88 protein-coding genes and 1 tRNA gene (2 of these 89 running past the window's edge) are annotated in these 115,343 nt (G+C 63.0%); 50 read left to right on the forward strand and 39 right to left on the reverse strand.

The features are described 5' to 3' along the window. Nucleotides 1-433 carry the start of a hypothetical protein gene (locus PLANPX_RS00865; protein ID WP_152096903.1) on the reverse strand. It extends 785 nt beyond the left edge of the window, so 433 of the gene's 1,218 nt are visible here — the first part of the coding sequence; it begins with the start codon at nt 431-433; the stop codon falls past the left edge of the window. 220 nt (nt 434-653) lie between these two features. On the opposite strand from PLANPX_RS00865, the gene PLANPX_RS00870 reads away from it, so the two are divergent. The 7 genes from PLANPX_RS00870 to PLANPX_RS00900 all read left to right on the forward strand — a co-directional run bounded on the left by PLANPX_RS00870 (nt 654) and on the right by PLANPX_RS00900 (nt 8,455). After that, the gene (locus tag PLANPX_RS00870; RefSeq protein WP_152096904.1) at nt 654-1,037 is read left to right on the forward strand and encodes a BlaI/MecI/CopY family transcriptional regulator; all 384 of its coding nucleotides are present in this window, start codon (nt 654-656) and stop codon (nt 1,035-1,037) included. Nucleotides 1,038-1,134: 97 nt separating this feature from the next. Next, nucleotides 1,135-2,079 carry a M56 family metallopeptidase gene (locus PLANPX_RS00875; RefSeq protein WP_152096905.1) on the forward strand — a complete coding sequence of 315 codons (945 nt, stop codon included), beginning with the start codon at nt 1,135-1,137 and terminating at the stop codon, nt 2,077-2,079. Nucleotides 2,080-2,196: 117 nt separating this feature from the next. Next, on the forward strand, nt 2,197-3,678 hold the full coding sequence (locus PLANPX_RS00880) for a hypothetical protein (protein WP_152096906.1): 1,482 nt from the start codon (nt 2,197-2,199) through the stop codon (nt 3,676-3,678). A 44-nt stretch (nt 3,679-3,722) separates the two neighbouring features. Further along, nucleotides 3,723-4,607: a cobalamin-binding protein gene (locus PLANPX_RS00885; protein ID WP_152096907.1), complete on the forward strand. Its 885-nt coding sequence runs from the start codon at nt 3,723-3,725 to the stop codon at nt 4,605-4,607. 432 nt (nt 4,608-5,039) lie between these two features. Beyond that, the gene (locus PLANPX_RS00890) at nt 5,040-6,470 is read left to right on the forward strand and encodes a hypothetical protein (RefSeq protein ID WP_152096908.1); all 1,431 of its coding nucleotides are present in this window, start codon (nt 5,040-5,042) and stop codon (nt 6,468-6,470) included. A gap of 207 nt (nt 6,471-6,677) precedes the next feature. Beyond that, complete coding sequence (locus PLANPX_RS00895; protein WP_152096909.1) at nt 6,678-7,772, forward strand: DUF481 domain-containing protein; 1,095 nt, start codon at nt 6,678-6,680, stop codon at nt 7,770-7,772. Between the two features lie 227 nt (nt 7,773-7,999). Further along, nucleotides 8,000-8,455, forward strand: coding sequence for a YiiD C-terminal domain-containing protein (locus tag PLANPX_RS00900; RefSeq protein WP_152096910.1), 456 nt, complete (start codon nt 8,000-8,002; stop codon nt 8,453-8,455). 223 nt (nt 8,456-8,678) lie between these two features. Here the strand turns inward: PLANPX_RS00900 and glp are convergent, their stop codons facing one another. Together glp and PLANPX_RS00910 are read right to left on the reverse strand one after the other, a co-directional pair. Then, nucleotides 8,679-9,884 (reverse strand): gephyrin-like molybdotransferase Glp, encoded by a 1,206-nt coding sequence (glp, locus tag PLANPX_RS00905; protein WP_152096911.1) that lies wholly within the window; start codon nt 9,882-9,884, stop codon nt 8,679-8,681. A gap of 89 nt (nt 9,885-9,973) precedes the next feature. Next, on the reverse strand, nt 9,974-10,555 hold the full coding sequence (locus PLANPX_RS00910; RefSeq protein WP_152101749.1) for an anthranilate synthase component II: 582 nt from the start codon (nt 10,553-10,555) through the stop codon (nt 9,974-9,976). Between the two features lie 210 nt (nt 10,556-10,765). Between PLANPX_RS00910 and PLANPX_RS00915 the strand changes: the two genes are divergently transcribed. Beyond that, entirely contained in the window at nt 10,766-11,140 is a 375-nt protein-coding gene (locus PLANPX_RS00915; protein WP_152096912.1) for a fluoride efflux transporter FluC, read from the forward strand. Nucleotides 11,141-11,282: 142 nt separating this feature from the next. Here the strand turns inward: PLANPX_RS00915 and PLANPX_RS00920 are convergent, their stop codons facing one another. Next, a complete protein-coding gene (locus tag PLANPX_RS00920) occupies nt 11,283-11,594 on the reverse strand; it encodes a (2Fe-2S)-binding protein (RefSeq protein ID WP_152096913.1) in 312 nt (103 codons plus the stop codon). Between the two features lie 473 nt (nt 11,595-12,067). Between PLANPX_RS00920 and PLANPX_RS00925 the strand changes: the two genes are divergently transcribed. The 6 genes from PLANPX_RS00925 to PLANPX_RS00950 all read left to right on the forward strand — a co-directional run bounded on the left by PLANPX_RS00925 (nt 12,068) and on the right by PLANPX_RS00950 (nt 22,869). After that, nucleotides 12,068-14,746: a hypothetical protein gene (locus tag PLANPX_RS00925; RefSeq protein WP_152096914.1), complete on the forward strand. Its 2,679-nt coding sequence runs from the start codon at nt 12,068-12,070 to the stop codon at nt 14,744-14,746. Nucleotides 14,747-15,086: 340 nt separating this feature from the next. Further along, a complete protein-coding gene (locus tag PLANPX_RS00930) occupies nt 15,087-15,806 on the forward strand; it encodes an FHA domain-containing protein (protein WP_232536272.1) in 720 nt (239 codons plus the stop codon). A gap of 330 nt (nt 15,807-16,136) precedes the next feature. Further along, on the forward strand, nt 16,137-17,513 hold the full coding sequence (locus PLANPX_RS00935; RefSeq protein ID WP_172991776.1) for a vanadium-dependent haloperoxidase: 1,377 nt from the start codon (nt 16,137-16,139) through the stop codon (nt 17,511-17,513). Between the two features lie 202 nt (nt 17,514-17,715). Continuing rightward, the gene (gene dnaE / locus PLANPX_RS00940) at nt 17,716-21,324 is read left to right on the forward strand and encodes a DNA polymerase III subunit alpha (RefSeq protein WP_152096916.1); all 3,609 of its coding nucleotides are present in this window, start codon (nt 17,716-17,718) and stop codon (nt 21,322-21,324) included. A gap of 113 nt (nt 21,325-21,437) precedes the next feature. Beyond that, nucleotides 21,438-21,752: a thioredoxin family protein gene (locus PLANPX_RS00945; protein WP_152096917.1), complete on the forward strand. Its 315-nt coding sequence runs from the start codon at nt 21,438-21,440 to the stop codon at nt 21,750-21,752. A gap of 148 nt (nt 21,753-21,900) precedes the next feature. Beyond that, the gene (locus tag PLANPX_RS00950; RefSeq protein WP_152101751.1) at nt 21,901-22,869 is read left to right on the forward strand and encodes a UDP-glucuronic acid decarboxylase family protein; all 969 of its coding nucleotides are present in this window, start codon (nt 21,901-21,903) and stop codon (nt 22,867-22,869) included. Here PLANPX_RS00950 and PLANPX_RS00955 read toward each other — a convergent pair. Next, nucleotides 22,866-23,366 carry a VanZ family protein gene (locus PLANPX_RS00955; RefSeq protein ID WP_152096918.1) on the reverse strand — a complete coding sequence of 167 codons (501 nt, stop codon included), beginning with the start codon at nt 23,364-23,366 and terminating at the stop codon, nt 22,866-22,868. The two genes, PLANPX_RS00950 and PLANPX_RS00955, sit on opposite strands and share 4 nt — an antisense overlap. A gap of 78 nt (nt 23,367-23,444) precedes the next feature. Between PLANPX_RS00955 and tadA the strand changes: the two genes are divergently transcribed. The 3 genes from tadA (at nt 23,445) to PLANPX_RS00970 (ending at nt 27,003) form a co-directional block, all read left to right on the forward strand. After that, a complete protein-coding gene (gene tadA, locus PLANPX_RS00960) occupies nt 23,445-23,906 on the forward strand; it encodes a tRNA adenosine(34) deaminase TadA (RefSeq protein WP_152096919.1) in 462 nt (153 codons plus the stop codon). 287 nt (nt 23,907-24,193) lie between these two features. After that, the gene (locus PLANPX_RS00965) at nt 24,194-24,781 is read left to right on the forward strand and encodes a hypothetical protein (protein WP_152096920.1); all 588 of its coding nucleotides are present in this window, start codon (nt 24,194-24,196) and stop codon (nt 24,779-24,781) included. A 236-nt stretch (nt 24,782-25,017) separates the two neighbouring features. Next, nucleotides 25,018-27,003, forward strand: a complete 1,986-nt coding sequence (locus tag PLANPX_RS00970) for a BBP7 family outer membrane beta-barrel protein (RefSeq protein ID WP_152096921.1) — start codon at nt 25,018-25,020, stop codon at nt 27,001-27,003. 90 nt (nt 27,004-27,093) lie between these two features. On the opposite strand, the gene PLANPX_RS00975 is transcribed toward PLANPX_RS00970, so the two are convergent. Further along, nucleotides 27,094-27,921 (reverse strand): hypothetical protein, encoded by an 828-nt coding sequence (locus tag PLANPX_RS00975; RefSeq protein ID WP_152096922.1) that lies wholly within the window; start codon nt 27,919-27,921, stop codon nt 27,094-27,096. A 361-nt stretch (nt 27,922-28,282) separates the two neighbouring features. On the opposite strand from PLANPX_RS00975, the gene PLANPX_RS00980 reads away from it, so the two are divergent. The 4 genes from PLANPX_RS00980 to PLANPX_RS00995 all read left to right on the forward strand — a co-directional run bounded on the left by PLANPX_RS00980 (nt 28,283) and on the right by PLANPX_RS00995 (nt 34,948). Continuing rightward, a complete protein-coding gene (locus tag PLANPX_RS00980; protein ID WP_152096923.1) occupies nt 28,283-30,961 on the forward strand; it encodes a DUF11 domain-containing protein in 2,679 nt (892 codons plus the stop codon). Between the two features lie 1,120 nt (nt 30,962-32,081). After that, a complete protein-coding gene (locus PLANPX_RS00985) occupies nt 32,082-32,555 on the forward strand; it encodes a TadE/TadG family type IV pilus assembly protein (protein WP_172991778.1) in 474 nt (157 codons plus the stop codon). A gap of 26 nt (nt 32,556-32,581) precedes the next feature. Then, entirely contained in the window at nt 32,582-33,085 is a 504-nt protein-coding gene (locus PLANPX_RS00990) for a TadE family protein (RefSeq protein ID WP_152096925.1), read from the forward strand. A gap of 81 nt (nt 33,086-33,166) precedes the next feature. Next, a complete protein-coding gene (locus PLANPX_RS00995) occupies nt 33,167-34,948 on the forward strand; it encodes a vWA domain-containing protein (protein WP_152096926.1) in 1,782 nt (593 codons plus the stop codon). A gap of 307 nt (nt 34,949-35,255) precedes the next feature. On the opposite strand, the gene PLANPX_RS01000 is transcribed toward PLANPX_RS00995, so the two are convergent. Together PLANPX_RS01000 and PLANPX_RS01005 are read right to left on the reverse strand one after the other, a co-directional pair. Beyond that, nucleotides 35,256-35,660 (reverse strand): GlsB/YeaQ/YmgE family stress response membrane protein, encoded by a 405-nt coding sequence (locus PLANPX_RS01000; protein ID WP_194175113.1) that lies wholly within the window; start codon nt 35,658-35,660, stop codon nt 35,256-35,258. Nucleotides 35,661-36,397: 737 nt separating this feature from the next. Beyond that, nucleotides 36,398-37,879, reverse strand: coding sequence for a DUF1501 domain-containing protein (locus tag PLANPX_RS01005; RefSeq protein ID WP_152096927.1), 1,482 nt, complete (start codon nt 37,877-37,879; stop codon nt 36,398-36,400). Between the two features lie 384 nt (nt 37,880-38,263). Between PLANPX_RS01005 and PLANPX_RS01010 the strand changes: the two genes are divergently transcribed. Together PLANPX_RS01010 and PLANPX_RS01015 are read left to right on the forward strand one after the other, a co-directional pair. Continuing rightward, complete coding sequence (locus tag PLANPX_RS01010; protein ID WP_152096928.1) at nt 38,264-38,677, forward strand: hypothetical protein; 414 nt, start codon at nt 38,264-38,266, stop codon at nt 38,675-38,677. A 326-nt stretch (nt 38,678-39,003) separates the two neighbouring features. Further along, a complete protein-coding gene (locus PLANPX_RS01015) occupies nt 39,004-39,462 on the forward strand; it encodes a hypothetical protein (RefSeq protein WP_232536273.1) in 459 nt (152 codons plus the stop codon). Between the two features lie 129 nt (nt 39,463-39,591). On the opposite strand, the gene PLANPX_RS01020 is transcribed toward PLANPX_RS01015, so the two are convergent. From PLANPX_RS01020 to PLANPX_RS01030, 3 genes are all read right to left on the reverse strand, one after another. Continuing rightward, nucleotides 39,592-39,975, reverse strand: a complete 384-nt coding sequence (locus PLANPX_RS01020) for a response regulator (RefSeq protein WP_152096929.1) — start codon at nt 39,973-39,975, stop codon at nt 39,592-39,594. Between the two features lie 10 nt (nt 39,976-39,985). Further along, nucleotides 39,986-41,893, reverse strand: coding sequence for a PQQ-binding-like beta-propeller repeat protein (locus tag PLANPX_RS01025; RefSeq protein ID WP_232536274.1), 1,908 nt, complete (start codon nt 41,891-41,893; stop codon nt 39,986-39,988). Between the two features lie 108 nt (nt 41,894-42,001). Beyond that, a complete protein-coding gene (locus PLANPX_RS01030) occupies nt 42,002-44,389 on the reverse strand; it encodes a PQQ-binding-like beta-propeller repeat protein (RefSeq protein WP_172991779.1) in 2,388 nt (795 codons plus the stop codon). Nucleotides 44,390-45,196: 807 nt separating this feature from the next. On the opposite strand from PLANPX_RS01030, the gene PLANPX_RS01035 reads away from it, so the two are divergent. Continuing rightward, the gene (locus tag PLANPX_RS01035) at nt 45,197-46,003 is read left to right on the forward strand and encodes a hypothetical protein (protein ID WP_152096931.1); all 807 of its coding nucleotides are present in this window, start codon (nt 45,197-45,199) and stop codon (nt 46,001-46,003) included. A gap of 372 nt (nt 46,004-46,375) precedes the next feature. Further along, the gene (locus PLANPX_RS01040) at nt 46,376-47,161 is read left to right on the forward strand and encodes a hypothetical protein (protein ID WP_152096932.1); all 786 of its coding nucleotides are present in this window, start codon (nt 46,376-46,378) and stop codon (nt 47,159-47,161) included. 325 nt (nt 47,162-47,486) lie between these two features. On the opposite strand, the gene PLANPX_RS27855 is transcribed toward PLANPX_RS01040, so the two are convergent. Further along, a complete protein-coding gene (locus PLANPX_RS27855) occupies nt 47,487-47,711 on the reverse strand; it encodes a hypothetical protein (RefSeq protein ID WP_232536455.1) in 225 nt (74 codons plus the stop codon). Here PLANPX_RS27855 and PLANPX_RS01045 point away from each other — a divergent pair. Next, entirely contained in the window at nt 47,622-48,497 is an 876-nt protein-coding gene (locus PLANPX_RS01045; RefSeq protein ID WP_232536451.1) for a DUF1559 domain-containing protein, read from the forward strand. The two genes, PLANPX_RS27855 and PLANPX_RS01045, sit on opposite strands and share 90 nt — an antisense overlap. A gap of 49 nt (nt 48,498-48,546) precedes the next feature. On the opposite strand, the gene PLANPX_RS01050 is transcribed toward PLANPX_RS01045, so the two are convergent. Both PLANPX_RS01050 and PLANPX_RS28205 read right to left on the reverse strand, forming a co-directional pair. Then, nucleotides 48,547-49,449, reverse strand: a complete 903-nt coding sequence (locus PLANPX_RS01050) for a FliM/FliN family flagellar motor C-terminal domain-containing protein (protein WP_152096934.1) — start codon at nt 49,447-49,449, stop codon at nt 48,547-48,549. Between the two features lie 181 nt (nt 49,450-49,630). Continuing rightward, nucleotides 49,631-49,756, reverse strand: a complete 126-nt coding sequence (locus tag PLANPX_RS28205) for a hypothetical protein (protein WP_261344413.1) — start codon at nt 49,754-49,756, stop codon at nt 49,631-49,633. Nucleotides 49,757-49,950: 194 nt separating this feature from the next. Here PLANPX_RS28205 and PLANPX_RS01055 point away from each other — a divergent pair, with 194 nt between their 5' ends. Both PLANPX_RS01055 and nadA read left to right on the forward strand, forming a co-directional pair. Continuing rightward, nucleotides 49,951-50,835, forward strand: a complete 885-nt coding sequence (locus PLANPX_RS01055; RefSeq protein WP_152096935.1) for a hypothetical protein — start codon at nt 49,951-49,953, stop codon at nt 50,833-50,835. Nucleotides 50,836-51,119: 284 nt separating this feature from the next. Continuing rightward, the gene (gene nadA, locus PLANPX_RS01060; protein ID WP_152096936.1) at nt 51,120-52,259 is read left to right on the forward strand and encodes a quinolinate synthase NadA; all 1,140 of its coding nucleotides are present in this window, start codon (nt 51,120-51,122) and stop codon (nt 52,257-52,259) included. Between the two features lie 155 nt (nt 52,260-52,414). Here the strand turns inward: nadA and wrbA are convergent, their stop codons facing one another. Beyond that, nucleotides 52,415-53,029 carry an NAD(P)H:quinone oxidoreductase gene (gene wrbA / locus PLANPX_RS01065; protein ID WP_172991780.1) on the reverse strand — a complete coding sequence of 205 codons (615 nt, stop codon included), beginning with the start codon at nt 53,027-53,029 and terminating at the stop codon, nt 52,415-52,417. Between the two features lie 152 nt (nt 53,030-53,181). Between wrbA and PLANPX_RS01070 the strand changes: the two genes are divergently transcribed. The 3 genes from PLANPX_RS01070 to PLANPX_RS01080 all read left to right on the forward strand — a co-directional run bounded on the left by PLANPX_RS01070 (nt 53,182) and on the right by PLANPX_RS01080 (nt 58,582). Further along, nucleotides 53,182-55,305, forward strand: coding sequence for a fused MFS/spermidine synthase (locus PLANPX_RS01070; protein WP_152096937.1), 2,124 nt, complete (start codon nt 53,182-53,184; stop codon nt 55,303-55,305). A 123-nt stretch (nt 55,306-55,428) separates the two neighbouring features. Then, complete coding sequence (locus tag PLANPX_RS01075) at nt 55,429-55,824, forward strand: BlaI/MecI/CopY family transcriptional regulator (RefSeq protein ID WP_152096938.1); 396 nt, start codon at nt 55,429-55,431, stop codon at nt 55,822-55,824. Nucleotides 55,825-55,834: 10 nt separating this feature from the next. Beyond that, nucleotides 55,835-58,582 carry a M56 family metallopeptidase gene (locus tag PLANPX_RS01080; RefSeq protein ID WP_152096939.1) on the forward strand — a complete coding sequence of 916 codons (2,748 nt, stop codon included), beginning with the start codon at nt 55,835-55,837 and terminating at the stop codon, nt 58,580-58,582. 185 nt (nt 58,583-58,767) lie between these two features. On the opposite strand, the gene sdhB is transcribed toward PLANPX_RS01080, so the two are convergent. The 8 genes from sdhB to PLANPX_RS01120 form a co-directional block, all read right to left on the reverse strand. Then, on the reverse strand, nt 58,768-59,631 hold the full coding sequence (gene sdhB, locus PLANPX_RS01085; RefSeq protein ID WP_152096940.1) for a succinate dehydrogenase iron-sulfur subunit: 864 nt from the start codon (nt 59,629-59,631) through the stop codon (nt 58,768-58,770). Nucleotides 59,632-59,815: 184 nt separating this feature from the next. After that, nucleotides 59,816-61,126: a PQQ-binding-like beta-propeller repeat protein gene (locus tag PLANPX_RS01090; protein ID WP_152096941.1), complete on the reverse strand. Its 1,311-nt coding sequence runs from the start codon at nt 61,124-61,126 to the stop codon at nt 59,816-59,818. A 22-nt stretch (nt 61,127-61,148) separates the two neighbouring features. Beyond that, the gene (locus tag PLANPX_RS01095) at nt 61,149-61,871 is read right to left on the reverse strand and encodes a hypothetical protein (RefSeq protein ID WP_152096942.1); all 723 of its coding nucleotides are present in this window, start codon (nt 61,869-61,871) and stop codon (nt 61,149-61,151) included. Between the two features lie 78 nt (nt 61,872-61,949). Further along, the gene (gene sdhA, locus PLANPX_RS01100) at nt 61,950-63,950 is read right to left on the reverse strand and encodes a succinate dehydrogenase flavoprotein subunit (protein ID WP_152096943.1); all 2,001 of its coding nucleotides are present in this window, start codon (nt 63,948-63,950) and stop codon (nt 61,950-61,952) included. Nucleotides 63,951-64,033: 83 nt separating this feature from the next. Beyond that, on the reverse strand, nt 64,034-64,894 hold the full coding sequence (locus PLANPX_RS01105; protein WP_232536275.1) for a succinate dehydrogenase cytochrome b558 subunit: 861 nt from the start codon (nt 64,892-64,894) through the stop codon (nt 64,034-64,036). A gap of 403 nt (nt 64,895-65,297) precedes the next feature. Then, nucleotides 65,298-66,899 carry a tetratricopeptide repeat protein gene (locus tag PLANPX_RS01110; protein WP_172991781.1) on the reverse strand — a complete coding sequence of 534 codons (1,602 nt, stop codon included), beginning with the start codon at nt 66,897-66,899 and terminating at the stop codon, nt 65,298-65,300. 561 nt (nt 66,900-67,460) lie between these two features. Next, nucleotides 67,461-68,222 (reverse strand): hypothetical protein, encoded by a 762-nt coding sequence (locus tag PLANPX_RS01115; RefSeq protein ID WP_152096945.1) that lies wholly within the window; start codon nt 68,220-68,222, stop codon nt 67,461-67,463. 328 nt (nt 68,223-68,550) lie between these two features. After that, complete coding sequence (locus PLANPX_RS01120; RefSeq protein ID WP_172991782.1) at nt 68,551-70,473, reverse strand: S41 family peptidase; 1,923 nt, start codon at nt 70,471-70,473, stop codon at nt 68,551-68,553. A gap of 755 nt (nt 70,474-71,228) precedes the next feature. Here PLANPX_RS01120 and PLANPX_RS01125 point away from each other — a divergent pair. Next, nucleotides 71,229-72,257, forward strand: a complete 1,029-nt coding sequence (locus PLANPX_RS01125; RefSeq protein WP_152096947.1) for a hypothetical protein — start codon at nt 71,229-71,231, stop codon at nt 72,255-72,257. Nucleotides 72,258-72,414: 157 nt separating this feature from the next. Here PLANPX_RS01125 and waaF read toward each other — a convergent pair whose 3' ends face one another. Continuing rightward, nucleotides 72,415-73,476, reverse strand: a complete 1,062-nt coding sequence (waaF, locus tag PLANPX_RS01130) for a lipopolysaccharide heptosyltransferase II (RefSeq protein WP_152096948.1) — start codon at nt 73,474-73,476, stop codon at nt 72,415-72,417. Nucleotides 73,477-73,774: 298 nt separating this feature from the next. Between waaF and purH the strand changes: the two genes are divergently transcribed. The 4 genes from purH (at nt 73,775) to PLANPX_RS01150 (ending at nt 79,062) form a co-directional block, all read left to right on the forward strand. Beyond that, nucleotides 73,775-75,394, forward strand: coding sequence for a bifunctional phosphoribosylaminoimidazolecarboxamide formyltransferase/IMP cyclohydrolase (gene purH / locus PLANPX_RS01135; protein WP_152096949.1), 1,620 nt, complete (start codon nt 73,775-73,777; stop codon nt 75,392-75,394). A gap of 361 nt (nt 75,395-75,755) precedes the next feature. After that, entirely contained in the window at nt 75,756-76,844 is a 1,089-nt protein-coding gene (locus PLANPX_RS01140) for a DUF1559 domain-containing protein (protein ID WP_152101756.1), read from the forward strand. A gap of 107 nt (nt 76,845-76,951) precedes the next feature. Beyond that, the gene (locus PLANPX_RS01145) at nt 76,952-78,007 is read left to right on the forward strand and encodes a DUF1559 domain-containing protein (RefSeq protein ID WP_152096950.1); all 1,056 of its coding nucleotides are present in this window, start codon (nt 76,952-76,954) and stop codon (nt 78,005-78,007) included. 383 nt (nt 78,008-78,390) lie between these two features. Then, nucleotides 78,391-79,062 carry a hypothetical protein gene (locus PLANPX_RS01150; RefSeq protein ID WP_152096951.1) on the forward strand — a complete coding sequence of 224 codons (672 nt, stop codon included), beginning with the start codon at nt 78,391-78,393 and terminating at the stop codon, nt 79,060-79,062. A 6-nt stretch (nt 79,063-79,068) separates the two neighbouring features. On the opposite strand, the gene PLANPX_RS27075 is transcribed toward PLANPX_RS01150, so the two are convergent. The 6 genes from PLANPX_RS27075 to PLANPX_RS01175 all read right to left on the reverse strand — a co-directional run bounded on the left by PLANPX_RS27075 (nt 79,069) and on the right by PLANPX_RS01175 (nt 85,569). Then, nucleotides 79,069-79,230: a hypothetical protein gene (locus tag PLANPX_RS27075; RefSeq protein WP_172991783.1), complete on the reverse strand. Its 162-nt coding sequence runs from the start codon at nt 79,228-79,230 to the stop codon at nt 79,069-79,071. Nucleotides 79,231-79,263: 33 nt separating this feature from the next. Further along, a complete protein-coding gene (locus PLANPX_RS01155; protein ID WP_152096952.1) occupies nt 79,264-80,433 on the reverse strand; it encodes a 5-(carboxyamino)imidazole ribonucleotide synthase in 1,170 nt (389 codons plus the stop codon). A gap of 10 nt (nt 80,434-80,443) precedes the next feature. Continuing rightward, a complete protein-coding gene (gene purE / locus PLANPX_RS01160) occupies nt 80,444-80,938 on the reverse strand; it encodes a 5-(carboxyamino)imidazole ribonucleotide mutase (protein WP_152096953.1) in 495 nt (164 codons plus the stop codon). A 38-nt stretch (nt 80,939-80,976) separates the two neighbouring features. Then, the gene (locus tag PLANPX_RS01165) at nt 80,977-82,233 is read right to left on the reverse strand and encodes an efflux RND transporter periplasmic adaptor subunit (RefSeq protein WP_152096954.1); all 1,257 of its coding nucleotides are present in this window, start codon (nt 82,231-82,233) and stop codon (nt 80,977-80,979) included. An 18-nt stretch (nt 82,234-82,251) separates the two neighbouring features. Beyond that, nucleotides 82,252-84,594, reverse strand: coding sequence for an ABC transporter permease (locus PLANPX_RS01170; protein WP_152096955.1), 2,343 nt, complete (start codon nt 84,592-84,594; stop codon nt 82,252-82,254). A gap of 249 nt (nt 84,595-84,843) precedes the next feature. Continuing rightward, nucleotides 84,844-85,569, reverse strand: a complete 726-nt coding sequence (locus PLANPX_RS01175) for an ABC transporter ATP-binding protein (protein WP_152096956.1) — start codon at nt 85,567-85,569, stop codon at nt 84,844-84,846. 544 nt (nt 85,570-86,113) lie between these two features. Between PLANPX_RS01175 and PLANPX_RS01180 the strand changes: the two genes are divergently transcribed. The 3 genes from PLANPX_RS01180 to PLANPX_RS01190 all read left to right on the forward strand — a co-directional run bounded on the left by PLANPX_RS01180 (nt 86,114) and on the right by PLANPX_RS01190 (nt 93,754). Next, nucleotides 86,114-90,574 carry a tetratricopeptide repeat protein gene (locus PLANPX_RS01180; protein WP_152096957.1) on the forward strand — a complete coding sequence of 1,487 codons (4,461 nt, stop codon included), beginning with the start codon at nt 86,114-86,116 and terminating at the stop codon, nt 90,572-90,574. A gap of 276 nt (nt 90,575-90,850) precedes the next feature. Then, complete coding sequence (locus PLANPX_RS01185; protein WP_152096958.1) at nt 90,851-93,028, forward strand: hypothetical protein; 2,178 nt, start codon at nt 90,851-90,853, stop codon at nt 93,026-93,028. A 132-nt stretch (nt 93,029-93,160) separates the two neighbouring features. Further along, nucleotides 93,161-93,754, forward strand: a complete 594-nt coding sequence (locus PLANPX_RS01190; protein ID WP_152096959.1) for a hypothetical protein — start codon at nt 93,161-93,163, stop codon at nt 93,752-93,754. Between the two features lie 27 nt (nt 93,755-93,781). Here PLANPX_RS01190 and floA read toward each other — a convergent pair whose 3' ends face one another. Further along, the gene (gene floA, locus PLANPX_RS01195) at nt 93,782-94,732 is read right to left on the reverse strand and encodes a flotillin-like protein FloA (protein ID WP_232536452.1); all 951 of its coding nucleotides are present in this window, start codon (nt 94,730-94,732) and stop codon (nt 93,782-93,784) included. 318 nt (nt 94,733-95,050) lie between these two features. On the opposite strand from floA, the gene PLANPX_RS01200 reads away from it, so the two are divergent. Both PLANPX_RS01200 and PLANPX_RS01205 read left to right on the forward strand, forming a co-directional pair. Beyond that, nucleotides 95,051-95,638: a YceI family protein gene (locus PLANPX_RS01200; protein WP_172991785.1), complete on the forward strand. Its 588-nt coding sequence runs from the start codon at nt 95,051-95,053 to the stop codon at nt 95,636-95,638. Nucleotides 95,639-95,758: 120 nt separating this feature from the next. After that, the gene (locus PLANPX_RS01205) at nt 95,759-96,709 is read left to right on the forward strand and encodes a hypothetical protein (RefSeq protein ID WP_152096962.1); all 951 of its coding nucleotides are present in this window, start codon (nt 95,759-95,761) and stop codon (nt 96,707-96,709) included. Between the two features lie 179 nt (nt 96,710-96,888). Here the strand turns inward: PLANPX_RS01205 and mnmA are convergent, their stop codons facing one another. Beyond that, the gene (gene mnmA / locus PLANPX_RS01210) at nt 96,889-98,097 is read right to left on the reverse strand and encodes a tRNA 2-thiouridine(34) synthase MnmA (protein ID WP_152096963.1); all 1,209 of its coding nucleotides are present in this window, start codon (nt 98,095-98,097) and stop codon (nt 96,889-96,891) included. A 97-nt stretch (nt 98,098-98,194) separates the two neighbouring features. Between mnmA and prfB the strand changes: the two genes are divergently transcribed. Both prfB and PLANPX_RS01220 read left to right on the forward strand, forming a co-directional pair. Next, nucleotides 98,195-99,311, forward strand: a protein-coding gene (gene prfB / locus PLANPX_RS01215) for a peptide chain release factor 2 (protein WP_338034250.1) whose coding sequence is annotated in 2 segments (ribosomal slippage) — nt 98,195-98,263 and nt 98,265-99,311 — 1,116 coding nt in all. Because the reading frame shifts where the segments join, the coding sequence is not laid out codon by codon here. A gap of 130 nt (nt 99,312-99,441) precedes the next feature. Next, entirely contained in the window at nt 99,442-100,005 is a 564-nt protein-coding gene (locus tag PLANPX_RS01220) for a hypothetical protein (RefSeq protein ID WP_152096965.1), read from the forward strand. A 6-nt stretch (nt 100,006-100,011) separates the two neighbouring features. Here the strand turns inward: PLANPX_RS01220 and PLANPX_RS01225 are convergent, their stop codons facing one another. Then, nucleotides 100,012-100,803 carry a 3-keto-disaccharide hydrolase gene (locus PLANPX_RS01225; RefSeq protein ID WP_152096966.1) on the reverse strand — a complete coding sequence of 264 codons (792 nt, stop codon included), beginning with the start codon at nt 100,801-100,803 and terminating at the stop codon, nt 100,012-100,014. Nucleotides 100,804-101,013: 210 nt separating this feature from the next. On the opposite strand from PLANPX_RS01225, the gene PLANPX_RS27620 reads away from it, so the two are divergent. The 3 genes from PLANPX_RS27620 to PLANPX_RS01240 all read left to right on the forward strand — a co-directional run bounded on the left by PLANPX_RS27620 (nt 101,014) and on the right by PLANPX_RS01240 (nt 104,400). Next, nucleotides 101,014-101,643, forward strand: a complete 630-nt coding sequence (locus tag PLANPX_RS27620) for a hypothetical protein (RefSeq protein ID WP_152096967.1) — start codon at nt 101,014-101,016, stop codon at nt 101,641-101,643. 114 nt (nt 101,644-101,757) lie between these two features. Further along, entirely contained in the window at nt 101,758-102,993 is a 1,236-nt protein-coding gene (locus tag PLANPX_RS01235; protein WP_152096968.1) for a hypothetical protein, read from the forward strand. Nucleotides 102,994-103,425: 432 nt separating this feature from the next. After that, nucleotides 103,426-104,400 (forward strand): DUF1559 domain-containing protein, encoded by a 975-nt coding sequence (locus tag PLANPX_RS01240; RefSeq protein WP_152096969.1) that lies wholly within the window; start codon nt 103,426-103,428, stop codon nt 104,398-104,400. A gap of 94 nt (nt 104,401-104,494) precedes the next feature. Here the strand turns inward: PLANPX_RS01240 and fusA are convergent, their stop codons facing one another. Then, nucleotides 104,495-106,591 (reverse strand): elongation factor G, encoded by a 2,097-nt coding sequence (fusA, locus tag PLANPX_RS01245; RefSeq protein WP_152096970.1) that lies wholly within the window; start codon nt 106,589-106,591, stop codon nt 104,495-104,497. A 411-nt stretch (nt 106,592-107,002) separates the two neighbouring features. On the opposite strand from fusA, the gene PLANPX_RS01250 reads away from it, so the two are divergent. After that, nucleotides 107,003-107,935, forward strand: a complete 933-nt coding sequence (locus tag PLANPX_RS01250) for a CAAX prenyl protease-related protein (protein WP_152096971.1) — start codon at nt 107,003-107,005, stop codon at nt 107,933-107,935. A gap of 126 nt (nt 107,936-108,061) precedes the next feature. Here PLANPX_RS01250 and PLANPX_RS01255 read toward each other — a convergent pair whose 3' ends face one another. The 3 genes from PLANPX_RS01255 to PLANPX_RS01265 all read right to left on the reverse strand — a co-directional run bounded on the left by PLANPX_RS01255 (nt 108,062) and on the right by PLANPX_RS01265 (nt 111,762). Beyond that, nucleotides 108,062-109,618, reverse strand: a complete 1,557-nt coding sequence (locus PLANPX_RS01255; protein WP_152096972.1) for a tetratricopeptide repeat protein — start codon at nt 109,616-109,618, stop codon at nt 108,062-108,064. A 259-nt stretch (nt 109,619-109,877) separates the two neighbouring features. Next, a complete protein-coding gene (locus tag PLANPX_RS01260) occupies nt 109,878-111,287 on the reverse strand; it encodes a class II fumarate hydratase (protein ID WP_152096973.1) in 1,410 nt (469 codons plus the stop codon). A gap of 103 nt (nt 111,288-111,390) precedes the next feature. Further along, the gene (locus tag PLANPX_RS01265; RefSeq protein WP_152096974.1) at nt 111,391-111,762 is read right to left on the reverse strand and encodes a cupin domain-containing protein; all 372 of its coding nucleotides are present in this window, start codon (nt 111,760-111,762) and stop codon (nt 111,391-111,393) included. A 165-nt stretch (nt 111,763-111,927) separates the two neighbouring features. Between PLANPX_RS01265 and PLANPX_RS01270 the strand changes: the two genes are divergently transcribed. The 3 genes from PLANPX_RS01270 (at nt 111,928) to PLANPX_RS01280 (ending at nt 114,644) form a co-directional block, all read left to right on the forward strand. Next, nucleotides 111,928-113,634 carry a tetratricopeptide repeat protein gene (locus tag PLANPX_RS01270; RefSeq protein ID WP_152096975.1) on the forward strand — a complete coding sequence of 569 codons (1,707 nt, stop codon included), beginning with the start codon at nt 111,928-111,930 and terminating at the stop codon, nt 113,632-113,634. A 205-nt stretch (nt 113,635-113,839) separates the two neighbouring features. Next, nucleotides 113,840-113,923 (forward strand) — tRNA-Leu (locus tag PLANPX_RS01275). 211 nt (nt 113,924-114,134) lie between these two features. Then, entirely contained in the window at nt 114,135-114,644 is a 510-nt protein-coding gene (locus PLANPX_RS01280; protein WP_152096976.1) for a ferritin, read from the forward strand. A 112-nt stretch (nt 114,645-114,756) separates the two neighbouring features. Here the strand turns inward: PLANPX_RS01280 and PLANPX_RS01285 are convergent, their stop codons facing one another. Beyond that, nucleotides 114,757-114,990: a hypothetical protein gene (locus PLANPX_RS01285; RefSeq protein ID WP_152096977.1), complete on the reverse strand. Its 234-nt coding sequence runs from the start codon at nt 114,988-114,990 to the stop codon at nt 114,757-114,759. Then, nucleotides 114,962-115,343 carry the 3' end of a hypothetical protein gene (locus PLANPX_RS01290; protein ID WP_152096978.1) on the reverse strand. Its footprint extends 449 nt past the window's final position, so only the last 382 of its 831 coding nucleotides appear in the window; its start codon lies off the right edge, out of view; it ends in the stop codon at nt 114,962-114,964. The genes PLANPX_RS01285 and PLANPX_RS01290 overlap by 29 nt, the downstream gene beginning before the upstream one ends.

A 115,343-nucleotide genomic window follows, 5' to 3' on the forward strand; every position in this document is an offset into this window, starting at 1 on the left:
AGGCAACCGCGCGGTAGTTAAAGCTTTTCGTGAGATTGCCGAGTAGGTAGCTGATGCGAACTCGCGCGGCGCCTGCTTCGCTTGCCGAGACGCTCCACACTAGCGCCGATTCATTCGGCGGGTAGCTAACTGACAACACCTTCACCTCCGGGGCGTCGTCGCCTTCAACGACGCGGAACACGATCGTGCCGGGATCGATTTGCGTGTTCGCCCAACTGAAGTCGATCTGGTTCTCGCCCTTCACCAGCGGCACGATCCGCTCTTCCTCGACGAGCGTCGCCTGCTCGTTGTCGAGTTGGATTTCCACTCGCTCGCGCACGGGCAGCGTGATGAGTTTTACCCGCGCCCAAGCGGCCTCCGGCGAACCAGCCAGCACGCCGAGCAGCGTCGCCGCGAGAAGTTTGCGGGATAAAAGCATTCGTCGGATCGCCATCTGAAAATCCCCTGCAAGCAGTGAAACGCCCGCCCCATCAGGCGGTCGACGCAGGGTTGGATGCGCGAGCCATCGCAAAGTTCCCCCAGAATTGCCGGCAAAGAAAATATTCTTGACATGCTTACGGCATTTGCCGTATGCTTTCCGCCGTTACGGCAATTGCCGTAGCCGCGGGTCAACGACCCGCCGGAGCGCCCAAAAAAACAGGCGAACCACAGCAATGCCCAAAAAAGAAATGCCAACCCTCGGCGAGCTCGAAGCCCGCGTCCTGCAACTCATCTGGGATCGCCAGCCCTGCACCGAACGCCAAGTCTGGGAACTCGTCCAGCAGGAACGCCCCGCCGCTCGTACGACGGTCCTCAAGACGATCCAACGGCTCGAAGCGAAGGGCCTACTCGCGCGGCAAGAGAACTCGGCGCCGATCCTTTGGCGAGCGGCGGTCGAACAGCGCCGTGCGCTGCCGGAACTGGTGCAACGTTTCGTCGACGGCGTCCTCGGCGGTTCGGCCGAACCGCTCGTCGCGTATCTCGCCGGCCAGAAGAAACTCTCCGACCGCGACGTCGCCGCGCTGCAGAAGATCGCCGAAAAACTCGCCGAGCAGTGACGCCGCCGTTTCGCCCTCTTAGCCCCCGGCTCTTCAAGCCGGGGGAAACGTCGGTTCCGAAGCCCCGCATCGTCTCCTCGCCACCGAGGCTTATCTCATGATCGACCAATTCAACCACTGGTCCGCCGCCTGGGCGCTGCTCATGTGGAACATCGCTTGGCAATCAGCGTTGCTGGCCGCAATTGTCGGCGCCTTCTGCTGGCTGCTCCGCCGCGAATCGCCCGGCCTGCGTTACGCACTGTGGCTCGCACTCTCATTGAAGCTGCTGGTGTTGCCGCTGTGGAGCGTCAACGTTCCCGCCCCCGCATGGTTCAGCAGTACAGCGCACGCAGAACCCACGCTCGCTCAAACTCAACCCACCGGACTGGTCGCTTCAGCGACCAGTCAACCCGCCGCACCGCTCGTCCCGCAAGAACTTCAAACCAATCCGCGCGAGCAGCCACAACAAGCTCTCCTCTGGCATTCGCTCCGTAGGCTCACGCTCACCACTTGGCTTGGCAGCCTGTGGGGAGCCGTCGTCTTAATCAGCATTGCTCGCATCGCTTGGCAATTCCGCTCTTTGCGACGCCTGCTGACAACGACGACAGGCGCCGGCGAAGCGGAGAGAATCGTCGTCGAACAATGCGCCGCCCGGCTCGGCCTCGCGCGACTGCCGGCCATCCGCATTTTCGTCGGCGACGGCTCGCCGATGGTCTGCGGCCTACTTCGCGCAGTGCTCCTCCTACCCAGCGAACTGGTTGAACAGATCGAAGCCCCTGCCCTGCGGCAAATCATTTTGCACGAATTGGCCCACCTCAAGCGGCGCGACCTCGTCACGATCTGGGCCATTCAGGCGGTGCGGACCGTTTACTGGTTCAACCCGATCGTCCACTTGATCGCCTATCGAGCTGGCCTCGAACGAGAACTCGCCTGCGACCGCCTGGCAATGCTCACTAGCGGCGCCAATGCAACGACGTACGCCCGCACGCTGATCGACGCCGCCAGCGGCCGATCGCAGCCCCTTGTTCTCAGCGCCGCCTCTGCGGCTCGACTAACCGGTTGATTCCAAAAAGCCGTGACCGGTGGTCGCGGTCCCCGGCGATGATCCCCCGTCGCATCACGTCACTCAATCCAATACCAAATACCCGCGACCACCGGTCGCGGCTTTATGGAGGTCGTCATGTCATCGCAACCGAGCAATTTCGGCCCGTGGAGTACAGCGCTCGACAACGGCACACGGATGCAACTGAGCGCCTTTTGGCGGCAGCGAATGGCGGGGCTCGCACGGCTGCCAGTGGGGCGGCGATTGAGTCGCCGTGGGGCGTCCTGCGGAATCATCGCAACGCTGCTATTGGCGGCGACGCCGCTCGTGGAGTTGTCGTCGGAAGCAGTTGCCGAGGAGAAGCCGCCGGCGGAGCAACAAGCTGATCCCAAAACAGACGGTCAATTTGTTTGGCGATTCTCGAATGGTTTAGAGGTCGAGTTGATCGGGCTCGCGAAAAATCCTTCGAAGGACGAGACATGGTGGAGGCCCGACGGAGCGCCGCTGCCGGACGCATCGTTGCCGCAAGCTCGCTATCGTTCCGACGATCGCGGAGCCAGAGAGCTGGCATTTCGCTGGCGAAACATCGGTGACAATCCGGATCAAACCCGGTTGTGGCACACGTTGCCTCCCTACGGCGGCGCCGGTGGAGGCGTTTCCGAGAAGGAAGCCGAAGGATCAATTCTAGAAGTGACCGGAGTGACGTTTGTGAGTGGTCGCGAGACGGCGACCGTCACGTTCACTGCCAGCGTCGCCTCGACTCCTTGGAAGAAGGCTTTCGATACTGATGGACGAAACGCTTCGTCTGCCGGGCTCATGGTGGATGGCAAACCTCTAAGTGCAGCATTCGCGACGGCATATGAGACCAAAACAGGCATCGCCATCACCGCCAGCTACGGGATTGGTAGTCAAGCTGGACGCCTCGTTCTCTTCGACGCGTCGGGAAAAGAGCTGTTACCGACGCGTACGAACGGCGTTGGATCAACGCATTTCACGCAGACGACGTTCGAGTTCGACGGCGTGACCCCAGCCGACGTCGAGAGATTTGAACTCCAAACGCAAACCCGCACGATGGAAACGGTCATGTTCCATAACGTCTCGTTGGAGCCTGGCCGCGCGACGAAGGTCGTCATCGAACCTTGTAAGGCCGACAGCCGAGGCGTCGAAACCAGTTATCTGCCGATGGAGGCGCGCGTCGCGATCGCAGGATGGGGCGAGAAGCGGATTGATCGCGCGTCGCTTTTAGGTCCGATCACTTCCGGCGAGGAGGTCGTTTTCCTCGACCCGCCAAGCGATGAAGAGGTGCTAAAAGTCTTTCAAAAGAGTCCCCACATCAAGCGGTCGACGCCGCGATCGGAGGAAGACCTTGCAAGAAAGGTCGATCGCATCGAGAAGCGAAAGCTCAATGAGAAAGTGGGCCCCTCACGGGTCTATCCGATGATCGGCGCTGGTAAGAAGGTTCAGTCGACCTATCTCTACACCATTCATTTCCAGGATGGAACTCAGGAAGAGTTCGCCGTTGATCACCATCATCTGCACGCCATGCTCAATGAAAATGAGGAAGAGAAGAAGACGAAGGCCGCGCCCAAGTCTGCCAGCGACCAATCCGAGCTGCGCTAGCCTGAAGGTGGGAAATGATTCGCTTAAAACGCTAAGATGCTCGCATGACGCGAATCGTTTCCCTGCTTCCCGCCGCGACCGAGATGATCTGCGGCATCGGGCTGCGCGAGCAATTGGTCGGCGTGAGCCACGAGTGCAACTGGCCGCATGGTCTCGAAGGATTGCCGCGGCTCACGCGCAGCCGCATCGATTCCTCGGCCGACAGCGCTGCGATTGATGCTCAAGTGAAGGCCCTCGCAGCGACGGGCGAATCGTTCTACGAAGTCGACGCCGATCGCCTCGCGGCTCTGCGGCCTGAGTTGATCGTTACGCAAGGTGAATGCTGCGACGTCTGCGCTGTGAGCTTGAGCTCGGTCGAGCGAATCGTGGCCGAACGCGAGGAGTTGCGCGAGACGCAGGTGGTGGCGCTCAATCCTGAATCGCTCGACGAAGTGCTGGCTGATATCGAACGAATCGGCGACGCGGCGGCGGAAGCGCAGCAGTATGTTTTCTCGCTCAGTGAGAGGATCGCCCATGTGCGGGCCGCGGTTCAAGCTAATGCGGTCCCATCAGCACGCCGCCCGCGCGTCGCCGTCATCGAATGGATTGAGCCCTTGATGACCGCCGGCAACTGGACGCCGGAACTGGTCGAACTCGCCGGCGGCGATTACGGTCTTGCCGAGGCGGGCCGCCACAGCCCCTACGTCGAGTGGCGGCAGATCGTCGAGTTCGCCCCCGAGGTGCTGATTGTCGCCCCTTGCGGCTTCGACCTGGAGCGGAGCCGGCGGGAGGCGGTCTGCTTGGAGCAGCTCCTCGGCTGGTCAGAAGTGCCAGCAGTCGTCCACGGGCGGGCGACGGTGATCGACGGCGACGCCTATCTCAACCGGCCTGGTCCGCGGCTGGTCGAAAGCCTGGAACTACTGCGTCGCCTGATCGCTGCGGCGGGCTGACGCGAAGGTTGGTCGGGAAACGCTCGCTCCAGTCCCCAGACGCTTGGTCTCCCCTCTCTGTGGGGGGCGGGGCAAAAAGAATTGCCTGGGAAATTTTTGCCTGATCAAAAAACTCTCCGCAGCCTCGCGAGTCGCTGTTTTCCGGACAATCTGCGCGAGCAACCCCTTTTAACTCGATTTGGCCGGGTTATTCTAGCGAGCGGTGGCGACCCGCAAGGAAATCTTCTCGCTTTGGGTGGAGAGGAGAAGTGGCGGCTCGAAGGCACGTGGCCATTGAGGCCTGTTTTTGCCGGGAATAATTGCGACCGCAGATTCGTGCTGTAGAATTTGCGGATCGCCGAATAGGTTCCCCAAAATGCCTAGTCGCTCGATTTTTTCAGCTGAGAATCAATCCCCCATTCCCCCTAGTTAGAGCCTTTGGAGGGCGCCCTGATGGTACGACGTGCTGTGTGCCTGCTGCCAGCGATCGCGATGCTGGTAGTAGGGTTCGCAGGACAGGCCGATGCCGGCTTGTTCAAAAAGAAGTGTTGCGGCGGTTGCGAACCCGCCCCGTGCGGCTGCGATGCAGCCCCGGCTTGCGACACTGGTTGTGATGCGTGCGGCGGAGCCCCCGCCGGTTGCGCCGACTGCGCGGCTGAAGCCGCTCCGGCCCCGACGACCGTGATGAAGACCGTCATGGTCCCGACCTACGTCACCGAAAAGCGGATGGTCACGGTCACGGAGTACACCAAGGAAGAACGCACCAAGACCTACACGGTCAACAAGCGCGTTCCGGTCCAGGAAGAAAAGACCTGCACCTACACGGTGATGGTCCCGAAGACCGAAAGCAAGACGGTGACCTACAACGTCTGCAAGCCGGTCTACGAGACGAAGACCAGCGAGTACACGGTGATGGTCCCCTACACCGAAGCGGTCGAGCAGACCTACACGGTGAACGTGCCGGTTTACGAGGACAAGACGGTCGAATACACCGTCAGCGTCCCGTACACCGAAGAGCAAACCAAGACCTACACGGTCATGGTCCCCAGCTACGAGGATAAGGTCGTCACCTACACGGTGAACGTTCCTTACACCGAACAGCAAGAGCGCAGCTACACGGTGAACGTTCCTCACACGGAACAAGTCACCAAGACCCGCACGGTCACGAAGCGCGTTCCCGAAACGGTCATGAAGCAAGTTCAGGTCAACACCGGTCACTGGGAAACGCAAAGCGTTGCCGGTACGGACGCCTGCGGTTGCCCGACGACCTGCTGCAAGCGCGTTTGGGTCTGCGGTTGCGAAACGAAGGAAGTTCCCTGCACCACCTACAAGTGCGTGACGGAAGAAGTTCCTTACACCTGCAACGTCACGACCTGCAAGCCTGAAGTCCGCACCTGCACGGTGACGGTCAACAAGTGCAAGCAAGAGACCCGTGAAAAGACCGTCAAGGTCTGCAAGATGGTTCCTCAGGAGAAGACCTGCACCTACACCGTGCAGAAGTGCAAGCCTGAGACCCGCACCAAGACCGTCAAGGTCTGCAAGATGGTCGCCGAGACCAAGACCCGCACCTGCAACGTGACCAAGTGCAAGCCGGAAGTTCGCACCCGCGAATACAAGGTCTGCAAGATGGTCAACGAGCAACAGACGAAGGAAGTCCAAGTGACGACCTGCGTGCCTGAAGAGCGGACCAAGACCTACACGGTCACCAAGTGGACCTGCGTTCCGGAAGAAAAGACCAGCACCTACACCGTGTGCGTGCCGGTTCAAGTTCAGAAGGAAATCGAAGTCCAAGTTTGCAAGATGGTCGAGAAGCAAGTCGAAGTCCCGGTTTCGACCGACTGCGGCTGTGCGGCTCCGGCCCCGTCCTGCGGCTGTGGCGGCTAATTGCCGACGCTAGCTGGTTCGACGGCGAACTGAGCTTGAAGAGACGATAACGACGGCGGCCGGTTCCTCAGGGAATCGGCCGCCGTTTTTTGTTGCGCCAGCCGCGGGTCGTTGATCCGCGGCTGCTCAGCCCGCTAGCACTCCCTCATCCCCACTTGGCGCTTTCGCACCAATTCAGTATTCCTCGGCGCCTTTTTCGTCGCGACGTTGTCGCTCCTTGTCTGCTGGTTCAACGGCCTGATGGCGATGCTGTATCTACATCTACGAACAATCATCGCGTGCTCCGCGGCCTGTCTGTGGGCGTCGTGCGCGATGCCGCTGGCGGCGCAACGGTACGCCTCCGAGCCGCTGCCCGCGCCGTCGCAGCCGATTCTTGGTTCGCCGCAAGGCCCGGGAGTCGTCGACCCCTCCCCTGCCCCGCCCTCTGACCCAGTGACGCCGGCGCCCTCGCCGCCGTCGAGCGAAACCATGCCTGCGCCCAGCAGCGGCGCCGGCACGTGGGCGGAAGAGATCGCAGCCCCGCCTGGGCCGTACGACTCGTTGATGGAACTGATGCGTCCCGGTTCCACGCCGGAAACGCTCGCCGATGCGATCGACGTCACGCCGCCGCCCGTCTACGAGTGGTATCAGCCAGCCTACTGGTTCGGTCCCACGCCGTGGGACGCAGGCGTGCAACTCGGCATCAACGGCAGCGAGGGCAACAACAGCGTCTTCAGCATGCGCACCGGCGGTCACCTCAACCGAGTGACTGATCGCTGGAAGCTGAAGTCGAGCCTCAACTACAACAAAACCGTCACCAACGGCATCCAAACCCAAAACAACGGCGTTCACGACCTGCGGCTCGATCGCGTCCTCGCTGAAACCAAATGGACGTTGTTCGTCCTCGAGAACTTCATTTACGACGAATTCCAATCGTACGACGTTCAGCTTTCGCTCAACTCGGGTCTTGGTTACCAGTGGATCAAAACCGACTCGACCGATTTCCTCACGCGCTTGGGCGTCGGTACGTTGCGAGAGTTCGGCGGCGTTGAAAACGATTGGCAGCCGACCGCGCTGGCCGGCTTCGACTTCACGCGGCAGATCACCAAGATGCAGCGGCTGACCGCAAAGGTCGATTACTTCCCGGAGTGGGAAGACTTCGGCAACTACCGCGTGCTCGCGGACTTCGGCTGGGAGATCCAGCTCGACCAGCCGAAAAACATGAGCCTCAAAGTCTCGGCCATCGACCGCTACAACAGCTCGCCGGACGGCTCGACGCCGAACGCGCTCGACTATGCGGTAATGCTGATTTGGGGCCTTTAGAGGCTCGTCAGTGGTCCGTTGTCCGTGGTCAGTTGCTTAGGAGAGCGCCTCCCCCGTGGTTTTCTTAGCAACTGACCACGGACAACGGACAACTGACGCCATCCCAGTAGATTCTGGCCCGCTGACAGATTCTGCGGCGTGCGGTAGCATATTCAGCTTCGGACTCGTTTGTCGGCGGCTTGGAGAGCGTCGCGGCCGAGCCGCCTTTGCCTGCCGGAAGAGGCCCGATGCACGCCGCCGCTCTGCTTGAACTGCAACAGACGCTCCAAAGCGAGATGCCGATCTGCACGCCGATGGGAATCCGCCCCATCTCGTGGGACGGCTGTCAGCTGGCGATGGAAATGCCGCTCGCCCCGAACCGCAATCACCAGTACTCCGCGTTCGCCGGCAGCATCAACGCCCTCCTGACGATCGTCGGCTGGGGCACCGTCTTTCTGCTGCTGCATCACGAAGGTCGCACCGGCAACGTCGTCATTCGCCGCAGCCAGATTCGCTACCTCCGCCCGGTGCGCGACGAGATGATCATCGCCCGCGGGTTGCCGATCGATCCCAGCGGCCTTGAATTCTTCTACGAGTTCCTCCGCAGCAAGGGGCACTCGAAGATCGACATCGCCACCGAGATCGCCGACGCCGACGGCCCGCTCGCCTCGTTCCAAGGCTCCTACGTCGTGCAGAAAAAGTAGCCGCGGGTCAACGAGTCTTCTGCCGCGAGTACCCGGGCCGCCGGAGCGAACTGCAAATCGCTAACTACTAAGGCACGACGGGCACGAAGACACGCAAAGATCGCGACAATAGACAAGTAAGCGATCGTGTCAGCCGGTTGGATTCAAATTCCTTCTTTGCGATTTCTGCGTCTCTTCGCGGCAACTCCCTCGATCACCGCTCCGGCCGGTCGTTGACCGGCGGCTACAGCGGGATCGCGTCGACTGCATCGCCGTGGACGAGTTGATAGTCGCCGGCCGGAAACGCGGCGAGGTGCGTGGCCCGCGTGAGCGTCGCCAGGTCGGCGGAGCCGCGCCAATTGAGTGGCTCAAGATGCAGCACGCCCCCCTCAGTCGGCGCATTCACCTTGCAAGGATGGTAGGTCGGCCGCTTGCCGCGGTGCTCGAACGGCATCGCCAGCACGGCGCGCTGCGTGGCGGCTGGTTCAAACGGCGCTCCGGCGAGCGCGCGCAGCGCCGGTAGCACGAACAGTTGGTACGACACGAACGTGCTCACCGGATTCCCCGGCAGCCCGAACACCAGCGTCCGCCGTCCCTCGGCGTGCCGCACGCCAAAGTAGAGGGGCTTGCCGGGTTTGATGCGAACTTGATGGAACTGCTCCTCGACGCCCAGCTCGGCGAGAATGCCGGGGACGAGATCTTTCACGCCTGCCGAAACGCCGCCGCTTACCAGCAGCACGTCGCTGGCGAGCCCTTGGTTAATTCGCGTCCGCAGGTCGTCGGGGTCGTCGCAGCCGACGCCGAGGTCGACCGCCGTCGCTCCCGCCGCGGCGACGGCGGCGAGCAGCATCGGCCCGTTGCTGTTGCGGATCTGCCCCGGGCCGAGCGGTTCGTGCGCGGCGACCAACTCGTCGCCGGTCGGCAACACGGCGACGCGCGGCCGCGGCGTGACCATCACCTCGGCCTGGCCAATTTCGGCGAGCAATGCGATATCGAGCGGCCCTAGCCGCTTGCCCGCTTCGAGCACGACCTGCCCGGCGTGAAACGACGAACCACGCCGCAGAATGCAGGAGCCTGGCTTGATGCCGGCAGCCGGGTTGCGAATCACATCGTCGCCCGTCAGTTCGCAATCTTCCCATTTAACGACAGCGCTGGCGCCCGCGGGAACGGGGGCGCCGGTCATCACGCGGATCGTGTGGCCATGCGAAACCGCCTTCGACGGCACGTGGCCCGCGGTGACGAGTTCAATCTCCCGTAGCGTCGCGGAGGCGTCGCTCACGTCGATCGCGTAACCGTCGACCATCGACTTATCGAACGGCGGCGAATCGACGCCGCTCGCAACCGACTCGGCGAGCCGCAGGTAGAGTAGCTCGGCTAGCGGAGTCCGCACGCTCGGCAGCGACGTCACGCAGCGACGGATATGGTCGAGAGCTTCGTCAACGGAGATCATCTTTTTAGCCCTGGGCTCCGCCCGGGGGTCGCGTGACCTTGGGGCAACGCTGTGCGGAATAGAAGCCGACCCCCTGGCGGAGCCAGGGGCTAGACGGCGAGGAACGAGCGCAGGATATCGTACCCAGCGTGCGTGAGAAAGCTTTCCGGATGAAACTGCACGCCGAACAGTGGCAGCTTCTTGTGCGCGACCGCCATGATCTCGCGGCCCCCTTCGGGGTTGTCGCTCCACGCGGTGACTTCGAACTCATCCGGCAGCGTTTCCGGTTTGATCACCAAACTGTGATACCGCGTCGCCTGAAACGGATTGTCGAGTCCCGCGAACAGCCCGCGGCCGTTGTGGTGGATCATGTCGACCTTGCCATGCATCAACCGATCAGCGCGGACGATGCTCGCCCCGTAGGCTTGGCCGATCGATTGGTGCCCGAGGCAAACGCCCAAGAGCGGCAGCTTGCCGGCGAGCTTCTGCACGCACTCCACCGAGACGCCCGCCTCGTTCGGCGTGCACGGTCCCGGCGAGATGATCAGCCGCTCGGGCTTCAGCTTCAAGATTTCATCGACAGTGATTTCGTCGTTGCGATGAACGCTGATTTCAACCGTCGGATCGATCTCCCCCAACCGTTGGACGAGGTTGTAGGTGAACGAGTCGTAATTATCGATGATTTCGATCATGGCGGGCTGGCGAGTGGTGGGTGGCATGGTCTCGGAGATACTCCGTACTGGCCATGCGGCGCCCGTTGGACGCTAAATTCAAGTTTAATCGGCCGGCCTGGAGGGGGACAGCCAGCCACGGCAGCGGGTTCGCTGCGGTTGGGCCGCCGTTGACCTGTCGCCTGCGGCGTGGTCGAGTAGCGGCGATTCAGCAAATGCCGAGGTTTTCCCATGCAGCAGATTTTTGCCGTCGCCGTGGCGGGCGCCCTCGGGTGCCTCTGTCGCTACGGCGCCAACGTCGCCTGCGTCCGCTGGTTCGCGGCGCCCCTTTTCTACTCCACGCTCGCGGTGAACGTCGTGGGAGCGTTTCTGCTGGGGCTCGTTGCGGGCTTGCCGTTCATGCAGCATCCTGTGCTCGCGACCGGCGCGGCCGTCGGGTTCCTCGGCGGGCTGACGACTTTTTCGACGTTTAGTCTCGAAACGTTGCGGCTGTGGGAACTGCAGTCGTTCGCCGCCGCAGGGTTGAACATCGCGGCGAATGTGGTGCTGGCGCTCTTCGCGGTGAAGCTCGGGCTGATGACGGCCGAGTGGTTTAGTTCGACCTGAGCGTCGAACGCTCCTCGCACCCTAGTCTCGGGCTCCGCCCGGGGGTTGCGCACCATACCGTTGGAACGTCGCCACTACTTCACGCCGACCCCCGGGCAGAGCCCGGGGCTAGAACGCGGGCGGCACTAACACGCGAAAGAAACTACTCCGCGTCGATCGGCGTGGCGCCGGCAGGCGGCACGCCGCCGCCCGCACGAACATAGTCGCCGCGCGAGTGGGCGTAATCGGCCGCGGAAGGAAGGTCGTCGCCAGCAGGTTGAGGCGTTCCCCCCTGCCCCGCTTGAGCTTTTTCGAACAGCCGCTGCAAGAACGGTCGGCACCATCCGCACCCGGTGCCGGCGCCAAAGCACTCGGCCATTTGCCCCGCGCGACGAGGCCGCTCGATGCGAATGAAATTCTCCACCTTCCGCCGGGTAACGTGAAAGCAGAGGCAAAGTTCATCGTCGGGTTGCATTAAAGTACCTCTCGCCTCACGCGAAGGCCTGGCCAGATTATCGCTTGTGGGAGGCGTCTCCGACGCCGATGACGGTCACCACTACGAGCGGTTGCAGCAGTTCAACGCTGCTTCGGGGGCGGAGACCCCTCCCACAGGTTTGTTTGCCACAGCTCACGCGGAGCGTTCGAACGAGGTTGTAGGCCGCAAAGTTTGCCTGGCTTCGCGCAGTGTAACGATTCCGCCAGCTAGCATCATGCGCGAGACCCCCAGTTGCGGCAATCTCCACGCAAGCCGCACGGCATTGCCGACCGATCATTAGGACGTGCAGCTTTCGCGGCCGGGGGGCCATGTCATGCGCTTCCCCGACGGCGGAGATTCAACTCGTTACTTCGCCAGGGCGGAGAGCGAGCGGCAGGGAGGCCGGTATCGATATGCAGTGGAAACGGCGACGCCCGCGGTGGCCCTATTTGGTTGCCCTGGGAAGCCTCTTCTTGTTGACGCTGTTGGCGCCCTGGTTGTGGCATCGCGGCCGCGCTGCGCGCCTTCGCGCCGTTGCCGAACCCGAAACGCTCGCCAAGAGCGACGTCGCCGCCCCGCCAAAGAAGCCCGCCAAGCCTGTTGCGCTAATCTACCCGACCGTCCCCGAGCTGGCCGCCCCCTCGGCGCCCGAGCCGGAACTTTCCGGCCCGATGGTCTTCGCCGACGATTACGACTATGTCGCCGTCGACGAGCCGCTGGTCGAAACCCGCGTCTCCGACGCCGAAGTCGCCGCGGCTGAACCGTTCAGCCTCCGCGGTAAGAATCAGAGCATCCTCACCCGCAGCGGAGCCCCTGCCGCGACGACGATCTTCAGCGAACAATCGCTGGTGAAGGTTCGCGACGCCATCTTGGCGATGGTCGAGCAGGCCCGCCAAGCGCAGGCCCAGCAAGCCCAAGCCGCCGCAGCGCCGCCCGCCGAAGCGAACTCGCTGATCATCTCCAGCCCGATGCGGGTCGTGGTCGAAAGCGAGAACGACCGTCTGGCGATGATTCCGCCGAGCGAGATGCGCATCGCCGGCGAATCGAGCCTGATGGCTCAGGCGAATCCGACCCAACCGCGCGTTGCGGTGGCGCCAGCCTCCAAGCCGGCCCTCGAGCACCGCCCGACCGCGCTCATCGCCCAACTCGAACAGCTCTCGGTCGGCTCGCCTGCTTCGCCGTGGGCGCAGCACGTCCTGGCGCGTATCGAACAACTCACCGATGTCCCCTCGCCGGCTGGCCACGACTGGCAGCCAACGATCGTCGAACTCCGCCAACTCGCCGCACACGGCTACAACGAAGCGATCGCGGTTAAAAACCCTGCCGACCAATCATCGTGGGTCCGAGCGAGTCGTTCGCTCGAACGCCGCCTGCCAGTCTGGACATTGCTAGTCGATCGGCAGTTCATGGGCGAGCAAGCCTTCCTTCGCGGCCAAACGGTCGGCGATAACTCCGGCTTGCCGCAAGCAGTCAGCGATGTCGCCGCGCTCACCGATGGTTCCGAAGCGGGCGCCACTTGGCGGACTTACCTCCGCATTGATGACGTCGCCGGTCTGATGAGCATCGGCGGCGCCGATCATGCTGAACTCCGCCGGGCCGTCGCCCGCGACGTGCTCGTGCGCATCGATGATCCGTGGCTGACCGTCGCTCAGCGTCAATTCCTCGCTCAGCCGCCAGTGATAAATCTAGCGACCGAGCTACGCCCCTGGGCCAGCGGCGAGGTTTCGGTCGATACGCTCGCCGCGTTCATCGAACGCTACGAAGCGACTGGCGCCCGGAAAGACGCCGATGCTATCGCTGAACTCCGCATGCGGATGAAGTGGTCGGCCGACTCGCGGCTGCAAGCCCTCGCCGACGACCTCAACCGCAACTATCGCAACGCCAACATGCGCGTGGCGTTTTCGGCGGACTTGATGAACCGGATGATCCCGCCGCAAGAAACGAAAACCGAGCCGGTCCGCAGCCGGATCGTCGGCGCCGAGGTCCGCGGCCGATCGGAAACCGATACGCAAGTGCAAGTTCGCCTGATTCCCGATCCCGCCGTATGGCGCATCGGCCTTGAGGCGACCGGCAACATCAACTCGCATACTGTCTCGGAAACGTGGCCGGCGCGCGTCCGCAATCGCAGCCAGATGGAGTACGAGGCCCGCAAGTTGATCATGATCAACCGGTTCGGCCTCCACACCTGGCCGGCGGAAGCGCAGGCCGATGGTCGTACCAGCCTCGTCGGCGTCGACAGCGGCTTCAGTGCGGTGCCGATTCTCGGCTCGATCGTCGAGAACGTCGCTCGTGAGCAACACCAGCAAAATCGTGGTCAAGCCGTTGCGCAGGTGAAGAGCCGCGTGAAGCAAGAAGCCCGCGATCGCATGGATGCCGAGACCGATCCGAAGCTCGCCAGCTTCGAAACTCGGTTCCGCGAACATGTGCTGGAACCGATGAACCGGTTCGCCATCGCCGCCGAGCCGGTCGACATGAGCACCACCGAAGATCGGCTGCAAGCGCGGCTTCGCTTTGCCACCGAGCAGCACCTCGGCGCCCACACGCCGCGGCCTTCGGCGCCTTCCGACAGCGTGGCTAGCTTCCAACTCCACGAGTCGGCTTTCAACAACGCGCTCCGCGGCTTGGAACTCGACGGCAAGCGGATGACGGTGCTCGAACTCCACAACTCGCTCGCCGAGAAGATTCATCGCCGCGCCGACGACGCCCCGGCCGATCTGCCTCGCGGCGCCAAAGTCGAGTTCGCCAAAGACGACGCGGTCCGCATCATCTGCCACGGCGATCGCATCGAGTTGATTCTGAACATCGTCGAGCTTCGCAACGGTCGCGACAGCATCCGCGGCGTCGGCGTCCACGCCTTCTTTCGGCCGGTGGTCGATGGACTCGAGCTGAAGCTCGTTCGCGACGGTTCACTGCAGTTCAACGGCGCCCACCTGCGGACCGGCCCGCGGATGGTGCTCCACAGCGTCTTCGGCAAGCTGCTGCCCAAGGACCAAGAGCTGCCGGTCCTCGCGGCCAAGCTGAACCAAGATCCGCGCTTCGCGGGATTGATGGTGACGCAACTCGTGATCGACGACGGCTGGGTCGCCGTGTCGATCGGCCCGGCGCACCCTCACCGCACCGCCTGGCGAACCCGCACCGTCGACCTCAAGTAGCGACGCCCCAGTAGCCGCCGGTCAACGACCGGCCGGGAGTGACCCTCGAAAGACACGACCCCTGCTGGCGTCAGATCAGGCAACGCCTTTTATCACCGCTCCGGCCGGTCGTTGACCGGCGGCTGAGTGCGGTTCACCGCTCCCAGTTTGGGAATAAAAGTTGCCCCTCAAACCGGCCGAGCGGCTGCGGAGCCGCTTGGGAAGAGCCTCTGTCGATACGTTTTCCCTGAATAATTGGGACGACTGGCCCCCTTCCCCGGTTTTGCTTGCCGCTTGATTAGCGGCGTGCTATAAGCGCTAATGAGGGCCGGCTGCCGTCAATTGGCAGCCGAGCGACCAAATGGGAACATCAGTGAGAGCAGAGGCGGCGCCGCCGGCGGCAATGACACGCGTGACGTTACGGGTGCTCGACGGCGCCGACCGAGGTCAGATCTTCGAAGAACTCGAAGCTCCGGTCACGATTGGTCGCGAAGAAGGCAACTCCGTTCAGCTCAACGACGAGCGGATCAGCCGCTTCCACATCAAGATCCAAGAGGATCAGGGAAAGCTGGTTCTCACTGATCTCGAAAGCACCAACGGCACCCGGGTCAACGGCGAAGATACCCAGCTGCGAATTCTGAAGTTTGGCGACGTGATTTCCGTCGGCCGCTCCGTCATGCTGTTCGGCACGCGGGACCAGATCTCCCAACGGCTCGAAGAGCTCCGTAACGACGGCATCAGCGAGACCAGCGAACTGCTGGCCGAAGAACTCGCCAAGCGGGTCGATTCGAAATCGCTCAGCTTCGAACTTCAGATCGGCGCCTCTGAAGATTTGCAGAGCACGCTCCATATTCCGTCGCCGCCCGATCTGCCGGCTCAACTCAGCCCCGGGCAGGCGGCGCAAGTTTCCGAGATTCTTGAATATCTCCACTTGCGCACGCGGCAACTGGTGCAGACTGCCGCGATCGACGAGCAGCAGGCCAAGGCGGCGATTCCGCTCGTGCAGTGGCAGGAATTACTCGACGTCCAATCGCAACTGGCAGAATACCTGCGGCTGATTGGCGATCCTGAGGCCAGCTAGGTTGCTTAGTTTGCTGGTATTGCTTGCGCAATCCCTGTTTCTTGACATAGGGTGGCGCACGCGGGATCATGCACGCCGATGGTCCGTCCTCTGGGCGGGCGTGCCCCCCTTTCTTTGCCGGTGACGCTGATCGGTTGAACCTGGCTTCTTGAGAACTTGCCGTTGTTGAGGTCGTGCGTTCGTCGCCGACCCGATTTCTTGACGGCGCTACGGCGGACCCTTGCTGATTTGGGGGTCAACCCGACCAAGCACTCTGCTCGCGCACGTCGTGTGAATACGCGCGGGATCCTCGCCTCAAGTCGTCAGGTCGCTGCATGGATGAACCTCACGATGAAACTTCGACGATTGCTGGCGGCTGCGTGCTTGTTCATTGGCACGGCGGCTTCGGATGTTCGCGGCGACGAAATTCTCGATTGGAACGCCACCATTCGGCAGGTGATCCAGGCGAACGCGACACATGCGAATCCTGGTTGGTCGACTCGCGCGATGGCGATGACCAACGGGGCGATGTACGACGTGATGATGGGCTTCGAGCGGACGCATCAGCCGTTCAAGCACGACGCACCGGCGCCGGCGGGGGCTTCGCAGCAGGCGGCGCTCGCACAGGCGGCTTACCAGACGCTGATGTTCGCTTACCCGGGCCAGCAGCCGATCCTCGATGCGGCGATTGCCGCAAAGCTCGCTGCGATTCCCGATAGTCCCGCGAAGGCCGCTGGCGTCGCCTACGGCAATCAAACGGCGCAGGCCTACATCAATTGGCGGACCGGCGACAACGCCGACGTCACCTACCCCTATACGCCTGGAACCGCGCCGGGCGAGTGGCGGCCCGATCCGCTCCACCCGAACCAATCGGCGTGGGGCCCTGGCTGGGGAACCGTGGCCCCGTTCGCAATTCCTAACAGCGATTACTTTCCGCTCGATCCGCCGCCGGCGCTCGACAGCGCCGAGTATGCCGCGGCGTTCAATCAGGTAAAGGAACTAGGCGCTCTCAACAGTGTGACGCGCACCGCCGACCAGACCGACATGGCGATCTTCTGGGCCTACGACCGCCAATCGATGGGCCCGCCGCCAGTGTTGTTCGATCGCAACCTGCAAGACATCGCACTGACGATGGGCAACACCGAGCGAGAGAACGCCCGCCTCTTCGCCATCGCGTCGGTGGCGATGGCCGACGCCGCGACGGCGGCGTGGGACGCGAAGTTCACCGACAACTTTTGGCGGCCGATCACCGCGATCCGCGAAGGCGACGCGGACGGCAACGCCGCGACTGAGGCAGCCGTCGATTGGAAGCCGCTCGGCGCGCCAGGCGCCAACGTCAACGATTGGTCCGACGACTTTACGCCCCCCTTCCCTGCCTGGCCGTCGGGGCATGCTTCGATGGGAGGCGCGCTGTTCGAAGTCCTCCGCGACTTCTACGGCACTGATGATGTGGACTACGTGTTGAACTCCGCCGAATCGATGCCGTCGGGCCTGAACACGCGGTCGTTCACGTCGTTCTCGCAAGCGGAGTGGGAGAACGGCATGAGCCGCATCTACCTCGGCGTCCACTGGATCTTCGACGCCGAGGATGGCATCACGCTCGGCAACAATATCGCCGATTGGGTCGGCGCCAACATGTTCCAAGCAGTGCCCGAACCCGGGGCAGCAACAATGCTAACAATGGCGCTGGCAGCGACGACGTTATCGACCCGCCGTCGAGCCAAGTAGCCGCGGGTCAACGACCCGCCGGAGCAGCGCTCAAATGGAGAATGCTGAATGGGGAATGGGGGCAGAGAATGCCAATTTTCCCCATTCAGCCTTCCCCATTCGGCATTGTTTTTCGCCCCGCTCCGGCGGCTCGTTGAGCCGCGGCTGCCTGCGGCGGTACAATGGCTTCCCGTTCTTCGCTTGAGACTGCAGGAGGCTCCCTTTGTCCGCACCGTCGTTCGTCCATCTTCATTGCCATAGCCATTACAGCCTCCTCGACGGCGCCAGCCCGATCAAAGGGCTCGTCAATCGGGCCAAAGAGCTGGGGATGAACGCCCTCGCGCTCACTGACCACGGCAATCTCTACGGGGCGCTCGAGTTCTACAAAGCGTCAAAGGAAGCGGGCATCAATCCGGTGCTTGGCTACGAAGCCTACGTCGCCCCCGGCAGCCGGTTCAACAAGGGGGGCGGACTCACCAGCAAGGAAGCGACCTACCACCTCACGCTGCTCGCGAAGAACAAAACGGGCTTCCAGAACCTCGTGAAGATGGCGAGTCGCGCCTATCTCGAGGGCTTCTATCACAAGCCTCGCATCGATCGCGCGCTCCTCGAAGAATTTTCCGAAGGGATCATCTGCCTCAGCGGTTGCGTCAGCGGCGAGTTCAGCCGCGCGCTGCTCGCCAGCAGCTCCGGCAAAGTCGGCGGCGGACTCGTTGAAGAGCAAATCGAAAAGGCCCGCGGCATTGCTTCGTGGTTCCATAACGTTTTCGGCGATCGCTACTTCATCGAGATCCAGGACAACGGCCTGGAGATTCAGCGGCTCGCCAAAGAGGCGGCCATCGAAGTTGCCAACCGCATGGGCCTGCCGCTCGTGGCCACCAGCGACGCCCACTACGTGCGGCAAGACGACGCCGTCGCGCAAGACGTGCTCCTCTGCATCAACACGGGCAAGTTCCGCACCGACACGAATCGCATGAAGATGGAGGGAGACCAGTTCTTCCTTCGCAGTGCGGACGAAATGTTTGCCGCGCTTTCCGATCAGTCGGAAGCCCTCGCCCGTTCGCAGCAGATCGCCGACTCGGTCGACATCGACCTTGAACTCGGCAAGCGGTACTTCCCGACGTTCGAAGTTCCCAAAGAAACCAACTCGCAAGATTATCTGCGGCAACTCGTCCTCGACGGTCTGAAAGAGCGTTACGCCAACAAGCCCGAGCGCTGGGCGGTCGCAGGCCAGCTCTCGCAAGTCGTGATGGACCGCGTCGACCGTGAACTCGGCGTCATCAACAAGCTCGGCTTCTACGATTACTTCCTCATCGTGTGGGACTTCGTTCGCTTCGCCGTCGAAAGCGACATCCCCTGCACGGCGAGAGGTTCGGGCGTCGGTTCGCTCGTCTGCTACGCGCTGAAACTGAGTCACGTCTGCCCGCTCGACTACGACTTGCTGTTCGAGCGGTTCCTCGACGAAAGTCGACTTGAGGCGCCCGATATCGACATCGACTTCTGCAAGGAACGCCGCAGCGAAGTCATCGACTACGTCAAACGGAAGTACGGCGACGCCAACGTGGCGCAGATTGGCACGTTCGGCACGCTCGCCGCGCGGGCCGCGATCCGCGACGTCGGCCGTACGCTCGGCATGCCGATTTTCCGCGTCGACCAGGTCGTCGGCATGGTGCCCGACCAGCTCGGCATTTCGATCAAGAAAGCGCTCGAAACGAGCGACGAGCTTAAGAAGACCTACGACGGCGATCACGAAGTTCGCGAGCTGATCGATCTCGCGCAAAAGATCGAAGGCCTCGCCCGCAACGTCGGCACCCATGCCGCGGCGGTGGTGATCGCGGCGCGGCCGGTCGACGAGTTCGTCCCGCTGCAGCACGTGAAAGGCAAGACCGACGTCATCACCCAATGGGCGATGGGCGACGTCGAAGCGGCCGGCCTGCTAAAGATGGACTTCCTCGGCCTCCGCAACCTGACGATCCTCGCGAGCAGCGTGAAGTTGATCGAAAAAGCCCGCGGCGTGCGGATCGATCCGTACGCCTTCCCGCTCGACGACAAGCCGACCTTCCAGTTGCTCTGTCGCGGCGAAACGAAGGGCATCTTCCAGCTCGAATCCGGCGGCATTCGCGACTTGCTTCAGCGGATGAAGCCCGACCACTTCCGCGACATCATCGCCACGAATGCCCTCTATCGCCCAGGTCCGCTCGAAGGCGGCATGGTCGATCAGTACATCGAGGTGAAGCATGGCCGCAAGCCGGCCGAGTATCCGCACGAGGTGACCGAAGAGATTCTCGCCGAAACGCACGGCGTGATGGTCTACCAAGAACAGGTCATGCGGATTCTCAACAAGCTGGGCGGCATCCAGCTCTCCAACGCATACACCTGCATTAAGGCGATCAGCAAGAAAAAGCTGCCGATGATCGCCAAGTACAAACAAGAGTTCATCGACGGCGCCAAGTCGCTCGGCCTCGATACGAAGAAGTCGGATGAACTCTTCAGCATGATCGAGAAGTTCGCCGGCTACGGTTTTAACAAGAGCCATTCGACCGCGTACGCACTCATCGCGTACATGACGGCGTACCTGAAGGCGCACTATCCGGTCGAGTTCATGGCGGCGCTATTGTCGTGCGATATCTCCGGCCGCAATTTCAAGAGCAAGGATCCGCTCGTCGAACATATCGAAGATTGTCGGCGGATGAACATCGACGTGCTGCCGCCAAACGTGAACCAGGGCGATCCCGAGTTTACTGTCGAGGATGGCAAGATCATCTTCGGCCTCAGCGCAATCAAGTCATGTGGCGGCGCCGCGGCGGAAGGGATCGCCGCCGAGCGGAAGAAGAACGGCCCCTACACGAGCATTTTCGATTTTTGCGAACGGGTCGACGGCTCGCTTTGCAATCGTGCGGCGATCGAATCGCTCATCAAGGCGGGCGCCTTCGACAAGCTCGGCGGCCACCGCGCCCAGTACATGGCAGTGCTCGACAAGGCGCTGCAAGCCGGGGCGTCAATCGCTGCGGACCGTAAGGCGGGACAAAAGGGGTTCAGCTTTGACGATGACGACGAAGAAGAGCAAGCCGCGACGGTGGCGTCGCTCCCCGAAGTAAACGTCTGGACCGAGAAGGAGCAGCTCACACAAGAGAAGGAAGTGCTGGGTTACTATCTCTCCAGCCACCCGCTCGCGGAATTCGAGCAAACGCTCAAAACCTTCTGCACCCATTCGAGCAAAACGATCGGCGCCCTCGCTCACCGCGACGAGGTGCTGCTTGGCGGCATGATCGCGGCGATCAAGTTCTCGCACACGAAGAACCCGCGGCCCGGCAGCGTCAACACGAAGTACGCGATGTGGGATCTTGAGGACATGGACGGCATCACCCGCTGCATCCTCTGGCCCGAACAGTTCGCCATCTGCGGCGAGCATGTCGTCGCCGATGCGATCCTCGGCGTCCGCGGCAAGATCGATCGCCGTCCCGGCGCCGAAGAAGTGAACCTCATCGTCGACGAACTCATCCCGCTCAGCGAACTGTCGGAGCGCTACGCCACCGGCGTGATGATCCGCGTTCGCGAAGCCGAGCACGGCCAGCGCGGGCTGGAACAACTCCGCGAAATCCTCCGCGGCTATCCCGGCAATAAGAAGCTGAAGCTGCGGCTCGACCTCGCCGCCGGCGGGCAGGTGTGGCTCGACAGCAAATGGCCGGGGCTCGACCTTAATCCCGAGTTACGCGAGCGGGTCGAAGGCTTGCTCGGTCCCGGTAGCCTCGCACTGCAAGCGACGCGGCCAAAGATGCAAACGGGCGCCGAGCAAGGCCGCGGCCGGCAACGCCAACCAGCGCGGACGTAGCGGCGTAAAGAAGAGTAGCCACGAAGAGGCGCAAGATTCGCAAAGAAGAACGGCAGCAATCCTTTTTTGCGGCTTCTGTGCTTCTTCGCGGCTAAAAAATCGAGACAGTTACCATGGCAAACGACTACCTTAATCCCGGCCCCTCGCGTGAGGAAATCGACGCCGCTGCCGGCCTCGTGCTGCTCGAGTTCGGCGCCCCCTGGTGCGGGCACTGCCAAGGCGCCGCTCCCGCGGTCGCCGAAGCGATCGCTCAGTTTCCCGGCATCGAGCACGTCAAAGTCGAAGACGGCCCTGGTCGCCCGCTCGGTCGTTCGTTCCGCGTGAAGCTTTGGCCGACGCTGATCGGCCTCCGCGACGGGCAAGAAGTCGCTCGCAGCGTCCGTCCCGAGTCGGTCGAATCTGTACAGGAACTGCTCGGCCAGCTTTGAGTCCCGCCAACCAGGCCAGTTTTCGCGGCCATTCCAGCCCTAAACGGCGGAGCAGTCGTCCATTAAGATGGTGGCGTCGTCAGCGGAGCAATTCCGCCCGCTCGGCGCGCAGTCAACTCACCATCGAACAGCGTCCCCCTGCATGGCTCTGATTAAACGCATCCTCGTCACCGGCGGCGCCGGGTTTCTTGGCTCCCACCTCTGCGAACGCCTCGTCGGCGAAGGTCACGACGTTCTCTGCCTCGATAACTTCTTCACGAGCCAGAAGAGCAACGTCACTCACTTGCTCGCGAAGCCGAACTTCGAGCTGATCCGCCACGACGTCACAGTGCCGATCAACCTGGAAGTCGACGAGATCTACAACCTCGCCTGCCCCGCTGCGCCGGGCCACTACCAGTACAACCCGATCAAGACGATGAAGACGTCGGTGATCGGATCGATCAATATGCTCGGCATGGCCAAACGCTGCCGCGCGAAAATCTTGCAGGCGTCGACCAGCGAAGTCTACGGCGATCCTGAAATTCATCCGCAGGTCGAAAGCTACCGTGGCTCCGTCAATCCGATCGGTCCGCGGGCCTGTTACGACGAAGGCAAGCGCGCCGCCGAGACGCTGTTCGTCGACTATCACCGCATGAACAAAGTGAACGTCCGCATCGTGCGGATCTTCAACACCTACGGCCCGCGGATGCATCCGTACGACGGCCGCGTGGTATCGAACTTCATCCGCCAGGCGCTCGCCGGCGAAGACATCACGATCTTTGGCGACGGCGAGCAAACCCGCAGCTTCTGCTACCGCGACGATCTGATCGAAGGCTTCATCCGCATGATGGCGGCGCCCGACGACTTCATCGGCCCGGTGAACATCGGCAACCCGGGCGAGTTCACGATTCGCGAACTGGCGGAACTCGTGATCGAACTGACTGGCGCCAAATCGAAGCTCGTGCAACGCCCGTTGCCGGCCGATGACCCGACCCGCCGCCGTCCCGACATCACGCTGGCGAAAGCGAAGCTGAAGTGGGAGCCGAAGGTACCGCTCCGCGAAGGCTTGGCGGAGACGATCAAGTGGTTCAAGTCAATCAACATCGCCGACTACCGCGCGCCGACGCCGAACTACTAGTCCCGTTTATCGAGGTCTTCCTCGCTAACGCTGACGACCGCGAACAGCATCGGCCGGAAGAGTTGATAGAGAATAATGCCGCTGAGGACGCCCATCGCATCCGCGGCCCAGTCGTTCATATCGCACGTCCGCCCCACGGGGATTTGCGTCCATTCGTCGAAGGCGCCGTACACTACGCCCGCCAACCAGACGGCGAAGTAGTGCCGAGCGTGCAGTCGACCGATCGTCAATTCCCAGCCGGCGAGGATGCAGAGAGTTAAAACGAGGTAGCCGCCGAAGTGGGCCCACTTGTCGTTGAACGACGGGCCACTGTGGCCGACCGAAGGGATGTGCGTTCCGGCGAAGAGCAGCAGAAAGTAAAAGATCGCCAGCGTGCGAGCGCGCGACGCGATTCGACGGAACCGGCTCTCCCGCGGCGAGCGATCGTTCGGCGGAGGCGAGGAGTCGTGCATCTTGAAGTTGGCGAGCTGGGACAAGTCGCTGAGCGGGTTAGCCATTAGTTTAGTAGGCGAAGCAGCGAGCGGATAGGAAGCTCGCGGCGGCTGCCAAACAGTAGATGAAGCGTTGAGAGATTGATGGACGACGAACGTTACATGCAACTGGCGCTGGAGCAAGCTCTCGAGGCCGCCACCGCCGATGAAGCGCCGGTTGGCGCGATCATCGTGGCCGACGACCGCGTCATCGCGGTGGCGCGCAATGAACGCGAAGCCCTCCGCGATCCCACGGCACACGCCGAAATGATCGCCATCACGCAGGCCGCCGCCGCCCTCAGCAATTGGCGGTTGGAGAACTGTACCCTGTACGTGACGCTCGAGCCGTGTCCCATGTGCGCCGGCGCGATTGTCCAGGCCCGCATCCCACGCGTCGTCTTCGGCGCCCTCGACCCCAAAGGGGGAGCGGTACGCAGTTTGTATCGATTGTTGGAGGACGAGCGGTTGAACCACCGCGTCGCGGTCGTCGAAGGGGTGCTCCGCGAGCCGTGCGGGCAGGTACTGACCGACTTTTTTGCGGCGAAACGGCGGGCCAAGCGGCCGTAACCAGGCGGATCGCAGCGAATTCGCGAACGGCGACCGGCGGTTGCGATTGCAGCGACGGAAGCGGCGCCATACGCGGGAATTCGTCCCAAACCCAGCGAATTGGTCGCTGGGGCTCGGGGCGCCGGCGACTAGAGTGGAAGTTAGCCAGCCGGGGGACCGGGCCGATTGCTAGAAGTTTGTCCCCCCCGCAGGCTCCGCGTAGAATTGGAATCAACATTCCACTCGATCTTTTCTTGCCATGGACTGCCGATCGCCGGCAGCCGCCGTCGTTGCCGGGAGTATTCGCGATGAAGAAAATCATGATGGCTCTGACGCTCGTTGCCTGCGGCGCCCTCCAGGCCAATGCCCAGCAAAGCATGCCTAACTACGGCAAAGTTCAGTCGAGCGCGATGCGAGGAAGAACTTCCGCATCGAACTTCACGAGCAACCGCTTTCGCACCGGCGTCTACAATTCGGCTGTACCGCGATTTAATTACTCCAACGTGAACCGTAACTTGTTCCAGGGAGCGATGGCAACGCAGCCTAGCGCTGCTCGCTCGAAGCCCTTCTCGCAGGTGCAACGCGGACCCAACACGAGCCCTTACATGGGCCTCGTCGCCGACAATCCCTTCACCTCGACGACGACGAACTATTTCAAGAACGTCCGCCCGCAGATCGAACAGCAGCAGGCGAATGACAAGTTGATGGCTCAAAACATCAAGATGCAGCAGCAATTGCAGCAACTGGCCGCCAAGCCGCCGTACGATCCGACGGGCGATGAAGACCGCGCCCCCACTGGTCACTCGGCCGTCTTCCAAGAGCAGGGCGGAATGTACGGCAACCCCGGCGGTTACTACCAGCACGTCCCGATTCGCAGCGTTCGTCAGGGGCGGTGATCTTTTTTACTCACGCGAAGCCGGGCGCCAGCGAACGTTGGCGTCCGGCTTTTTTTATTCGCCGATCCGTTTGCTTGATCCGCCGTCGTTAAAAAATCTTAAAACTGCTCTTGGCGCAGTCTCTCCGACTCTGATAAAAGCCCCGCCGCTTTTCGCGCACTCTCCGTGCAGTCATTTATCCAACGATGCCGCGGGGCCGAACCTTGGCCTGGCGTCGCCTAAGGGATTGAACCCTCATGAATCAGGGAAGTCATTCCGCGCGCCGCGGCCGTTGGGCCGGGTGTTGCGGCTGGAGCGTTTTCGCTGCGCTGTGCGTTACGCTGACGGCTAGTTCCGCCAGTGCGCAATCGGCTGCGCCCCGTCGAACGGCGCGCGGCGGCGACCTGGCGGCGGGAGCGGCGATCGATTCGCTCTTCGATTCCGCCGCCGAAGGGAGCCGCTCCGACGCTCCCGTGAAAAAGGCGCTCAACGGCCAAACGAGCAAGGCTTCGGTCCGTCCGCAGTGGACGGCCCGGCTCGCTCGTAACCCGAAGCCTGACGACGGCAATCCGCCGTACGTGCTGATCGACCGCTACGGCGGCATTCAGCGCTACGTCGAGCCGACGCCGACGGTCAATCTCGATCACTACCTCGGGCAAACGATCACGGTCCGCCGTGATACGGGCCACACGCTGCTGGCAAGCCAACTCGAACTGCCGAAGGTCGCGCGCCCAGCCGGCGCCATCGTCGGCGGGAGCGGCGGCGACGTTCGCCTGGCCGCTGCCGAGATTCCGCTGGAAGCGACGCCGACGCTCGCCGACGCCCCTGAAGGCGCCGACGCTGCGAAGCCCGCGGTGGAAACGCTCCCCGATCCCATTCCCGATCCGCAAACGATGGTCGACGGCGACTCGGGCAACTGGGTCGACGAGCATGGCAACCCCGTCAACATGTCGGAAGGCGCCGATCCGCTCTACCTCGACGAAGGCGCCGGCCCGCACCTGCAAGGTTGTTCCACGTGCGGCAGCGCCGTCTGCCAGGCGCAAGGCGGCTGCGGGTATGGCTCGCGCCCCGTTCTGTACGTCCGCGGCGAATACCTCGCTTGGTGGACTGAAGGTATGGACCTGCCGCCGCTCGTCGTGCGCGGCGAGGTGGGCAACAACGGCACGCCGAGCGATCCAACTGATGACTTCTTCACGAATGCGTTCGTCGTCTATGGCAATCAAAGCGTTCTGGACGGCGTCCGCAGCGGCGGTCGCGTTCGCGTCGGGTATTGGCTAGACGACTATGGTCAAACCGCGATCGAAGGCGAGTATTTCGGCTTCGGCCAAATCGACGAAAAATTTACCGACGGAGGCAACGGCACCTTCCCCATCGTCGGGCGACCCTTTATCGACGCCACCACCGGTTATGACGCGGTCGAAGACGTTTCCTTCCCTGGCATCCGCGGAACCGTAGCGGTCGACATCGATAGCAAGTTCCAATCGGCAGGCATCGGCCTGCGTCGCAACCTCTGCTGTGCGAGCGGGAACACCTGCTGCGGCGATCCGGTCACGTGCGGCAGCCAAGTCGGCGGCTGCGGCGCCGGCGTTAGCAACGGCCCCTGCGCGACGCTCTTCGGCAAAGGAACGCGTCACACCGACGTCTACTTTGGCTTCCGCTGGGCGCAGCTGCAGGAAGGCCTCGCTGTTCAAGAGAATCTTGAAGTCATCGCCCCGTCGGTCGACGTCGGCACGACGTTCCAAGTGAACGATATCTTCCAGACGAGCAACGAGTTCGTCGGCGGCGAACTAGGCTTCATTTGGGATTGGGATTACCGTCGCTGGTCGCTCGAATTGTTGTCGAAGCTCGGCATTGGTTCGACCCGTCAGCGGGTGAACATCAACGGCTACACCGTGCGGACGGAACCAGGCGGCGCTCCGGAAACCGGCAGCGGCGGTTTGCTCGCTCAGGACAGCAACATCGGCCAGTATGAACGCAACGAACTGAGCGTCCTGCCGCAGTTGGGCATGACGCTCGGCTACAAGCTGACCGACCGGCTCAAGCTGACCGGCGGCTACACGTTCCTCTACTGGAGCAACGTCGTCCGCCCTGGCGATCAGATCGACCTCGAAGTCAACCCGGGCAATCTGCCGTTCGCGAATCCGCCTGATCCGGACGGACTGCCGGCTCGCCCGCAGTTCACCTATCGCCAGAACGATTTCTGGGCGCACGGATTGAGCGCGGGGCTTGAGTATCAGTGGTAGTCGGCTGCAGCTGACGCCCGACAAAGGAAGAACTTAGTCGCCACGGCGCGCCAGCAGACGCGCCGTGGCGATTGTCGTTGGGGAGCGGGGCTATTTGAGCCATGATTTGAACTCCGGCGTCACTTCGCCTTCCTTTGCCCAAATGGCCCATTGGTTGCCGTAGCGGTTGCGCGCCCACAGTACCCAGGCCCGCACAATCGCCTCGCGCACCGGCTTCTCGCCATCTTTGCCGACGGTTACGGGGCGGAGCTGCGGGACGCTCGGCACGCCGGCGGCTTCCAGCGCCGCTGCTTTGCGCTCGCAGGTGATGAGAAACTTCTGCAACCCCCACGTGTCGTTGTTCCAGCCTTCCGGCACGTAGTTGCTCGTCCAGTTGACGCCGCCCAGGTCTTTGAGCTGATCGCGGATCGTCTCGCCGGGCGCGACCTGCAAACGGGCCGTTGCCTGGACGTTGTCAAAGTACTCCTGCGGATGCGTGAGGATGAAGTCGCCGTTGGCGGGCGTGTGTTCGAACCAACTGTAGATTCCGATCCGCGTCTTCTCGCGTTTGGCTTGAGGGCGAATGGCTTCGAGCGCGTCGTGCAGTTCGCGATGCGCTTTGGCGATATCGTGCAGCGAGGCTTCGCGCGGATCGAGCGGCTGTCGCCGGTCGCCTGCCAGCACCGTCGGCTCGTAATCGAGCGCGACGATCTTTCCGCGATGCCCCAGCGCCTCGACTTCATACTTTGCGGGCGTCCAGGGATAGGCATGGTAGACGACCTCCACCGGGACGCTTCCCGGTACGTCTGCCAGCTGCCGGCCGATCGTCGCGTCGTAGCACTGTGCGATGCTATCAGCGGCGGCGGTCGCCAGTATGCTGAGCGCCAGAAACGCTAGCAGAAGCCGGCGGCTGCGATGGTTATTGACTGCACGGAGCACTCGTTGCCTCTCGCGTTGCTTGCTGAAGGTGATCGGTCTCCCTCCAGCCTACTCAAATTCGCTCGCGGTTTCGCCCGTGATGCACGCGGAGCGGCAGCAACTCGTTGGGAAACGGCCGCTTCGCGAGGCCGCGGAGGCGAGCGCCTGTCACGCTGCGTCCGCGCACGAAGTTGCAGTTTCTCGTGCAGCGACGCCTGTTTCTGCCGCTTCCGCATGCGCGGCCGACTGGGAGTGCTGGCGCGGTGCGCGGAAATCGTCCGTCTGTTGGGAATCTGTGCGGATTGTGTCGGCCTCTCTGGCCGATAACACACCAAAGTCGTCCTCCCTGGAATTCGCTGAACTCGTTGTTGAGGGTGCTCGCATGGCGCCATTCCGTTTCAGTCCGCAGTCGCTGTTCCGCAAGTTTGCCCCGGCTCGCGCTGCCAAGCCGCTCGCCAAGGGCCTTCGCCGCAAGCAGGGCTTCGGCTTCGAGTCGCTTGAATCGCGGCAGATGATGGCGGCCGACATGGCCGAAATCGTCGGCACCGTGCGGCTCGACGTGCAGAACGACGGCAACGCGGCGAATGACACGCTCGTCGCTGGGGCCACGGTTCAGCTCTACCGCGACAACGGCAACGGCACGTTCGACGCGAGCGACGTGGCCATCGGCGGCGTCGCGACGACCGACGCCTTCGGCCAATATCGTTTCAGCGGCCTCGGCGCCGGCAAGTACTTTGCCAAGCTGACGCTGCCCTCGGCTTACCAAACGAAGTCGGGCGGCGGGCTGCAAGAAATCAACATCACGGCCGACGAGTCGAACGGTACCATTGGCCAGACGATCGACGACTTCGAGTCGAACCAAATCGCCGGCGCCGCGCCTCCGCTGCCGTCGAGCGACAATTCAACGAAGGCCGACCCCGGCGTCATGGGCGGCGAGCGCGACCTGCACGTTGTTCTCACCGAAGGGACCGATATCTACTCGTCGGTCTCGCTGATCAGCGGCGGCGGCTTCTTGCGGCTCGCCAGCGGTAGCATGGTGAAGGGCAATGCCAAGGTCGTTTGGGACGGCCAAGACAATAGCGCCACCTCGCTCAACCCGACCGGTCTCGGCGGGCTCGACTTCCGGTCGTTCAACGGCAACACGATGACCGGCATCGTGCTGAAGGTGGGCGCCGATCATCCGAACAGCGTCGTCAAGCTGAAGGTTTACACGAACGCCGGCAAGTGGACCGAGTTCACCGCCACCGTGCCGGAAACGAACGGCGGCGCCGCAACGGCCCAACTCACGTTCAACTTCTCCGGCCCAGCCAGCAGCAGCTCGGGCGGCGGCGTCGATTGGAGCAACGTCGGCGCCATCGAGCTCACCTTCGAAGGCGTCACCGCCGTCGACGGCATGGTCTCGCTGGTCGGCGTCATCGGCCTCACGACGAAGACCGCCGACTTCACCGCTTACGAGCGGATCAACCTTGGCGATCGCGTCTGGAACGATGCGAACAACAACGGTACGCTCGACGGCAGCGAACAAGGGATCGGCAACGTCAAGCTGAACCTGTTCATCGACGCCGACAACAACAACCAATTCACGCCTGGCGTCGACACCTTCGTGGCGACGACGACGACCAACGGCACGGGCCATTACCAGTTCACCGATCTGCTGCCCGGCAAGTACATCGTGCAGGTCGACGCGGCGAACTTCGGCGCCGGCCAGGCTCTTGAAGGCCTCAAACCAAGCTCGGGCGTTGCGGCTGATCCCGACAACGGCGTCGACAACGATAACAACGGCGCCCTGCTCGCCGGCCAAGGAGTCGTCAGCCAGGGCCTGTCGCTGATCGCCGCCAACATGACGGTCGACTTCGGTTTCTTCGGCTTCGACCTGGTGCTCGACAAGTCGATCGATCAAACCAGCGCCTCGCCGACCGAGACGCTGGACTACACGGTTCGCATCGTCAACGACGGTCCCTCGACCGCGATGAACGTGTCGTTCCTCGATACGCTCCCCGATGGCGTGACCTACAAGTCGCTCACCATCGATAAGGCTGGCATCAGCCTCACGCACTCGAACGGCAAGATCACCGGCAACCTCGGCAACATGGCCGCGGGCGAGGTGATCATCATCAAGATCAAGGTCGACGTGAAGGCCAACGCCACCGGTTCGCTGCTCAATAAGGCCGAAGTCAGCGCCCCGAACGAAGAATACACGCTGAATAACAAGGACGAGGTCGAGATCCCGGTGATCCCGAAGATCGACCTCGCCATCGACAAGATCGATAGCCGCGATCCGGTTGCGCCGGGCGAAATCTTCTACTACACGGTGACGGTCACGAACAACGGTCCGTCGATCGCCACGGGCGTGAAGGTCGTCGACACGCTCCCAGCGAGCGGCGTGGCCTACATGTCGACGTCGCGGGCGTTGGAGTCGCACCTGGGGCGCGAGCTGACTTACAACCTCGGCACGATGGCGCCGGGCGACGTCGTCACGTTTACGATCTACGTGCAAGTGGATCAAGGGTTCAGCGGCACGCTGTTGAACGAGATCACGGTCGCGGGCAACGAGATCGAAATCACCTACGCCAATAACAAGGACACTGAGCCGACGGTCGTGAAGGTCGATCCGGCGAGCCTGAATGGCTACGTCTATGTCGACAAGAACAACAACGGCGTCAAGGAAGCGGGCGAGCAACCGATTGCCGGCGTGCTGATGACGCTTAACGGCATCGATATCTTCGGCACGTCGGTGTCGCGTACGACGTACACCAATGCGAGCGGTTACTACAGCTTCGACAATCTGACGCCTGGCACCTACAACGTCCTGCAGACGCAGCCGACGAAGTACAAGGACGGCAAGGATGCAGTAGGTAACACGTTCAATCAGCTCGGCGAAATGCTGATCGGTCAGAACGGCTTTTTGGGGCTTGATATGAATGATCAAGACACTGCCGACGCCGATTCCATCCAGCAGATCACGCTCAATGGCGGCCACGCGGCGAAGGACTACAACTTCGGCGAGCTCGCCGTCTCGACGAGCAAAGTCGATTTCATCCGTCCGATTTTCTACCGCTAAGCGGTTGATCGTCGGCGACAATTCGAAATGGCATGCGAGCCGCTCCATCGGGGGCGGCTCGCGGCGTTTTGAGACGGTGCTGCGTCCCTAGCCCCGGGCTCCGCCCGGGGGTGACGTGACGTTGGGGTGACCCTTGCCGGGGTGGAGACCGACCCCCGGGCGGAGCCCGGGGCTAGGCGTCGCGTCGCGTCGCCATGCGACGCGACGTCGATTTTAGGCGACACTAAGGCATTGCTCTAAAGTGTTGGTTTGAAACGCGTTGCGGCGAATCGTGCTTGTCGCGTGCTGTCGTGAGGCGACATTAAGGGGCTCCAGGCGACATCTAACTTGCCCGCTTGGGCGCCCGCTCGGCGCTGCAGGGTTCGTGAAGGCGGCGGGTTGTCAAAGATCGGCTCCGCGCGCGGCGTCGCCTCGGAGAGCTTCACCATAGCAAATTGGGGCTCGTTTGTCCGTTACGATTTTCGGCCACCCTGGCGGATTGGTTGGCGGAGGACTCGGCGGGCTCGAAACAACGAGAGCGCTTCTCAACGAGTCGCATGCATGGCCCTCAGCCTCGGAGGGGCGATAGGTTGTAGCCAGGGTCGCTAGCCCCTGGTTTCTGGACAGAATAGTCATTTCAGCCCCGTCAGGGGCGACACTGCTTGGATTGAGTAGCGGGATCAATGTCGCCCCTCCGGGGCTTGAGTTCATCGCAACGGTTCTGACCAGGGGCTGACGCCCCTGGCTACACTCTGTCGCCCCCTCCGGGGGCTGAGAGCCGCTTTGTCCGTCGGAGCGTGACGAACTGCTATATCCACCGGGATGGACGCTGACCCCCGGGCGGAGCCCGGGGCTAGTTCGGCGGCGGGCCTTCTAGCCGGCAAAAAAGTTCGAATCTTTTCCACCCCGATCCGGCGCCTTTCCCATTCGTGACCTAGGGTTGTAATGCCCGGCCATGCGCCTGCCGAGAAATCGGCGACGCGGGGCCGCGGCAGGGCTTTCGGCCCTCCTTTTCGTTGACTTATCCCCTGCCCCTTTTCGTTTCGCTCCGCTCTTTCACGCGTGCTCGCACGGCGTTCGACGCTGCGCGCCGCACACACCGACAGACTCGCGAGACGGACCCGCCAGTCGAGACGCCATCATGCGGCACCTCAGGAAACGTCCGGCGCAACGCCGCGGCACCGCCGTCGTCGAAACGGCGGTCGTGCTTCCCGTCTATGTGCTGCTGCTATTGGGGATCATCGAGTTCGGCCATGCGACGATGGTGATCAACCTGCTGCAAAGCGGTTGCCGCACCGCCGCTCGCATGGGCTCGATGCAGGGGCCGAACACGGATCAAGTCGTCGCGAGGGTTCGCCAGACGCTCGGATCCGCGATTGATGCGAACAAGGTGAACGTTTTCGTGCAGGACGCCAGTTCGCTTGATTCGGGCGCCGTCTGGCCGACCACGGACGCCGAAGTCCAAGCGTTGCCCCCCATGGAATTAACCGAGGCCGAGCCTCGGCAGATGTTCGTCGTCCGCGCCAGCGTCAACTACAACGACGTATCGGTGCTTCCAATGCCTTTCCTGGCCGGCGTCACCCTCGACGCTCAAGCCTTTATGCGACACGAGTGATGTCCACTACATAGGAAGCCCATGCCATGTCTCCCGCCACCCCTCAGCGACGTTGGAATCGTCGCTCCCTAAAGCCAGCCGCACGACGCGGCGCCGTTGCCGTCGAATTCGCCGCAGTCGCCCCGCTGCTGCTTGCCGTGATCGTCGGGCTCGTTGAGCTCTCGCGAGTTTATAGCGTTCAAAACTGCCTCGAAACCGCCGCTCGCGAGGGAGCCCGCTTCGCCGCGCTCGATCGCTCCGGCATGATGCTCGGCGGCAAGACCGCGAATCAAAAGCTGATCGACGACGTCAAAAACTATCTTGCCTCGAACAACATCAATCCCGACAAGGTCACGGTGAAGGTGACCGCCGCCGACAACCCGGACCACGAATTTAATCTCGATGATCGGGCCAACGACATGCAACTGTTCCAAGTTCGCGTCGAGGTTCCTTATTCCGACGTCAGCTACACCCCGGTGAGCGACGCCAACGACTACACCCTGAATTCCGCGCTGACGTTCCGCAACGGTCGAGCGGTCGTCGCCAACTAATCGCCTGCTACTCCTGCCTGCTTCCTGCTCCTGCCCCGCCGCACGCCCCCGCGGCCCCTCGTGCTTCTCGGAGATCCTGCCATGAAACTCGAACCCGACATCCAGCGCCCCTCCGCGCCACGGCAATCGCGCCGTGCCACGCCGCCGCGACGCGGCGTGATCCTGGTCCTCACTGGATTCTGCCTGGTCGCGCTCTTCGCCTTCGTCGCCCTGTCGGTCGACGCCGGGCGAATGGTGCTCACCAGCACCAAGATGCAGAACGCGGTCGACGCGTCGGCCCTTGCGGCGGCGCAAGAAATCTCGGCCGCCATTCACGCCGCCGGTCAGGGCCAAGGCTCGGCCAACGTCGACGCCAACTCGATTGCCGTCGAGCAGGCCCGCTCCATGGCGGCTCAAGTCGCCGAAGCCAACGGCCTCTACATCGATCCCGCGCAGGACGTGAAGTTCGGCAAGCGGGTGTTCGACGATGCGACCGGCACATGGCCCATTCATTGGGGCGCGTCGCCGTTCAACGTCGTGAAGGTCGTCGGCCGGCGTACTGACGAAAACGTCGACGCTCCGGACGGACAGTTGCCGTTGGCCTTTGGTTGGGCCGTCGGCCGTTCGAAGGTGCCGATCACCGCGTCGGCCACGGCGTTCGTCGAAGCCCGCGACTTGGTCGTCGTGCTCGACTTCTCGGCGTCGATGAACGACGACAGCACGCTCGGCGATAGTGCCTTGTCGCAAGCTCAGGTTGAAGCCCAACTCGATGCGATGTGGGCTTCGCTGCAAGCGGCCAATCCGAAATGGCCCAATACGACGGTGAGCAAGTTTCCCGCGGCCGGCTTCGGTCAGGTGAAATCGGCGGCCGGCACTTCCGTAGCCAGTACCGACGTGAACACCATTTTCACGACGTTGCAGCTCAACGCCCGCAATAGCGACGGCTCGGCGAAGTACCCGTTCCCGCAGTCGGGTCGCGCTAGCAACGGCAAGCCGAACGCGAAGCTCAGCGCGACTGCCAGCGACACGGCGTGGAAGGCGTACATCACCTACGTGAAAGGCCTGAGCGGAACGTACAAACAAAAGTACGGCTACCGCACGCTGCTCAGCTACCTGCAGAACAGCAAGAACGGCTGGTACGAATCGGAAGACTTGTGGCGGACCCCGCACTACCCGTTCCACGCGGTGAAGCAGGGGACGTCGCTGTTCTTCAACTTTCTGTCTGATCTCGACTTCGGCGACGAGGTCGGCGTCGTCAGCTACGGTTCGTACGCCGTCAAAGAATGGGACCATCACGACGGCGAGGTCGACATCGACATCAGCAGCGATCCGATCACGGCGGATTACGCGACGCTCGATAACATCCAGCGTCGGCACCAGGCCGGTCACTACGACGACTACACCGGCATGGGCGACGGCATCTTGAAAGGTCGCGAGCTGCTGCTCGGCGTCGACAGCGATCCCAACGACGACGGCTTCTCGCGCTACGGCGCCCGGCCGACGATGATCGTGATGACCGACGGTCAGGCCAATCGCTGCCCGGCGAATTGGAGCTTGCCCGCCAGCTTCAAGTGGAAAGACTGGACCGATTACGACGGTAACGGGACGGCTAATTACACGACGACGGACAAGTACAAGCAGTACGCCTTCTACGAAGCGACGAAGGCGATCGACCGCGGCACGACGGTCCATACGTTTGCGGTTGGCGCCGACGCGGATCGAGCCCTCATGCAAGCCATCGCCTACGCTGGCGGCGGCATTTACATGAACGTTCCCGGCGGCAGCACGGTCTCTGCGATGGAGACTCAGCTAACCGAGGCCTATCGACAGATTGCTTCGAAAGTGCCGCCGGCGAAGTTGGTCTACGAGTTCCCGAACAACTGAGGCTAACGCCGCCGCAGTCGTTTGGTTTGACGCGATGCAGCCCCGGCCTGCCGATCCAGGTCGGGGCTCTTCGTTTGACGGAGAACTACAGGGGCGTTCGCCTCACGGCGGTTTCCCCTGCCCAGGCAGCCGGCAGTGCTCGGTCGAGATGCTCGGTGTCCAAATCTCGGTCGCAGCCTGCCGGTTGCCGCTTTGGATAATTGTCAGGGGGCCGTCGTCAGTTGTCAGTTGCTAAATGCGGGGATGTTGAATCCTGCGACAGCAGCAACGGACCACGGACCACGGACCACTGACAACGGACAAAACCTCAATCCTCATACGTCGCCGCGCTACGGCGTCGCTTCGAGTAGCCGAGCCGCATCCGCGTGGCGCGCGTCTGGTAGTCGCCTTCGAGGAAGTAGTAGCCGCTGAGCAGCTTGTAGAAGAACAGAATCAGCAGCGTGCCGCCGACGCCGACGAGCATGCCGAGCGGGCTGATGGGGACGATGCGTTCGCCTTCGGTGAAGTGGCTGACGACGCCGCAGCCCATGATCGTGCCGCCAATGCCCATGAGAACGGTGGCGATGGCGCCGCCCGGATCGCGGCCTGGCATGATCCCCTTGGCGACGAGTCCGATGACCGTGCCGAAGCCGATCCAGACGAGCACGTCGTTGATCAACTGGTGGGCGGAGTCGTTGAGCACGACTCCCTGAGCTGTGTCGAAGCCTTCCATGGCGTCACCTGTGTCGCTAACGGTCGCAAGGCGAGTGCGGTGCAACGATTGCGCACCGGCCCCTATCAGTAAGCTCGGTCGATTGACGGGCAAACTGTAGCGTTTGCCGCCGCGAGCGAATAGACGAGCCGCCGCTGCTAGCAGTGCTTCGCTGATTTCTTTGCGTCTTCGCGCCTTTGCGTGAAATCAGCAAATGCATGTTTCTCGCAAAGGCGCGAAGGCGCAAAGAGAAGAGCAAAAATACGTTCGTGAAATAAAATAAAAAAGGTCGCGAGCGGCGATTGCCGACTCGCGACCTTTTTCGTGTAACAAACTTCCGGCCTGATTGCGACTGGGTGGAGTCGCTGGAAGAAAGACGTGCGTCGAACAGCGCTGCGCGCTGCCATGTTACCGATGCAGGCCTAATCCGATTAAATGGTCCTCCCGCCGAAATCTTGACCAGAAGCTTGATTCGTTAATCTCCATGGCCGCGAGCAACTCGCTAGCCTGGAGTTCTTGTTACGGTGCAGCAAACCTATCGGTTCGCTCCGCTCGCAGGCGTGATTGTTTCTCCCGCGAGGGACGGACATTACACCGTAATTTTAGTTCGCGGAATAGCGGTCGGGAGGATTTTTTCCTGACCGCAAAGCGTGTGCCGATGGAAGTCAGTTGTCCGTCGTCAGTGGTCAGTTGCTGCTGTCGCCGGGTTCTTTTTCCCGCATTTCAGCAACTGACCACGGACCACTGACAACTGACATTTACGCAAACAAGCCAGTCACCGCCGCCCCTTTGACCAGCTCTCTGGGCTGCTTCAGATGGTTGTAGACGATCGTCTGCGGCTCGATGCCGAGGGCGTAGTAGACGGTCGCCAGGAGCTCGGTCGGGTGGACCGGGCTGTCGGCCGGGGCGCTGCCGGTTTTGTCGCTACGGCCGTAGACGAAACCTCGCTTCATGCCGCCGCCAGCCAGCAGGCCGCTGAAGCAGTAGGGCCAGTGGTCGCGGCCGTCGTCGCTGTTGGCGTTGCCGGAGGTGCTCAGACCGCGCTCGGGGCTGCGGCCGAATTCGCCGACCGCGACGACGAGCGTGTCGTCGAGCATCCCCCGCTGGTCGAGATCGTTGATCAGCATCGACAGGCCCGCGTCGAGCATCGGCGCCGCCACGGTTTTCAGTCGCGTGCTGAGCTCAGTGTGCGTATCGAACGAATGGTTCTGCCCGTTGGCGACGTTGGGCCATAAGACTTCGACGACGCGCGTGCCGGCTTCGATCAATCGCCGCGCGAGCAAGCAGCTTTGGCCGAAAGCGTTCTTACCGTAAGCCTCGCGGAGTTGATCTGATTCTTGGCTGAGGTTGAACGCCTGCCGCGCGCGGCCGCTGACGATAAGGTCGAGCGCGCGGGTGTAGTTTTCGTCAAGCTTGTAGTCGGCGACGGCTCGCTCCAGCGACGGCATGCCTTGGCTGATCGCATCGCGGAGACGCGCGCGACGCAGAAGTCGCGACGCCGGCACTTCGGCGCGCAGCTGCAAGTCGTCGACGCTGATTCGCTCCATCTTCTGGAGGTCGAGGTCGCCGCCGTCGGGATAGAGCGTGTAGGGATCGTACGCCTTGCCGAGGAACCCGGCCGTGCCTCCTTTGCCGATGACGTTGCTCTCTTGCAGCGGTCGCGGCAACATCACGAACGGCAGCATCGGCTCCTTCGACGGCTTGAGCGCGGTGATCTGCGCGCCGAAGTTCGGGAAGTCCTTGGGGCTCGGCGGTTCGAGCTGGCCTGACGGGCTCACCTTGTCGGTCGTGTAGCCGGTCATCATCTGGTAGATGGCGGCGGTGTGGTTGAACAGGCCGACCGGTTCGTAGGCGAGCGAGCGGATGAGCGTGGTGCGGTCGATCGTTTGCGCGAGCTTCGGCAGCAGCTCGGTAAATTGCACGCCGGGGATGACGGTCGAGATCGGCTTGAAGACGCTGCGGATGTTGTCGGGAACGTCTGGCTTCGGGTCCCAGAGGTCGAGGTGACTGGGTCCGCCTTGGAGGTAGACCATGATGACGCTTTTGGCGGCGCCGAAACCGTGGGGGGCATTGGCTGCGCCGGCCGGGGGCGGGGACGCCCCGGCTCGCTGGAGGTTGAGGATGTCGGCGAGGGAGAGGCCGAGGATCGACGAGCCGCCGACGCGCAGGAGTTCTCGCCGCGAGATTTTCGCGGGGCGATCGCACGTGTCGCGCCCGGCAGTGCCTGGAATGATCAGCATGGCAATCCGCCTCAATCTAATGCCGTTGCAAAACGCTCAAAGCGAGCCGGGGCGTCCTCGCCCCCGGCCGTCGAACCTCACCCCTCCATTATGACCATCGGCGCCCCCTCGGGGGCAAGCATTCGGCCCCGGCTCGCCCCGCAAACGCCCGGCAACGGCGGTTTCGGCCCTCCCAGCCCCGCAAATCGGCCTTGCCGGCCCCCTGCCCCGTCCAGTACAAGTCGCCGCGCGAAAATCGGCTTCCGCTGCGCGCCGCCCTTAGCCGGAGGGCCACGCCCTCCGGGACCGGAAGGCGTGGCCCTCCGGCTAATGCCGCAGCGAAATGCAAGCGAGCAGAACACGCAGTCCGACGCACCCTTCCTAACGCGACGGAGGATATCTCTTATGCAATTCAGACCAACCGTGCGCGTCCTCGGCCTGATCGCCCTGGCGGCGCTGATTGCCAACGCCGTCGTCGATGCGCCGGGCCGCGCAATCGAAATCCAGAACCTTCCCCGGCCGGTCACGCCTTCCGATCGTTTGAAGGAAGGGGGCCGCCAGGTCAATCTCTACGACATGCTGCGCGTGGGCTTGAAAGCGAAGACGAAAGCCGACTTCGAGTACATCGCCGAGGTCGTCGCGAAGGTCGATCAAGGGAAGTTGCCGCGCGACATGGTCGAGTCGAGTTTCCTTTACGCTCGTTACCGTTACCGGACTCATCCGGGGAGTCACCAATTGCGACCGATGGTCTACTTTCAACCGTCGCTTACCGCACGAGCGAAGAGTATTGGCGTGATCCTGGAAGGAAGCGTGTTGTAAGCCTCTGCGTCGTTCGTTTGAACCGCCAAGGACGCCAAGAGCGCCAAGGAATACGGGGAGAATTGAACCACGACGGCACGACGAGCACGACGGAATACGGAACCGCAGATAAACGCCGATTGTTTTCATTGGCGTCGATCTGCGTTCATCGGCGGTTCCAATGAGCGACTGAATTTCTTGGCGCTCTTGGCGTCCTTGGCGGTTAAGTATTCGGAGGTTTGTCGTCCTAGCGGAGGCTGGTCCGGGGCCGCTAGGCAATCGATTGTCAATAGGTTACATTTCGGGAGCTAGCTGACTGCCTTTATACCGACGGGATGTGCGGGTCTATGGCCAAGAAACCAGCGAAGAAAGCTGCTCCAGCTAAAAAGAAGACGCCCCCTAAGAAGGTGGCTAAACCTGTCGCCAAATCGGCGCCAGTGAAGAAGAAAGCCGCCAAGAAGGCGGTCAAGAAAGCACCTGCACCTGTGAAGAAAACTGTCGTGAAGAAGGCTGCCCCGAAGGCGGCGGCCGCTGGTAAAGTCAAAAAGGTCGTCAAGAAGAAGGTCGCCAAAAAGGCCGCCGCTTCGAAGGACGGCGCGGTCGAAAAGAAGAAGGTCGTCAAGCGCGTCCGCACGAAGGAAGTCCGTCTGAAGGCTTTCTGGGGCGTCTTCAATCAGACGATGCGTCGCGTCGCCGTCTACGAGTTCGGCGATCGCACCGGGGCCGACAAGAAGGCCGACGAACTGACGAAGTCGGGAAAGTCGCCCCACTTTGTCCAGCTCGTCAAAGAGCAGATCGTCGAGTAGCTTCGGTCGTTTGCGGGTTCTGAATTTGAACCACGAAGACACGACGGGCACGAAGGATAGGCAAGCGCGCAGATGTGCGCGCTCATTCGGACGCTTCGTGCGTTCTTTGAGTCTTCGACGCTTGGTGGTTTAGGCTTTCGCCTTGCCGAGGATTGGCTGCAACTTTGCCACCGTTTCGGGCTTCGCCAGTTCCAGCTTGCCGAAGCCGCGGAGGGCGCCGATTTCCATCGCCGCCTGCTGATGCTCGTCGTAGTTGGTGATCAGCATCGCCGGCACCTTGGCCAAGTCGGCGTCGGCTTTGATCTGACGGATAATCTCGATGCCGTCGGAGTAATCCATGTCGAGCTTGCGGTTCACGAGCACTAGGTCGACCGGGCCCGACCGCAGCGCCGCGAGCGCATCCTCGGCCCCGTCCGCCTGCATTACTTCGCAGTCGAAGTGCTTGCCGAGGAAATGCTTGATCGACGAGTGATCGGGCACGCAGTTGCCGACGTCGAGCACGCGTTTTTTCATGGTCTTCGCCTTATTTCCCGTCCGGCGTGATCGCGAACAGGTGCGTTTGATTGCTGATGTACAGCACGTTCCCCGCGACGACGGGCGTGCTGTAGACGCTCGCGCCCATGTTGCGGGTTCCGTAGAACGGGACCATCTCGCCGTCCTCTTCCCGCATCGCTTCCGACGGGTCGGCCGAGTGCTTGAAGACCGAGATCTCGCCGTCTTCGTCGCCCATGTAGACCTTGTCCTCGACGATCAGCGGCGAGCCCCATGCCGCCGACAGCATGTCGTAGGCCCAGTTCACCTTGCCCGTTTGGGCGTCGAGACAATGGAACATGCCGCTGAAGTCGGCGATGTACAAAATGTCGTCGCGAATGGCCACCGTGCCGATGCTGCGGTGGAACGTCTCTTCGAAGGCCATCTCCCCGTCGCCGTCGCGGTCGACGGCGTTGTATTCCCAGATGACGGCCGAATTCGGATTCGGACGGGCGAAGTCGCCGTCCTTCTCCACGACCGCTTGGACGCGCTTGTGCGGGATCGGCGTCTTCGGATCCGAGGCGTTGAACGCGAGTTCCTTGCTGACGTCGCCGCGCTTCGTCGGATCGAGACACCAGAGCGTGCCGATGCCTTCGCCGTGCTCGGGATCTTGCCCAGTGGCGAAGTAAACTTTGTTGTCGTATACGACCGGCGTCGAAATGATGTCGTTGCGGGTTCCCTTGCCCATCAGCTCGAGCTTCGAGGTCTTGGGGTTCGAGTCGAACTTCCACAGCAATTTACTTTTGCCGTTCTCGCCCGCGGGGTCGAAGCTGTAGAGGTAACCGTCGCCGCCGCCGAACAGCACCTGCGGCTGGCCGTCGATCACCGCGTACGTCGGCGACGACCACTGGCCGTGGTGGATGTTGAGCCCCGGCGAGTTGTCGGTCCACAACACCTTGCCGGTGTTCTTGTCGATCGCGAAGAAGCTCGGCGCGTCGGGCGCCGGAATGTAGTTGTGTTCAACGTCGACGCCGTTGGACGTGCAGACAAACAGCACGTCGCCGGCCGAGGTGATGGAGCAACTGCACATGTTGTGCTGCGAGATGCCCATCTCCTTCATCATGTCGTAGATCCAGACGACGTCGGCTTCCATCTTCAGGTCGGACGAGATCGTGTTCGCCTGAGCGGTGAGAGCCTTGATCTTGTCTTGCGTTTTCTGATCCGGATTCGGCGTCGCTTGCAACTGCTTGATCTGGCCGGCGATCGAGGCCTTCCGTTGGGCGATTTGCGCGTCGATGACCTTCTGCTCGTCGACGTACGGGCCGTCGTTCTCGCCGTCGTGGAAGCCTTCAACGTCGAGGCAGCGGATTTCGCCCATGTTCGTCACGAACCAGATGCGATCGCCCTCGGCGTACGCCGCGCTGCAGACTCCCTGCAGCGGCCAGTCGTACACGCGGCCGGCGGGGTGCTTCTCGTTCGAATGCTGCCACAGGAACTTGCCGTCCTTGATGTCGAAGCAGAGCATGCAGCCGAGGTCGGTGCCGGCGCCGAAACGCTTGATCCACTCGCCGCCGTTGTTCGTGCCGACGAAGACTTTGCCGTTGTGGACGACCGGGTTGCCGTAGGTTTGCGAGCCGAGCTTGGCGACCCACTTGATGTTCTTCGCTTCCGCGGGATCCCAGGCGCCGGTCTTGTAGTCGAACTCGCCGATTTCCCACTCGGTGGGGATGTTTTTGCCGACCGGCGTGTTGTTGCGGGCCGACGAACCACCCCACTGCGACCAGTTGACGTTCGGTTCGCCTGCCGGCGCGGCTTGCGCGGCAGCCGGCGCCGCAGCGGCGGGCTTGGGCGCTTCCTTCGCCGGCGGCACGTCGGCGGCAACGGCCAGTCCGATCGCGCCCACCCCGCTCATTCCCACGGCGGCAAACAGCCCCGCCAGACGCAGAATTCGTGTACTCATGAAAACGCTCGATTTATTCGCGTTGGTTGATGAATCAAAACAGCGAGCCGCAGGGCTAGTCCCCGCGGTCTTGTGCGGGCGTATCCAGTTCCCTACGCACGCCCCGCCCTACTCGTTTGCCGTGATTGAAATATTGTCCATGTAAAATTCGGCTTCTTGCGCCTGACCGTAAATACCGGGACTACCGGCCTTGATCGGCGACTTGTCGACCATTTGCACCGACCAGTCCTTCGGTTCGTCCTGGTCGCGGAGCCAAACTTTGGCCTTCACGTCGGCCGTGCCATCCTTCTGCTCCACGCGGAGCTTCAGGCGGTACCAGACGCCCGGCTGCGGGTCGAAGTCGATCTCCGCCGCCGTCCGGTGGTCGTGAGCCAGCCAGCTGTAGAGCCGCAGCTTCCGGTCGCCCGCGCGGAGCGAGGCGGTATAGCCGCTATTATTGACGCCCACGTCGGGCATGCGGCCGTTCTTTTCCGTCAGGCGGAAGTCGGCCTGGATGGTGTAATCCTGCATGCTGCTCGGGCCCATGAAGAGCTGGCTCCGCGTGCCGAGCTGATTCTTCGGATTCGTGGGCGTCGGTAGAACGTCGAGCTTCTTGGCGACCTTGTTCCCTTCCAAATCCTCAATCACGTAACGAATGCGGCCGCCAACCCAACTGAGCGGCATGTCCTTCTCTTTTTCAAAGTCGAACTGCCACGGCAGCGGCGGCACGAGGCGGACGCGGGCCTTCGCTTTCAACGTGCCGACGGTCGCGAGCACGAGTGAACCGGTGTGGCCGTCGCGCTTCGACGCGGTGTAGGTTCCGTCCGCGGCGACCTCGCCCGGACCCTGCACCGTGAACTTCACTTCTTCCGGCGTGGCGATCTTCAGGAACTGGCCGCGGGCGTTGTAGAGCCGCGCGGTAAACTTCTGCGTTCCTTCCGGGGCCAAGGTGGCGTCGTAGGGAGAGAGGAGAACCGTTGCCGGCTTTTCGTCGGCCGTCACGGGCGGTTCCTGCTCGGGCGTTGGCAGCGGGTCGGCCGACGGCTCGACGTTTTTGTTGCCAATGCAGTAGAGGCCTTCGGAGGTCGGCAGGTAGATCCGGCCGTGCGAAACGATCGGCGAGCCGTCGTTCTGGTCGGCCTGGCTGAGCCGCAGCTTCAGCAGGACGTCGGCGCCGTCCGGTTTCGGTTTCAGCGTGTACCAGATACCCGAGTTGGTGCAGAGGTAAACTTTGCCGTCAGCGTAAATCGGGGTGCTTCGCATCACGGTGCCGAGCGCCTTCTTCCCGACCAATTCGCCCGTCGCGGGGTCGAGGACCTGCAGCTTGGCGCCGTCGGTGACGATCCACAGGCGATCGTCCACCATCACCGGCGAGCTCTTGCCTGCCATCAGCGTGTATTGAATCCATTTTTCCTTGCCGGCAATGTCGCCGCGGAGCGTCGCGTCGAGCGCGACGACGGCGCCCTGCGTACTGCCGACGAGATTCTCTTCGCTGTGCCCGATGTAGACCGTCTTGTCGATCACGATCGGCGAGGCGTTGATGCTGCGCTGGCTGAGCGGGAAGTTCCAAAGTTGCTTGCCGGTGCGGGGCTGCAGGCTCCAGACTTTGCCGTCGGCGCCGCCGAAAATCAGCTGCGCTTCGCCGCCGACGACCTTGGCGACCGGCGTGCTGTAGTTCGTGTCCGGCGGCGAAATCGTCGTTCCGGCGAGCCAGCGGAGCTCGCCAGTCTTCTTCTCAAACGCCATGAAGCGGTGAGCGGGACGGGCCAGGCCGTCAAAGTCGGGCGTGTCTCCCCAGCTCACCAGAATGGCGCTGATCAGCACCATGTCGTCGAACATGATGGGATTGTTGGTGCGACCGCCGTAGGTGGTGATCGTGCCGAACTCCTCGACTAGGTTGCGCGACCAGACGATCTTGCCCGTCTCGCCGTCGATGCAGGCGAACAGGCCGCCGACGCCTTGGGCGTAAATCAAACCAGTCTCGGGATCGCCGACGACGTTCGACCAGCCGAGGCGGGTGTCGGGGACGTCGCTGAGGTAAACGTCGAGGCGACACTCCCAGATGCGTTCGCCGGTGGCTGCGTCGACGCAAACGACCTTCTCGCCCTCGTCGGCGGTGCCGGGCTTATCGCGAACGGTGACGTACAGCTTCCCGCGTAGGACGATCGGCGTGGAGCGCGTGCCGAGGTCGGAACGCTTCCACAGCAGGTTCGACTTCTCGCCCCCTTTGGGGTTCCATTTCTCGATGAGGTTTTTTTCCGTCGAGATGGAGTCTTGTTGCGGTCCGCGCCAGTTTGCCCAATCCATTGGGTCGATCGGCGCCGCCGTTCCGATTTCTTTGGGCGGTTCTGGTTTGGGTTCTTGATCAGCGGCCGGCGCTGCGGCTGGCTTCGCGGCCGCGTCTTGAGCGCGGCTGGCATTGCTCGCTGCGAGCAGAGCCGACGCCGTCAACAGGGCAGCCAACGGGCGAGTGAACGTCCACGAGGTCGCAGCGAAACCGAACGGTCGGAGCGTCATGTAGATTCTCTTGCAATTCAATGCGGGCATGCAGGGCCGGAGAGCGCCGGGGCCTTGCCTGGTAAACCCCGGACGAGCGATGAAGGGCAGGATATGGTCGGAAGGCACTGTCTTTCGGAAACATGGCTTTCGGAAACGGGGCTCCGGGGAGCCGCGATCTTACGGCGCAGCGGGGGGTGAAGTCCCCGCTCTCAATCCAGTGCTCGCCGTCGATCTGTTCCTGGTAGACCTTGCCGGTTGCGTGGCTGTCGAGGGGTGCGTCGACCATGCCGCCTTGGCAGTGCGCCGCGCCAGCAACCTAGGGTGCGAGCTTGTTAAACCATAGCAGATTTTCCGGCTGTGAACCACGTCCCGGCAAGTCTTTGGGGCCTACAACCGGACCCCCGGGAAGGCCTTTCGTAGGCGGCAAAGTTTGCCTAACAGTCGACGTAAGCCACTTGCTGAAAATTACTTCCGCACTGCTCAAGCCTTGTTCTTGGAGCGGCCGATATCTCCGGTGTCGCAAGCAAAGCACTAACGTGTCACTGCGACACAAGCATAGAGCGACGGCAACCGGTAGTTACTAAAACGAGCCATGGACTGGCTCGACCGGAGCCGCCGCCCACCAGTGGGGATGACCCCGCGACAACCCGCCTTGCCGACCTCGGCCCCGCCTCGGCTTAGCTCCCGCCCCGTACATTCCCGCCCCCCGGCCGCCTCGGCCGAAACCTGTCGCCACGACAGTCACAGGGAGTGATCCGCCGCGCGAACGCCGTGACGACAAGATGTCGCAGTGGTTGCCCCTCACGCAAAAGGAGACGTGGATCGATGAAAGGTAACTTGTTGGGTGCGCTGTTGGTGAGCGTGTGCCTGGCAGGCCAGAGCTTCGGCGCTGGCATGCTGGACCGGATGCTCGGCGGCGGCTGCGGCTGCGACTCGTGCGAGCCGTCTTGTTGCTGCGAAAAGTCGTGTGGTTGCCCGAGCGATTCGTGCTGCGAAGATCCGTGCTGCAGCGACAGCTGCTGCGGCAAGCAACGCTGCTGCTTGCTCGGACGCCTGTTCGCCAAGCACAAGTGCTGCAAGAGCAGCTGCTGCGAAGCCAGCTGCTGTGCGACTGACAGCTGCTGCGAAGATCCTTGCTGCGAAGCCAGCTGCGGTTGCCCGGACGACTCGTGCTGCGACAGCGGTTGCGGCTGCAAGAAGCGTTGCTGCTTGCTGAACCTGTTCGCCAAGCACAAGTGCTGCAAGTCGAGCTGCTGCGAAGCCAGCTGCTGTGCTGCTGACTCGTGCTGCGAAGACCCGTGCTGCGAAGCCAGCTGCGGTTGCCCGGACGACTCGTGCTGCGAACCGGCTTGCGGTTGTGCCGCCAAGAGCTGCTGCAAGAAGGGTTGCTTCCTGAGCCGCTTGTTCGCTCGTAAGCACTGCTGCAAGAGCAGCTGCTGCGAAGCCAGCTGCGGTTGCGAAGCGAGCTGCGGTTGCGACAGCGGTTGCACCAGCGGTTGCTCGTCGTGTGCTCCGGCCACTGGCGAAGCTGCTGCCCCGGAAGCCGCTCCGATTCCGCCGGCCCCGGTCGCTGACCCGGCTGCTCGGATTGCCCAGCCCCGTAAGGTCGTCTCGGCCAGCTTCGTCCGCTAAGACTTAGCTAACCGACCGACAATTGAGACCCCCTCTGAGGACCTGTCTCGAGCCACCTGGCTCGGGGCAGGTTCTTTTCGTTGGTAGATGAAAAAGTACGAACGTCCGTGGTCAGTAGTCCGTAGTCAGTAGCGAGCAGCGAGTGAAGGCGAGCCGCGGGGTTCATCCCCGCGGTCTTCCCGCGGACTTTTCCCCCGCGCCACAAACGGCAACCCGCATCCCGCAATCGCCCCAACCGATAAGTGTTCAAGCTTTCGACCCCCATCGAGAGCCATGCCAGCACTTGCCGATAAAACCCTAGTGAATCCCGCGGGATTAGTGCCCGGCGACGATGCAACTGACGACTGACAACTGAACACGGACGTTTCCCAGATGTTCCCCCGGCTCGCCCCAGCCGCCGTCGCCTTCGCCCTCGCGGCGTTGTTGGCGTCTTCTTCCTGGGCGGAGTCGATCGTGGCGACCTCGATCGACCCCTCGCGGCAGAAGCTCGCCGCCTCGATCAGCCAACTCCTCGAAGACGCGATCCCCGTCAACTACGACAAGCGCCAGGACTGGGACGCCCAAACCGAAATGGTCGTCGGCCTCCGCACCGAGGGCCATGGCTTCCATACCGAAATCCACCGCCGCAAGAAGATGGTGGATCACGGCGTTTGGAAACATTACCGCGTTCGCGTCGTCGAGCCGGAGCGGAATCTCTCGCTGCAACTGACGCGGCTCGAACCAATCGCCCCCGGCCGCATCGGCTTCACGCTGCGGCTTGATGCCAAGCTCGACGCCTGGGCCCGCGCGAAGGTCTACCAGTACGGCGTCCACATCATCGCTCTGGAAGTCGAAGGCGACACGCGGATGATTCTCGACTTGTCGGGCGAGATCGGTCTGCAAATGACCACGGTGGATGGTTCGCCTGGCATGAAGGTCGACCCACGGATCACCGACGCCCGCCTACAGCTGGAAGATTTCCACATCCGCCGCGTCAGCCAGGCCCGCGGCCCGCTCGTTAAAGAGCTGAGCGGCGGCGTGCGGCGAGTGATCGAAGAAGAAGCGAACGGCCCGCAGCTGGTGGAGAAGCTGAATCGCGCGATCGACAAAAAACGGGATCGCCTGGTCTTCAGCACCGCCGACTGGCTAAAGTCCCCCTGGTCGACAGCGCAACAGTAGCCGCGGGGCAACGCCCCCGCCGGAGCGCCATTCCAGCAGGCGCACCACGCAACCCACCGCCACCACGCAACCCACCGCCATTTTTTAGCCCCCGGTTCTTCAAACCGGGGGGAGCATGGCGTCGCGTCCCACCCCCGATTTGAAGAACCGGGGGCGAAGCAGTTCTCTTGTTCGCGGAAACGTCGCAGGCGATGATGCCGATTGGTTCGCTCCGGCGGGTCATTGACCCGCGGCTCGTCTGGCTTCTCCGCACATGCAATTCCGCATCGCCGACGTAGTCTATCTCTTCACGTTATATGCGACAAGCTTTGCTGCCTTTGGGCCGTTAGGGTTCTTGGTTGGCACGATCGTCGGACTCTTTTGGTTGGGCGTTTTTAAAACGTTCAGGATGAAGCTCGTTGAGTTCCTGATTGTCGTCATGATCGTTGGAACGTTGGTCGGATTGATTTTTTCGGCCCAGATGGGCTCGCGAGAGCCATACCGAGTTGCCGGTTGTCGGCACAATCTCACTAATCTTGCGAAAGCATTGCTCGCCTTCGACGCCGGTCATGGCCATCTGCCGCAAGCGATCGTTCCGGATTCCCAGGACCGGCCGATGCACAGTTGGCGGACCTCGATTCTTCCCCAACTCGACCAACAGTCGCTCGCAAGCGCCTACGATCTCTCGCAGCCTTGGGATAGCCCGAAGAACTCAGCAACGCTCAGCGCTGGCATCGAGCTATTCGAATGCCTCAGCGATCCGCCTAGCCAAGCGAATGCACCGCATACCAGCTACTTCGCGATCGTCGGCTCGCAAACGGCGTGGCCGAAGGACCGCGGGCTTGCACCCAACGAGATTACCGATGGCCGCGAAGCGACGCTGCTATTATTGGAAGTCGCCGGGTGGGACGTCCCTTGGGGAAAGCCGCGCGATCTCACTTACGACGAAGCCCTCAACGTGCTGCTGGGCAAGTCGCCCCCATCAAGCCGATTTGCGGCGTCCGCGTACGGGCCAGTGACTCACCGTTACTACAGCAAGCCGGGGCACTTCTACAAAGGGCACGGAACGCCCAGGCCCGGCTTCCATGCCGCGTTTGCCGACGGAAAGGTTCGCTTTCTACCAGTGCCGCTGCCAGAAGAAATAGCCAAGGCGCTCCTCACCGCGAACGCCGGCGACCACGTGGATTGGGAGGAGTTCGAGCGTCTCACCGCGTCGCAGCTCGATTACGCGAAGATTTACGCGACGATCGCATTTGCCATCGTTGCGTTATGGCCCGTGCGGCGAGTGTTTCGCAAGCGATCCGTTTTAGCCCCCGGTTTGAAGAACCGGGGGCTAAGCGGGGGAATGTCGAAATGACCTTCACGCCAACAGCGAGCCGCGGGGTTCATCCCCGCGGTCCTGGCCGCTACGCCGAGCGGCGCTTCGCCGTCACAAAATGCTCCGGCGGCAACAACATCGCGGTAACGCGGAAGCCGAACTTCTCGCCGACTTTCACCGCTTCGCCTTCGGCGACGGCGTTCTCGCCGACGACCAGCCGCAACAACTCCTCGCACCCCTTCTCGAACTTGATGATCGAACCGGGCGCGAGCGAGATCACTTCTTGCAGCGTCTCCTTCTTGCTGGCGAGTTCGACGCTCACCGGGACGCTAATCTTCAGCAAGCTGCGCGAGTAGCCCGGCAGACCGCTGAAGTCGGGCGGCTGGGCGCTGCGGGCGGCAGGTGCGGCCGCCGGCTTGGGCGGCGCGGCTGGCTTCGGCGCTGGTTTCGGTTCGGGCGCTGGCGCGGCGGCGGCTGGCGGAGCCGCGACGGCGAGCAGAGCGGCCGGCGCGGTCAGCGGCCAAACGATCCGCAGGACGCCCGACTTGTCGCCCGCGGCGACCTTGAGCGCCACCTGCGTTGCGTCGCCGGCGACTCCGGCTGCGGCGAGCGCGCTCTTCAAGTTGGCGACGTAGCTGGTCTTCGTCTCGCCGACAGGCAACGCCTCCGGCAAGACGATCATGCTGAACTCTTGCGCTAGCGTTGCTAGCTTGCTCGTGCCGGTGGCGTCAGGCTTTTGATACCACGCGGGGAGCAGGCCCGACGCTTCGGGCAAGATGGCGACAAGCGCCGCTGCGCCGACGTTGAACAGCACCGCGAGACCGGGGCCGTCGAGTTCCGCGGCGTTGACTTCTGCAAACGGCGCCGAGTCGCCGACTTCCGCGGTGAACGTCCCATCGAGCGCTCGGCTGAGCGCTTCCGCGGCGTCGCCTGTGCCGCTGCGGCACATCTCAAGGAGCGAAGACGCGAGTTCTGGGTTGAGTTCACTCATGACGCGGCGATGCCGAGATCTCGATGCATGCAGACAAGTGGGCGCAATCGCTGACGATGCGCTTTCGCATAGTCGTTATCGGCGTGCTAACCGTCAAACTTGATCGGTCCCGAAGTTTGGTCATCTGGGTATTTGTGGGAGGGGTCTCTGACCCCGAAGCGGCGTCGAGGCGCAGTAGCCGCTAGCGGTGGTGGCCGGCATCGGCGTCGGAGACGCCTCCCACAGGTGATTTTTCGACGACGCCTTTTTGGTCGGCAATCGTCCAACTCGGCTGAGCGGCGGCAGGCCACTGGGCCCCGTTCGGCACGCCATCCAATCGGGGGGAGAAACTCGTTTCACCCCGGATTTCTCCGCGGTAAACCGTACTTCGGTCCAGCGGCGGTCGCCCTTTGGCACAACGCTTGCGGTTCAAATTTCACGGAGAGGGACGACTTCCATCAGCAACTGTCCACGGTATTTGGACGCTTCGAAACAGAATTGTTTGTACGAGGAGATGTAACGATGACACGCTACACGAAACGAGCCGGCGCGCTGCTTGGCGCCGCCGCATTGTTCTTCACGCCGGCGGCCTACGCCCAAGACCTTGGAGGCGCGCTGGGCGGCGCTACTGAGGCTGTGACAGGCGGCACGGGAGCAAGCGTCGAATCGGCGGCGGGCGTCGCGACCGACGCCACGAACGCCGGCGCTGGCGCCACCGTCGCGTCGCAGGCGAACTCCGGCGCGGCCAACATCGCCGCCTCGACTTCGCAACCTGCAGCCAGTGTCGGTGGGCAGACCGCCGTTGGCGCACCGGTCGCCGCACCGCCAATTCCTGCGACTCCCGGACGAGCGGCTGCTCAAGTCGGCGTTGGGGTCGCCCCAGGCCAAACGAACGTCAACGTCGGAGCGAACGCGGCGACTCAACCCGGCGCGGCGGCCGCTGCGCTCGGAGCCAATGTCGGAGCCAACGCCAACGCCACGGCCGGCAACGACCGCAATGCTCGCTGGCGCTTTAAGCAACACAACGGCGAGTGGTGGTATTGGAATCCTGGCAACTACTGGCAGTATCACCGCGATGGTAACTGGAGTCGCTACGATCAGGCGAACTACAACTACCCGCGTGGCTACCGTGCGAATGTCGGCGGCGTCTACCAAGGTCGCGGCTACGGCCAGCAGTACAACGGCGGCTACCGTTACGGCGCCGGCTACCGTGGGTACAACGATGGCTACGGCTACGGGAACCCTGGCTACGGTAATGGTTACGGCCCCGGCTACGGCGGTCAGTACAACGGCAACCAGGGCTACCGCGCTGGCGCCAATGTCGGCGGAGCGATTGGCGGGGCCGTCGGCGGCAACCAAGGCGCGAATATCGGCGCCGCCATCGGTGGAGCGCTCGGAGCCGACTAAACGTCGCTTAGGTCGGTAGGGTTGGGCCGGCAGCACAAGCCGCTGAAGCCAATCTTACCACTGAAACATGCGGAGAATCTCTCTCCGGCGGGTGGATCGTCATCGACGGTCCGCCCGTTTTTTTATGCGCCGAGGCCGCGAACGTGGCCGGTCCCTGTGAACCTGGCCGCTGCCGCCCGCCACCATTTCTCATATAATGGGACGACGGCCATAGCCGCCGCTCCCGCACAGACCGTCCGCTAGCCCATCGCCAGCCCGCACGCCCCGGCGACCCATCGACGCCCATGACCATCGCCGCTCCCCCTGCCCCGCAGTTCGCACTGCAACCCTACAAGTCGCTCTCGAACGACGAACTGCAGCAGCGGATCGACAAGGTCCGCCAGCAGCTCGGCTCGCGGCTGCTAATCCTCGGGCATCACTACCAGCAGGACGAGGTGATCGCGCTCGCCGACCTCAGCGGCGACAGCTACCAGCTGAGCCAGATGGCCGCCGCCAGCGCCGACTGCCGCTACATCGCATTTTGCGGCGTCCACTTCATGGCCGAGACTGCCGACATCTTGGCAAACCGGCCGGAGAAACTTGCCGAACGCCACGGCGAGCGTGTGCAAGTGGTGCTACCCGATCTCGCCGCCGGCTGCTCGATGGCCGACATGGCCGGCATCCGGCAAATCGAATCGGCGTGGGATCAACTCGCCGAGGTCATCGACACCGAAGACATCACCCCCGTCACCTACATCAACTCGGCCGCGAGTTTGAAGGCGTTCGTCGGCCGGCACGGCGGCATCGTTTGCACGAGCAGCAACGCAAAGGCGGCGCTCGAATGGGCCTTCGCCCGCACGAGCCGCGTGATGTTCTTCCCCGACCAACACCTCGGCCGCAACACGGCGACGGGGATGGGCATCCCGCTCGAGCAGATGCCGGTGTGGGATCCGTACGCCGACGAACTCGGCGGCAGCACCGAAGAGCAAATCCAGACCAGCCGCGTCATCCTGTGGAAGGGGCACTGCAGCGTTCACCAAATGTTCCGGCCGGAGCACGTTGCACTCGCGCGGAAGAATCACCCCGGCATCAAGATTCTCGTCCATCCCGAGTGTCCGCGCGAGGTCTTCGAACTCGCCGACGAATCGGGGAGCACCGGCAAGATCATCAAGACGGTCGAAGCGGCGCCGCCGGGGACGAAGTGGTCGATCGGCACCGAACTGCACTTAGTGAACCGCCTCAAGCAGCAGCACCCCGAGCAAGAGATTCACTTCCTCTCGCCGGTCGTCTGCATGTGCGCCACGATGTACCGCATCGACCTCGCCCACTTGGCGTGGAGCCTCGAGAACCTCGCCGTCGGCACGCCGGTGAACATCATCGAAGTCGATGAGGAAACGTCAAAGTGGTCGCTCGTCGCGTTGGAGCGGATGTTGGAAGTGCAGTAGCGCCAAGTCACGTCAGTAGCCGCGGGTCAACGACCCGCCGGAGCGGTGCGTTTTGGCGTTGCCCCAATTAGCCCCCGGTTCTTCAAACCGGGGGCTCTAACGCCGCCGCCTCTCCCCCCGGTTTGAAGAACCGGGGGCAAAAACGCCGCCACCGCTTACTTACCCACAAGCTTCGCGGTAATCTCCGCCACATGCCGCCCCTGGAACCGGGCGATCGCGAGCTCATTCTCGCTCGGCTGCCGCGAACCATCCGCCCCCGCCAGCGTCCCCGCGCCATACGGCGAGCCGCCGGTGATCTCGTTCATGTTCGTCAGCTCCGCGCAGCTGTACGGCACGCCGACGATGATCATGCCGTGATGGAGCAGCGTCGAGTGAAAGCTAGTGATCGTCGTCTCCTGACCGCCATGTTGCGTGCCGGTGCTGGTGAAGACGCTACCGACTTTGCCAATCAGCCCCCCCTTGGCCCACAGGCCGCCGGTTTGGTCGAGGAAGTTTCGCATCTGGGCCGCCATGTTGCCGAACCGCGTCGGCGTGCCGAAGATGATCGCATCGGCCTCGGCGAGTTGTGCCGCGGTGGCGACCGGCACGTTGGCGAAGCCATCGCGAACTTTCTTGGCGCCGGTTCGTTCGAGCGCCGCATCCGGTACGAGCTCGGCCACCTGGTAGAGCGACACCTCGGCCCCCGCCACTTCCTTGGCCCCTGCCGCGACCGCTTCGGCCATCTGATGGATGTGGCCGTACATGCTGTAGAAAATGACCTGAATCTTCACGGCAGCGCTCCTTTGTTTCCTTTGCCTTCTCGGTTCTTTGAACCTGAGGCCAATTCATTCAACCCCGGCAATCGGGCGAACCATCGCCACCGATCTTACCACTCTCCGCCCCCGCATCTAGCCGCCTGCGTCCCAGCAACGAGAATAGGAGGATGAACCCAGACAATGCCGCTCCGCTCGCTGCTCGCCCCTCGCGAGCGATCGACTTCGCCCTCGCCGCGACGGCCGCGCTCAGCGCGTGGTTGATCTTCCAAGTCCAGCCGATGGTCGCTAAGCGAATCCTGCCATGGTTCGGCGGCGGCACGGCCGTGTGGACGACGGTGATGCTGTTTTTTCAAGCGGCTCTGTTCTTCGGCTACCTCTACGCGCACCTCGCGACGAAGTGGTTTACGCCGCGCCGGCAGGTTCACCTGCACGTCGCCCTGTTGGCCGCCGCAGCGATGCTCGCCGCGATCGTCGGCGTGCTGCCGAGCGACGAGTGGCGGCCCAGTGGCAGCGGCCCGCCGGCCCTGCACATTTTGGTGATGCTCGCCGCCGCGGTCGGGCTTCCCTATCTCTCGCTTTCCGCAACGGCTCCCCTCACGCAGGTCTGGTTCGCCCGCATCCATCCCGGGCGTTCCCCCTATCGGCTCTATGCCCTGTCGAACGCCGGATCGCTCGCGGCGCTTCTCAGCTATCCATTCCTCGTGGAGCCGAATCTTGGCGTCTCCGCACAGGGAGTTTCGTGGTCTGGGCTCTTCGTCGTCTTCGCGCTACTGTGCGCCTGGAGCGCCTTAGCCTCGCTGAAGTCCCGCGACAAATCGATCGCGCCGTCAAGCGCCGACGCCCCCGATGTCTCCGCTCCAAGCAAGTTGCAACGATTCTTCTGGCTCGCGTTGCCGGCGACGGCTTCGGCTACGCTCTTGGCGATCACGACCTATCTCTGCCAAGACGTGCCGTCGATGCCGCTGTTGTGGATCGCGCCGATGGTCGTCTACCTGCTCAGCTTCATCCTGACGTTCGACAGCGACCGCTGGTATCGCCGCGACGTCTGGTTTTCGATCGGCGCGCTCGCTTCATTCGCCGCCGTCATTTCATGGTTTCAGAAAAACGCGGCGCCGTTGCCGACGATGCTCGGCGTGCATCTCACGCTGCTGGCGGCGATCTGCATGATCTGCCACGGCGAACTCGTTCGTCGGCGTCCTGGCGCGAGCCGGCTCACAGCATTTTACCTGAGCATCGCGGCCGGCGGCGCGATCGGCGGGCTGCTCGTCGGCATCGTCGCGCCGCTCGTGCTCAGCGACTACTACGAATTGCAACTAAGCGTGCTGGCGACGTGGGGACTCGCGCTGCTCGCTCTTGTCACCGACCCCGCGTCGCCCTACTTCGACGGCGGCAAACGCGAACGCTACGCCGGTACCTTGGGAATGGTCGCGCTGCTCGTCTTGCTCGCGATCTGCATGGGAATCAACGTCGTCAAGCTGCGGGAAGGCGTCGTGCAGCGGGCGCGCAACTTCTACGGCGTGCTCACCGTGCGGCACATGAATCAAAACTCTCCCGATGAGTTTGTTGAACTCTCCAACGGCCGTACCACGCACGGCGGGCAATTTATTGCGGAAGCGAATCGCCGCGTTCCCATGTGGTACTACCACGCCGACAGCGGCGTCGGCATCCTCATGCGCGAAACGTCCGGCGACGCTCCGCGCCGCGTCGGCGTCATCGGCCTGGGCGTCGGGACGCTCGCCGCCTATGCGGAGCCCGGAGAAACATTCCGCTTCTACGACATCAATCCGCAAGTTATCGATCTGGCCGCCGATTTTTTTCACTACCTGGGCGAAGCGAACGGTCGCGGCGCGACGATCGAACTGATCGAGGGGGATGCTCGGATCGCACTCGAGAATGAACCGCCGCAAAACTTCGACATCCTGGTGCTCGACGCCTTCAACAGCGACTCGATTCCCGCCCACCTGCTCACGCTCGAAGCGTTCGAACTTTACCTGAAGCATTTGAAGGAGCCGAACGGCTTCCTGGCAGTCCACGTTTCCAGCGTCCACCTCGATCTGATTCCGGTCGTCAAAGCCGCGGCCGAGAAATTCGGCCTGCACGGCGCCATTATCGAAGTGCCGCCCGACGACACCCCTTCCACCGCGGGATGCACTTGGGTGCTGCTGAGCCGTCAGCCGAACCCGTTCGTCGACCTCGACGTCGCGATTCCGCTCGGCGAAGGCGCCGGCGCCGTGCCGTCGGTCACCTGGACCGACGATTACAGCTCGCTGCTCGACGTGCTGAAGGATTAAGACGCTTTTTGACGCTTGCGTTTACGGCTCGCGAAAAACTCCACTTGCCAACTATGACTCGTGTCGTAATACTACCGCAGTCGTAATTAAGGGTTCTTCGCCGCGGCCACGGATGTGCTCGCCATGCCTCGTAAATCGCCTCTCCCCCGGCTCGCCGCCGGCGAACTCGAAATGCTGCAAATGCTGTGGCGCGAGGGGAGCGTCACCATCAGCGAAGCCCAGCAGGCCCTCGGCCTGCCGATCGGCTACACGACCGTGCAAACGCGGCTCAATCGCCTCGTGAAGAAGGGCGCCGCCGCCCGCACGCCCGAACGGCCGGCTAAGTATTCCGCCGCCATCTCCGCCGCCGACGTCGGGCAGACCGATCTCGACACGCTCGTCGAGCGCGTCACCGCCGGCCGCGTCACGCCGCTGGTCGCCCATTTGCTTGAGCGGCACAAGCTCTCCGCCGCCGAGATCAAAGAGTTGAAAGCACTCGTCGCCGCGGCGGAACGCAAGTCCCGCGGCCGCCAATCGTAGCGAGGTCCGCATGACGCTCGTCGACATCGCCGTTGCTTTGGTTCGCACGACGCTGGCCACGTCGCTTGCCGCGCTCGTCGCGTGGGCGTTGCTCGCAGCGCTGCGCGTGAGTTCCCCCCGCATTCACCGCGTTGCGTGGCTGTTAGTCATCGCGCAAGGCTGGCTATTCTTCCCCTTTACCATCCAAATCGAATCCCCCGCCCCGCCAACTCCAAAGCGAGCCGCTGGCTTTATGCCAGCGGTAATTCCGGAGCCAGAAGTTATCTCCTTCGAGAACGGATCTGAATGGGTCCAAGACCCGTTGACGACTGGCGCCTCAACAATCGTTGAAGTCCCGCCGTCACAAGCATTCCCCGACCCCTTACCGTTCGCTATCGGCGCATGGCTACTCGGCGCGATCACGCTCGTCACCATCGCCGCCTATCGCTACCTGCGAGTCCTCCGCACGTTCCCGCTCGGCTCACCGCCCGACGATCCGCAGTGGCAAGCCGAATGGGACTCGGCGCGCAGCAGTGCGAAGCTTCGCCGCCATCAAACCGTGACGCTCCGCATCACCGCCGCGCTCGGCCCGCTTCTCCACTGGGCGCCCTGGGCCTACTTCATCCTCGTGCCGCGATCGCTCTGGAGTAGCTTGCAGGCCGCCGAACGCTCGGCAATCCTCCGCCACGAATTCGCTCACCTCCGTCGCAACGATCTTTGGAAGTCGCTGGCGATCCGCGTCCTCGCGCTGCCGCAGTGGTTCAACCCACTCGCCTGGCTCGCGGTCCGCCGGTTCGACGAAGCCGCCGAATGGGCCTGCGACGACGCCGCAGCCCGCAACGCCAACGACCGCCTCGCGTTCGCCAACTCGCTGCTCCAGTCGGCCGAATACGCCCTCGCCCCCTACCCCGCCAGCGCCCCCGCCGCCCGCGGCACGCTGACGCGCAGAATCCGTCGCCTCGTCAGTCCGAGATTCAAGGAGGAATCGAAGATGAAACTGTTGCTTGTCCCAACCCTGCTTGTAGTGGCCGCCGCTGCCCAGACGATTCGCATCGAGCGCGTTGCCGCAGAGCTGCCTCAGCAACCGTCCAACTCCCACAGCTGGTCGCTCGCAGAGGAATTTTCCGTTCCGCTCGCAGAACGCTTGGAGAATACCAAGCGACGGCACGCGCAACTGCTCGCCGAAAGGCAGCGCGCTGTGGATGCTGCCGAGAGTTCGAACAATGCCGCGACGCAGGATGGGCGGCACTCGGGCCCGCCGGCAAGCATCGAGCAAATGAACTTCGATCAGCTGGCGAAAGAGTTTGAACAATTCGCTCACATGAATTACGTGATCGAACCGCCGGACATACTATCGATTCGCGTCACTCCCCGACTTTCAAATGCCGTAAGAGGAAACGGACCGATTGCGAACGTCGGCCCCCCGCGTTTGAAAGTTGCCGTCGCGCCGAGCGGCGCGACGAAACGTTTTCTCGTCGAGATGGATGGCAGGATTTCTCTTAAGCCATATGCATCAGTCTACGTGGCAGGCATGACGCTCGACGAAGCGAAGCACGCGATCCAAGTCGCGTTAGATAGTCGCGGCATCGAGAACGACGTGCAAGTGAGCGTCGACCAGTTCAACAGCAAAGTTTACTACGTGATCACTGAGGGAGCAGCCGAAGGCGACGACGTGACGCGACTCCCGATTCCATACCCAGTCGATGGGAAGGAGACTGTCGGCGCCGCGATTGCTCGGATCTACGCCCACCCGGAGGATCTCGCGAATCCCAAGGGGCTCATCGCGAATGCGACGATCACGCTGCATCGCGTTGCTCTCAAGCATCCGGGGGCCTCGCGAATCTACGCCATCGAGTGGGATCCGGCGCTACAGGCTCCTACGCCGCTCACGAATTATTGCCTCCTGCCCGGCGATCGCATTTTCATCCGTTCGAAGGAGTCTATTGAACGGGGAGCTGTTTCCCGCGCGAAGGCGCCGTCGGCTCCCCAAGAGGTTAATCCCCAGGAACTGCCAAGAGATGGCGATTACTACAAACCGGAGAGGGCTGAGATGCGGCAATCGACTTACCGCCTGCAGCCTCACGACACGATCAAACTGCGCGTCGAACGTCCTCATCGGCCTGCCTACACGCTCACTTGGGGCGATTTCGAAGGAGATTTCACCGTCAATCACGACGGCGACGTCAAGCTAGGTCGCGCCGCAGCAGGTGCTGCCGTTGTCGTCGCCGGCTTAACCGCCAATGAAGCTCGCGAAGCGATCGAGCAAGAACTTCGCAAGGAATCGCCTGGTTGCGAACTGCAACTCACCCTCAGCACGCTCGCCACAGAGAAGTATGTCATTTCGATTCAGCGTGCCGACGGAACGGAACTGGCCGTTGGCGCGCTCCGCTCCGATTGTCTTTCCAAGTCAGACTTCTCGGAGTGGACTTATTTTCGCTCGTTTATTGCCGAACTCGCGCCGATCACCGAAGTGAAGCTCGAACGCACCGACCGTCATGGCAAGACCGAGTCAATCAAACTTGCGACGATTTGGGACGCTATTCAGGCCCCTCAAATGCTGGCCAATGATCATCCGGTTCGCCCCGGGGATCGACTCGTCGTCACCGTCGCCGATGATTGGCAGCCGCGTGTCTTTCCTGCCTGGCTTGAGCCACGCGACATCCAACGAAAGCGTGGTCAAACGCTTTTCCGAATCGTGGAAGGATGGAGCCAAGTCGGTGGCGTCAAATTCGACCACCCCGACGTCCAGCGCCCCGCCGGCCCGAAGTACAGCCGCTAGCCGGAGGCCCACGGCCTCCGGGCGGCGCCAACAATTGGCGTCGATTCCCGCCAAGCCCATTTAGCCGCGGGCGATAGCCCGCGAACCCGCCGCAAGCGGCGGGCCTAAATGGCCGCTGCGTGATGGCGAACGAATCGGCTTTGCCGCGAATCGGGATCACCATTCACGGCTCGCCGATCACCGCATTACGAATCAAACCACTTCGTGAACATCCGCACCGTCGTCTGCCGCCCGGCGCGGGCGATCGACTTAGTCAGCGGGATCGATTTCGGACAAACGGCGACGCAATTTTGGGCGTTGCCGCAGACTTGGATGCCGCCCGGTTCCATGAGGGCGTCGAGGCGTTCAGCCTTCTTCATGGCGCCCGTTTGGTTGTCGTTGAACAGCATCGCCTGGCTAATCGCCGCGGCGCCGACGAAGCCGTCTTGGAAGGCTTCGTTCTCGCGCTTCGTGAAGTCGGCGTCGCTCTCGCCCGGCAGGCGTTCGACTTCGATCTTCGTGTACTGCGGGCACGCCTCGACGCAGCAGCCGCAGGTCATGCACTCGCTGAGCGGGTAGCGCGTCCCTTGCATCTGCGGCGACTCGCGCGGGCCGGCGCCGCGATCGAAGTAGTCGTCCACTTCGATCCACGCCTGGACCTTCTCGAGGGCCTGGAACATTCGCCGACGGTCGACGCACAGGTCGCGCAGCACGGGGAACTTGCTCATCGGCCGCAGTTCGATCGCTTCGTTGTCTTCGAGCAGACGGTCGACCAGCGCCGAGCAGGCTTGGCGGGTCTTACCGTTGATCAGCATCGTGCAGGCGCCGCAGACCTCTTCCAGGCAGTTGCAGTCCCACGCGACGGGCGTCGTCGAGGCGCCGTCGGCCGTGGTGGCCTGGGCGGCGATCTTCTGCAGCACGCTGATGACGTTGAGGTTCGGCTCGTAGGTGACGCGATGGCGTTCCCAGCGGCTCCCCTCGCCCGGGGCCTCCTGGCGCAACACGCGAACTTCGAACGAGTTCGGCTTCTTCGATTCGTGACCGGTCGTAGACGTAGCGTGGGAAGACATCGAAGGTTCCACAAACTGGGCGATTTTCGAGCGTTCTTGCAATTGTAGGAGAATCAGTTCCCCTCGCCAACCGAGGTAGTTGGCAGGGTTCGGGGTTCAGGGTTCAGATTTTTGGAACTCGGTTACGGGCATTTTCTGAACCCTGAACCCCGAACCCTGCCATCCGCGCCCTCCGTCGATCTTTTCACTTCTTAAGATCCACCCGGATCAGTTCCTTATCGTTCCGGGCAAACACGCTCTGCATGGCGAACGCCGGGTGCGACCAGACCGTCATCCGCCGCTGGATAGGCTGCAGCGGCTCGATCAGTTCAGCCCGGCTAATTTCGCGATAGCCTTCGGGCGAAAGCTCGGCGGTGATCAGTTCCCCCTGCTCGTTGGCGATGTAGACCCGCCGGCCACTCATTTCGCCGTGCGGGATGAGGAAGGCGTTCCACCAGCGACCCTTGCCGGTCGCGTCGAGCGTTTCCCACACCATCTCGCCGTTGTCGGCTTTCAGGCACCGCAGCTGGCCGTAGCTGCTGATGCCGTAGACGTAATCTTCGGTGAAGATCGGCGTCGGCATGATCGAGTGGATGCTGTCGTTCTTCAGGTCGTTGTTCCCCTTGCCCGTGGTCCACAGCACGGTCGGCGTGACGCCGTCGGCGCCGAGGTCGAGCATCATCGGCCCTTCGTAGAACGCCGTGACGAACAGCCGATTGCCAACTTGCCGCGGCGTGGCGACGCAGAGCGCCGCCTGCAGCGGGAACGGAACTTCCCACAAGAGGGTGCCGGTGGCGGGATTGAGCGACGACACGTGCGAGGCGTGCCAAATGATGAGTTGCCGTCGGCCGCCGAACTCCATGATCACCGGCGGGCAGTAGCCGACTTCGGGGTCGTCGAGCGCTCGCCAGAGTTCCTGGCCGGTTCGTTTGTCGAAGCTGACGACAAGCGCCCCGTTCTCGCCGCCGGCGAGGACGATCACCTGGTCCCCGTCGATGAGCGGCGCCGCGGCGAGGCCCCACGTTGGGAGCTTCGTCCCCACGGCATCGACGAGGTATTTTTCCCACACGACGTCGCCGGTCGCCGCCCTCAAGCAAAGCAAGTGGCCAACGGCGCCGAGAGTGTAGACCAATTCGCCGTCGACCGTCGGCGTCGCACGCGGGCCGAGCGGGTAGCTGATGCCGTACGAGGCGTCGTAGGAGTGCTGCCACAGTGGCTTGCCGTCGGCGGCGTCGAAGCAGAGGACGCGCTCCAGATTCTTCTCGGCGATGCGATCGGTGACGAACACGCGACCATCGGCCACCGCCGGGCCGGCGTAGCCTGCACCGATCGGCGCCGACCAAACGCGCGGCAGTTTGCCCTCGGGAAGCTTTTCGACGACGTTAGCTTCCCGCCATACGATGTCGCGTTGCGGGCCGCCCCATTGCGGCCAGTCGTCGGCGCGAAGCACGGCCGTGGATATCGACGCGAACGCCGCCAAAGCAATGAATGCCGCGCGTGAGCAAGCCTTGGCCATGATGCGTTCTCCGAAGACGCGGCTACTTCGTCGGTGCGGTAGCCTTAACTTCCTTCGCCGGCTTCGCCTCGACGCCGTTCAACTGAAAATCGTCCCAGTTGCCGTTGTCGTCGAACGTCCCCAGCCCGACTTGGCCCCAAGTGAACGTCTTGTCCTTCGCGGCCATCAGCGGCTCGTCCATGTCGTCGAAGTAAACCTCGATCGTCCCGTCAACGGCGTTGCGGATGACGCGGACCTCATGCCAGCCGGTGGTCCACGGCGTTCCCTCGGCCGTCTTTGTGGTGATCGGCGTGCGGGCCGCGCCGTTCACAATGAAGATTTGGCAGGCGTTGGGATCGGAGACGGCGCCGAAATGGACGTAATAGTAGTGCGTCGGATCTTGGTAGCCCCAGAAGATGCACATGTCGCGATGCGGGCCGGCGTCGACGTTGGTGCTTTGCACCTTGGCCGTCAGTTCGAAATCGCCGACGGTGACGTCTTTCAGCAGAGCGATGTTCGGCGGGCTGCGAAATTTCGGCTGGTAGGCGCTCTTGCCGGTGGTGCGAAACACCTTGGTCGGCTTGCCGGCGGCGTTCTTCAGGTCGACGACTTGCCACGTCGGCTTCGCCGGATCGACGTCGGTCGTCTGCCAGCTCTCGATGCCGTTTTCGAAATCGTCGGCAAAGAGGAGCGGGTAAGTATCGGCGGCCCGCGCTACGGGGAACGCCAGCAAGCACCAGATCGCCAGAGTCGACAATGTTCGCATGAGATCCTCGTTGAAAAGTCGTTGCTCAGTGCGTCGTCGCTCGTTCAGTTCGAAGCTCGCGAACTGCGGTCGGCGACCTTACGCCACGGGCTGCGGAGCATTCGCCGCCTTGGCGCCGTTGTTCTTATGCTTCGCTTGCCGCTCCCGCCAAGCTTCTTCGATCATTTCGGCGCCGACCAACCCGTACAGCCGCGGCCGTGGCGTGACGAGCGTCGTGTCGACGTCTTCGTACCGCAGGTGAGGCTCGCCGTTGGCGTCGACTTCCGCGATCGTCGTCTTCAGCCACTTGCGATTCTTCTCTTCGAACTTGTCGCACCATTCTTCGGCTTGGCGGTGCTTTTCGGGCGGCGAGGCGTCGGCGTCGATGCCCGGCATGTCGAACGCCGGCTTGTAGTGGGCGCCGCGGCATTCGTCGCGGGCGAGGGCGCCCTTCAGAATCGCCTTGGCGATCGGGAACATATCCCGCAGCGACTTGGTGAAGATGACGTTCTGGTTGGTCCAGTTGCCGGTGTCGGAGAGCGAGCAGTTCTTTACCCGCTCGGCGAGGTCGTTCACCTTCTCGATCGCGTCGCGCAGCTGGCCGTTCTCGCGGACCACCGTGGCGGCCTTCGTCATCACGTCGCCAAGCTGCTGGTGAATGAGATACGGGTTCTCGCGACCACCCTGGCGATTGAGCAGGTCGTCGTGCTCAAGCTGCTTCACGGCCCGTTGGCCGCGGAGGAGTTGGTCGTACTTCTCGTCGCTGGCAGAATCCTTCAGCGAGGCGATCGATTTCTGGATGCCAGGCGCGGCGAACAATCCGCTGAAGATGCACGACAGCAGCGAGTTGGCGCCGAGCCGATTGGCGCCGTGATACTGATAATCGCACTCGCCCATGGCGTACAGGCCCGGGATGTTTGTCTGCTGGTTGCGCGGCGAACCGGGAACCAGGCCGCCGGCCGCGGTCCGCTCGTAGTCGGCCCACAGGCCGCCCATCGAGTAGTGGACCGCTGGGAAGATCTTCATCGGGACTTCGCGGGGATCGACGCCCTGGAACTTCTCGTAAATGTGGAGAATGCCCCCCAATTTGCGATCGAGTTCCGCCCGCGAGATATGCGTCAGATCGAGGTAGACGCACTGGCGATCGGCGTCGACGCTTAGGCCGTCGTTCACGCAAACACTGAAGATCTCGCGGGTGGCGATGTCCCGCGGCACGAGGTTGCCGTACTTCGGGTAGCGCTCTTCGAGGAAGTAGTAGCGTTCGTTCTCCGGAATCTGCTTTGGATCGCGCGGGTCGTGCGGCTTCCGCGGCACCCAGACGCGGCCGCCCTCGCCACGGGCCGATTCGCTCATCAACCGCAGCTTGTCGGCTCCGGGGATCGCGGTGGGGTGAACTTGAATGAACTCGGCGTTGCCGTAGAGGGCGCCGGCTTGCGTGGCGCGGCTCGCGGCGGCGCCGGTGCAGGCCATCGACATCGTGCTGCGGCCGAAGATCAACCCGCAACCACCTACCGCCAACACCACCGCATCGGCAGGGAAGGCGCGGATCTCCATGTTCACCAAATTCTGCCCGATGGCGCCGCGGCAACGGCCATCGTCATCGAGCACGGGGCTCAGGAAGTCCCAGCCCTCGTAGAAGGTGATCTTGCCCGCCGCGTGCCAACGGCGAACCTGTTCGTCGAGGGCGTACAGCAGCTGCTGGCCAGTGGTGGCGCCAGAAAACGCCGTCCGCTTGAACAGCGTGCCGCCGAAGCGACGTTGATCGCGGAAGCCTTCGGCGGTGCGGTTGAACGGCACGCCGAGCCGGTCCATCAGGTCGATGATCCGCGGCCCCCAGTCGGTCATTTCTTTGACCGGCGGCTGGTGCTGCAAGAAGTCGCCGCCGTAGACGGTGTCATCGAGATGCTTCGACTCGTTGTCGCCCTGCTGGCGAGTCAGCTCGTTAACGCTGTTGATGCCGCCCTGGGCGCACACGCTGTGCGAGCGCTTCACCGGCGTGAGGCTCATCACGTCGACGTCGACGCCACCCTCGGCGAGTTGCATCGCCGCGGCCAATCCCGCCAAACCGCCGCCGACTACCAATACGCGTTGCTTTGCCATGTTCGCTTGTTTCCGTCGAGATAGGCCAGCCAGGTCGCAGCGAGTCGCCGGCGGCGTCGGATCGTTTGAGTCAGTGCGGTGGACTAGTTGCCGGCGGCGGCCGCAGCCGCTTCGGCCTCGGGCGTTTCGTCGTCGCCCTCTTCGTCGAGCGGGGCGGCTTCCTTGTGTTCGTTCGGCTGGATGTCGCCGGTGGCGATCTTCAGTTCGACGATGCGATCTTCCTGAGCGCGGACTTCACGCAGCTTCTCCGGCGTGTCGACGGCGGCTCGCAATCCGAAGAGCGCCGTGCCGCTGACGACCATCATCAGCACGCCAAAGGCCGAGCAGACGTACGACGCGCGGCGTTGTGCCGTCGGGCTGGTCCAGACGCCCCAGGTGATCCCCATCGTCCAGATGCCGTTGGCCAGGTGATAAACGCAGGCCGTGACGCCGATGACGTACAACGCGACAACCCAGATCTGCTGCAGCGCCATGCCGGCGGTGCTGGTGGCGTTGTACGGACGGAACTGGGCGCCCCCCATCGGTCGGACGACGTAGTGGAGCCACGATTCGTTGTGAATCCACCCGTGCATATGCAGCACGTGCAGCATGATGAAGAAGAAGGCGATCACGCCCGTGGCCCGCTGCAGCGTGTAGCGGTAGTTGGCGGCGTACGGGTAGTTGTGATTGTTGGGCATGCCCCCCGCGATGATGAAGAAGCCAAAAATCGCGTGGAACAAAATCGGAATGAAGATGAATCCCCATTCCAGGATCGGCAACAGGTCGCCGAACTTGTGGATGTTCAGCACGTTGTTCTGGAACGTCGCGTCGCCGTTGACGACGCTGGCGTTCACCAACAGGTGAACCACCATGTAGGCGCCCACGGGAATCAAACCGCAGAGCGAGTGGAGGCGGCGAATCAGAAAGTCGTTGCGAACCAAAAACGATTGTCGCGAGCTATCCACGGCGGCGTACTTTCCACGCGAGCGGGGCTGAGGCGCATCGGGCGAGGCGCGCAGGCCTCTGGGGGCGCCCTGCCCTGCGGGCGACCCTGCCACAAGCGGTTCAGTATAGGGGACCAGGGTAGAGTGACAAGGCGGCGAACGGGGCCGTTGGAGAGGCCGATCGGGCGGAAGCGAAGCGATTTTCTCTGAAATGTCTTTCCTTTGCGCCTCTGCGCCTTTGCGAGAGATCTTTTGGGAAAGGCATGTCTCTCGCAAAGGCGCGAAGGCGCAAAGAAAGCCGGTGAAAACCTTGGCCTTGCTCAGCGCACTTGGCGGCTCATTAAAGAAAACTTAGCGCAACAAAAAAGGGGCGGGTCGCCATGACCCGCCCCTTTTCTATTTCAACTTTTCAAACAACCAGCGATCAGTTGCTGGAAGCTTGCTTTTCATTCGCTTCGTCGGCCTTCTTTTGATATTCATCGGCCAGGTCGTTCTTGCCCATCTTGCGCAACGCCTCGGCCATCTTGCTGAACATCTTCGGCTGCGGATTGTCTTGCAGCAGCGCGAGCCGGAAGAAGTCGGCTGCCTTCTTGTATTCCTTCATCTGCAGGTAGGCGTAGCCGACGTTGTAGTAGTTGTCGCCGACGTCCGGCTCGGAGCGGATCGCGTCGTTGAAGGCCTCGATCGCCCGCTTGTATTCCTTCAGGTCCATATACGCGCGGCCCTTGTTGACGTGGGCGAGAGCGTAGTTCGGGGCCTTGGCGATTGCTTCGCCGTAGGAGTTGATTGCGTCGCGATGGTTGCCTTGCTGGTGGTGGGTAAACCCGATCCACAAGAAAATGCGCGGATCTTGGTAACCGCTGCCGGTTGACGACGCTTGCTCGAAGTCGCCGCGCGCCAGATCGGCCTCGCCCATGTAGTACCAGCAAATGCCGCGGTACATCAGCGCGTCGGCCACATACGGCACGTCTTGTCCGGCGGGAACGTCGCTAATAGCGCGTGTGAACGAGTTCACCGCATCGCTATAGCGTTCGAGCATCCGTTCAGCGCGGCCCTTGCGGAAATAGGCTTGGCCTTGTTCGGCGCGGCCTTCGAACTTGTCGATGACCACGTTCATGTCCTCGATCGCTGCATTGAGCTGCTCTTCGGCCTTCTTCGCGTCCTTTTCCTTCTCCGCGAGCTTCAGGCGAGCGTCGGCGCGAAGCAGGTAACCCGTCACGAAGATTTCCGGATCGCCGCCCTTTTCAGGCTTGTAGGCGTCGATCGCCTTCGTCAGCGCATCCACGGCCTTCGCAAAGTCGTCCTGAAAGAGGTAGACGTTGGCCAGCACCGCGAAGTTCTCGTGATCGCCCGGCTCCAGTTCGGCCGCCTTCTTGATGTCGGTTTCCGCCTTGTCGAACTGACGCATCAACGCTTGGGCGTAGCCGCGATTGCGGTACGAACGGGCGTCTTCTGGGTTGCCGGCGATGGCGTCGTCCAGGCGGCGAATCGCCGTCGCCATGCCAGCCGCGTCGCCGCGGCTGAAGTTGACCAGGATGTGGCCGATGTTCGAGAGAATTTTGGGGTTCGACGGCGCGAGTTCCAAGGCGTTGTTGAAGTCGTTCGCCGCGAGATCGATTTGCTGCGTTTCGAGGTAGCACTCGCCGCGGCCGGTCAGTGCGGCGGCCGAACGGGCGTCGAGGTTCAGCGCCTGCGAATAGGCGGTGGCGGCGGCGCCGTAGTCCTCAAGGCCCTTCATCGCGTCGCCTTTGCCGACGAAAGCTTCCGGGAACGTGCCGTCGGCCTGGATGGCGGTGTTGAACTGCACGAGCGCCGCTTTGTAAGCGGTAGCCTTCGCCTCTTTTTCTTTCGCGGCCTCGGCTTCAGCCAGCGACTTGGCGCCCTGCTCGTAGGCGGTGATCGCTTCTTGCGGACGCATGAGCGCCGGCTGTTCCTCGGTCGCCTCTTGAGCGAACGCGGGGACTTGAGAAACAACGACGGCGCAAACAGTGCACGCCGCCCAGAACGATCGCTTAAAACGACTCATGAAAAGTCCCTCGAGGCGAGGAAAAAACAATGGAGCTAGTTGAGAATCAGTGGGAATCGTAGGCTTGGCCATCCCGAAAGAGTAGCCTGCGAATGCGTCCCAGGTCGGTTCATGGTAAACGGCCCCAGAATCCGCCGCACGCATTTTGAGCCTGCCGCGGCGGCGATTTGGCCGAATCGGCGCGGTCTGCGCAGAGGGCGAGGATTGTGACGGAGCGAGCCTCCGCGGCAGCGATGGCAGACGGAGTCGCATGGCGCCGGTCGTGTCGACTATGCCGCGCGTCTAGCCCCGGGCTCCGCCCGGGGGTCGGCAACCATTTCGCAACGCGTTCCCTAACGCAACGCCACCCCCGGGCGGAGCCCGGGGCTAGAACTGAACCGCCAAACAAAAAAAGCCCCCGGCAGAACCGGGGGCTTCGGAAAACTGAACCTTGAGGTCCCCTCCCCTTGAGGGGGAGGGTTAGGGAGGGGTGAAAGCAGCGGGTGCCAGAGTTCCACCCCCTCCCCAGCCCTCCCCTCAAGGGGGAGGGAGCCAGAAAATTCGGGGTGGTCGGCAGCAGTGCTACTTCTTCGCCGCCCCGTGGAACGTGTGCGACGGCTCTTCGTCGTCCGGCGTGGCGACCGCGTAGCGGCCATACGCTTTGTTCGTCCGCGTGTACTCTTCGGCGAAGCCGACCGCCTGCTCGTCGGTGAACTTGCGGCCGATCGTCCGTTTCAGGACGCCGAACTCGTAGACGTGAACCACATGGTCCGCCGGCGGACCGGCAGGAACTGGCGGAGCCTCGGGGGCGGGCGCTTCGGCCTCGGCTTCTTCAGCCGCCGGCTCGCGCACCTCACGCGGCTCACGCACTTCCTTCACCTCTCGCGGTTCCCTTGCCTCGCGAACTTCCCGCGCCTCGCGGGCTGGCTTCGGCGCGGCTGCTGGCTCGTCCTTGAACGGCAGATCGTCGTCTTCCTCGTCATCGAGGCCGTCGGCGAAGCTGAGGTAACCTTTCGGCGCCGCCTCAATCGGGCCTTTGTCGGCCGGGGGCTTCGAGCCTGGACCAGCGGGCTTGGCCGGACGCTTCCCGGCGCCTTCGTCACGGCGAGATTCCCGCTTCGCGGCAGGCTTCTCCGCCGGCTTGTCGGTGCTGCGAGCGCGCTTCGGAGCGCGCGACGCCGGCTTGTCGGCCTTTTCCTTCGATTCCTTCCCCTTCGGCGCCGCCTTCTTCTTGGCCGGCTTCGCCTTTGGCTTCTCTTCTAGCTCGGAATCATCATCTGCGTCATCGTCGTCGACGAAGTCGAACTCCTCGCCAAACAAATCGTCATCGTCGTCGTACGGCATGGTCCGGGTCGTCCCAGCATCAGGACGCGGATAGAGGAAACGGCACGCGAAGCGACCGCTCAGACGGCGGCCAATCGTGCGGAAAGGTGAACCGAACAGTATCGCCCGGAACGGCCTGAGGCGTCAACCACGTGAGGGTTCAGCGGTTACGGGAGGGTTCAGTGGTTGGGGTTCAGGGTTCAGGAAAAACGGGGACTTGGCTTCGGGGTTTTGCTGAACCCTGAACCCTGCCACCTGAACCCTTCAGCGCAAGCGGCCAGGGCCCGGAGTTCAGGAATGGCCGTGGCGGCCCTATTGCCTGAACCCCGAACCCTGATGCCTGAACCCTCTACTTGACCGCCCCGTCAGCCGCCGGAGCGGCGACCCGGTTGCGGGATTGGTCGACGGCTGCCTGAATTCCCGCTTCCAACGCCCGGTCGCCCACGATCTTCAATTCGCTGATGCCAGCGGCCGGCTTCGCGGCCGTGTACCCGCCGGGGGCGACGTTCGCGGCAATCGTCGCCGGTTGTTGAATCGGCTTGGCGGCCGTGCGGTGAGATTCGACTGGGATGGTCGGCGTGACGCCGTTCTTGCTGATCTTCAAACCGTTCGGCGAATAGAACAAAGCGGTCGTCAGGCGAATCCCCGCCCCGGCGTAACCGAGCGGGAAGATCCCCTGCACCGAGCCCTTGCCGTACGACTTCTGGCCGACGATGTCGCCGCGTTCGTTGTCCTTGATGGCGGCCGCAAAAATCTCGCTGGCGCTGGCGCTGTCGCCGTCGACCAGCACCACCAACGGCACCCGCCAGGTTCCACCGTAGTGGGCCTGGTAGTTAAAGTCTTCCTGAGCACTGCGGCCGCGGGTCGAAACGATCCCGCCCTGTTGCAGGAACTTGTCGGCGACTTCAACGGCAGCCGTCAGCAACCCGCCCGGATTGCCGCGGAGGTCGAGCACCAACGTCCGCATCCCCTTGGCGTGCAAATCCCACAGGGCGGCGTCGAGGTCGCGGCTCGTCGTCTTTTGGAACGCCGGGATCCGAATGTACGCAACGCCGGCGGCCAATTGCTCGGCAGAGACGGCGAGTTGCTTCTCTTCGGCGAACTTCGCGTCGACGATGCGAACATCTTCCAGACTCGGCACTTCGACATGCTCGCGGCGAACGGTCAACTCGCGACGTTGGCCGGCTGTTTCGGCGACGACGCGGACGACGCTTCCCTCTTCGCCGGTCAGCATCGAAGCGGCTTCGTCGGTCGACAGCTCTTCGGTCGAACGGCCGTCAACGGCCACGATGCGGTCGCCGTCCTTGATGCCGGCCCGTTCGGCGGGGCTGCCGGGGATGACGTGCACGATCAACAAGGCGCCCTTGTCGGCCTTCAACTCGACGCCCAAGCCGACGAAGTTGCCTTCGATCTGCGAGTACACGTCACGCAGCTGATCCGAGGTGAGGAACGCCGAGTATTCGTCCAACCCGCCAGCAGCGGCGGCGGTGAATTCCAGGAACGTCGCCGACGGACGCAAATTGCCGCGAGCTTCGACCAACCGAGCGATGTCGGCGGCGAACGCAGCCAGATCATCGGGGCCAGCGAGCGGCCGGGTCGTCAGGGCTTCGGTCCGCTGGTAGAGCTCGTTGAGCAGCGTGGCTCGTTGTTCGTTCGACAGGTTCAGGCCGTTGGTCGCACAGAACGTCTTTTCGCCCAAACCAATCGCCACGGCGTTGGCGCCCCGCTTGGCGAGGTTCTGCCACGGCGGCGCGGTGACGTAATGAGTGTTGATTTTGCGGGCCAGCTCCAGATACAGAGCGGCGGCTTGCTGCGGCGTCAGCGTTTGCAGCGACTGAACGAAGCTGCGGTCGGCGTAACGGCGTTCGAGGCTGAAGTGCAGCTTCGCCAGGTCGCTCCGCTGTTGCAGCGCGACGTTCTCGGGCGTTTCACGCAGGGCATGTTCGTAGTGCGAAACAGCTTCGCCCCACCGGCCGAGCGATTCCAACCGTGCGCCTTCCGCCAACACGCCGTCGAGCGAATTGGCCGGCAGTTCCGGGGCGATGAAGACCGGCGGCGCCGATCGCGTAAACTGTTCTTGCGCGGCAAGCGGCGCCGTCTGTAGCAAGCAAGTCGGCAGACAACAGATCGCCAGGGCAAGTGGCAGCCAGGAGCGTCGATGCCGGAAGACCCAGAAGTGCATGTGTTGCTCGATCCGTGCGTTGGGGAGGGTCGCTAGCGCCTCGTTGAGCAAACGAATCCGCGTCGGCGTGCGGAAGATTGCTCGAGGCATAGGGTGAGCATCCATGCGGTGGGAAGCTTGGCGAAAGGGGTCGCTATCGCCAGCCACCAGCAATATAGGTCACAGCTAGCAACCGGTCAAAAAACCACGCTAGCGGAACTCAACTTTTCTGCGATCGCGGCGCGGCGCCATCGTCAAAGGCGTTGCGGCAATCCCCAGCCGAAGGGCCGAAGAGGACGCTCGCGAAGACAAGGCAAACCTTAGCGGTTGGCGGCGATCGCGGACTCGAGAAGAGCGTCCGCGCAGTTCTTGCTGAGCGTCATGCCAGAGAAGCCCGCCGCTTCATGTGCAACGGGAGAACTGCACCCCACTACGCGACCTCGAACAACGAGGTTCAGTGCTAGCGTCGCGGATGATTTGCTCCGCTGCTAGCATCTAAATTGCCTAACCGCCAAGGACGCCAAGAGCGCCAAGGAAATGCGTGGAGAAGGGAACCACGACGGCACAACGCACAAGACGAAGAGCATGCGTATTTCACTCTGCCTTGTCTTCTCCTTTGCGCCTCTGCGCCTTTGCGAGAGATCTTTCTGGGGAAGGCATGTCTCACGCAAAGGCGCGAAGGCGCAAAGGAGATTTGGGAGAACCTTCGTTTCCCTTGGCGCTCTTGGCATCTTTGGCGGACGCCTTTCTTTCGTTAGTGGTTTCTGTCTATTCCGTAATGTTGCTCTAGCTGCGGCAAGCCGGATGTCGCATATTACCGACGCGGTTTGCCTACTCCCTCCGTTCCTCGGGTTTCCCTTACCCTCGTGGTCGACTGGCTCGTCATCACGGCGGATTGCACGGAAGCTGGTCGCGGCGTTCGCGGCTACACGCTCGCCGGCTTTCTGCGCACCTATTTTGGCCGCCGCGCCGTGGCGATGCAGTCGCCTGAAGAATGGCGGCACGCCCCGATAAAAGCCGCCACGGCCTTCGTCGGACTCCCCAGTTCCCTCACGCCCGAAGAACTCCAGCGACTCCGTACGGACTCACGCCAGGTCGTCCCGTTCGACTACCTCGACCAGCAAGAACTCGCCTGGAACATCGAGCAAGAAACTACGCTCCGCCGCACGAGCGATCGCTATTTGAAGCCTTGGTTCGAACGCGCCTGGCGCCACGATTTGCAGATGGGCATGCTTCCCATCCGCCGCTACAGCCGCTTCACCGCCGCCGTCGTTTGCGACCGCTGCTCGCGACGCCTTGGCAGCCGGCCTGAAGCCATTCACGACGTCGCTTTTCTCGGTCGGCCGAACGAAACCCGCATGTATGTGGATGGCCAGGTCGAAATGGTCGACCAGCGGTTCCACTGGATCCGCGACGTTAAACGCGACGCTCCGCAGCTGAAGTTCTGGGGCGGGCTCGTCGAGGTTTACCCCGACTCCCGCGAGCGGCTCCACGCCACTTACGGCCAGTTCGACGACCTGATGCACACGGAGAAGAAAGTCGGCTTTGCCGCTTACTATCGCGCGATCCGCAGCAGCCGCGTCGCCCTCGCGCCTGGCGGCAATGTTCCGTGGACCTACCGCCACTACGAATCGCTTTACGCCGGCGCAGTCCTCGCGACGATCGACTACCGCGAGCGCGACATGCTGATCCCGCTGCCGAGCGAAGGCGTGGTCCACGTCCCCGATGGCGCCCCGGTCCTGCCGGCGGTGCACAAGGCGCTCGAACTCAGCCGCCGCACCCCGCGACTCGGCGAGCAGCACTTCACCCACTTGGAGCAGTACCTCCGCTTCGGCGCCTACTCCAGCCGCCGCCCGGCGCTCTTAAACCGCTTCACCGCCCAACTAGCGTCCTAGCCCAGGGCTTTGCGCATTGAATGTTGTGGTCCCCTCCCCTTGAGGGGGAGGGTTAGGGAGGGGTGAGTGCAGCGGGTACCAGGGTTCTTCCCCCCTCCCCAGCCCTCCCCTCCGGGGGGAGGGAGCCAGAAGTGGGATTACTAACTGGGGCTCCGTATTAAGCCGCCATGCGCACGCGCCGCGCTTCCGCCAGTGCCACGCCCACCGCATTCCACACCCGCTCCACCGAAAGATCTTGCATGCACCGATGATGCCCCAACGGGCACGTCCGCGCCATGCACGGCTGGCAATCGAGCCCCAGCGACAGCCCCACATCGTGGGCTGCCCCGGTTCGCGTGTAGGCCACGCTCGTCGGCCCGAACAGCGCCACCGTCGGCACGCCGAACGCCACGCCAAAAAACCGCGGCCCGCTATCAGTCGTCACCAACAGCCGCGAGCGGCGGATCATCGCCTTCGTCAGCCCCAGCGGCAGCGATTCCTCTTCGGCCAAACTCACAATCCGCTCATCGCGGGCCTCGGCCACAATGTTCCGCACCGCCTGCCGTTCGGCGGGCCCGCAGTTCAGCACCACATGCAGCCCCTGCTCCCTCGCGAGCCGCAACGCCAGCTGCGTGAAGTGGGCCGCCGGCCAATCCTTCGCGGCGCCAAACGCGCCGCCCGTGTTCAGCACCGCCACCCGGTCGCCGCTCGGCAGCCGCAACCGCTTCCACACGGCATCGGCCAATTGCTCGTCCGCGGGCGTGGTGAAGAGTTCCAGCGTCGGCGCTTCGGGCGAGGCGCCGGCCGCGTAAGCGATCTGCAAGTAGCCCGCCGTCGGCGGCAGCGTGAGCGATCGCCGCCCCTGCCGCGGCGCGTAAACCCGCGTCGTGAGCAGCGGACTCCGCAGATTGCCGATCATCCCAATCCGCTGCCGCGCCCCGCTGCGATACGCCATCCACGCCGTCCGCAGCGAGTTAGTCAGCAGCACCACCGCATCGAACCGGGCGTCACGCAGCTTTTGTCGCACGGCCGGCGGCTGCAATTCCGCCGCGGCCGACGACTTTTTGTCGTACAAAATCTGCCCGTCAAACCAGGGATTCCCCCCCAGCGCCTCGGCCACGTACGGCCGCATGACGGCGATCAGCTCGCCCCCCGCCACATGCTTGCGCAGGGCGCGAATGGCCGGCGTCGCCATCGCGACGTCGCCGATCCAATTGGGCAGAAAAATCCCGAGGCGCATCCTTCGCTCCATCGTTGGGCGCCAAATAGCTAGAAGCGGCCGAAGTGTATCGCCAGCGGGCGCTAGCGACAATCGAAGTTGGGGGAAATGACGAATGACGAAGCCCGAATGACGAATGAAAAACGCTTGCGTCCGCCATTCGTCATTCGTCATTCGGATTTCGTCATTCCCCTCTCCCACCGCTCCGGCGGCCCGTGTACTCGCGGCAGAAGACTCGTTGACCCGCGACTAAATCGAGTGCTATCGTGACCGACCCCACTCCCCCTTCAGCATTCCGCCTTCCCCCTTCAGCATTCCCATGTCCCTCTCCCCTCCGATCAAACGAGCCCTCATCAGCGTCAGCGACAAAACGGGCCTCCTCGACTTCGCCCGCTCGCTCGTCACCTGCGGCGTCGAGCTCTTCTCCACCGGCGGCACCCGCAAGCATCTCGCCGACGCCGGCCTCCCGGTCCGCGACGTCGCCGACTACACCGGCTTCCCCGAAATGATGGATGGCCGCGTCAAAACCCTCCACCCGAAGGTCCACGGCGGCATCCTCTGCCGCCACGACCACCCCGAGGACATGAAGTCGCTCGCCGACCACGGCATCCTCAGCTTCGAGCTGGTCGTCGTGAACCTCTACCCCTTCGAGAAGACGGTCGCCAATCCCGACGTCGCCATCGAAGCGGCGATCGAGCAAATCGACATCGGCGGCCCTTCGATGGTCCGCTCGGCCGCGAAGAACCACGCCTTCGTCACCCTGGCGACCGACGCGAGCCAATACGAAACGATCCTCCAGCAAATCGAAACCCACGGCCGCACCACCCCAGAGCTCCGCCGCCAACTAGCCGGCGCCGCCTTCGCCCGCACCTCGCAGTACGACACCGCGATCGCCGCCTACTTCGCGAAGATTCTGGGCTCTTCTCCCCTCCCCCTTCCGCCTTCCCCAGGCACCGATCACCGATCACCAGTCACCTCCGCAGACGCCGTCACCCTCCACCTCACCCACCGCACCCCCCTCCGCTACGGCGAAAACCCCCACCAATCCGCCGACCTCTACGCCTTCGCCGACGCTCCATCCCACGCCTTCGTCAACGCCGAGCAGCTCCACGGCAAGGAACTCTCCTACAACAACCTGCTCGACCTCGACGCTGCGCTCGCGATCGCCAAGGCCCTCCCCCGCCCTGCCGTCGCGGTGCTCAAGCACAACAACCCCTGCGGCGCCGCCACGGCTGCCACCCTCGGTGAAGCTGTCGCGAAGGCCTGGGATGGCGACCCGCTCAGTGCCTTCGGCTCGGTCCTCGGCGTGAACGTCCCCGTCGACGCCGCGATGGCCGAGTACCTCTCCGAGCCGGGCAAGTTCATCGAAGCGATCGTCGCCCCCGAGTTCCACCCCGACGCCATTCGCATCCTCACCACGAAGCCAAAGTGGCGCGACAACGTCCGGTTGCTCCGCGTCGGCGAACTCCCCGTCGGCCATGGCGCCCGCCAGTTCCGCCAGATCGACGGCGGTATGCTTGCTCAGAATGCCGACGACCTGCCGGATGAACCCTCCGAATGGAAGGTCGTCACGCAGGTGCAGCCGACCCCAGAACTCCACCACGAGCTCCGCTTCGCCTGGGCCGCCTGCCGGTTCGTGAAGAGCAACGCGATCGTCGTCTCGAACAACGGCGCCCTCGCCGGCGTCGGCGCCGGCCAAATGAGCCGCGTCGACTCGGTCGAAATCGCCCTCAAAAAGGCGGGCGAGAAGGCCCGCGGCGGGGTGCTGGCTTCCGACGCCTTTTTCCCGTTCGACGACTCGATCGGCCCCGCCGCCGCCGCCGGCATCGCCGCGATCATCCAACCGGGCGGCAGCCGCCGCGACGAGGAAGTGATCGCCGCCTGCAACAAACACGGTATCCCGATGATCTTCACCGGCCGCCGCCACTTCCGCCACTAAGCGCTTAGCCCCCGGTTCTTCAAACCGGGGGCTCTATCGACGCCCCATCTCACAAGTTCACCGCCCCACAACCCCCGGCATCAAGTGCCGGGGGCTAAAAATCGCACGGTGTCCTTACTGCGAGCCGCGGGGTTCACCCCCGCGGTCTTCGCATCGCCCCCCGCCGTAAAATCCCCTCCCCAAAAACGTTTGCTGGCATTTTCCCCCGGTTTCGGCGATAATTACTCGGCCACGGCGATCGCGCCCGCCGGGCCGGATTCTGACTTATCTACCGGCCCCAACGGACCATCGCGCCACCGCCGCGCCGCAGCCAGGGCAATCGTGCAGGGGAACACTGCTGTACACAGAGGAGAGAAGCGTCATGTCCACATCGTCCCGCCGCGGCTTCACGCTCGTTGAGCTGTTGGTCGTCATTGCGATCATCGGCACGCTTGTCGGGTTGTTGCTGCCAGCTATTCAAGCGGCGCGGGCTCGCGCTGCGATGACCCAGTGCCAGAACAACATTCGCCAGTTGGCGATTGCAACGAAGGGGTACACGACAAAGTCTGGCGGCGCTTACCCTGGGTGGATGCAACTGCAGCAGGTTCTCACCAACCCGACGCGTGATTACTACGCGGGTACTCCGGCAAATGATATTGAGGTCAGTTGGGCGGCAAAGCTGTTGCCCGATCTTGATGCTCAAGCCACATGGGAATCCCTTCAGCAAGGGACGTTGGGGGCGGTCCAGAATTTCTCGACCAGCAATCCCGATCAAATTCCAATGTTGTCGGTCTTCCTGTGCCCCGCGGACAGCCACTCGAATTCTGAATTCCCTGGGCTCTCCTACGTCGCCAACACCGGCGGGCAGGATGTCGTTCCGAACTCGACGTTTGACGCCAGCGACAGCAAAGCCAATGGTATTTTTCACAACCTGCTGCCGGGTTACAAAGGTCCGACCGTGCGTGACGGAACGAGCGACATCAAGGATGGCTCGGATCGAACGCTGCTCTTCTCGGAAAACATTAATAAGGACGAGACGGGCGCCCCAGCAACGAAATACGCCGTCTCTTGGCTTCGCTCATCGGCTTTGTTCGAAACCTCGAATCCATCGATTGGCGAGCAACCGTACGGCATGGTTTGGGTTGTTCAGCAAAATTATCCGCAGCCCCCGAACGACCAGGCATTGCCCGGACGCGAATTAGCGACAGGTATTCCGATAACGGGTGCGACGTCGGAAGGTTACAAGTACGCTCGCCCGAATGGTGCTCACAGCGGATCCTTCAACGCTGCCTTCTGTGGCGGCAACGTGAAGGAGATGAACCAGAGCATCGACTATCGCGTCTACCAGCAATTGATGACGCCGAACGGCGCGAAGTGCGTTTGGACGACGAATCCCAACAACTCGAACACGATGCCGACGGCTTACTTCAATGCCGATCCCACGGCTCAGTTGAAGGAATCGGAGTACTAAGCCGCTACCCATCGTTGGTTTGACAATTCAGCCGGCTCGAATTCACGCAATTCGAGCCGGCTTTTTCTTTAGGCGAGTGTTTGCTGAAGTGAGTTGTGAGGTCGGCCATGTCAGACGAAAACCGTCGCCGGATAACGCTCGTTGAAGTGCTAGTTGTCGCTTGCACGCTTTTCTTGCTCGCGGCGCTTCTTCTGCCGACCACTCAGCCTGCCGTCGGCGCTGCCAGAAGGCAGGCGTGCTTGAACAATCTCCGGCAGTTGGCGATCGCCCACGCGATCAATGCGACCAGTCGCAGTGCCGCGTTCGGCGGATACCTCGTGCCGCAAGTCGTCTTCGACGACGCGCGGGGTCATGATGACGCCGCTTCGCCCTCTAGCTCGGAGTTGTTGGTAGCCTGGCCGACGAAGTTGCTGCCGGCGTTAGATTCGCAAACGCTTCACGAGCAAATTGTTGGCGGCGACCAAAGCCTCGACCTCGACGCGCCGCCGCGGATCGACGTCTTTTTCTGTCCGAGCGATCCGCTGGTCGCCCCAGCTGCCGCCGCACTGAGCTACGTCGTCAACAGCGGCATGCCAGACTTGGCCGCCGCAAGCGCGACGCAGCCCAGCGACCTGGCTGCCAACGGCGTCTGTCACGACCAGCGTCCCGGCCGCTTCGGACCGCAGGTTGGTATGCGCCACATCAGAGACGGCCAGAGTTACACGATCTTGCTCTCTGAAAACATCCACCGCGATCCCGCCGGTTCGACGAAGCAGCCCGGCAACACCTGGCTCCGCCCTGCCCTGGGCGCCGCGAACCCCGAGCAGTGGTACGGCATGGTGTGGGTCGTCGATCCGCAAAACCCCCGCTCGCCGCGAGCTGACCTGATGGAGCGGTTCAATCGCGACACGCGTGCGGGAGACGAACGCGAACAACCCTACGCCGCCAGCGGCACGCGCTTCGCCCGCCCGTCGAGCAACCATCCCGGCGTGTTCAACGTCGCCTTCTGCGGCGGCAACGTGAAGGAGATCAGCGAAGACATCGACTACGCCGTCTACCAGCAGTTGATGACCCCCGACGGCCGCAAAGCCGCGCCCGCCGACGCCCCCGGTCAGCCCTTCGAAAAATCGCTCCCCAACGACCAGCGGTTCATGAACCCGCCGATCACCGACGCCGACTTCTGACGAGCGTTGCAGCATTCGCCAAACCACCGTCTTGCTTTCGGCCACTCAATCTGAGATGGTGAACATACGTTCATTCTGTAGGAGTGCTGCGCGCCGACTAAACGCATGTGGTCGCTCAGCCGATTCGAGCGCATGCCGCCATGCCGCCATGCCGCGAAGAGGAGGCGACATCAAATGGCGAAACGCGACATTAAGCGAATGGCCATTTGGCGCAACGCATTACGGTGATGGGCGTTACGGAAAAACTTTAGTGGCGCCAAAAATCGCATCGCGACTTCCACGCGACGCGACACGACGCCCCGCCGGTGTCCCGCCGCAGCGCCAGCGAGTAGCATGACTCACGGCTACAGCATTCCGCATTCATCCTTCAGCATTACTACCGCATGTCCGAAGCCGAAACCATCGACGCCTCCCTCCTGCCCCCGCGGCAGTTCTTTCGCTTCTCGGCCGACGTCAAACGCGCCGACGGCATCGAATCGCCCAAAGGGTTTACGCTCGACGAAACCTACACGCTCCCCGCGCTCGGCGAGCTCGATGGCCGGCCGGCGTTCGCCGAGGTGCGGATGGCATGGAGCCCCAAAGGACTTGCTTGGCAGGTGACGGTCGAAGGCAAAACGCAGCTCCCTTGGTGCCGCGATTCGCGCCTCGAAGATAGCGACGGGCTGCAGGTCTGGATCGACACCCGCGCGACGCTCAACGTCCACCGTGCGGGCCGCTTCTCGCACCGATTCATTTACCTGGCCCGCGGCGGCGGTTCGGCCGGCGATCAGCCGATTGCGGAGCAGCTGCTCATCAATCGCGCCCGCGAGAACGCCCGCCCGGCCCGCGCTCGCGAACTGACGGCCCGCGCCAAGACGAGCGGCAGCGGCTACACCCTGTGGGCCTTCGCTCCCGCCGACGCCCTCGGCGGCTACGACCCGTCGCAGCAACCGCGGCTAGGCTTCACCTACGCCCTGCTCGACCGCGAGCGCGGCCAACAAACCTTCTCCACCGGCCCCGAGTTCCCCTACGAAGAAGACCCCAGCTGCTGGGCCGAATTGCGTTTAGCCGAGTAGCCGCGGCTACTTCAGTTCGCAGAAGTCGCCAAGCGGTCCGCAAGCACTGCAGGCCTTTGCCTTGGCATCACCCGCCGCAGGCTGCGAAGAGAACGCTCCCACCCCGGCTTGCACCACGGCAGCGAGCAGAACGACGAGCGACAGCAGTAAGAATGGTCGGCGAGGCATAGCTACATTCTACGCACAACAGTCGCTCGCGGCTTAGCGGCCCATGAGCGCCTCGCGCCCCTCGCGAACCAGCGCCACTGCTTCCTCCGCGGAACCGGCAATTGCCGTGAGGTGCCCCATCTTCCGCCCCGGCCGAGCCTCGGCCTTGCCGTACAAATGCAGCCGCAGCTGCGGATCGGCCAGCACTTTTTCCCACCGCGGCTCGCCGTTCGACCAAACATCACCCAGCAGGTTGGCCATCGCGGCGGCAGGAACGATCGTCTCGAACGACCCCAACGGCAGACCGCAGACGGCCCGCACCTGCTGTTCGAACTGCGAGCAATTGCAGGCGTCGATCGTGAGGTGCCCCGAGTTGTGCGGCCGCGGAGCGATCTCGTTCACCAGCAGCCGGCCGTCGCGCGTGAGGAAGAACTCAACGCACAATAGGCCCACAACGTCGAGCTCCCGCACGACCGCCTGAGCGATCTTGCTGGCGTCCTCGAACAGCCGGGCGACCCGCGGTTGCGGATAGACAGAGACGTCGAGAATGTGGTGAGCGTGATCATTGGCGATCGGCCCGAAGAAGGCTTCTTCGCCATTGGCCGAACGAGCCGCAAGCATCGAGACTTCGCACTCAAAGTCGACCCAGCCTTCGAGGATCGCGGCGGCGCTGTTGAGCGCGGCGTGGGCTGCTTCCGCTTCGGACGCGCTGCGGACGAGCGCCTGCCCCTTGCCGTCGTAGCCCCAGGCGGCGGTCTTCAGCACGGCGGGGAGGCCGAGTTCCGCGAGGGCCGCGGTGAGCTGTTCCTTGGTAGTCGCCTCGGCAAATGGCGTGCACGGGATGCCCGCCGCGCGGAGAAAGCCCTTCTCGCGGAGCCGTTCTTGCGTGGTGTGGAGGACGCGGCCGCCAGGCCGGACGGGAGCGAACTTGGCGGCCGTCTCGATCGCCGCTGCCGAGATGTTCTCGAACTCTAGCGTCACCACGTCGACCGACTGGGCGAACTCCGCCACCGCCGCCTCATCGTCGAACGAACCGACCGTTTGCCGATAGGCGACGTCGGCCGCGGGGGCGTCATGTTCGGGGGCGTAGACGTGGACGCGATAGCCGAGCCGCGCGGCGGCCATGGCGAACATCTTGCCAAGTTGCCCGCTGCCGAGCACGCCGAGCGTGGCGCCAGGAAGAATGGGAGCGGCGGCGGGATTCGTCGCAGCAGAAGCCGCCATAGCAATATCCTTAGTCCAACGTTTGGCTGCGAACGTCTGCGGTCTGCCGCTGGTGGAACTCGTGCAGTTTCTTCCGCAGTTCCGGTCGGCTGCCGGCGAGAATGCGAACGGCGAGCAAGCCTGCGTTGCGAGCCCCTGCGGCGCCAATCGCGAGCGTCCCCACCGGGATACCGCCGGGCATTTGCACGATGGAGAGCAGCGAGTCCATGCCGTTGAGCGCCTTGCTCTGCACCGGCACGCCGAGGACTGGCAGCACCGTTTGCGAGGCGACCATGCCGGGCAGATGGGCTGCTCCGCCGGCGCCGGCGATGATTACCTCGAGGCCGCGTCCCTCGGCTTCGGCCGCGTAGGCAGCCATCCGCTGCGGGGTGCGGTGGGCCGACACGATTTCACTTTCGTGCGGCACGCCGAACTCGGCAAGCACGTCGGCCGCGGCGCGCATCGTTTCCCAGTCACTTTTGCTCCCCATAATGACGCCGACCAGCGGCTGAGTTGTACCGGCCATGCGTGCCATCTTCAGGGTTTGAGGACGGATGTCAACGACTATCGCGGCTTCACGGCCCGGCCGTCGACGACGTTATCGCCGGGGTGCATCACGACGACGTCCCCTTCGGCCAATCCTCCGCGGATCTCGGCCTCTAGCCCGTTTTCCAGGCCGAGCTTCACCGTTTGCTGGCGGGCGACTCCGTTCTCGACGCGGAAGGTCGCCCAGTCGTCGCCGACGCGGAACAGGGCGCTCGAAGGGATTTTCAGCACATCGTCCGCCTCGGCGATCACAATCCGGGCTTCGACGCGAAACCCGTCGCCCAGATCGTCGCGCTGTTGGGGGGGATCGATCAGGTCGACGATCACGTTGACGCGCTGTTCCTCGACGCCGAGCGTGGAGATCTTCGTGAAGCCTGAGGGCTCTACCAGCCGCACCTCGCCATGGAGCGGCCGATCGCCGCCCCACTCTTCGAGCACGACGGTGGCGCCGGGGCGAACTTTCACCGCATCGCGAGAGAGAACGTCGATTTCAATTTCGAGGTCGTGCGGATCGCCGATCTCGAGCAACGGCTCGCCGGCCGCGACGACGGCTTCGCTCTCCTTAAACACCCGCAGGACGCGCCCGTTGATCGGCGAGAGGATGTTGAAGTGCCACTGCGGATCTTGTTGGGGATAGGGGGCTCTTTCCTGCTCTTCGCCAGCTTCAGGCTTCGCGGGTTTCTCGGGCGGGCGCGAGCGTAGCAGCGCGGCGCGAGCCTGATCGAGTTCGAACTGAGCGATTTCCTGTGAATGCTGCGCGGAACGGACGAGCGCCGCGCGAGTGCGGCGGAACATCTCTTTGTTTTCCAGCTCATTCTGCGTGATCGCGCCGACGCTCTCGCGCTGCGCCGCTCGCGCCCGCCGCATGTCGGCCTCGGCGAACTCCAGGTTGGCCGTCGCTTCGTCGAGGAGCGGCGTCGCGCGGGCGAGCTTCGCCTCGGCCGCTTTGACGTTCGCCTCGGCCTGCAGCAGCGCTCGGGCGTCGAGCAACTCGGGGTCGCGCGGCTCGATGCTGGCGACCAGCGTTTCGCCGGCAGCGACCTCGTCGCCTGGGTCGAGTTCGATCCGCAGCAATCGCCCGGCCAGTGGCGCCGAGACGGTGTAGCGTTCCCGCAGCCGCGTCTTACCATCCTGGTCGACGGTTTCGCGAATCTCGCCGCGGACGACTTTGGCCAAGTCCGCCTCCACTGGCGCCGGGCGCAGGCCAAGGATAATCGCCGCGACAACCGCGGCGACGAACCCAATCAGCAGGATCCGGCGAACCAAAGATTTCATGACTACAGCTTAGCTTGCCTACTCGCGAGATTTCAGGACTGCGACCAGATCGAGGTGGTCAAGGTTTCGCCGCACCAGCAAGCCCGAGAGCGCCGACGCGGCGATCACCACGAGCGACGCCCAGGCGTACGTCCGGTTGCTCACCACCATTGGGAAGCGAAAGAGCTCCTGGTCGAACGCGGTGCACATCCACCACGCGAAGAACGTGCCAAGACCGAGGCCGACGGGGATTGCCAGCAGCGTCACGATCGCCAGCTCGCCGAGCAGAATCGACGAGATCTCCTGCCGCGTGAAGCCGATGACGCGCAGCGTGGCGAGCTCGCGGCTCCGCTCGGCGAGCGAGATGCGGGCACTGTTATAGACTACCCCCGCCGCAATGATACAGGCGAAAATAAGGTTGATCCGCTTCATCACGCCGAGGTTCTTGGCGATCGTATCGTTGAAGCTGTCGATCGAATGTTGCTTGACCATTACGGTGGCGACGGCGGGGGTTTCCTTCAAATCGCGGTATAAGGCGTCCTGGTACGCGGGGTCGACTTCCATATTCACGCCGTTGATCACTGGCCCTTCCAACATGATTTGCCGCAGTTCCGCGAGATCCATGTAAGCGCTCAGGCCCACGAAATCTTTGATCGTCGCCGCGATCATCACCCGCCGGTGGGGACGCTCGTCGGTGAGGACTTCGAGCTCCACCCAATCGCCGACCTTCACGTCGAGCACCTCGGCCAGCTTTTGCGACACGAGCAGGCCGTGCGGCGGCAGCGTCGCTTCATGGCCATCCATGTTCACTAGGCCGTAGAGCGTGCTGTCTGGTTCGATGCCGCGAACGCCGACGCGGCGGTTACGCGGGCCGGCGCGCAAACGAGCGGAAACGGTGCGCGTCGGTTCGCAGTGCATTACCCCCGGCATGCTGGCGAGCTCGTAGAGCGCCCGGTCGCTGACGGGGTCCGAAGTGGCAATCGAGACGTCGAACCGCTGCACCCAATGGAATTGGGCGTTCATCATGTAGTCGATGGAGTCTTGAAAGAAGTTGCCGATCACCAGCACAGTGACGGCGAGCGAGATCGCGAGCGTCGAGAGGCCGGTTTTGACGGGGTGGCGTTCCAACTGGCGGACGACCATCAGCGCGATCGGCGGCACGTAGCGGCCGACGCCAAGGCGTTCGAGAATCGTCGGCCCGAAGCCAGCGGGAGGTTCCGGACGCATCGCCTCGGCGGGGGGCAGCCGGACGGCGCGCAGCACCGAGCCCAACGCGCCGACAACCGCGGCCGACGCCGCGACCAGCGCCGCGGCGACCAGTACCGAGGGATAGATGCGGAATAGAAACACCGGGAAGTGAAACAGCCGCGCGTACATCCCCGTCACCAGCCAGCCGAACCAAGCCCCGGCCGGGATGCCGATCGCAAGGGCAAGCGCCGCAATGAGCAGCACTGACTTGATGTAGTGCCAACCGACCTCAAAGTTCGAGTAGCCGAACGCCTTGAGCGCCGCGATCTGCTCGCGCTGACTGTTGATCGTGCGCGACATGACAACGTTGATCAAAAACGCTGAAACGCCCAGGAAGATCGAAGGGGCGAAGAGCCCCATGTTGCGGTTTTGCTCGATCTCGTTGTCGACAAACTGATGCGAGAGCTGATCGCGGCGATCGAACGCCCCCAGGCCGCCGTACGGTTCGATCAGATTGTCGACCCGCTGGATGACGTCCTCGGGGTTGGCGCCCCGCATAAGCTTGATGGCAAGGTCGTTGAACGCGCCATCCATGTCGTAGGCGAGTTGCAACGCCTCTTCGTTCATCCAGAAGACGCCGAAGTGGCGGTTGTCCGGCACGATGCCGCCTGGTTTGATCTCATAGATGTACTCGGGCGAGAGGACGACGCCGACGATCTTCAATTCCTTCATCCGGCCGTTGATAACGGCGGAGAAGCGGTCGCCGACTTCCATGCGGTTGGCGTCGACGAACGCTTCGCTGGCGAGGGCTTCGTCGTCGCTGCGGGGAGTCAGCCAGCGGCCGCGGCGGAGGAAGAGCTGATTGAGCCGCGGGCGGCCGACGTCTGGCACGGAGATGAGCCGGCCTGAGGCTGGTTCGTCGAGTCCTGGCACCGACAGGTTGACCGGGACGACGATCCGCCGCTCGGCGGTCGCAACGCCGGGGATGCGCTCGATGCGATGGATGATCTCGTCGGGCGCCCGTTTGATCGAGGCAAAGACGTCGGCGAAGTTGTAGCGGTCGTAATAGGTCTGTTGCGTCAGCTCGAGCGAATGGAGCATGCTCCGCGACAGAATAAAGAGCGCGATGCCGCAACCCATCACCACCGAAATCGCCGCCGCCAGCCCGCGCATGTGCCACAGGTCGCGAAACATTTTGCGATCTAGCGGGGGGATTAGCATTTGGCAACGGGGGTTATACAAGGCGAGGTTTGCGGGGGCTGTCAGTGGTCTGTCGTCAGTTGTCAGTTGCTAAATGCGTGAGAGTGGAAGGTCGAGCGAACATTAAAGCCACCGGCTCCGCCGGTGGACGCGGCTGGAGCAAGGCTAGCGAGCACTTCGTCCACCGGCGGAGCCGGTGGCTTGTATTAGCAACTGACAACGGACCACTGACAACTGACACATTCACCAATTCAATTCCGAAGCTGGTCGTTTGCGAGAGTTCATTTCAACGCCCGTAATCTCGCCGCCGGAGAGGTGGATCACGCGGTCTGCCATTTCCGCGATGACGGCGTTGTGCGTGATCACCGCGGTGGTCGTTTTCAATTCTGCGTTGATTTTCTGGATCGCCTCCAGCACCAGCACGCCGGTGCGGACGTCGAGGGCGCCGGTCGGTTCGTCGCACAGCAGCACGTCGGGGCGTTTGGCGACGGCGCGAGCGATCGCCACCCGCTGCTGCTCACCGCCCGACATCTGCGCCGGGAAGTGGTCGAGCCGCTTGCCAAGATCGACCAATTCGAGCGCCTCGACGGGGCTCATCGGGTTACGGGCGATTTCGGTGATCAGGCTGACGTTCTCGCGGGCCGTGAGGCTGGGGATCAGGTTGTAGAACTGGAAGACGAATCCGACATGGTCGCGGCGGTACCGCGTCAGCGCGGCGTCGTCGAACTCCGTGAGTTGGCGATCGCGGTAAAAAACCTCCCCGCCGCTGGGGACGTCGAGCCCGCCCAGGATGTTCAGCAGCGTGCTCTTGCCCGAACCCGAGGGGCCGAGCAGCACGACGAACTCGCCGGCAAAGAGTTCCAGGTCGACGCCGCGGAGTGCGTGCACGTCGACCTCGCCCATGTGATACACCTTCGTGATCTGCCGAGCGGTGAAGACAGTCTCGACCGAAGGAACAGATGAAGGCATAGGGGGCCGCCTCGAGCGGCGGAGCGGCGTGAGAAGGTGTATGAAGGATTTGTGAACGCTATCGCTGGGCCCGATTTGCGAGGCATGGCCAGCGTCGCGGAGGACATTTCAAGTATCGGCGCCCTCCTGGGGAGGGTCAAACTGGTCAATTGACGCCTCCCGCCGAACGGCGTGGCGGGTCGGTTCGTACCCATTTCAGGGCCGTCGTAGCGTCAGATTGGGGGCCCTGGAGAGGGGCGAAACGACTGTGCCGGATGTGCCGTCCGCGGCATCGTTGACACGTCCCCCCCCGGGGATACGATGAACTTAACTCCTGTCCTGACAGGCCCTAAGGCCACGTTGAGGAACCGTTCGATCAGCGTCTTTTCTCGCTCTCATCAGCGGCGCTTTGCGGACCTTCCAAGGCGCGGTTCCTAACGACTTCGGTGAATGGGCTTCGGTGATTGGCGTCGCGGCTGAAAAACGCCGCTGAGCGCCCTCGCATCGAACCCGCACACTCGACTGAACAGAGATTTCCTTCGCCAACTTACGCAGCGAATACGACATGCAACGCTATCGCGTCAACTACGTTCTGCTCATCATTCTGGTCGTCGGGGGCATCCTTGGGACCATCGGCGTCCACTTCCTGTGGCGATATCAGATCAACAAAAATGCCGATCGGCTCTTGGCCAAGGCCGAAGCCGCGGAGGCCTCCGGCGACATCGAAGCGGCATTTGACAGTTTGCAGCAGTACGTCCAATTGCGGACGGATGACGACGAAGCCTTGCTCAGCTTCGGCGAACTCGCCGCGAAGGCGGTCGAGACCGACGGGCTCGAGATGGAGGTGCGCGCCAAAGGGTACGGCCGACTGGGCGAGATCGTCCGTGAGACGTCCGTGTCAGAATCCGAAGCCGTGCGCGCCGGCAGTGCGAAGCTTCGCCGCAAGTTGATTGATTTGCAGACGATGTTCGGGTCGTTTGACCTGGCCCTCGGCAATATCAACGAATTGCTGTTAACGAATAGCGACGACCCCGAGCTGTTGACGCTTAAGGTGCAGGGCTTGTTCCAAACGCAAAAGCAGGGCGAGGGGGCGCGCGTCGCCAACGAACTCATCGGCTACGACCCGCAAGAAGATAAATTCGACGTCGCGAAGGCCAAGGCGCCGCACGATCCGCGGACCTACTTAATGCTGGCGGCCTATTTGAACGACCAGAAACCGGAACTCGCCTCGCGCGTTATCGAGCAGATGGTGACTGCCAACCCCGAGTCGGCTGACGCGTTTGTGACGCAATACAGCTTTTACAAGTCAACGGGAAAGAACGACGAGGCCCGCGCCGCGCTCGACAAGGCGTTCGCCCTCAAGCCGGAGGATGCGGCAGTGTTGAACGCGAAGGGCGCCGAAGCCATCGCGGATTTCCAACAAGCGTTTGCCGACGCTAAGGGCGACGACGCCGAGAAACAACGCACCGAGGCGAAGAAGCATTTAGACGAAGCGGCGAAGTTTTACGCCCAAGGGATGGAGAAGTACCCGGACCGGATCGACTTTTTCGAACGCGCCGCGCGGATCGAAACGTTCCGCGAGAAACCGGATGATGCGCTGAAGATCGTCGACAAAGGGATCGCCGCGTTCCCGCTGAAATCGAACTACAATCGGCTCGGCATTCCTGCCGCGCTCGGCCTAGCGAACATCAAGATGGAAATCTTGATTACCCGGAAGGATTTTGACGGGGTGAAGAAAGAGATCGCCGAGTTGCGGTCTCTCAACGACGCTCGCGTCAACGCCGTCGCCGACTTCCACGAAGCCCGTCTGGCCGCCGTCGACGAGAAGTGGGCCGACGCCGCCAAGCAACTGCAAGACGTCCGTCCGCGGCTGCTCGGCTTCTCTGAATTGCAGGCCCTCGCGGCGGCAATCCAGGGCTTCTGTCACACGCAACTCGGTCAGTTCGACCTAGCGCTCGAAGCATACAAGGCGGCTCTCGACATCAATCCGGAGTTGCCGCAGGCCAAAGCGGGCCGCGAACAAATCCTGGCGATGATGAACATTGAACAGCCCGAAGAGGGCATGCTCGAACTTGATCGCGAGATTAAGGAGATGCTTGCCAAGCCGAAGGGAGAGCAGGACTGGGGCTCGCTGACGGCGAAGATCGACGATTACATTGACGAACAAGCGTCGCAGCGAGTCGTGCCCACCTCGTGGGCCGCTTCTCGCAAGGCGCTGTTGCGCGGCCAGATGTTGGCGATGCGGGCGGTCGAAGAGAAGAATCCAGCCGAGCAGAAAACCTTGTTCACGCAGGCGCGCGACGCGATCAAGCAAGCGTACGCCATCGATCCGAAAGATCCTACCGTTCAGGTTCAAGCCATTCGATTGTTGGCGCAAGAACCGGACAGCGGTCCGGCGAAGGCGCTCGAACTGCTCGACAGCATCGTCAAGAAGGGTAAGGATTCCGCCGCTTTCCGGACGCTGCGAGTCGAGCTTCTCGCCGCGATTCGTGATCCGCAGCTGCCTGCCCAGCTGAATGCCGCCACGCAAGGGATGGACGACTTCGAGGATGCTCAAAAGGCATTGGTTTGGTCGGCCGTCGCTGCCCGGTTCGAGCAGCTGGGCGATATCGCCGAAGCGCGCCGCTGCCTGGAGCAAGCGGTCGCTCTGTCGCCGAACAATTTGCCGACGCGGAATGCGTTGTTCGATCTCGCCCTTAAGCAACGCGACGATCCTGGCATGCAGGCCGCGCAAGAGAAGATTCTTGAGATCGTGAAGAGCAAGAGCGATCCGGTATACGTCCTTTCCGAAGTCAAACGCCGTCTCTCGGGGCTCGAAGCCGGGACCGCTTCGAAGGAAGAGGTCGCCGAAGCTCGCCGCATGCTCGATGCGGCGATCAAGCAGCGACCCACCTGGGCCGATTTGTACGTGGTGAAGGGGCAGTTGGCGCTGCTGCTCGACAGCAACCCAGATCAAGCATTGAAAGACTTCGAGAAGGCGTTCGAACTCGGCGGCACGAACCTCAACGCCTTGGCGTTGCAGATTCGCCTGTTGGCCGAGCGCGGCCGCGTCCAAGAAGCGCGGCAGCGAATGGATCGCCTCCCGAGCTCGGCGTGGTCGGGCGTCTTGGGGACGACGGCCGCGGATATTCTGGCGAATGTCGGCGAAAGCGAGTTGGCGTTTGCCGAGGCGCAGAAGGTTGCCGAGTCGAAGCCGGAAGACGCCGCCGTGCAATCCTGGTTTGCAGGGATCGCCGTCCGCGCCGATAAGTCGGACGCCGCTGAAAAGGCGATGAAGAAGGCGATCGAGATCAATCCCGAGGATCCCGATGCCTGGACGCGACTGGTCAGCCTGTACCGTGAACTGAAGCAGTACGACAACGTGGAGAAGACGTTGCGCGAAGCGTTCCTGGCGCTCGACGACGAATACTTGCCGCTGCTCACGGGGCGCTACTACGAGCTCCAGTCTCGTTGGCAAGAGGCGGAGGATATCTATCTGACGACCTATGCCGGACGTGAAGACGAGCCGCAGGTAGCGCGTCGCATGGCCGAATTCTACTTGCAGTGGATGAGTGCCAATGCCGCCAACCGCGGGAAGGCCGCCGTTCAGATCAACAAACTGCTGAAAGCCTCCTACGACGGCAAGCTTGAAGCCAACGATCCGAGCGGTCCGTGGGCGCGCCGTCAGGCGGCTCAATTGCTCGCGACGAGCGGCGAACTCAAAGACTCCGCAAAGGCGGAGCAGTTGCTCGCGGCGGCCGTGGAAGGGAAAAACGCCACGCCCGAAGATCTCGATCAGCTCGTCGATCTACTCTCGTTGCGCGCCGACCCGGTTTCGCGCCAACGGGCGGTCGACACGCTGCAGAAGGTTAAGCAGATGCGCGGCGGATTGACGCCCGAGCGCGAGCTGCAACTTGGGCATCTGCTGTACGAGTTGGGCGAATGGGATGCGGCCCAGAAGCAAATGCTCGATTCGATCGGCAAGTTTCCGAATGATCCGCGACTGCAAACCGCGTATGCCTCGATGTTGATCGGGCAGAAAAAATTTGACGATGCTGCACTCCGCATCACTCGTCTGGAAGGCCTGCCTGGCACGGCCGCGGGGGTGAATGAGCTCCGTTTGCGTTTAGCGTCTGAAAAAGGCGATAAAGACGAAGTTCGACGGATGCTGACGGCGATGACGCCGGATCTCACCCGGCTTACCGAAGAGCAGGTGAAGTACGTCGCCAGCCTTGCAAGAACGGCTGACGGCGTGGGCGACCATGAGTACGCTCTCAAGCTCTTCCAAGAGTACGCCCGCCGCGCTTCTGACGCCGGTTTGGAGATGGCGCGTCTAACGGCTCTTTACGGCAACCTCGATGAAGGCATGGCGGGCGTCCTCGCCCAGTCGTCGCAGGATATGGACGACGCGATGCGTATTGCCGTCGAAGTGCTCCGGAGTCGTCGGAGCGAATCGCCCGAGAAACTCGACGCCGCAGTCGAACGAATCATTCGCGCCGGCCTTCGTGACGATCCGGAAGCTGCAAAGCGTTTGATCCTCGAAGCGGAAATGTTTGAAGTTCAGGAGAAGTTCGACGAGAGCATCGCCGCCTACAAGAAGCTGCTCGCCAGAGACGACGTTCCCGCGCTCGTGCGCGCCACGGCGCTCAACAACTTGGCGTTTATTCTCGCCCAAAAGAGCAACGTTCCGGCTGATCTTGAACTGGCGCTCAACTCGGTGAATGAAGCGATGGATCTCATCGGCCCGCTGTCCGACGTCCTCGACACGCGAGCTCTGGTGTATCTCCAGCAACAGCAATACGGCCCCGCGGTGGAAGATATGAAGCTTGCCGTGAAGATGAACGCCACGGCGAGCAAATATTACCACCTGGCCGCCGCCCTGTTGGGCGCCGGCGACGCCGACGGCGCCGCCGCGGCCTGGAAAGAGGCCAAGGCCCGGGGGATCGGTCCCGACGCGGTGTCCGACCTCGAAAAGGCTGATTTGGAGGCGTTCACCAAGCAGATCGAGCAAGGGGCTGAAGCTGGCGCCACCGCGCAGGTGCAGTAGGCCAGTTTCCGCCCGATTGGCAGCCCACCGCGGCGGCTGTTTTGCCGGTTCTGACGGCAAAACAGCCGCCGCTTGCCGTAAATGGCCCCCTGTTTGCACCCGAATCGTTGTTTGGCCGCATCGCCGTCGTTAAGATGCGAACTTGGAGCCATGCTGGGACGCTCACTCCGGTAACCTACGGTCGAACGTTTGGCAGTCGAGGCAGCGAGGATTTCTGCCGATTTGCCGCATCTTTCCGGATTCAATCGGTCAGCCCCGCGGGGCGGAGTTCCAAGCATGTTGCGTCGTCTTGTCAGCCCGTTTCGTCGTTTTATTCCTGCGCCGGCCGTCGCCCTGCTGGTCGCCTTGCTGTCAGGCGGGACCGCTGTTGCTCAGGATTCGCCGGAGTTGACCGAAATCTACGGTCGGGGCGTCCACAACTACTTCGGCGGGCAGGTTTGGCTGGCGGACGATCAGTTCTCGCAGGTCATCGACGCCGGTTCGACCGACCCGCGTGTTTACTACTACCGAGCCCTGGCTCGCCTGCGGTCGGGACGTGAGGACGACGCGAAGCAAGACCTCGCAACGGGTGCCGCCTACGAAGCTCGCGATCCGGGCGCGACGTACACGATTGGCCAGGCGCTGAGCCGCATTCAGGGCTCCAATCGGCAGCTTGTCGAGAAGTACCGTCGTAGCGCTCGCATCAATCAAGCTCAGCAGAATCACGCGCTCACGCAAACTCGCTACGAGCAACTGAAGAGCCGCGAGCAACAGGTGCTGCGCACCGAGACGCCGGCCGACCTGAGCAAGCTTGCCGCGCCGCCAGCGGCGCCTGCCGCCACGGTTGCCGTGCCGGCTGTTTCGCCGCCGGCAGTTGCTACGCCTGCCGTGACGCCGCCAACCCCGCAACCGACGCTGGCCGCCGAACCGGCCGCTCCTGCAGCGGCGCCGGCTGAGACCGATCCGTTTAGCGCTCCTGCTGAAACTCCGGCCGTCTCGGCGACGCCGGCCGTTCCGGCTGAGGCAGCGGCGCCTGCGACGACGCCCGATCCGTTCGCGGAATCGACGACCGAGCCCGCGATGCATGCGAGCGAACCCGCCGCTCCCGCCGCCGAGGCTGCCGACGATTTGTTCGGCGCCGAGCCGGCCAGCGAACCGGTGCTCGAAGCCCCGGCGACGGCCCCTGCGGAAGCCGCCGTCGCGCCCGCCGAGGAAGCCGATCCATTTGGCGCCGAGGCGCCCGCTGAAGCCGCTGCGGAAAAGGCAGCGGCCGAGGTTCCGGCAGTTACCTCCTCGGAGGTAGCCGACGGCTTGTTCGACGAACCGGCCGCTGCCGCGACCGGCGATGTCGAAGCTGCCGCGGAAACGAAGGCCGAGACCGCGGCTGAGGCGGATGCCTTCAGCACCGAATCGAGCGCGGAACTGGTTCCAGCCGGCCAAGCTGCCGAGCCGGTCGACGCTGACATGGCGACGGAAGCGGACGCTGCCCAAGCGACCGGCGGACTATTCCAAGAAGAGACCGCCGAAGACGGCGACGTTCAGGCGCAAGAAGATCCCTTCGCTGCGGAACCGGCGCTCGGCGTGCCTGCCGACGAAGCCCCGGGCGCGGCTGAAGCGCCGGCTGCGGAAGCCGCCGAACCGGCCGCTGAAGCGCCAGCCGCCGAGGCCGACATCTTTGGCGAAACGCCCACGGAGACGCCAGCTGAGGAAGCGGCCGAGCCTGCGGAAGCGGCGCCAGGCGATGCGGCTCCGGCTGCAGAAGCTGACCCCTTCGGCGAACCGACCGCGACTGAGGCCCCTGCCGCGACAGAAGCCGAGCCCACGGCTCCGGCAGCGGAAGACGATATCTTCGGCGAATCAGCCGCTACGGATGCCCCCGCGGCGACCGAGGCCGAACCGGCTGCTCCGGCTGCCGAGACCGATCCGTTCGGCGAACCGACGACAGAGCCGGCCGCTCCCGCCGATGCGGCCCCGGCTGATTCAACCCCGGCCGATGCGGCTCCTGCGGAATCGGCTCCGGCCGAGGCGGCAGAAGACGATCCGTTTGGTTCCGCCGCTCCGGCTGAGGCGCCTGCTGGAGAATCGGATCCGTTTGGCGAACCAACGTCGGAGCCCGCCGCTCCGGCTGATGCTGCCCCGGCTGAAGAAGCCCCGGCTGCCGATGCGGCTGAGGCCGATCCATTCGGCGATGGCGCCGCTCCTGCCGAGGAGTCGGATCCGTTCGCCACAGAGCCGGCTGCCGACGCCGCTCCTGCGGAAGGCGAAAAGCCCGCTGCCGAGAGCGACGCCCCCGCTGCAGACGCGGCGAGCGACGATCCCTTCGCCGATGCGGCGACGGACGAGCCAGCCGCCGAAGAACCGGCCGCTGACGAAGCCCCCGCCGAGGAATCGGCGGACGCGACCGAAGAGAAGCCGGCCGACGAAGCCAAAACGGAAGATGCTGCGGCTGAAGACGATCCTTTCAACGGTCTCTAAGAGACTGAAGTCGGCGACTCTGCCGGGTCGATTCGACTAGCACGACGTTCGAGCAAAGAGATCGATGCCCTCCTGGAGTTCCAGCGAAGCGCGCGTGTCGATCAGACCTGCGTGTGATTAGGAACTGAAGCGATGGATTCGGCTGGTTGTCGCGCAAGCTCGGTGGCCGCTCGCTGGAGTCGGCGAACGGTTGGTTGGGCTCTCATGCTCGCGATGGCGTTGTCGTTCGTCGGCTGCGAACGGCCCGCCAAGAAGCTCCCCGCCGTCCCCGTGTTGCCTGCCAGCAACACCGCCGAGGGGAAGCTGGCGCGCATCATGCAGCGGTTCGACGACGCGCTCGAGTCGGCCGAAGCGGCCGGCGGTTCCGGCGTTATCTCGGAGCGCCGCGCGTACTCGAAGCTGATTACGCCCGAAGATGGTTCGGAGCCGCGGGAAGCGATTATCTTTATCGAGACGAAACGCGCCCTCGCGCCGGTCACCTTGAATGCGGCGGCAAAGAGGAAGCTCGAGGAAGCGGCCAAGGCGGCCAATGAGGAATTGGCGGAAGGCGCTGCGAAGCCGTTCACGATGTCCGACACGCAGCAGATCGAAACCGCTGAATTCCCGATGGTCTACGACGGCGAAGCGTGGAAGCTCGCCAAGGAATTGCCGCCGCAGCCGGCAGGCGAGCCGATGAGCATCGAGAAAATTTTGTTCGATTACGCGCTCCATGCGAACGGAAAGTAGCGCGCTGCGAACAAAGGAGACGCGGCGTTAGCGGGAGCCGTTCGCCGCGGTCCGTTCCAGATTTCCTTGGCGGAAGGCGTCGGACATCGCTAGCGGCACTTCGGCCTGAGCGAGCAGCACGCCGGCGCGATTAGCCGCGACTTGGGCCTTCATTTCCTGCTCTAGAGCAATCGCGTTGGCCCGCCGTTGTTCAGCGAACGCTTGAGCCATTCGCGTGTCGGCCTCGGCCTGATCGGCCTGCAGGCGGGCGCCGATGTTCTCGCCGACGTCGATGTCGGCGATGTCGATCGAGACGATTTCGAACGCCGTGTGGGCGTCGAGGCCGCGCTGCAGCACCGCCTTCGAAATGCGGTCAGGGTTCTCCATCACTTCGAGGTGCGTCGCCGCGGAGCCAATAGACGTGATGATGCCTTCGCCGACGCGGGCGATGATCGTATCTTCGGTCGCTCCGCCGATGAGTTGGGCGAGATTCGTCCGCACGGTCACGCGGGCGCGAATCTTCAACTCGACGCCGTTGCGGGCGACCGCGCTCAGCGTCGTCCGCGGTGACTTCGCGGGATCTGGGCAGTCGATCACCTTTGGATAGACGCTCGTCCGCACCGCGTCGAGCACGTCGCGGCCGGCGAGGTCGATCGCCGCGGCGCGGTCGAAGTCGAGGTCGATGTCGGCCCGCTGGGCGGCGATGATCGCGTTGATGACCCGCGGCACGTCGCCGCCGGCGAGGTAGTGGGCTTCTAGCCGCTTGGTGGTGATGCCTGTTTCCGGATCGGTGCCGACGCCGGCCTGCATCGCCATGATCTTCGCGTCGACGATGGTGCCGGCATTCACCTGCCGCAGCTTCATGCCGATCAGTTCGAAGAAGCTCACCCGCGCATTGGACGTGTACGCGCGGAGCCACAGTCCCCCGAAGTTGAACATGACCGCCATCATCACCAGTGCAACAATGGCGATGAAAATGATGAAGGCGATTAGCCCCATTTGCGTGGGTTCGAGGTCCGCAAGCGTGAAAGGTGCAAAAGTCATGGTCGACCGCATCGCGTTACTGGACTGTGGAAGTATGAAACCTCGCCGCCATCATAGGCGATTCGCTGAGCGGTGAGAACACTTGCCGGTTCATTCGCAATTCTCTTAAGCCCTCGCAGGGCATGGACTTGCCGATGGCGTCGATCCTTGAGATTTGGAGTCTCGGACGCTTTTAGTGCCAGTGCGGAAGTTTCCATTCCTCGGCAGGCGCCTAGAATGACGGCGTCTGCCCCCGCGGCAGCCTATCACGCTGAACCAGTAGGAGAGTCTTTGATGTCCCGCACCGCCAAGCTTGCCCTCGCCTTTGTGTTGGCAATTGGTTCCCTCCACAGCCCCCTCCGCGCCGACGAATTCACCGTCGATCCCTCGCACACCTCGGTCATCTTCGGCATCAGCCATCTCGGCTACAGCTTCACCTACGGCCGCTTTAACAAAGTGAGCGGCGAATTCACGCTTGACCCAGCGAAGCCAGACGCCGCGTCGTTCACCCTTGCAATCGACGCTGCGAGCATCGACACCAACGATGCGAAGCGCGACGACCACCTGCGCGGTCCCGACTTCCTGAACACGGGCGAGTTCCCCGTCATCAGCTTTAAGAGCAACAAGGTCGTCGTCGAGAAAAAGGACGATGCGACGATCTACGTCGTTAGCGGCGAGCTCACGATGCACGGCGTCACGAAGCCGGTGACGCTCAACCTGCAGAAGCTCGGCGAAGGCCCCGGCCCGACCGGCCAAGGCTTCCACACCGGCTTCAACTGCCAAACGAAGCTCAACCGCAGCGAATGGGGCATGACGAAGATGGTTCCGCACATCGGCGACGAAGTCGCGGTGACCATCAGCCTCGAAGGCTCGCGCAAGTAGGCGGGCGTCGGTGGGGCTCCCAGTCCGACAGCCCCGCCGAGTTGCGTTTGCATTCTCACGATGCCGTAGGTCAGGCGTTCGCGTCTGACCTACGGCTTTCTTCGAATTGATTGGGTCGACATGCCCGGGTTGAAAGAGTTTTTGCTGGGCGGCATCGTGCCGATGATCGCCGCATTGGCGGCGTTCGCGTTTGCGTGGGTCGCCTCGCGACGAGCGTCGGTCGCGTGGCCGGTGGGCGTGATCGTCGGCTACCTCAGCGGGACGATCGCGCTCGAAGCGGGCACTGTCGGCGTCGCTGCGGCGCTGAAGAAACTTGGCTCGCCGCACGATGCGCACGAGTGGACTTGGATGTTGGCGTTCGCGGCGGCCATTCCAGCCATCGTCGCACCTTTTCTCGGCGAACGCCGCGGCTGGCGTTGGCTCTTGATCGTGCCGCTCGTGGCCGGCGTGCCTCTGTGGTTGATGTGGCGGAGCAAGTATCTGCCGAGCGCTGCGGACCGTGCGACTGGCTTCATGACGCAGGCGTGGAGCGTCGGCGAAGCGATCTTGATTCTCGGCGCTGTGGCAGCGGCGATGCTGCTGGTCTGGCGGTTGTGGGAAGCGAACGAACCGAGCGATCAGCCGCGAACTCGCGGGTTTCTCGTTGCAGTGGCTCTCTCCTGCGCGGCTGCCGTGGCGGGGATGAGCGGATCGTTTGTCTACGCCTACGTGATCGGCATTGTCGCTGCCTCGGTTGGCGGCTGTTTCTTTGCCGCGCTCGCGTGCCGCGCGAACGTGGGGCCGGAATATGCGGCTGGCCCGATCGTTCTCCTCTCCGGCTCGCTGTTGATGCTTGCTACCTTGATCTCGGATCTCAAACCGCTGCATGCCGCTGGGCTGTGGATCGCGATCGCCTTGGCGTCGTCGCGGCTTCCTGGCAAGCCTGCGAGCGAGCGGGGGCGGATCGTACTGCGGTCCGTGCTCTGCTTATTGCCGCTCGTCGCCGTGGCAGGGCATGCGGGGTGCAAGTTTGCAGAGAGCCAGCGACAGCTGCAGGAAGAAGCGGAGTCGAATCCGTATATGAATTTGTGAGTGGAAGGTGAGTGGGTGAGTAGGTGTTTAAGTGAGGAGGTGTGGGATTAGCGGACAAGCTGCTTGATCTTGCGAAATAGCCCTGGGCAAGCTTGCCCAGGGCTAGTGATGGATGCGACGTCGCCACTCTCGCATTTACTTACTCACATAAACACTTACTCACCTAAATACTTCTTTCCTCACTCAATCCACCCGCCGCCGAGCACTCGCTCGCCGTCGTAGCAGACGACCGCTTGTCCCGGCGCGACGCCGAATTGCGGTTCGTCGAAGCGGACGCTCAGTCGGCCATCATCGAGCAGCACCATGTCGCCCCACGCCGGCGCGGCGTTGTAGCGAATCTGCACCAAGCCTCGCGATGGCACGCTGCCCGCCTCTACGAGCCAGTTGCAATCCTTCGCGGTGAGTTCGCTGCGGCCGAGTTCGGTCCGATCGCCGAGCACAACGCGTCGCGTCTCGCGTTCGATCCGCACGACGAACTTCGGTTCGCCGAGCGCGATGCCGAGCCCTTTCCGTTGACCCACCGTAAAACCTTCGATGCCGTCGTGCTGGCCGACGACTTCGCCGGAGGTGAGCACGAATTCGCCCCCCTGCTCTGCCGCATCGGCGACGCCGCGGCGAGCCTGACGGTCCTTAATGAACTCGTGGTAATGGCCCTGCGTGACGAAGCAGATCTCTTGGCTATCTTTCTTCGTCGCGACGTTCAGGCCGATCGTGCCGGCGAGGCGACGGATCTCCGGTTTCTCGAACTCGCCGACCGGCAGCAGCATGCGATCGAGATGGCGGCGCTCGATGCCGAACAGCACGTACGACTGGTCCTTCGAATCGTCGACGCCGCGAAGGAGCGTCGCCTCGCCGGCGGCGCTCCGACCCATGCGGGCGTAGTGACCCGTGGCGACGAACTCGGCGTCGACGCTGTCGGCGTAGTCGAACAGCTTGCCGAACTTGATCCAGTTGTTGCACTGGACGCAGGGGTTCGGCGTGCGACCGGCGGCGTACTCGTCGACGAAGTAGTCGATGATGCGGCTGAACTCGGCGTCGAGGTTCAATGCGTAGAACGGGATCGCGAGCCGATCGGCGACGCGGCGGGCATCCTCGGCGTCGGAAGCGGTGCAGCAGCCCTGCTTGTGATCGAGCCGATTGACGACCGGCAGCGCCGCGAGCCGGGGCGTCTCGCCCCCGGCGTTTTGTCTTGGATTCTTTGAGCTCGCGGAATGCGCCGGGGTCGGGACGACCCGGCTCGCTGTGGGTTCATCGATCGCACACGCCACCGGCGAGGCTTGCCCGTGGCGCATGAAGACGCCGATCACCTCGTGCCCCTGCTCTAGCAGCAGATGGGCCGCGACGCTTGAATCGACTCCTCCGGACATTGCCAGGACCACGCGTGCCATCCCTCAAGTCTAGGCCCCCTCGTGCCCTGCGTCGACGTGCCGTAGAATAGCGGGCTCGAACCCCGTTTCCGCCCTCTCCCGAGGTCTCGCAACAATGTTGGACAGCCAGTGGTATGACCGCGCCGAAGCGATCCGCCAGACGATTGTCCAGCTGCGGGACTCTCTTTGACTGTGCGACGAAGCATTCGCGCATTCTCGAAATCGACGGCGAGATGGCCTCGCCCGACTTCTGGGACAACCAGGAGAAGGCTCAAGAACGCGTCGCCGAGCGTAAGGGGCTCATCGGCATCGTGAAGCCGCTCGACGAGGCGCTCAAGTCGAGCGACGACCTCGCCGCGATGATCGAGATGGCTGAGGAAGACGAGTCGTTCGCCGCCGAGGTGCCGCCCGAGGTCGAGCGGATCGAGGCGCTGCTTGAAGATCTCAAGTTGAAGGCGCTGCTCAACGGCCGCTACGACGCCGCGGGCGCCATCCTGACGATCAACGCTCGCGACGGCGGCACCGACGCCAACGACTGGGCCGAGATGCTGCTCCGCATGTACCTCATGTGGGCCGAGAAGAACGACTACGCCGTCGAGCTGATCGACCGCCACGACAACGAAGAGGCGGGCATTAACCACGCTTCGGTCGCCATCCGCGGACCGATGGCCTACGGCTACCTCAAGGGCGAGACGGGCATGCACCGCCTGGTGCGGATCAGCCCGTTCAACAGCGAAGGCAAGCGGCAAACAAGCTTTGCCGCAGTCGACGTTTCCCCGGAGATCTCCGACTCGGTCGAGATCGAGATCAACCCGAACGACATCCGCGAAGATACGTTCCGCGCGAGCGGCGCCGGCGGTCAGCACGTTAACAAAACTTCAAGCGCCATTCGCCTAACCCACTTCCCGACCGGCATCGTCGTGCAGTGCCAGAGCGAGCGGTCGCAGCACAAGAACCGCGCGACCGCCTGGAAGATGCTGCGAGCCCGTATGGCTCGGATGGAAGAAGAGAAGCGCGAAGCGGCCGAAGCGGCGAAGTATCAACAACAGGCGAAGACGGGCTTCGGCTCGCAGATTCGCAACTACTTCCTGCATCCTGATCAACGGGTGAAGGATGCCCGGACGAAGTATGGGCAAGGGAACTTCCACGCGGTGATGGATGGCGATATCCAGGGCTTCCTCGACGCGGTGCTCCGCTGGCGCGCGGGGCAGCCGGTGGAAGAGGATGACGATTGATCGTCTCTCTTGCTCAACTCGGCTTCATTAATGTCTCACGCAAAGGCGCGAAGGCGCAAAGGAAGTCGCAGAGGGGATCGAGTATTTCTTTGCGCCTTCGCGCCTTTGCGTGAGATCTTTCGAAATTCAAATGGCTGACGAATCGCCGAATGCGTTCATTGAATCTCTCGCCGTCGACGGACGCCGGTTGCGCGTGGAGTTTTTGCAGTTGGGCGATCGCATTGGGCATCGCGTCTTGGCCGTACATGCCGATGGGAGCAAGGCGGTGCTGCTCGCTTCGCAGGAATTAGCCAGCGGCGAAGAATCGCCGGAGGCGCCGGCGCTGCAGTCGGTGCATGTGCAGCCGTTGGTGGATCGCGCGGGGGAGTTGGCCGCGCTCGTCGGCATGTCGGGGGCGAATCACTGGTCGTTTATTGTGGAGCCCGATGCCGAGGCGAAGGCGCCGCGTTTGATCTTTGACGCGGCGTGTCGGATCAAACGCGCAGGGCTTGTGCGGATGGTGAGCCGTTATGCGCGGGCCGCTGAAGCGGTGCGCGCCGAGCGCTTTCGGTTTGAGCTACTGCCGCTCAGCGATCAGTCGATCGCGCCGCGGATTGAAGAGAGCGACGCCGAGATCGCGATCATCCGCGAGATCACGCCCGGCGACGTAGCGCCAACGACCGTGCGTTGGCGCTACGCCATCGAGCTGGTTTGATGACGACTAGCTCGCCTTCTTCACCGGCGTTTCCTTGTCGCCGTTGCGGATGAACGGCTCTTTGACTTGCTTCCCTTCGGCCGGCTTCGTTTCGCGGATCCAGATGTTGCGGAACCGTACCGGGTTGCCGTGGTCTTGCAGGCGGATCGGTTGCTTCACGTCGTGCTTCGCGTACTTCGGCGGTTCGTTGAACGGCGTGTTGCCGAGCAGTTGGAAGTGGTTCTGCGCGACGACGCCGTTGTGCAGCACCGTGATGTATGCCGGCGATTCGAGGGCGCCGTCGTCCTTGAACCGCGGGGCAGTCCAAATGATGTCGTAAACGTTCCAATCGCCGGGGGCCTTCATCGCGTTGGCCATCGGGGGCGTTTGCTTGTAGATCGCCGCGGCCTGGCCGTCGAAGTAGGTCTTCGCTTTGTACGAGTCGAGCACCTGTAGTTCGTAGGGGCCGAAGAAGACGCCGCTGTTGCCGCGGCCTTGGCCTTCGCCAACCGCCGGGGTCGGGGCCGACCATTCGATGTGGAGCTGGCAGTCGCCGAAGGTGTCCTTCGATTCGATCATTTGCTTGCCGACGACCATGGCGCCGTCTTCAACCTTCCACGACTCGGCGCCCTTCCAGGCGGAGAGGTCTTTGCCGTCGAAGAGGATGACGGCGTCGGAGGGCGCCGCGCCGCACTTTTCGCCGGGGGTGACGACGGGCGGTTCCTGCCACTCGATGCCGTTGAGGTATTCCTGGGCGGGGGCGGCCGACGCGGCGAGCGACAGCAGCATGGCAAGAGTGGCGGATGCACGCTTCGACATGACGATTCCTCGTGGATTCGGTGGGTGACGAGTGCCTGGGTGGCTGGGGACTGATTATGGATCGAGGCCGCGGCGGGGGCAATGAAGGGGGATTGCTCGCTTGAACGGCGGTCGGCTTTCGGGGAGAATCACGGGACCGCGGCATGGCGACGGCCGCGGACGCTTTTCTGCAGTCGCCTCGGCGGTCACCAGTTCTTGCGGAGCGTGCGGATGGCGACGTTCACTGAATCTGTCGAAGCGCTTAAGCATCAGTACACCGACAAGTACGTCGTCGTCGACCCGGGACGCCCCGAGCTGGCGCGGTTCCAGCACTACGTCGGGCAGGTCAAGACGGTGAACATGAGTGGCCGAGCGCTCGTCGAGTTCCTCGACTACCACCTGAATATCGGGTGGTTCGATATCGACTTGAGCGCGCTGACGGTGGTCGACAAGCCGACCGCGGAGTCGAAGGCCCAGGCGGAAACGAAACGGGCCGCTGCGGCGCCGGCCGCGAAGCCTGCCGCCGCTGATGCGGGCGGGAAGAAGCTCTCGCCGCTAGAGATGGCCCGCCAGCAAGGCGCCCAGAAGCCTGCCGGGGCTGCTCCTGCTGCAAAGCCGGCGGGCGGCGCGAAGGCGTCGGTGGCCGACATCCTGGCCGCGGCCCGCGCGGGAGCGAAGCCTGCCGCTGCCGCGGCTCCGGTGGAAGCGGCGGCCCCTGCTCCGCCCAAGGCGGCTGCTCCGAAGCCGGCTGCGGCGCCAGCGTCGGCTGCCGGCGGGATTGTGCGGATCGATAAGTCGGGCATGAGCGTCGACCAGATGCTTGCGTACTGCCGTGAGCATGATGCCGGGCGTGCGGGATGACCTCGCGTTTATCGCAGGGCGGCAATGTGGCTGCCGTCTGAGCGAATCACTTCCGAGTGCTTTTGTGAACTGCTCCGGCGGGTCGTTGACCCGCGGCTACTTTGAGGAACTTCCATGCGTGCGTTCGTTGTCGGGCTGATTGCGTGCGGTTTGATGGTCGCGAGCGCTGGCGTATCGCGGGCGATTGAGGTTTCCTCGTTCGAGCCATTGCTGCGAGACGGGAAGTGGGCCGAGGCCGAGAAGCAACTTGCGGGCGCCGTCGCCGCTGATGCGAAGGATGACAACGCCCGGTTTGCTTTGGGCACGGTGCAGGCGCTGCGGGCGTTCGAGGGACTTCTGCAGGGGCTGTACCGTTACGGGCTCGACCCCGAGTGGACGACCAACCTGCCGTTCGTGCGGTTGCCGATTCCGCCGAACCCCAAGCCGACGCCAATGACGAACGCCGACTTCCGCAAGCTCATCAGCGACTTCTCTGCTGGGCTCGCGAAGGCCGAGAAGACGCTGGCGCCGATCAAGTCGGCCGACGTGAAGCTGCCGCTCGCGATCGGTTCGTACCGCATCGATTTCAACGGTGACGGCAAGGCGGATGAATCGGAGTCGTTCTGGGGAATCTTCGCCGAGGTCGTTGGCGCGCCGATCGCCGAGGAAGAGGCCAAGGGCTTCGTCATCGCATTCGACGCGGGCGACGTCCATTGGCTCCGCGGCTACTGCCACGTGCTGCAGGCGTTCTGCGATTTCTTCCTCGCGCACGATTCGCAGAAGCTGCACGACTACACGGCTCCCTTCTTTTTCCCGACCGCCAAGACCTCTTTCCCGTCGCTCCCGCGGGAGTCCGAATCACGCGGCGGGTTTGACTTTAGTGAAATTCTGGACGGCGTGGCGTTCGTTCACCTCATCCAGTTGCCGGTAATCGAACCTGAGCGGTTGAAGTCGTCGCATGCTCACTTGCTCGAGATGATTGCGCAAAGCCGGTTGATGTGGACGGCGATCTTGGCGGAAACCGACGACGATCGCGAATGGATCCCGAACCCCACGCAGCAGAACGCCGCGCTACCCGGAGTCGCCGTTTCGCCAGATATGATTCACAGTTGGCACATCGTGCTCGACGAATGCGAAGCGATCCTTGAGGGGAAGAAACTTATCACGTTCTGGCGCCCCGCCAATGGTCGGGGCGTCAATCTCAAGCAGGTCTTTTTTAAGCCGCAGGAATTCGATTTGGTCCTGTGGGTCCAAGGGAGCGCGGCGATTCCGTATCTGGAAGACGGGCCAATCACCAGCGCCGAAATGTGGAGCGAGGTCCAGCAAGTCTTCGGCGGGCAGCTGGGACTCTTTGCGGTCTGGTTTAACTAAGCCAGCTCACTTGGTTCATGCGGCAGCTGTCGTTTGACGCGACGCGGTTCAATGCGTTGTCCTGTCGTGTCGCATGTGTCGTGTTTTACATTTTAGGCGACACTACGCGAGTTGCGTGGTTGCTAAGTCGTTGGGTGGCAGTCGGTTACGTGCTGTCGTGCGACTGTCGTTGGCCGGACAGTCAATCTGGGATCGCGTCAGACCGGGAGGATTCGCTGAGTTCAAAGAACTCCGGCTGAGTTGAACGTCTCTGTGCATAACGGCGCGCACGAAACCTCTGCGTTAGACCTCAGCCTAGCGACTTCTGTGGCCGATTTCAGCAAGAAAGTTTGCGGATTTGAGCTTCGCCGCGCGTGGCCGTAAAGCGGATCTTGACGGCTTGTGACGTGCACGCCCCCGGTTTGAAGAACCGGGGGCTAATGAGGTGCTTGGATGAAGTTTCGGTTGGGGACGATGGCGTACGCGTTCGCGCTGCTGGCGGCGGGGATGGCGGCGTTTGGCGCGTGGGGGATTGTTCGTGCCGTGGGCGTGATGTGGTTCTGGCTATGGACTAGCGGCGGGAGGCCTCGACGTCGGCCGATGCTGTGGGGCCTCGGGGCGGTCTGCATTGTGGGAGCGACTCAACTGCTGTTGCCGACGGCGACGCCTGCCGCCTACCACGCCGTGCAACGACAACTGTGCCTCGTGAATCTCAAGTTCTGGGCGGCCGGTATCAGCGAGTACGAATCGGCCAACGGGACTTTGCCGCCCGTCGCACTGCGCGACCCCGCGGGGAAGCCTCTTCATAGCTGGCGCACGCTAGTCTTGCCCTATCTGGACTTGAAGGGATTGTACGGCAAGTTTGATTTGCGGCTGCCATGGGACGATTCGGCCAACGCGACAGCCGCGCAGACTCTGCTTGAATTCCAGCAATGTCCGGCCGATCATCAGCACGGGCCGGCGACGAGTTACTTTGCCGTCGTTGGGCCAAGGACGGCGTGGCCGGCGGATGGGAAGCGAAAGATCGATGAAATCACCGACGGGGCTTCCAACACGATTCTCCTGATGGAAGCGCCGGGGCGAAGCGTCGATTGGGCCGAACCTCGCGATCTGTCATTTGACGAAGCGGTCGACGTCCTCACGGGCCAGGGCCTGCGTGCGGGCAGCCATGACGTTGACGTCTACAATCTCATCTTCGTGGTCTACGCGGACGGCCGGCTCGGATCGTTGTCGGCGCCGCTGTCCAGGGAATTAGCGACCGCGCTGCTGACCATCGACGGGGGCGAAGCAATTGACAAGGCGGAACTTGTGAAGGCAGAGCCGCGGAAGATGAGTGTGGAGTTTTTGTGGGGATTGTCGGCGTTTGTTGCGTTGGCGCTGTGGCCGGGCGTTTGCGTTTGGCGGGGCGTGAGAACGCCAACGGTTTGAAGAACCGAGGGTTAAGGGGATTTACGACGCGCATAAAGAAAGCCGCGGGGATGAACCCCGCGGCTCGCTTTTCGTTTGAAGTTGCAACTTCGCATTAAGCGGGCTGCAGTTCGGCCTTGCGTTCGGCGATGATGTCTTGCTGCAGGTTGCCCGGCACGGGGGCGTACTTGCAAAGTTCCATCGTGAACGTTCCCTGGCCTTGGGTCATCGACCGCAGGTCGGTCGAGTAACCGAAGGTTTGGGCCAGCGGGACCTCGGCGATGATTTTGCACATCTTGCCTTGGGTCTCGGTGCTGGTGACCATGCCGCGGCGGCTGCTGACGTTGCCGACGACGCTTCCTTGGAAGGAGTCGGGGCATTCGATTTCGACGAGCATGATCGGCTCGAGGAGAGCCGGCTTCATCTTGCCGAACTCTTCGCGGAGCAGTTCTTGCGCGGTGAGCATGAACGCCATGTCGGAGCTGTCGACGTCGTGGTACTTGCCGTCGTTCAGTTCGAACTTCAGGTTCACCACCGGGAAGCCGGCGAGCGGGCCCTTCACGAGCATGTTCCGCACGCCCTTTTCAATGGCGGGGATGAAGTTCTTCGGGATGCGACCGCCGACGACCTTGTCGAGGAACATGAATTCGGCGCCAGCTTCAGCGCGTTCTTCGTCGGTCATCGGGCCCATGGTGCCCATGATGCAGCCGTACTGACCCGAACCGCCCGTTTGCTTCTTGCGGGTGTGGTTGAAGTTGTAGGGGACCGTGGGGGCCTCGCGGTAGCTGACCTTGGGGGCGCCGACTTCGACTTCGACGCGGTATTCGCGGCGAATGCGTTCGACGTAAATTTCCAAGTGGAGCTCGCCCATGCCGGCGATGACCGTTTCGCTCGTTTCTTCGTCGGTGAAGACGTTGAACGTCGGGTCTTCCTTGCGGAAGCGCTGCAGGGCCTTCGAGAGGCGATCGATGCCTTCGCGGGTGAGCGGGTTGATCGACATCTTGATGACCGGTTCGGCGACGAACATGTTTTCGAGCGTCGCGTAGCCCGACTCGGGGGCGTAGGTATCGCCCGAGGCGCAGTCGAGGCCCATGATGGCGACGATGTCGCCAGCTTCGGCTTGGTCGATGTCTTCGCGCTTATCGCTATGCATCTTCACGATCCGGCTGAAGCGATCCTTCTTGCCGGTGCGTTGGTTGATGTACATTTCGCCCTTCTTGGCCGTGCCTTGGTAGACGCGGGTGAAGGTGAGCTGGCCGAACTCGTCGTCCATGATCTTGAACGCCATGCCGACGAATGGCTTGGTCGCGTCGCTTTCAAGGTTGATGCGTTCGGTGGGGTTCTTCGGGTCGATCGCGGTGTACTTGCGATCGAGCGGGCTGGGGAGGTAGCGCGTGACCGCGTCGATCAGCAGTTGGACGCCCTTGTTCTTATAGGCGGAGCCCAAGTAGACCGGGGTGAAACCCTGGTTGATCGTGGCGTCGCGGATGATCTTGTGGATCAGCTTCTCGGTGACTTCGCCTTCGCTGAGGAGGAGCTCCATCAGCTCGTCGCTGTACATCGAGAGGGCTTCGAGCATGTGGGTGCGCGCTTCGGCGGCTTCCTCGGCCAGTTCGGCGGGAATCGCTTCCACGCGGATCTTTTCGCCGTTCGAGCCGTCGAAGTAGTAGGCCTTCATCGTGATGAGGTCGACGACGCCGTTGAACTCGTCTTCACGGCCGACGGGGATCTGCATCATCACGGCGTCGGCGCCGAGTTTCTCGCGGACTTGCTTGGTGACGCTTTCCGGATTGGCGCCGGTGCGGTCCATCTTGTTGATGAACGCGAGGCGCGGCACGTTGTAGCGCTTCATCTGGCGATCGACGGTCATCGACTGCGACTGGACGCCGCCGACCGAGCAGAGCACGAGGACGGCGCCGTCGAGAACGCGGAGCGAGCGCTCCACTTCGACGGTGAAGTCGACGTGGCCGGGGGTGTCGATCAGGTTGATGTTGTGGCCTTCCCACTTGAGGCTGGTGGCGGCGGAGGTGATCGTGATGCCGCGCTCTTTTTCCAGCTCCATGAAGTCCATGGTGGCGCCGTCGCCGCCGCCGCGGACGTCTTCGATCTTATGGATACGTCCGGCATAGAACAGGATGCGCTCGCTGAGCGTTGTCTTGCCCGAGTCGATGTGAGCGGAGATGCCGATGTTGCGTACTTTGCGAAGGTCCATAGTCGAGGCGCCGGTGAAGGCAGTAAAGTAGAGTTGTCGGGTTCGGTTCCTTCGACCGCGTGCGCAGTGCGACGCGGGTGGAGCCGCTGTTGGTTTGGCCCACGGCGGTGACAGGTCGCCGAGGGCACGAACGATCAAGAGCCGGGAGAGGCTGCCAGATAGCTTCTCCCGTCCGGGGCGGGGACGATCCTACATTTTTACGAAGTGGGGTCGGTGCGACTAGTCCCCGCGGGGTGGTTTTTGCCGGTTTTCGGGGCTGGACGCGGTGGCTGCCGCAGGTCGCGGGAAACGGCGTCAGATTAAGCCAACGGGGCACAATCGCAAAGATCGATTTTGACTACACTGGGCGTTGAGGCGGCCTGCGGAAAATGGGCCGCAGGGCTCTTATCTCGTTGCGGGAACACGATTTCCATGGAAGCACCGGTCAGCGACAACATCCCGGAATCGAAGCGGTGGCTGTTCGAGGGGGACGCCCCGCCGCTGCCGCGCGGAATCTGGGGCCGCTGGCCTGCCATCACGTTCGTGCTGCCGTTCGTGGTTTACATGCTGATTGGCATGCTCGAGCCGGGGCCGCCCAAGCAGTTCCAACTCCCGAAGCCGGGCGAGACCCCCAAGCTGGGAAAAACGGGCGAGCCGATCGGCATCCCCGGCAGCGACGGCCGACGGCACGACGCCGATGGACACGTGATCGGCGACGACGTCGAGCTCAATGACAAGGGCTACACGCAGATTCCCTACACCTACTATCCCCGAATTTACACCATCAAGATCATCGCGACCGTCGTGACGATGCTGCTGGTGTTGCCGGGGTATTTGAGCTTCCCGCTGAAATTGAATTGGATCTCGATCCTCGTAGGCGCCGTCGGCGCCGTGCTGTGGATTGGGATCTGCAAGCTCCATTTGGAGCAGAAGTTGCTCGTGCCAATTGGGCTCGGGAGCGTACTGGGGCTGGGCGAGCGAACTGCCTACAACCCGCTGGAGAAACTGGCGAGCGACCCGACCTGGGCTTACCAGTTCCTGGCGATCCGGCTATTCGGGCTCGCGATCATCGTGCCGATCATCGAAGAGTTCTTCACCCGCGGGTTCTTGATCCGCTTTGTGATGGACGTCGACTGGTTCAAGATCCCGTTTGGTCGCGTCGACAAGCTGGGGCTGATCACCTCGGTGGCGTTCCCGATGTTGATGCATCCGGGCGAACTGTTCGCCGCGTTCGTCTGGTTCAGCTTGATTACGTGGCTGATGATCCGGACGAAGAACATCTGGGATTGCGTCGCCGCGCACGCCGTGACCAACGGCATGTTGGGAGCGTGGGTGCTGTGGTCGGGCGATTGGTGGTTGATGTAGCGGGAGGGGGATCGAGAGGGGGATCGGTGACTGGTGATCGGTGATCGGTGATCCGTGATCGGGAAATGCCAGTCGTGCACTGCCTCCCACCGATAACCGATCACGGATCCCCGATCACCTTCGCTGCTAGCCTTCCACGAAATCAGCCGTTTGCACGTCCGATACCGGTTCGGTGCGGAACGGTTGGCCCGCTTGGTACATCGCGCGGCGTTCTTCGTACGCCTCGCGAGCTTGCGGCGGAGCGATTTGAATCGCTTGGTTGATCGTGGCGACCGCTTCGCGATATTGGCCGGCATTGGCCTGAGCGGCGGCGAGCGTATCAAGTGCGGCACAGCGATCGCCGTAGCCGCATGCGAGAGCCTTTTGGGCTCCGGCGAGAGCGGCCTTCGCATCGCGGATCGTTTCGTCCGGACAGGTGGCGAGCAACCACGCGCCGTTGCGATAGGCGTGTTCAAACTGCGGATCGAGGTCGATTGCCTTCGCGTAGTCTTTCAGAGCGTCGGTATAGCGGCCGAGGTCGACGAGCAGGTCGCCGCGGCTACAGCAGACTTCCGCCGTGATTTCGGTTCCGGCCATCGCCCGATCGAGGTTCGCGAGGGCGTCGTCAAAGCGGCCGGTCATGTGGCAGAGGCGACCATAGCCGACGAGGGCTTGCGTGAGCTGCGGTTCGAGCCGTAAGGCCGACTCGTAATCGGAGACGGCGTTGTCGACGTCGCCGGCCTGCACGTAGAGCGTGGCGCGGTTCGAGTAGGCCTTCGCGAAGTTCGGATTGATCGCGATGCAGCGGCAGATGTCGTCGAACGCTTCGGCGAACTGCCCCGCTTGGGCGAGGCTGACGCCGCGGTTGTGGTAGGCCCGCCAGCAGTTGGCGTCGAACTCGATCGCGGCGCGGAAGTCGGCGAGCGCGAGGTCGAATTGCCCTTGGTCGGCGCGGGCTTGGCCGCGGCGGTTAAGGGCCCAAGCGGAAAGCTCGTGGCTGAACTTGCGATTTTCAGGATTCGAGTTGCCCCGCATCGAGGCGGCGCAATCGCGGATGATTTGCGAGTACTCGGCTTCGCTCTGAGCGGTGAGCGACAGCTGGTAAGAACTCACCAGCAGTTGTTCGGATGTTTGAGCCGACTGCGGCGTCGCTTGCGGCGTCGAGGAGGCGGCGTGCGACGGACGCGCGGGCTCGTCCTGGTCGGTGATCGCGACAAAGTCGTCGGCGCTCGGCTGGCGTTGCGGTTGCTGACGCACTGGCGAGTTCATGCCGCCGCGGCGATTCGATTGTCCGTTGAAAACTGGGCCGCGACGATGAGCGGCCGGCGTGACGGCAGCGTCGGCGAGCATCGTTTGCGACGCTGCGGCAGCCTCGGGCGTCATCGCCGGAGCAGCGACTGGCGCCAGCGGGGCCTGGCGGCCGCTGTTGGCGACGACCGATAGCGTCCCCTGAGCGGAAGGCGTCGGCTGAGCGGCAGGCGCGGGCGTCGCTACGACGACGGCGGGCTGGCTGTCGTCGGCGAAGACTACCAGATCGCTCGCGCCGGCGGCCTCGCCGGCCGGTTCTTGGAGTTCGACGCCTTCGTCGCTGACAAACGAGATGTTCGATTCGTCAGCGTAAGCGCCAGCGCCCGTGGCGACGACGCCCAGTGCTAGCAAAGCTCCGGCAACCCGGTTGAATCGAGTGGCGTTGTGAAATTCCATGTTCGGCCAGTCCGCGAAGAGTGCGACAGTTCGAGAAGCCCGAGCGAACCCAGGCGCGCTGTGCGCCGAGTTCGCGTTGAGTCTGTATCGGTCGCTGCGGAAAGTTGGCGTAATCGAATTTGCAAGAAAAACCGGAAGGAGCTGCGCAGCTTCGCTGGATTGCCGCGCGTGCTAGCAGCCGCCGGTCAACGACCGGCCGGAGCGGTGCTCGAATGGGGAATGCTGAATGCGGAATGGGGATCGTCGCAGAGCGATGACCTCAACCTGGCCGCGTCATGCTGTCGGGGTCGAGCAGGCGGTCGAGCTCCGCTGGTTCGATGAGCTTTTGCTCGCTGACCAACTGGCGGATCGTCTTGTTTTCTTTGAACGCCTGCTTCGCGAGCTTCGCACAGTTTTCGTAGCCGAGTACCGGCGCCAGGCTGGTGACCATCATCAGCGATTCGTCGATCAGCGATTTGCAGCGGTCTGCGTTTACTTGCAGGCCAGCCAGCAGCTTGTCGGTGAAGACGTTGGCGACGTTGGCGAGCAGCTTCACCGATTCCATGAAGGCGTCGATCATCACCGGCATGGCGACGTTCAGTTCGAACAGCGAACCGATGCCGCCGAGGGCCGAGGTGGTGACGACGGCGTCGTTGCCGATGACGCGACAGCAGACCATCATCATCGACTCGGCGATGACGGGGTTCACCTTACCCGGCATGATCGAGCTGCCGGGCTGCGTTTCGGGGAGCAGGAGTTCGAACAGGCCGCAGCGCGGGCCGCTGCCGAGCCAGCGGATGTCGTTGGCGATCTTCGTCATCGAGACGGCGATTGTCTTCAGCTCTGCATGGGCGGCGACGAACGAATCCTTGGCGCCTTGGGCCTCGCAGTGGTTTTCAGCTTCCTTAAAGTTGACGCCCAGCTGTTTGGTGAGCGCGGCGCAAACGCGTTTGGCGAACTCCGGATGCGTGTTGATGCCGGTGCCGACGGCGGTGCCGCCGATCGGCATGTTCTCTTCCAACGCGGCCAAGGCGCGGCCGGCGCGGGCGACGGCGTATTGAGCCTGCGCGGCGTAGCCGGCGAAGACTTGGCCAACGCGGATTGGCGTCGCGTCCATCAGGTGGGTGCGGCCGATCTTGACGATCTCGTCCCACTCCTTGCCCTTCGCTTCGAGGTCGTTAGCGAAGCGGGTGAGCGCGGGGATGAGCTTATCCTTGATCTGCACGGCGCCGGCGATGTGCATCGCGGCGGGGAAGGTGTCGTTCGACGACTGCCCCATGTTGACGTGATCGTTCGGGTGGATGGCGCCCTTCTCGTTCTTGGCGCCGAGGCCGATGCCGCGGTGATCGTTCGCGAGGTTCGCGATCACTTCGTTGGCGTTCATGTTGGTCGAGGTGCCGGAGCCGGTCTGGTAGATGTCGACTGGGAAGTGCTTGTCGTGCTTGCCAGCAGCGACTTCGAGCGAAGCGGCGACGATCGACTCGGTGATCTTCGCGTCGAGCTTGCCGAGTTCCTGGTTGGCTTGCGCGCAGGCGGCCTTGAGGTAACCGAAGGCGTGGATCACCGTGGCGGGAACCGGTTCGAGCGCGACGGGGAAGTTGTCGACCGCCCGCGCGGTGGAGGCGCCGTAGAGGGCGTCGGCGGGGACTTGCATTTCGCCCATGGTGTCGCGTTCGGTGCGGAAAGACATGAGAGGACTCCGAGTTCGATTTATGATTTGGGATTTCTGATTTGTAAGATCGCGAAGACCGCGGGGATGAACCCCGCGGCTCGCATTTGATTGGGATGGTGCGCTAGGGCCAGTTGTCGACCATGACGGTGTCCGCGTGTTCGTAGGCGGGGGCGCAGCAGCAGAGGAAGCGTAGCGGTTCCTGGCTGATCGTGGTGATCTGGTGACGCAGGCCGGGCGGGATCGCGACCGCGTCGCCGGGGCCGACTTCGCGGACGTCGTCTTCGATCTGCATCCGGCCGCGGCCTTCGAGAAGGTAATAAATCTCTTCGGCCTGCGGGTGGTAATGGGGCGCCGTCGCTTCGCCGGGCGGGATGCGGGCTTCAGCGAGGCTCTGGTTGCGAATGGCCGAGTTGCGGTGGGCCAGCAGTTCGCGGATTTCAGAGCCGTCCTTGGTGGTAAACGGCGGGGCTTTGGCGAGGTTGATCACGTCCATGCGCGTATTGTGGCGCGCGTGGGTGGCGGCGCGGAAGGGGTAGGCTGGGACTTCGCGTGGTCACGCGGGCTGGAAACCGCAATAATGGGGGCGTCCCTTCAAAATTCCCGCTGGCGGCAGCGGATCGCTCGTCGCCGGCGCTGACTCCCCGCCCTGAGGTTTCCTATGAAACGTTGCCCGTGGCTGTTGGCCATGTCGCTTGTCGTGTCGCTCGTCGTTGGCTCCCCTTCCGTCCGAGCCGAAGGGAACGGGCAGGAGGATTTCGACGAAGCGATGCGGGTGAAGGTCACCGCCGAGGATATGGGCGACCTCAACAAGGTGGTCGAACTGCTCGAATCGGCGATTCAGAAGGGGCTCGACGTCGAGAACAATGACTTCGCCGAGGAGATGCTGGTCGAGACGCTGATGCAGCGAGCGGCCCAGCTGTCGGCGGTCATCCAGTCGGCCCCCGGCCGGCGGCTCGCTGACGACGATCTGCAGAAGGTGGTCAACCAAGCGACGACCGACCTGCAGCGAGCGATTGAGTACGACTCGGCCCCGCCGCAGGCGAAGGTGTTGCTCGCCCAGCTGTTGACGCTGCCGGGGGGCGATCCGAAGGAGGCGCTCAAGCTGCTGAACGAAGTTTTTGAGGACGAGCGACTCGACGCGATGCCGCCAAAGATGCAGGCGGAGTCGCTCATCATGCGGGCGAAGCTGCTCGCCGAGAGCGATCCGGAGAAAGCCCAGGCCGACTTCGCCGCTGCGATCGAGCTCGACGGCAAGAACCCCGAGCACCTCCTCGCGCGGGCCGATTTTTACAGTCGGCAGAAGAAGTACGACGAGGCCGTGGCGGACATCGACGCGGTGATCGAGCTCCATCCTGAAGTGGCTGGCTCGTATCTCGTGAAAGCCACGCTTCTGCGTGAGCAGGAGAAGTTCGACGACGCGCTCGCGGCGCTCGACAAAGCGGCGGAGATTGCCCCCAACTCGGCAGGCATCATTCAGCAGCGGGGCGAACTTTACCGGGCGAAGGGGGACTTCCCGAAGGCGATCGAGCAGTTCACGCAGGTGATTGAAGCCCACCCCGGGCTGATGCTGCCGGTGATTCACCGGGCCGAGGCGTATCTCAACGATAAGCAGTACGACAAGGCGTTGGCGGACATCGAAACATTCATGAAAGAGAACCCCGAGTATCCCGCCGCCCATGGCCTCAAAGCCCAAACGCTGGCTAGTCTCGAGCGCTTTCCGGAAGCGATCGAGGAGCTCAAGAAATTGACGGAAGATGAAGAAGCGCAGCCCGAGTTCCAGCTGCAACTCGCGCTCTACTACCTGTTCGCGAATCAGCCTCGCGAGGCGATCGCGGCGTACAGCGAGTTGCTGGAGCAAGACGACGACAATTTCGCCGCGCTGCGCGGCCGGGCGGACGCTTACCTGAACATCGGCGAACATGCGAAAGCGGTTGCGGACTTCAAGAAAGCGCTGGAGGTCCAGCCTGAGGAATCAGGCCTGTTGAACAACTACGCCTGGGTGTTGGCCACCTCGCCGGACGATGACGTTCGCGACGGCAAGCTCGCCGTTGAGTTGGCCACGAAGGCGTGCGAAGAGACGGATAATAAAGAGTCGCATATTCTCAGCACGCTCGCCGCGGCGTACGCCGAGACGGGCGATTTCGACAAAGCGACGGAGTGGTCGAAAAAGGCGATCGAGACGTTCGAGTCGCAACGCGAAGCCGCGGTGAAGGCGGGCAACCAGGAGAAGGTCGACGAACTGTCGAAGGAGCTGGCGGCCGAACTGGCAACGTTCGAAGCGAAGAAGCCGTGGCGAGAACGGCAGACCGCGGAGGAGAAGAAGCCGGCGACTGACGAGAAACCCGCCGAGGACGAAAAAAAGTAACCCCGCCAGCGCCATAAAGCCGCCGCCGGTGGCGGCGGGGGTTTAACGAACCCGCCATAACGCGCGGGAAACCTGGATTTTGGGACGCTCCGGCGGGTCGTTGACCCGCGGCTGCTGGCTACTGGGTTGACGTTCGCGGGGGGCGAGGTAGACTACCGAATCTGGTTGCGTGCGGCGGGAAACCGCTGGAGCGGCCAGACTCCAAGGGCTCGTGGCGGAATTGGCAGACGCGCAAGGTTGAGGGCCTTGTGCCCGCAAGGGCGTGCTGGTTCGACTCCAGTCGGGCCCACTTGGCGAGGAACGCACGCCAATGCGTTCCCACAAATTTGCCGCGGTTTCGATCGCCGGCTTATTGAGATTGAGGCTCGCTGTCAGCAGACCGCGAGCCTCTTTTTTTGCGCTCATGCGGCGGTCGCCAAACGTCCGACAACGACTTACAATCCCTTAACGCCGTCCGTTTTCCAGTCTCTCAGATCACGCCAACCGCGGAGAACTCAGCCATGCTCAATGCCGTGGTGCAAGACGCCATCAACGACCAGATCAATTACGAGCTCTTTTCCTCGTACCAATACCTCTCGATGGCGGCGTGGTGCGAGCACGAGCAATTCGTCGGCTGTGCGAGCTGGCTGCGGATCCAAAGCCAGGAAGAGTACGCCCATGCGATGCGGCTGTACGATTTCTTGCTGGCCCGCAACGCGCCGATCAAACTGAAGGCGATTGCCGCTCCTGAGCAGAAATTCGCTTCCGTGGCGAGCGTCTTCGAGAAAGCTCTCGAGCAAGAGCAGAAGGTGACCGAGCAGATCGACCGCCTTTACGAGCTGGCGTTCAACGAAAAGGCGTTCGCCGCGCTCGTGGAACTCGAGTGGTTCATCACCGAGCAGGTCGAGGAAGAGAAGACCTCGCGCGAGGTGGTCCACAAGTTCAAGATGGTGAAGGACGATCCTTCAGCGCTCTTGGATCTTGATCGCGAACTCGGCGGCCGGGCGACGGCGACCGATGCGACGGCGTAAATGATTTATGATTTAGGATGTATGATTTCTGGATTGGGGAGACGGCACGCCTTGCTGGCGAGCGCGAGCCACTCTCCAAATCATAAATCAGCAATCATAAATTGCCGCCTGCTTACGCCCACAACGTCCCGCTGGCCGCTTGCAGCAGCGACCCCGGCACGCTCATGCTGAGCGGGCCGTTCTGGGTGCCGAAGCCGTACTCGCTGATTTCGAGCGCGAAGAAGAGCGACGCCAACATCAACGCGAGCAGCGAGATGAGCAGCAAGGCCGTGTAGATGTTCCAGGCCGACTTCTTCGTCAGGACGGTCGGTGCGGGGCTATCCGACTCGAAGCTTGGTTGCGACATCGTCGTTCTCTTGGATCTGACCTTGCTGGAACTTGCGAATGACTTGGCCCACGGCGCGATCGGGATCGGCCCGGAGGATTTCGGCGCGGCCTAGGTAGCGGTCGCCGCGGAAGATTTCGATCGTCTGACCCTGGCGAACGCCGTCGTCGGCGCCGATGGTGATTTCAATGAGTTGGCCGCTGGCGTTCGGTTGGATCTTGCTGACCTTGCCGCGGACGCGGGGGATGTATTCCCCTTCGGTGTTGACGCCGGCTTCTTTGGCTTTCGCTGTGACGTCGGCGAGCTGAGCCACGACCTGAGCGCTGCGCTCTTGGAGTTGCTGCAACTGACCGCCGACCGAGTGGAGTTCCGAG

Origin of the sequence: Lacipirellula parvula, assembly GCF_009177095.1 — a bacterium.
Classification (GTDB): Bacteria; Planctomycetota; Planctomycetia; order Pirellulales; family Lacipirellulaceae; genus Lacipirellula; species Lacipirellula parvula.

Coding starts and splice junctions, on each gene's coding strand:
- PLANPX_RS01225 (WP_152096966.1), bottom strand. CDS start 100,803: ATGTCGAAGCGTGCATCCGCCACTCTTGCCATGCTGCTGTCGCTCGCC.
- PLANPX_RS00980 (WP_152096923.1), top strand. CDS start 28,283: ATGGCGCCATTCCGTTTCAGTCCGCAGTCGCTGTTCCGCAAGTTTGCC.
- PLANPX_RS00935 (WP_172991776.1), top strand. CDS start 16,137: ATGAAACTTCGACGATTGCTGGCGGCTGCGTGCTTGTTCATTGGCACG.
- waaF (WP_152096948.1), bottom strand. CDS start 73,476: ATGCGCCTCGGGATTTTTCTGCCCAATTGGATCGGCGACGTCGCGATG.
- PLANPX_RS01155 (WP_152096952.1), bottom strand. CDS start 80,433: ATGGCGGCTTCTGCTGCGACGAATCCCGCCGCCGCTCCCATTCTTCCT.
- purE (WP_152096953.1), bottom strand. CDS start 80,938: ATGGCCGGTACAACTCAGCCGCTGGTCGGCGTCATTATGGGGAGCAAA.
- PLANPX_RS00875 (WP_152096905.1), top strand. CDS start 1,135: ATGATCGACCAATTCAACCACTGGTCCGCCGCCTGGGCGCTGCTCATG.
- PLANPX_RS01145 (WP_152096950.1), top strand. CDS start 76,952: ATGTCAGACGAAAACCGTCGCCGGATAACGCTCGTTGAAGTGCTAGTT.
- PLANPX_RS01285 (WP_152096977.1), bottom strand. CDS start 114,990: ATGTCGCAACCAAGCTTCGAGTCGGATAGCCCCGCACCGACCGTCCTG.
- PLANPX_RS01090 (WP_152096941.1), bottom strand. CDS start 61,126: ATGGCCAAGGCTTGCTCACGCGCGGCATTCATTGCTTTGGCGGCGTTC.
- PLANPX_RS01260 (WP_152096973.1), bottom strand. CDS start 111,287: ATGTCTTTCCGCACCGAACGCGACACCATGGGCGAAATGCAAGTCCCC.
- PLANPX_RS01055 (WP_152096935.1), top strand. CDS start 49,951: ATGACACGCTACACGAAACGAGCCGGCGCGCTGCTTGGCGCCGCCGCA.
- PLANPX_RS01205 (WP_152096962.1), top strand. CDS start 95,759: ATGCCCGGGTTGAAAGAGTTTTTGCTGGGCGGCATCGTGCCGATGATC.
- PLANPX_RS00995 (WP_152096926.1), top strand. CDS start 33,167: ATGAAACTCGAACCCGACATCCAGCGCCCCTCCGCGCCACGGCAATCG.
- PLANPX_RS01080 (WP_152096939.1), top strand. CDS start 55,835: ATGACGCTCGTCGACATCGCCGTTGCTTTGGTTCGCACGACGCTGGCC.
- PLANPX_RS01015 (WP_232536273.1), top strand. CDS start 39,004: ATGGCCAAGAAACCAGCGAAGAAAGCTGCTCCAGCTAAAAAGAAGACG.
- PLANPX_RS00880 (WP_152096906.1), top strand. CDS start 2,197: ATGTCATCGCAACCGAGCAATTTCGGCCCGTGGAGTACAGCGCTCGAC.
- PLANPX_RS00910 (WP_152101749.1), bottom strand. CDS start 10,555: ATGATCGAAATCATCGATAATTACGACTCGTTCACCTACAACCTCGTC.
- PLANPX_RS27620 (WP_152096967.1), top strand. CDS start 101,014: ATGGCGACGTTCACTGAATCTGTCGAAGCGCTTAAGCATCAGTACACC.
- PLANPX_RS01180 (WP_152096957.1), top strand. CDS start 86,114: ATGCAACGCTATCGCGTCAACTACGTTCTGCTCATCATTCTGGTCGTC.
- floA (WP_232536452.1), bottom strand. CDS start 94,732: ATGGGGCTAATCGCCTTCATCATTTTCATCGCCATTGTTGCACTGGTG.
- PLANPX_RS01030 (WP_172991779.1), bottom strand. CDS start 44,389: ATGACGCTCCGACCGTTCGGTTTCGCTGCGACCTCGTGGACGTTCACT.
- sdhA (WP_152096943.1), bottom strand. CDS start 63,950: ATGGCAAAGCAACGCGTATTGGTAGTCGGCGGCGGTTTGGCGGGATTG.
- PLANPX_RS01250 (WP_152096971.1), top strand. CDS start 107,003: ATGGAAGCACCGGTCAGCGACAACATCCCGGAATCGAAGCGGTGGCTG.
- PLANPX_RS01255 (WP_152096972.1), bottom strand. CDS start 109,618: ATGGAATTTCACAACGCCACTCGATTCAACCGGGTTGCCGGAGCTTTG.
- sdhB (WP_152096940.1), bottom strand. CDS start 59,631: ATGTCTTCCCACGCTACGTCTACGACCGGTCACGAATCGAAGAAGCCG.
- PLANPX_RS01220 (WP_152096965.1), top strand. CDS start 99,442: ATGGCTGACGAATCGCCGAATGCGTTCATTGAATCTCTCGCCGTCGAC.
- PLANPX_RS01075 (WP_152096938.1), top strand. CDS start 55,429: ATGCCTCGTAAATCGCCTCTCCCCCGGCTCGCCGCCGGCGAACTCGAA.
- PLANPX_RS01175 (WP_152096956.1), bottom strand. CDS start 85,569: ATGCCTTCATCTGTTCCTTCGGTCGAGACTGTCTTCACCGCTCGGCAG.
- PLANPX_RS00870 (WP_152096904.1), top strand. CDS start 654: ATGCCCAAAAAAGAAATGCCAACCCTCGGCGAGCTCGAAGCCCGCGTC.
- PLANPX_RS01265 (WP_152096974.1), bottom strand. CDS start 111,762: ATGGACGTGATCAACCTCGCCAAAGCCCCGCCGTTTACCACCAAGGAC.
- PLANPX_RS01120 (WP_172991782.1), bottom strand. CDS start 70,473: ATGCCTCGAGCAATCTTCCGCACGCCGACGCGGATTCGTTTGCTCAAC.
- PLANPX_RS00915 (WP_152096912.1), top strand. CDS start 10,766: ATGCAGCAGATTTTTGCCGTCGCCGTGGCGGGCGCCCTCGGGTGCCTC.
- PLANPX_RS27075 (WP_172991783.1), bottom strand. CDS start 79,230: ATGCCTCGCCGACCATTCTTACTGCTGTCGCTCGTCGTTCTGCTCGCT.
- PLANPX_RS01140 (WP_152101756.1), top strand. CDS start 75,756: ATGTCCACATCGTCCCGCCGCGGCTTCACGCTCGTTGAGCTGTTGGTC.
- PLANPX_RS01005 (WP_152096927.1), bottom strand. CDS start 37,879: ATGCTGATCATTCCAGGCACTGCCGGGCGCGACACGTGCGATCGCCCC.
- PLANPX_RS01110 (WP_172991781.1), bottom strand. CDS start 66,899: ATGAGTCGTTTTAAGCGATCGTTCTGGGCGGCGTGCACTGTTTGCGCC.
- nadA (WP_152096936.1), top strand. CDS start 51,120: ATGACCATCGCCGCTCCCCCTGCCCCGCAGTTCGCACTGCAACCCTAC.
- PLANPX_RS00890 (WP_152096908.1), top strand. CDS start 5,040: ATGGTACGACGTGCTGTGTGCCTGCTGCCAGCGATCGCGATGCTGGTA.
- PLANPX_RS01190 (WP_152096959.1), top strand. CDS start 93,161: ATGGATTCGGCTGGTTGTCGCGCAAGCTCGGTGGCCGCTCGCTGGAGT.
- PLANPX_RS01170 (WP_152096955.1), bottom strand. CDS start 84,594: ATGTTTCGCGACCTGTGGCACATGCGCGGGCTGGCGGCGGCGATTTCG.
- PLANPX_RS00945 (WP_152096917.1), top strand. CDS start 21,438: ATGGCAAACGACTACCTTAATCCCGGCCCCTCGCGTGAGGAAATCGAC.
- PLANPX_RS00990 (WP_152096925.1), top strand. CDS start 32,582: ATGTCTCCCGCCACCCCTCAGCGACGTTGGAATCGTCGCTCCCTAAAG.
- purH (WP_152096949.1), top strand. CDS start 73,775: ATGTCCCTCTCCCCTCCGATCAAACGAGCCCTCATCAGCGTCAGCGAC.
- PLANPX_RS01040 (WP_152096932.1), top strand. CDS start 46,376: ATGTTCCCCCGGCTCGCCCCAGCCGCCGTCGCCTTCGCCCTCGCGGCG.
- PLANPX_RS00885 (WP_152096907.1), top strand. CDS start 3,723: ATGACGCGAATCGTTTCCCTGCTTCCCGCCGCGACCGAGATGATCTGC.
- PLANPX_RS01070 (WP_152096937.1), top strand. CDS start 53,182: ATGAACCCAGACAATGCCGCTCCGCTCGCTGCTCGCCCCTCGCGAGCG.
- PLANPX_RS01280 (WP_152096976.1), top strand. CDS start 114,135: ATGCTCAATGCCGTGGTGCAAGACGCCATCAACGACCAGATCAATTAC.
- PLANPX_RS01200 (WP_172991785.1), top strand. CDS start 95,051: ATGTCCCGCACCGCCAAGCTTGCCCTCGCCTTTGTGTTGGCAATTGGT.
- PLANPX_RS01095 (WP_152096942.1), bottom strand. CDS start 61,871: ATGCGAACATTGTCGACTCTGGCGATCTGGTGCTTGCTGGCGTTCCCC.
- PLANPX_RS01235 (WP_152096968.1), top strand. CDS start 101,758: ATGCGTGCGTTCGTTGTCGGGCTGATTGCGTGCGGTTTGATGGTCGCG.
- PLANPX_RS01010 (WP_152096928.1), top strand. CDS start 38,264: ATGCAATTCAGACCAACCGTGCGCGTCCTCGGCCTGATCGCCCTGGCG.
- mnmA (WP_152096963.1), bottom strand. CDS start 98,097: ATGGCACGCGTGGTCCTGGCAATGTCCGGAGGAGTCGATTCAAGCGTC.
- PLANPX_RS01020 (WP_152096929.1), bottom strand. CDS start 39,975: ATGAAAAAACGCGTGCTCGACGTCGGCAACTGCGTGCCCGATCACTCG.
- PLANPX_RS01035 (WP_152096931.1), top strand. CDS start 45,197: ATGAAAGGTAACTTGTTGGGTGCGCTGTTGGTGAGCGTGTGCCTGGCA.
- PLANPX_RS01050 (WP_152096934.1), bottom strand. CDS start 49,449: ATGAGTGAACTCAACCCAGAACTCGCGTCTTCGCTCCTTGAGATGTGC.
- PLANPX_RS00900 (WP_152096910.1), top strand. CDS start 8,000: ATGCACGCCGCCGCTCTGCTTGAACTGCAACAGACGCTCCAAAGCGAG.
- PLANPX_RS01025 (WP_232536274.1), bottom strand. CDS start 41,893: ATGAGTACACGAATTCTGCGTCTGGCGGGGCTGTTTGCCGCCGTGGGA.
- PLANPX_RS00970 (WP_152096921.1), top strand. CDS start 25,018: ATGAATCAGGGAAGTCATTCCGCGCGCCGCGGCCGTTGGGCCGGGTGT.
- PLANPX_RS00965 (WP_152096920.1), top strand. CDS start 24,194: ATGAAGAAAATCATGATGGCTCTGACGCTCGTTGCCTGCGGCGCCCTC.
- PLANPX_RS01270 (WP_152096975.1), top strand. CDS start 111,928: ATGAAACGTTGCCCGTGGCTGTTGGCCATGTCGCTTGTCGTGTCGCTC.
- PLANPX_RS01165 (WP_152096954.1), bottom strand. CDS start 82,233: ATGAAATCTTTGGTTCGCCGGATCCTGCTGATTGGGTTCGTCGCCGCG.
- PLANPX_RS01000 (WP_194175113.1), bottom strand. CDS start 35,660: ATGGAAGGCTTCGACACAGCTCAGGGAGTCGTGCTCAACGACTCCGCC.
- PLANPX_RS01045 (WP_232536451.1), top strand. CDS start 47,622: ATGGGCTCGCGAGAGCCATACCGAGTTGCCGGTTGTCGGCACAATCTC.
- PLANPX_RS01115 (WP_152096945.1), bottom strand. CDS start 68,222: ATGCCGTACGACGACGATGACGATTTGTTTGGCGAGGAGTTCGACTTC.
- fusA (WP_152096970.1), bottom strand. CDS start 106,591: ATGGACCTTCGCAAAGTACGCAACATCGGCATCTCCGCTCACATCGAC.
- PLANPX_RS00985 (WP_172991778.1), top strand. CDS start 32,082: ATGCGGCACCTCAGGAAACGTCCGGCGCAACGCCGCGGCACCGCCGTC.
- tadA (WP_152096919.1), top strand. CDS start 23,445: ATGGACGACGAACGTTACATGCAACTGGCGCTGGAGCAAGCTCTCGAG.
- PLANPX_RS01150 (WP_152096951.1), top strand. CDS start 78,391: ATGTCCGAAGCCGAAACCATCGACGCCTCCCTCCTGCCCCCGCGGCAG.
- PLANPX_RS01240 (WP_152096969.1), top strand. CDS start 103,426: ATGAAGTTTCGGTTGGGGACGATGGCGTACGCGTTCGCGCTGCTGGCG.
- PLANPX_RS27855 (WP_232536455.1), bottom strand. CDS start 47,711: ATGACCGGCGTCGAAGGCGAGCAATGCTTTCGCAAGATTAGTGAGATT.
- PLANPX_RS00930 (WP_232536272.1), top strand. CDS start 15,087: ATGGGAACATCAGTGAGAGCAGAGGCGGCGCCGCCGGCGGCAATGACA.
- PLANPX_RS00920 (WP_152096913.1), bottom strand. CDS start 11,594: ATGCAACCCGACGATGAACTTTGCCTCTGCTTTCACGTTACCCGGCGG.
- PLANPX_RS00955 (WP_152096918.1), bottom strand. CDS start 23,366: ATGGCTAACCCGCTCAGCGACTTGTCCCAGCTCGCCAACTTCAAGATG.
- glp (WP_152096911.1), bottom strand. CDS start 9,884: ATGATCTCCGTTGACGAAGCTCTCGACCATATCCGTCGCTGCGTGACG.
- PLANPX_RS01185 (WP_152096958.1), top strand. CDS start 90,851: ATGTTGCGTCGTCTTGTCAGCCCGTTTCGTCGTTTTATTCCTGCGCCG.